Raw genomic sequence first — 115343 nt, 5'->3', positions numbered from 1 at the left:
CATGGGGTGAATCACACGGCAAAGGACTCGGCGTTGTCATCGACGGCTGTCCGGCTGGAATTGCGCTTTCTGAGGAGGATATCCAGATCTATCTCGATCGCAGAAAGCCAGGTCAGAACAAATTTACGACCAAGAGAAATGAAGGCGACAAGGTCTCTATCTTGTCCGGCGTCTTTGAAGGAAAAACAACCGGAACGCCGATCTCCCTCGTTGTCATGAATGAAGATCAGAAATCAAAGGATTACGGTTCGATTGCAGAAAGCTATCGTCCGGGGCATGCGGACTACTGCTTTGATGAGAAGTATGGATTCCGCGACTACCGGGGCGGCGGTCGTTCTTCCGGCCGGGAGACAATCGGCAGAGTTGCCGCAGGCGCGGTCGCTGCCAAGGTCTTAAAAGAGCTCGGTATTACCCTTACTGCATACACACGTGCGATCGGAACGATCAAGGTTGCAGACGATGCGATCGATCTTAATATGGTCAATCAGAATCCACTCTATATGCCAAACAACACCTGTGCAGCAGATGCAGCTGCTTATCTCAATGAAATGATGGAGAAAAAGGATTCGGTTGGCTCTATGGTGGAATGTATCATAACCGGTGTTCCTGTCGGTGTTGGCGAACCAGTATTTGACAAGCTTGATGCGAGGCTGGCACAGGCAGTCATGTCGATCGGCGCTGTCAAGGCAATCGAAATCGGAGATGGTACTGCTGTTGTCTCATCCATCGGCTCTGATAACAACGACAACTTCTATATGGATGGCGACACTGTCAAAAAGCGCACCAACCACTCTGGCGGCACACTAGGTGGCATGAGTGACGGCAGTCCGATTCTCATTCGTGCTTCTTTCAAGCCAACACCTTCGATCTTTCAGGCGCAGGATACTGTCACACGGGCACACGAAGAAATTGTAATGGAGATCAAGGGACGTCACGATCCGATCATCGGTCCACGTGCAGTCGTTGTCGTTGAATCCATGTGTGCGATTACCGTATTGGATCTGCTGATGCAGAATGCAACCGCAAAGCTGGACAATCTGAAAAGGATTTATCGTTCATAATATATAGGAAAAGGATTTAGTAGAATGGTTTTTTCAAGTATTGAATTTATGTTCCGCTTTTTACCAATCTTTCTGATTGTGTATTTTGCAGCGGCACCGAAATACAGAAATATAATATTGCTGATCGGCAGCTTAATCTTCTACGGCGTTGGAGAGCCTTCGTATATTATACTGATGATTCTCTCCATCCTCGTCAATCATTTTGCAGCCGTCAACATCTACACCGCATGGAAACGCGAGGATGACACGCAGGCATCCACAGAGACAAACCGAAAGGTCTGGCTCATTGCTGCCATGGTCTTTAATTTCGGAATGTTATTTGTATTTAAGTACCTGAACTTTTTTATCGGCATCATCAATGGAATTGCAGGTACAACCGTATTAAAGCTTGTGTCACTTACCCTACCGCTTGGAATCAGCTTCTACACTTTTCAGGCTGCTTCCTATGTGATTGACATCTACCGCAGGAAATATGAGATTGCAAACGGACTACTGGATTTTGCAACGTATCTCTGCATGTTCCCTCAGTTAATTGCGGGGCCAATCGTCAGCTTCTCTGAAGTCAAAGATGATCTGCACATGCAGCGCAAGATTAGTCTGCCAAAGATTGAATGGGGCACGACGATCTTTGTACTTGGACTTGCTTACAAGGTACTGCTGGCGAACAAGATAGCTTCCCTCTGGAATACGGTTATGACGGCTGGCGTTATGGGGATTCATCCACTGACCGCATGGCTTGGTTCATGGGGATTTTCGATGCAGCTCTTCTTCGACTTCTTCGGATATTCCCTGATGGCGATTGGACTTGGACGTATCCTTGGATTCAAATTCCCGACAAACTTCAAGAACCCATACTGTGCCACTTCCTCCACGGATTTCTGGCGCAGATGGCATATCACACTCAGCAGATGGTTCCGGGAATATGTCTATATCCCACTAGGTGGAAACCGCAAAGGGCAGAAACGTATGATTCTCAATACATTTATCGTGTGGTTACTCACTGGCCTGTGGCATGGCGCGGACTGGAACTTTATTATATGGGGCATGTTCTTCTTCGTGCTGCTGACCGTCGAGAAGTTATTTTTATTGGACAAGCTGGAACGGCATGCGATCTTATCCCATATTTATATGCTGATCGTGATTCCGGTTTCCTGGACAATCTTTAACATTTCCGATCTGCCAACGCTCGGAAATTATATCAAGCGGTTATTTTTCCTTCCAGTCAAGGGATCGGTCAAAATCGATACCTTCCCGAAGTTTCTGGAATTGTTCGGTACCTACTGGTGGCTGCTCGCAATCTGCGCCATCTGCTGTACACCGATTCCAATCCGCCTGTTAAAGCGGTTTTACAAGACATGGGTATGTAAGATTCTCATGCTGGCACTCTTCTGGCTTTCGGTATATCAGATTGCCTCCGGTGCAAATAACCCATTCCTGTATTTCCGGTTCTGACGACTTTGGAATCTGATTTTCCCAAAATCATATATACAGGAACCGGACTATAGATGAAATAAGGATGATGATTATGAATAATAACAAAAAGCGAAAACAACCGAAAACAATCTGGGATTTCCTGCGGGAATGTCCGCTTGTATCCCTGATCCTGCTTTCCGTCATCGGCTATACTTTATATGCCCTTGTCGGTGCTATGGGTGGCGAATACAAGCTGCGGATTTCCAAGGATCATACGCTCTTTATGTCTGCCATGATCAAAGAAGATCCATTTGTGAAAAAAGATGACACAAAGAAACCTTCCGATGACACGACGGCAACCGGTACAGACGCAGATTCCAATCCTATTCCTGCCGCGACATCAACCGATGCACCGGCGACCTCTTCGGATGCAGTCAGCACCGATGGAAGCGAACCGATTCCAACGACCTATATCACAGTTCCAATGCGTAAGGCACGCTCTGCTTATTACGACGATAATGACCGTGTGGCACAGACAACCAACTACGATTATATCACTGTAAATACTGACTACTTTAACGATGCAGCCTTTATCGGGGATTCCCGTATTGAGGGACTACATGACTATGGTACGCTCCGCACCAAAACAACGGCTGATTTCTACTACAAAGATGGTGTTTCCATCTGGGATCTGATGGATAAAACAATGGCAAACGGCGAAACAATTCCAAATGTGCTTGCCACAAAACAGTACAAAAAAATCTTCCTCATGTGTGGTGTCAATGAGCTTGGAAGCGGCTACGCCAAAGATTATCAGGCACAGTACAAGAAAGTGTTGGATCAGATTCAGGAATTACAACCAGATGCCGTAATCTTTGTGATGGGTATGATGCATGTTACACAGAGCTACGCAGATAACTCAGATGTGTACAACAACGACAATGTGGATTGCAGAAATGCTCTGGTTGCAGAATACGCAGACGGACAGCGTATCTTCTACCTTGATATGAACACCTGCGTCTGTGATATGGACGGCGATGTTCCAATGGGTGTTAAAGCCGATTATTCCAACGATGGTATCCATCTACAGGCACAATACTATTCCCTGTGGGAGGCATACCTGTTGAAACATGGTGTCAGTGACAGCGTATTTACAAACCTGCAAAACAAGTAGTAACTCATTTTAGATTCTAAATGCTGTATTGTCAGATGCAACACCGCAAGAAAACCTCATTACCAGATATTTCTTCTCTGATAATGAGGTTTTCTCTTTTTATTTCATCTATGAAATTTTATCTTTCTATTTTGATTTCATTTTTATATGGCTTTCACGCCATCTTTGCACGTGGATGTGCTTTCTCATATTCTTCCTTCAACTTGCTCTGTCTACTGCGCAGATAAATCTGCGTGGTCGAAATATCCGAATGTCCAAGCATCTCCTGTACCGCCTTCAAATCGGCACCATTTGATACCAGATGTGATGCAAAGGAATGACGGATCATATGCGGTGTGATATCCTTGTCGATACCAGCCTTTGCTGCATATGCCTTGATCAGTTTCCAAAAGCCCTGTCTCGTCATCGGCTGTCCCTTCATATTCGTAAAGAGGAACATACTTCCATGACTGATGGATTCCCGTACCGACTTGATATAGTTCTCCAGTGCCATCTTCGCTACATTCTCGATTGGAATGACACGCTCCTTCGATACATCCCGGCATAAAATATAATTCATCGTCAGATTTACATCTGTGATCTTTAAATTTATAAGTTCTGATACACGCATGCCAGTCGCATACAGAAGCTCCAGCATTGCCTTGTCCCGGATCTCCTTTGGTGTCAGGCGTGATGGCTGATCTAAGAGCAGATTGATTTCCTCAATGGAAAGCGTCTCAGGTGCTTTCTTCTCGATCTTTGGCGGCTTCAATGCATCCGCATAATCTTCTGTGATTTCCCCCTGCTTCAACAGATATAGAAAAAACGATTTCATACTTGCAATGCTTCTGGATATCGTCGCTGTGGACATGCCTTGACTTTCCATATCCAATACATACGAATTCAAATCCGTTCCCCGAAGCTCACGCACATCCGTACACTGTCTGTCCGCAAAAAAGCGGCTCATCTTCTTCAAATCTCTCCGATAGGATGCAATCGTATTCGCACTTGCATGCTTCACGCTATTCAAGTAATCAATGTAATTCTCAATCTGTGTTTCCATACCCAAAGTCCTTCCATTCCCTCGACAAAATGCAACCTTTTCCGACTGCTTTTCGCCTTTATCTATTACATTATAATTACTATTTCAGCTAAAATCAAACATAATTTTTTCACATTTTTTCAATATTTGTAACATTTTGTAACATTTCTACAATATGTTGAAATGCACGTTTTTACATGCCTATATATTGGAGAAAATTTTTTAAAAAAATTTTTGAAAGAATACTCTCGGATAGAATTCCGACAAAAAACGTCAAAATTAGAATCATCGCCGCCATCCTCTTTTTGTTCTTATCCTCTCCAACCTTGCGTGCCTCTGCCGCCAGATAATACAACATTCCAAGATAGATCAGATAATGCGGAAACAGGCATAGCAGCAGAAACCATACACCCGAAAGTCCCAGATAAAACATCTGACAACTGATTACAAATCCAAATAAAAATAACAACGCACTCATCCCGATCGAGAAGACTGCCTTGGGCGGAAACACCTTATACAGCAGGTACACAACAGCCACCTGTTTCGTCCGCTGTAACAACACATAAAACAACGTCTGCTGCACGGATACCCCGGCTAACCGACTGCTGTCCGCAAATGGCAGTATAAACACCTGCAGATCCCGATCGCATCGCAGCACGATATTGGCTAATATACAACCTGCCAGCACCATGCACAGATAATAAAATACGCGGCTTTTCAGTTTTTCACTTTCATATGGCATTGCCTTATACTCCTACTGCATAAAAATTAGGGAATGATTGCTCACTCCCTAAAGCATATGTGCCTGTCTACTTAAATATTCCTCGACTCTTCTTATCATAATAAGCAAGAATCGCGACAATCGTCTTACTATCTACAATCTTACCCGAATAAATCATCTCGCGTGCTTCTTCCATAGGTACTCGAACAATCTCGATAAATTCCGTCGGATCTAAATGCCGCTTGCCTTTCTTCAAATTGCATCCAATATAGACATCCGTCTTCTCATCAAAGGTTCCAACCGAAGAAATCATATTGCTCACATGATAGATATCCTGCGGAATCCATCCAGTCTCCTCCTCTGCTTCCCGTAACGCACATGTCTCACCGGATTCTCCATGGAAGCTATATCCCCCTGCCGGGATTTCCAGATCCACTGCATCTAAGGAATTACGGTACTGACGCACCAGATATGTGTACTCTTCCTCGTCTACAAGCAGAATACCTGCTCCACCGCCGGATTTATGTTTAATCAGATCATATACAACCTCTCCACCATCCGGTGTCTCCAACACATCCTTATACAGCGCTACAATCTTCGCATCATATAATAATTCCAAGCTTTTTCTTTTAAATTCAACCATATTTATGTCCCTTTCTATCCACTTTATTCCGCATCGTCCATATAATCATAATAAATACATTTCATCATTCATAATTTGTTTCGCACGCGATTGCTTTATATCTCTATATATAATACAGGAAATAAACAAAAAAGGAAAGTATTGAAAACTTGTATTCTCAATACTTTCCACGAATTTCATTGATAACAAATAATTACTTTGCGTAATCGGTTACTCTTGACTCTCGGATCAAGTTTACCTTGATTGTGCCCGGATACTCAAGTTCTGATTCAATCTTCTTTGAGATATCCCGTGCGAGTAATACCATATCCGCATCTGTTACCTGCTCTGGAACTACCATTACTCGAATTTCTCGTCCCGCCTGAATAGCAAAAGTCTTATCAACACCCTTAAATCCATTGGCAATGTCTTCCAAGGACTTCAGACGTGTTGTATATGTCTCCAACGTCTCGCGTCTTGCACCTGGACGTGCAGCAGATATAGCATCTGCAGCCTGTACAATACATGCGATCAAACTCTGTGGTTCTACATCCCCGTGGTGTGCCTCAACAGCGTTGATAATCGTTGCCGACTCTTTGTACTTTCTACAAAGATCAACACCAATGGATACGTGAGAACCTTCCATACCTGCATCATGATCAATAGATTTTCCGATATCATGTAACAAACCTGCACGCTTTGCTACACGAACATCAAGCCCAAGCTCTCCGGCAAGCAAACCGGACAAATGAGCTACCTCAATAGAATGCTTCAATGCATTCTGTCCATAACTTGTTCTGAACTTCATCTTACCAAGAAGACGTATCAGTTCAGGATGTAAGCCATGTACACCGACTTCCAGGGTTGCAGCCTCTCCCTCTTCACGCATCATAGTCTCGACCTCTTTCTGAGCCTTCTCGACCATCTCTTCAATACGTGCCGGATGGATTCTTCCATCCACAATCAGCTTTTCAAGTGCGATTCTGGCTACTTCTCTACGAACCGGATCAAAACTTGAAAGCAAAACTGCTTCCGGTGTATCATCAATAATTAAATCAACACCTGTCATAGTCTCTAAAGTACGAATGTTTCGTCCTTCACGACCAATGATTCTTCCCTTCATCTCATCGTTAGGCAACTGTACTAAGGAAATCGTTGTCTCTGATACATGATCAACAGCACACTTCTGAATAGCTGTCACAACGTAATCCTTTGCCTTCTTATCTGCTTCTTCTTTTGCTCGTGTTTCTAATTCTTTGATCATGACTGCTGTTTCATGCTTTACTTCGTCTTCAACAGTCTTTAATAAGTATTCCTTTGCTTGTTCAGAGGTTAATCCGGAAATTCTTTCCAGTTCCTGAGTTCTTTTTGCTTCCAAATCTGAAACTTCCTGCTTCAGCTTCGTGAGTTCTGCCTCTTTACGTGATAATGAAGCTTCTTTCTTCTCTACGGCTTCGGTCTTCCGGTCGAGATTTTCCTCTCTGGAAAGAACACGCTTTTCCATGCGCTGAAGCTCATTCCGACGATCCTTGACTTCTTTGTCAATCTCATTCTTCGTCTTCATGGCTTCTTCCTTCGCCTCAAGAAGTGTCTCACGTTTCTTTGCCTCCGCAGCTTTCAGTGCTTCATCTATAATCTCTCTAGCCTTATCCTCTGCCTTACCAAGCTTTGCCTCTGCCACATTTTTACGATACGCAATAGCTAAAAACCAGGTAACGAGAATTGCAACCACGAGTATTACAGCGAAAATCACATACTTGATTGCTTCGTCTGACAACTCAGGAGCACCTCCTTATTTAGTTTTATTGCATAACTACAACACTTAAATATTATACTTTTTTTATACTAGTGTCAAGGAATACTTTACTTTTTTTATGCAAATTGTAAGAAAAAATAGATTACTTTTCTATATTTTTTCAATATTTTTTCTATATTCTGACACCGCTCTGCGAATATCCTCATACTTAAATCCACGACGTGCAAAAAAGGAATACATACGCCGCATCTGTCCTTCATCCGAAAAATCTAAGTTACCATAACGTCTTTCCAGTAAATCATAGATGGTTTCCGCTTCATCAGGCACCAGTTCCATGCATAATTCACGTGTCATCTCTGAATCTACACCTTTACCGGAAAGCTCCATTGTGATTCTTCGTCTGCCTTTTGCACGCATCTGATTCCGAATATACGATGAGGCATATCGTTCATCATCAATGTATCCATAGGACATCAGTTTCTCGACTGCCTCTGCAATCTCTGCTTCCTCATATCCTTTTTCTGCCAGCTTGTCACAAAGCTCCTTCCGGGAGCGATCCCGGAAGGTAAGATAATAAATTGCTGTATCAAATGCACTGTATGTAGTTGGTTGCTTATGACTCTTCGCTCTCTGTCTGTTCTGCATCTACGCCAATCCCACACTTATTCCGTACCTGCTGCTCAATCTCTTCCATCACTTCTGGATTATTTGCAAGATAAAGCTTCGTATTCTCACGTCCCTGTCCGATCTTCTCACCATTGTAAGAGTACCATGCACCTGCTTTGTTGATGATATCGTGCAAAACAGCCAGATCCAGAATATCGCCTTCCTTGGAGATACCCTTACCAAACATAATATCAAACTCTGCTTCCTTGAATGGAGGTGCAACCTTATTCTTTACAACCTTGACTCTTGTACGGTTACCAACAACTTCTCCGCCAACCTTCAATGTCTCAATCCGGCGCACATCCAGACGGACAGATGCGTAGAACTTCAATGCACGACCACCGGTTGTCGTCTCCGGGTTACCAAACATCACACCTACTTTCTCACGAAGCTGGTTGATAAAGATCACCACACAATTAGACTTGCTGATAATACCAGTCAGTTTTCGGAGTGCCTGAGACATCAGTCTCGCATGTAATCCAACATGAGAATCTCCCATCTCGCCGTCAATCTCTGCCTTCGGTACAAGGGCCGCTACAGAGTCCACAATAATTACATCAACCGCACCGGAACGAACCATCGTCTCTGTAATCTCCAGTGCCTGCTCGCCATTATCCGGCTGTGAAATATACAGGTTATCAATATCGACACCTATATGCGCTGCATACGTTGGGTCGAGTGCATGCTCTGCATCAATAAAGCCTGCAATACCACCCATCTTCTGTACTTCAGCAACCACATGCAATGCAACGGTTGTCTTACCACTTGATTCTGGACCATAAATCTCAATAATACGACCTCTTGGCATACCGCCAAGTCCGAGTGCCAGATCCAGACTCAGAGAGCCGGTCGGAACTACATCAATTCCCATATTTGCAGACTGATCTCCGAGCTTCATCACAGAACCCTTACCATACTGCTTCTCGATCTGCGCCAGCGCTGCATCTAATGCTTTCATCTTTTCTTCACTTGCCATACCATAAACCTCCATTATCTTCCATCTATGTTATCAAAACATATGTTCGTTTTTGTTTCTTCTACTATACTACACTTCTGTTCGAAAAGTCAACAAGGAATTCGAACGTTTGTTCATTTTTATTTTCTAAATGTATTTGAAACAATGCGCTGTAAAAATTGTACCCTATACATAATGCAAAGTAAAGCAATTATTTGTTGCATTTTGTTCGATTGTTCTAAATCAGATTCTCTGCTATAATTACGTTAAATATTTTCCGAAATCACTAAAAAAAATAACGAACATATATCAATGGGGTGTTACCATGAAAATAAGCAATAAAATATACCGTGATTACATATATAAGGACGAAGCTGTACTACGTGCACAGTACGATCCGGAATTAGAATTTTATACAACCATCAAATCCGGAAACATTGAGAAGGTAAATGAGCTTTGTCAGGCAAAGATCAGCCACAAAAAAGGATTGGGCGAACTATCCGACACCCCTCTGCAAAGCCTGAAATATCATTTTGCAATCACAATGGCTATGCTTGCCCGCTACTGTATCGAAGGTGGTCTGGATTTGTCCACTTCCTACAGCCTGAGCGATTTTTATATCCACACAGCAGACCGTGCAAATTCGATGGATGAACTCGATGAACTGCACACAACCGCATGCCTGGACTACACCGGCCGCATGAAAAATCTGCGAAAGAAAAAGATTACATCAAAACCAGTAGCCAGATGTATTGATTATATTTATGACCACCTACATACAAAAATCACACTTGCAAATCTTTCAGAACTGACCGGACTGAATTCATCCTATCTTTCCCGTCTTTTCCACAAGGAAACCGGTATGACTGTCAGCGACTATATCCAGCAGACAAAGATTGAAACTGCCAAAAATATGCTGCTTCACTCTTCCTATTCCGCGGCTGAAATTGCTTCGATCCTTGCATTTTCAGATCAAAGCTACTTCTCAGAGGTCTTCAAAAAACAGACAGGACTGACACCAAAACGGTACCAGTCCCTAAATCTGAACGCCTCCGGTCTGCCTGACCGGTAAAATCTATGACATATATAATGTGATTATATTATCCCCGTTTGACATAAGCCACTCGTCTTTCACATAATTATTGAAGATAGTCTGACCATTGATTTCCATGCACTTAAATCCAGACTCTGCATGTCCCGGATTTTTCACCTCAATATGGAGATGCTTTCCGCGGAAATCCTTCTCCACTGTAAATCCGTCCCATTCTGCCGGGATGGATGGTGCTATCCGCAATCCATAGAAATCCGGGCGCATGCCCAGAATACCTTCGACACTGCCAACCATAACTGTTGATGCAGTTCCCGTCAGCCAGTGCACATGGGATCGTCCAAAATGAGGACTTGCCTTACCCTCTGTAAATTGACCATAGCAATAAGGTTCAAGCTTTCTCACTTCTGCTTTATCATTCTGAGCTGCCGGTGAATTCTCCATATAATACTCAAACGCACGGTTTCCATGTCCAAGTAATGCTTCTGCCAGAATCAGCCAGCCCTGTGACTGTGAAAAGATTCCCGCATTTTCCTTTACCCCCTGATTATAGATAACCGCCAGAGCGCCATCAAATGCATGCGCATGGTATGGTGGATCCATAAGTACGGCACCAAACGCTGTATTTAACTGCGTATACACATTCTCCATTGCAGCTTCCGCCTGTGCCTTAGAGGCAAATCCGCTGATAACCGCCCAACTCTGTGGATTCAACCACATATTTGCCTCCGGATCTGTTCTTTTACCGATTACTTCTCCTTTTTCTGTAAAGCCCCTGATAAATCGGTCTTCATTCCAGCAGAGATTCTGAATCACATTCCAGAGATCTTTCTGGCTCTTATCCAGATAAGAAATGTACTCAGAATCATTTTTATACTCAGCGAATTTACGAAGAATCGTCATTGCATAATAAAACTGCAATGCAACAAAGGATGACTCCCCATCTTTTCCAAGCCGCAGGCAGTCATTCCAGTCTGCATAAAGTCCTGCCGGCATGCCATGTCGGCCAAGATGTTTCATAGAGAAATCAATCGCACGTTTCAGATGATCATACACCGTACCTTCATCTTTATTTGCGTAAGGAATCACTTCATCCATAAATGCCAGATTTCCGGTTTCTGTTACATATTTATAAATTGTTGGAAAGAGCCACAATGCATCGTCCGCACGATATGCCGGATGTCCTGTCTCCTTCACATAAGAAGCATCGTCCGGTGTATCCTCATGTCCGGCATTGTGTGTGAACTTCACAAGTGGAAGTCCACCACCATTGGCAACCTGTGCCGAAAGCATAAATCGAATCTTATCTGCTGCCATCTCCGGTGCCAGATGAATAATTCCCTGAATATCCTGCACTGTATCCCGATATCCGTATCCATTTCGAAGTCCACAATAGATGAATGATGCTGCTCTTGACCAGATAAATGTCATGAAGCAGTTATAGGCATGCCAGGTATTAATCATCGAATCAAATTCCTTGCTTGGTGTCTGTACCTGGAAATGTGAGAATTTCTCACCCCAGTAAGTCTTTAACTCAGCCAGTTCCTTCTCACAGACATCCGCTGGATCCGTATAGCTGTTCATAATAGCTTCTGCCTCATCATTTTCCTTTAATCCAAGGATAAACGCAATATTCTTTGTCTCACCCGGCATAAGCTCAACAACTGTGGAAAGCGCGCCACAAGAATTTTCATTATAGCTTAAAGCATTTCCAAGATCTCCGTTTACCACGCCATCCGGATTGCCATAGCCATTACATCTTCCAATAAATACTTCCTTATCCCCACAATAGGAAGAAACATCTGCACCGGCAAGTCCGAAGATCCGGTCTGTCGGACGCTTATCATCTACTGTCTCACCAGCTCCGAGTACATCCAGATTCCCATGCACCGTCTGGCGAATCCGGTTTTCTACAAAGCTTGTCCTGGAAATAAATAATGAATACTGCAGATTCACCTGATCCTGCTCATAATTGCTGTTGTTTGTAAATTCTGCATATCCGGTCAGGGTGAGATTTCTCTTTTCAGAACCATTGTTTGTTACTTTCAGATTCCATACTTCATATGTCTTATTCAATGGCACATAATACAATGCCTCTGTGTGAATATCACTGTAATCTGCCATAATCTTCGTATACGAAATACCATGATGGCACTCACTCTTATACGTATCCAGGCTCTTTCCTACCGGCTGCCAGGATGCAGACCAGTAATCTTTGCTGTCATTGTCTCGAATGTAAATGTAACGTCCCGGCTGATCGAAATTATTGAATACATAGCGCAGGATTCTGCCATTCGCACCAGACTTTGCGAAACTGTAACCACCTGCATTGTTTGAAATCAAAGCACCATATTCCGGGGAGCCTAAGTAGTTCGCCCAAGGTGCCGGTGTCTTGGGATTTGTAATTACATACTCCCGATTCTCATTGTCAAAATAACCAAACTGCATACCAAATCTCCTTTTCTTTTTTGTTTTCCATGATATAGTCAATGCCCATATACTTTCACTTTGATACCGTATCATTTAACCTATAAATATATTATATCAGATTCTTGCATGCATTTGTATTGTTATTTTGATATTATTATGGTAATTTTTACGTGTGTAGAAATACATATATCTTTCAAAAATTTTGTAAGAAACCAGCAAAAGAAATGCCCCGCATGTTCTTCAACATACAGGGCATTTCTTATATCTTACTAATGTTTCTTCTTTGAAGAAGCGGCCATCTCCGGCTGATCTGCGTTATGATTTGCTGTTGCACAAACCTTCGGCATAACTTTCTTTTTCTTCAATGGATGTTTTGGATTCTTGTCCATATCTCACACTTCCTTCCCTTACTTTACGTTAAGTTTCAAAGTCGATTGTGTATATGGTGTAGATTTATATGCACCGCAGCTACATTCTCATAGATTATTCAATGGCAATGTAGTTATTCTGCGCAATGGCTTTTGCTTCCTTCTTCGGAATTGACAACTGCAGGATACCATTCTCAAACTTTGCATGGATATCTTCCTGCTTAATCTCATCGCCAACATAGAAGCTTCGCATCATGCTGCCTGCATAACGTTCACGGCGGATATACTTACCGGTCTTCTTATCCTTCTCATCCTTATCCAGACCCTTCGCAGCGGATATCGTAATGTATCCATCATGCAGCTGTGCATTGACTTCGTCCTTCTTGAATCCAGGTAAGTCAATATCAACTTCATAGGAATCATCTGTCTCACGGACATCTGTCTTCATCATGTTCTTCGCATGCTTACCATACAGCGGATTCTTCGCTGGCCGGAGTTCCTTGTCAAACTCCTTCTCAAAATCGTCCATCCAATCGTCAAACAAATTTTCTCCAAAAATACTAGGTGTAAACATAAGTCATATCTCCTTTCATACTTAAACAACCAATGCCTACGGTATTCTTTAAGCACTATCAGAGAAATCTGAGGTGTCGTTTGAATATCACAACTTTGCAATCTCTAAGGGATTTCTTCTATTCATCTTTCCTTTTCTTTTCCCTTTCTTGATTGTGACTATACTATACACCCGGTTATTAGCACTGTCAAGATGTGAGTGCTAATTTTATTGTGAACCTTTTGTGAAGTGTGCACCCAATATTTTTTACCATTATTGCCGGATCTGTTCGAGTATAAATGGATCCTTGATCTTCTTATCTTCGGCAAAGAATAATATCTTTGTCAGCACTTCCGATGTCTTCGGATCATCGTCCACAAATGGCAGGAATATCCGTCCGCGCCGCTGCGAATGCACCGGAAGTACATTGATCATAGGTCCCGCCTCCTGATGGACTACGCCACTGCCAAGATGCACGGTATAGTTCGCACGTGCGCCGTGAATCACCGCATGATTCTTTGTAAATGTAACATTTGTAAGCTTGAAGAGCGGCATCGTGAATTCCGCGATTGCCTTCCGCATCTCCACGGTCGAATGCGATGTCTCCGGATCTACGCCTCCTGCATGTGCCACGCTCACTGCCAGATCCACGTCGCGCATAACTTCCGAGAATATGATATCCGGAATCTCACGAATCTTTAGATCCTTTCCTGTCTTTCGATCAGTGAACACAACCCATTCCAGTGTTGGGGATTCGATATCTGCCGGCGAAAACCAATCCGCTAGTGCATAGATTCTCGCTACGATATTTTCCTTGTAATATACCTTCTGCAAGCCTTCCTCGATATCGGCAACCCAGTGTCTTGTTCTCAGGCACGCAACCGTCTTCTTCGGCTGGATCTGATTGCCCGCATAACGCAAGGAGCGCTCCATGTTAAGCTCTTCTTCCGTCTTCACATACAGCTCGCGGAACACCTGCTTAAACGGCTGGATGATCTGGTTGTCAAACACATATTTCTGAATCGTATGCCACATGCCCTGCTTATACATCTGAAATGGATGCGCCACCGTCAGTAATGTATCGTCGGATGGCTCGATATGATGCAAACCTATAATATCCATGCCTTTCGCTGTGACAAATCCAAATACAGCCTGTTCCTCCTGCGTATGATCTGACACACCGCCACCATCCATCACACGGAACACAAGTGCCGCCACCAGATCGTGAATCACAGGATTTTCAAGCATGCCCTGAATCTCCGCATACGTGTATGTCTCCTGACTCTCCATCGCATCTTCCAACATCGCCCTCGTGCGGCGTGCCTGCTCTGCCATCTGCTTCTTCGCCTCGGTAATCGCCACAATATATTCATCCTTCTTAAGCTTCGCCGGAACAGACTTCAGCTGCTTGCCATTTTTCTCCACAAGCAGGGCACATTTGCCGCCATCTTCCATCTCAAGCCATACGGATACTTCTCCGACTTCGTGCGGTTTGAAATAGTCTGCCATACCCTGTGCCACCAGACTCTCCATCCGTAGGATCAGTCTCGTCACATCCTGATAGCCTGCATTGATTGCCATATTCTGCAATGCAATCTGCACGGCAGCCGCCTCGCTGGCTCTCCGCTGGGCACCAAACTGTTTGCTCTCCTTCTTGAACTTCTGCAGGAACATATACCGTTCTTTGATCTGCGTCTCATCGGCAATCGGCAGGATTCCGACTGCCATCAACAGGTCTTTATTCCGCTTTGCCTCGATCTCACTCATCAGCTCTGTCTCATTATATTTGCCGAGTGCCGCATCCGCGTATTTTCTCGCTCTTGCATGTTTGGCACCATCGGAGATATACTTCGCCGCCTTATATATGAGCGTAAAATGCTTCTCTCCAAGTTTCTCGTACACTTCCGTAAACCACGCCCGGTCAAATGCACCATCGTTTAATTCCTCGACCGAAAGCGGCGTATAGCGCGCGATCATCGCCGTCCGCTTGTTGTCAAACGACTCATTCATATGTGCCATGAAATAATAACATCCGGCTGTAAATCCATCCCAGCCAAGATAATCACCCACAATATCAATCCACTCCGGCGAATACATTGCCGCCTCAACTAAACGTGCCTCGCTGATATCCGTCCCTTTCAGATGTGCGCCAAGCGTCTGCGCACTGTCATTGACATCCGGCAGACACGCCTGCAACAGATGCGACAGGCTGTTCTTCTTGCTCACACTTCGTCTGACACTGGAGCTGTAACTGCTGTTAAAATACGTCGACCGTTCCAGCGTCTCCTTGCCGAGTGCCGACAGAATCCGCACAAAATACGCCGCACCGTAGATTCTCGTCAGCCCATACACATACTGGGAAAATGCAGTCTCGGTATCGCCACGTGTAAGCTCTGCCTCCATGACAAGCCCTGCCATAGCCTGATACAGTTCTTTCGCAGTATCCACGCTCGCCTGATCCGTCTCGGACAGCTCCTTCGCTGGATTGTGCAGCAGCATTTTCCGCACATGCTCCAGCCGATTGCCCACTGTCCAGCTCCACTCGCAGCCTCTTGTCTGCACCTGTCTGTCCCGCTCGGTCATATACCGCACAATGTCAGACAGACACTTCAGGCTTACATCCATCCGATTGCCCTCAAACGCCATCTTATACAGGTAGTCCTGGCTGATCAGTCCCCTCGTATATGCTGCAATGTACGTCGAAAGCTCCGGCACGCGCATGATCTTACCGACATTTACCCAATAATAGCCATTTCCATCATTCGCAACCTCATCCGGGATCTTGAAATTAAGGCATTTCGCAAGTGCATAATTGTATGGGAAGAGACGCAGAAACTCCGTATCATTTTCTGCCGCCTGTGCCGAGTCTGCCTCCACATCATTTGCACTTCCATATTCCGCATAGCCCGGCGCAATATACGCTGTGATAACCATGATCTGCTCCTGTGTAAGCACGCTTCTATAACAAATGATTTCCTTCTTAGAAGCCGGATTTACTGTCTTCTTCTCCTGCACAAGCGCATCCTTGCGCGAGAGCAGATAATCCGCAGCCACAGCCGCCAGCTTCCTTCTGTCACTTTCCGGCACATATTTGTTATAAAGTTCGCGCAGGATCGTCTGCATCTGCGACATGTAACCGTAGGTCGGCAGCTCCTCGTAATACCTGCTTCCATACAGATCTTCCACAAAGCTCTTGCAATACTGTTTAAAATACGCTTTATCGGAATTATAGCCATTCACATAAATATAGATCTGCAGGCACGCTTCCGGCGTCTGTATCTCTTTCCTGTAGAAATCTTCCCAGAGCTCCGGAAATGGTATGTCCCCACTCCAATATCCGAACCGTTCTCCAAGCATACGTACTTCGCCGTTTTCACTCTCATATTCATCGTTCTTATGTGCATCAAACAGTGCGTCCAATTCTCGAAGCACATGATGGATGCCGACCGTATCCGGTTCCGAGTTCTTCCCGGAAGTAAATTTCGCCCTGAGCTTCGCCAATACACCGGCACTCTTCCCGGCATTTCCTGTCGCAATCCCGCTCTCCGGGAAATAACGCCGGTATACATCCTTACATACTTCCAGATACGCAGAATCAAAGACCGGATCATACGCCGCATTTACATCATAGAGTCCGTATCCTTCTTCTGCATCTGCCTGTTCTGCATGCGTATTCCGGATCTCCCGGATCAGGATCTGCTCCTTCGTCGATATATTTGCTACTGACTGCGCCATATAGTCGATCTGTGCCACACATTTTGCAAATGTCTGCTGCCGCTTCTCGTCCTTCTTCAACTGGAGCAGCAGATCCAAACCTGCCGTGCGCTTCTCTTCCTTCGCATCTGTGAGCAGTCTGCCGATCAGACCATCCAGCTTCTCCTCATCCATCTGATAGAGGATGGAAAGCACCGTCTCTCGGATGTCGGATTTCTTATACTTGAGCATGTTCTCAAGCTGCATATAGTTCTCCGGTGCCAGCTTCATCTTCTTCACAAGCTTCGCTGCTTCCTGTCTCGTATATGTCTCCTTGTCTGCTACCGCATCCACGAGAATCTCACGCTGGCGGGCATTTGCAGGCTCCCGGATCAAAAATAGCATCAGCGTATCCCTGCCGTACCGCGATACATCGATATCGCCCAGCATCTCCGCAATCTCTGTAATCTTATCCTCATCCCGAAGTGCGCTGGCACACACAGCAAGCCGGAAAATCAGGTCGGATCTGTCCAAATATGCCACATTCCAAGGGAATACACACGGGTTGATTTCCAACCGCTTACCAGATATCTGACGCAGAATCCCCATTAAGCGATCATAGGCCTTCAGACACTCTTCCCGGCTATCAAAATATTTCCCAACATCCGCATAATTCATCTTCTGCAGTGTTCCGTTATATCGTCTGCCCTTCTCATAGACAAGATTAAGTATATACGACTGGAGATCCGGCATGAGACATGGCATGATCACCGCCATCGTGTCAAGCTCATCCGAAAACTGCTTCACGAATTCCTTTGCAATGCCATGTACATACACCCTGCCTAAGTGCATCGCCTCCATATACATGCCGAACACCATGCGCTGGTGTCGCGTCCCGGATAACGCAATCTCTCCCATGCGCTCACATGCATCGTCCACATCGTAAAATCCATAGCACCAGAGTGCCAGATAGATTTCCATCGCATCTTCGCTTCTAAGTGCCTGTGCTCTGGCATTCTCATCCTGCAAATAGGTATCGATGATATATAGCTGCTTCTCCTGAATCCGGTCGATCTTGCTCTCCTCATTTGCGATCAGTCCGGTCCATGTGGCAACCGCCCTAAGCACGGACGCATACCGGAGCATATCATTGTCCTTCACGACACGGAATAACGACTGAAAAGCTTCCGCGGTTCCGTAATCCATATTCTCGCAGATTGCCTGACGCAATCCTTCCTGCAGACGCGCAGCCAAAAGCAGCTTGCCCAGTGCCTCGTGCAGCCGGGTATTTCCGCTCATGCAGATGCCACGGATGATCTCCACGGACAGCTTCGTCTGCGCACTCTCGCCAAATAAGATATCCATGATGATTGCTTCTAACTTCTCATTTCCGCGGTCTAACTCCGCCTGAATCCAGTATTCCGATACAGCCTGACGTCCATTTGTACTCTGATCCCGATAATAGCACAGCACATCCTGCGGCAGCTGCTCCGTGTAGACTGACACGAGATCGGTTCCGTAAATTCCCATGTCATGATACGTGTTCATGATGTGGAAATAACGCCCCATAAATGCCCGGTAGTGCTTGATTCGCACCGTTCTTCTGTAATAAGACTCGCTCGCCTGCCATTTCGTAATGCTATCGATCGTGCAGCAGAAATCATCAATCAGATGCTCCGGTATCCATCCCGGCATCTGCTTTAATTCCTTCCGGAAGAATTCCGATGGCAGGCTGCCCGATTTCGCCAAATGCTTATCCAGCCGCTTTCCGACTTCCGTCAGCTGCGTCACGCCGTTATATTTGCTGCATTCTGCAAGCAACGCCTGAATCTCCGCGCTGTAAGACGCTTTCAAAGCCAGGTCTGCCTCATTGCGCGCAAGCTTAAAATCATTCGCGATCTTCGCCTGCACTTCCAACTCCTGCTTCGTCTTCTTGTCTTCTGCCATATGTAACCCCTTTCAACATATACGCTTGTGGTAAGACTCTGTTCACCCAATCCTGTAATTTCCTACCACATCCTGCCCGCCAACATCGTCAGACGGATAAATGTAACCGTATCGCCCTCTTGTAACTCCAGCTTCTCATCTAATTCCGTAAGTTCCGTGTCCCCTAAGAATACCCGGAACAAGCCATCCTGAAACCCAAGTATCGCCATCTCTATAGACTTCCCAACATCCGGCGCCTTCTCACCATACACGATGCCGAAAGCAATCTTCCCAATCTGCGCCATATCGTCGATCTGCGCATTGGAAAGCACTGCTTCGCCCCGGTTCATCGCCTCGATATATCTGCTCACACAAAGTTTCACCGTCTCTGCAATCAGCTCCCGCAGGCTGCCCGGTGCCGCCGCATAGGTAAATGGCACCTGATCCACCGTATTCCTGCGCTTGCCAAGCTGTTTCATATTCATGTATAAAACCATGTACTACCCCCGTTTAACCTTGTCATTCGTAACCATCCAATATCATCACCTTATGCAGTCTTCACACATCTTCTCAATCCAATCACGTCGGATAATATCCCGCTTCCACGCTTTCGGAATCGCATCATATCCATAATATAATCCTGCCAGTCCACCAGCAATTGCCGCCGTCGTATCCGTATCATGTCCAAGATTTACCGCTTTTAAGACACAATCCTTATAACTTGCTGTCATAAGCAAGCACCAGAACGAAGCTTCGATAGATTCTATCACATATCCGCCACTCTTAATCTCACTCTTCGGCAGCCTCTGTAATATCTGCAAATTTCGAATACGGCTGAAATGCTGTAACTCGGCTCTGCATTTCTCTATTTGATCATAATAGGAAAATGCCGCATCTACACCTGCCTGTAACCAATCTGATATAGAACCAATTCGATCCATACATGATCGAACACAGAAATAATAAATTCCACACGCCATCTTGCTTCGAACATGCGCATGTGTAAGTGCAGACACGGCATGAATCATAGATATCGCGTCTTCATCCATCATCTTTTCTTCTTCCTGCAACTTTGCCAGATAAATACACACTGGAAGAATACGCATCAAAGAGCCATTTCCGTTGCTGTATTCATCCGATAGACCACAGCTTGTTACATCATTTGACTTCCTGTAATTCTGGATTGCCATATGGCAGGTAATCCCCTCATCAAACGTCTCACCAAATGGCGTGAACTCTCCCTGTTGTTCCCATGAGACAAAATTAGCCATAATTTTATCTAGATTAATACCCTCTCGCAATACATCCAATGTTGCCAACGCCATGCTGCTATCATCGGACCAGCTGCCTTTCGGTACATTATATGTGCCGTGTCCGGTCATTCCCGTAACAGGTTTCTTTGATAGTTCTTCTCCACTCACAAACTCTACCGGCACACCAAGTGCATCACCAACGACTAAGCCCATCATACCATCTAAATATGGATTTGCTGTGATACGCTTCATCACTTTTCCCCCTTGATTTAAGAATTCTTAATCCATATAAAACTGTCTCGCATTGTCATTTTCCACTCGCATTAAAAGTCGATAATATGTCCAACTTAATTCGCTACGCAGTGCGTAGCCATTTGGAAAGGTCAATTTACTGTGAACCTTTGCGACGTACACACTCATTAAGTTACTACTCTATCAGAACTTCACAACCTTCGGTTCCTGTGTAAATGAAGAAAATGTAGCTGTCGCGTTCTTGAAATAAAATACTTCTGTGTTGCCATCATCTGCAGAGTACATCTTCTGCAGGGACGGATATGCGTCGAGCATCGACTGTCTCGCCTCTCTGCGGTCATCCTCAACAAGCTCACCTGCGACACGCAGCCATTCTCCGCCCTTAAATGCACAGATCTCTACCTTCGGATTCGCATGAATCTGCTTCGAAACTGCCTTCGACTTGCCTGTCTGGATATAGAGCTTTCCTTCAAAAATATGAGCCGTGCCAAATGGTCGTACTCTCGGCTGGTCACCCTCGACCGTTGCCAGATAATATGTATCTGCTTCCTTCAAAAATTTTGCTACCTGTTCCATGTGGTTGTCCTCCTGTAATTATGTCAATCTATTTATTCTTCAGGCATTCAACTGCCCAATTCATATCAACGATATAATCCCGCTTGCCATCGCCCTTGGAGTCAATATACTCGGCCTTGACTGCATCATACACCTTCTGGGAAAATGGACTGTTGCCCAATACGCCATTCTTCAACCGGATCACAAATCGTTCCGGCTTTCCCTTGGTGATCTCTAAGAATATATCTCCAACCTCCAGATCCGGATTCGTCTGCGACAAATGCGCCACCATCATAACCTTCATGATCTCAACGACGCGGTCATCGAGTCCTATATCGAAGATATATGCTTTCTCCCGGAGCTGATTCTGAGAATGAACCACTCTGCATGTATAGTCCGTACTCTCCATGCCCGGAAGCATGTCACCATTCTCCATCTTGTCAAATGTATCTAAAATCTCCTTCTCATCTTCCTTCGAGATTGCATAATAAATCATCAGCTGCTTCTCCATCTGATGATACAAAAGTCCGTAATTAACATAATGGACTTTCTTGCATTTCGGGCAGGTATACGCAAATAACTCGCCAGACAAAAGATCCTCCTTCGCCTGTGGGTTCAATTTCGTATTGATGCTCTGCCATATTGTAAATTCGCCTTCTGTGCCACAATCCGGGCATTTGATTTTCTGTGTGTTTTTTAGGGACATGGGGTTCTCCTTTGGTTTTTATTTTTGTGTTATTATTCTTTCCATTGTGTTTTCTTTGCTATATCTGTCAAAAGTTCTCCTTTATACGTAAAATAAGATGGTCCTGAAATATTACTATATCCCTTAATTTTTTTCATTATAGCAGTAAGTGACGTAAGTTCGTTGTTATATAATACCTTATGTCCACCTTTTATTATTGCAACCACTTGAGGATTTTCAGTACACACAAGCTCATCGCCATCTTTTAAGCCACATTTATAGAAATCTATTGCAGGTTTTCTTGTAACCTGATATGACTTACTTCCATCAGTCAGCTTTACTTTTCTTAGTTTGTCTTGTGACCCGCTAATTACAGCAATTGCTTCTAATAATTCAAACGCATCTTCTGGTGACATGATGAAAAATTCTCGATTTTTTGATACTCGTAAATCAGGATTTAAGTTATCTATCATTTTATGAAGCTTTTTATCTTCAAGATTTCCTGGTGTTTCATATGTTGCATATATCTCATATTCATAAGGTAATGCTGTCGTACTTAATTGTTGTCTTCGCAATTCTACATCTGTAGCATAGCCGATTTTTACCATATCCCGCAATGCTGGATTTGTCATAATGTATATATATCCCATACGAACCTCCTTACTTTTTCTTTCTCAATGTCCATAGCAGAAAACTATCAATTGAGCGGGGCATTTCGTATGTTCCTAATTTTTCATACAGATACTCCTGAAGCTCAAGCATCCGACATACAAAGTACCCATACTCGTGATCATAGTCAGACACATTCACCAAAAATTTCTTATCTGGTATCTTCACCAGTTTTCCAATACTCTTTATGGCTCGACTGTCATAAATGAAAAATTTCTCCGGACAATGAAAATGCAAATACTTTGATGCAAGGGATCTCTTTTTTAATCCAGTCATTTTACCGAAAGTATCCGTCAAAAACTTATGCGTGCTTAGAATCTCTTTAACATCATCTACTATATGTCCTGTACTCTCTTGTAATCTTGTAATCCGATCATCTAGCTCTGATCCAATCTCCAACATTTTCGAGGCAACAACATCGTAATAAAAGTCATCATTGTCATCTACTGCATTCTTTCGTCTCTCAATAGCTGCAGCATAACTTCTGCCAATGAGCCAAACCTTTCCCACAATGACATCTATTTCTTTATGCTTCGGTTCTTCTTTGCACATACGATAAAGAATACGGTTTCCATACTCCCAACGCGAATCGGATTGGCTTAGGTAATCGTTATAAAGATTTTCTATTTCTTTTGTAATCACAATTTTTCCTTTCCTTCTCTGAATTTGAAAAATACCATCTCCAAAACCAAACTTGCCTGCAATAAATATGCCACATATATAACTTTCATCATTTCAGCGACATGAAATCATGCCTGTTTTTCCATAATTTTTCTTCGCTTAGATTTTGATTTTATATTTCCTCTGGCTTCATATTATGCCCTGCGTCACATTTTATATATAGACCATACTTACCAACTTTCGCTGTCATATCGCACTTATGAATTGGACACTTAACATGTTTTATTAACATATAATGGTTTATATCATCAGGCTTAAGCAGATGTATCTTTTTGCATTCTTTACACCATAATATGGTCTTTCCGCTTTTTCCCTTCGTCATTCTCAAAGGCTTCTTACAATCTGGACATTTTATATTTTTTGAAACATATTCTGATAATCCTCCCGTTCCATTCGGATCATCTGTTGGCGTTTCCGGACGCGGTAATAATTGCTTTTTACCTTTGTCTGTTTCCCTGTACTCCAAATCAGACAACGAACGAATTAATTCAGCAGTGTGTTTTCCATCTAATCTGCACACAATTGGACATACTGTATTATATTCATCTGCTCCGTCTTTAAATTTCCATGAAGCATCTGGCACACCATACCAAGTGATTTTTTCATCAATCATTACTAGAGGAAAAACTGCATTGTTTGTTCCCCATGTATATTTTTTCCATGCGTCTGGCAAAGCGGCATAATCATTACACTTAATCAACACCTGTATTCCCTGTTGTTTCTTTTCTGCAAGCAACTGACATATTACGCTTTCAGACTCTGGATTCAACTTACCACACGGAAGTGAAATCACAATCTTACCTCGTGCGCTTCTGATATCTTTCAAAAAAATATCCATATATACATTCGCATTCAAATAAAATGTCGGTCCACCCTTCAAAGATAATTCATCAACCAATGCTTCAAGCGTTCTATCTTTCTCATGACGAACTGTATTCCCCTTATCCTTCAAATAAGATATTAAACGATAAAATAAATGCGTCGTATTTTCATAGTTATTGCTCCAAAACTTTGAATTGGCAACTGTCACCAATTTTCCCTTTGCTCTAGTTACCGCAACATTGATAAGCCGTTTTATAGAATTAAAATCTTTTCCCATCAACCATCCTGGCTTTCTCGATGGATAACTTTCTACTGCATCAAAAATAACAACGTCACTCTCTGATCCCTGAAACTGATGAACTGTCGCACATCTGATCTGTGTATCATTATGTTCTCTATAATCCAGTTCCATCGCACGGACAAGTCGAGTCTGTGCCGCATATGGGGTAATAATACTTACAGTTTCAACATTTTTCTCTGTCTTTACCGCTATTGCAAACGAAATCATTGCACTTAAAATATTAAATCTTGAATTATCTGCATTCTTTGATGCCGCACAATAACATCCAGATAAATCAATCAGGTTAATTGCCTGTTTGCTAAATAATTCTGCATTTACTATTTCATTACGGTTCGTCCTTGTATCTGGATGATTCAAAAGCATACCACCATATACATATTGATTTGAAAAACCTGCAATTTGAGGATGCATACGTCTCTGCTCATTCAGCATTACGAGCCACGGATGATAATATACATGTCCACTTCTGTTAATCCCTAAATAGGCAAATATGTCCTGACACAAAATATCTTTCTTCTCCGACTGAGCAATTGGAGCCAGCTGCATAAAATCACCAACACAGATAAAATGCTCTCTTGCGAATGTTACCGCACAAACAACCTGCAGAACATACGCCATACTCACCTCATCGAACATAACAACATCATATTTTTTATTATCAAAGATGCCATCAATCACAATTTTTGAAATAGTTGTTGCAACAACAGAAGCCTCGCTTACATAATGCTGTTCCTGTTCTCTAATGGCAGACCGAATCTTTCCAATATCTTCTCTGATTTCAATCACACGCGGATTATCCAATCCTTTTGTATGCTTCAGCTTGTCATATTCAGCTTGCAATTTATCCAACTTCTCATTTAATACCGGATTTTTTGTAACAGTATAGTAAAAAGAATTCACATAAGGGTTTTTATTCAATTCTTCATCTCGTACATATCCATATCGAAGAATCTTCCCTGCTTTTAATGCTGCGGTTTGATTGTTTTTCCTCAGCAGTTCATCTATCTTCTTTGCTACACCATCCACTGAAACATTGCTATGTGATACAATCAGTACAGTTTTTCCTGCATTTATAGAATTAATAGCCAGTTCTGCCATCGTATGCGTTTTTCCTGTTCCTGGTGGTCCCCAAACAACACATATCGGTTCCGACATAGCCTTTTCGATAACTGCATCATGTCCTTTCGGAATTTGTTTGCCTGATTCTTTTGTCGCCAATTTAGGTCCATCTTTCATGATACGAGAGGCCATCTTATTTTTCCCAAGACTTATCCCTGCCCTGAGTTTTTCCTGCAATGCCTCCAAAAGTTTCCATGGTTCAACACGTATCAATGCATTTCCGATCCGCTCACCTATATTTGATTTCAACTGTACTATAATCTGAAAATCCTCACACATTAATACAGTTCCGCTAGCCCGAAACAAACCGGTTGATATGTCAATTGGCGCATCATCCGAAATATGTAACTCTGTTTCAAGATCAAAAATGTATGAGAATATACCTTTCGCTTTTGAAACCAATTTACCATTTGTGACCTTATATTTCCGTCCGCCCTCATGCATCAAATACAATTTTTCTGCATTCAATGCTTTCAGGTATGTATCCATCTCCGGAATATCTTCTACACGAATATTATCATTGTCTATATTCTTTGCATCTTCGGATAATTTGTCACCATCCATATCCAGACTTTTTTGCTTTACAATACTTAATCTATCAGAAACGGCTTTTATAAAAACTTCTTCGTCTTCTTTTCGCATCGTGTCGTAATTTACATCTAAAAGTTTCCCCTTCGAATCACTTCCAAAAGCAAACACCACGTTCGTTATTTCACCTGTTTCAGACAAAAACATAAGCTGCAATCTCGAATTCTTCATCCAGATTCTCTTCTTATCCTGATGTATCGAAATATTCATGGATTGCGCCATTTTCTTTGTAACATCAAAATAATGCTCGTGCCCCTCGTCAGAGTGTTCAACTCCAAATCTATCTGATAGTATTGCTTTCGAATAAATTATTTTATCAGTTTGTCCCTTTTTATACTCAAATTTAAATGAAATTTGCACATGATCATCAAATTCTAGATATGATGGTAAATGTATTTTGAATGTACTTTTCTCATATGATGGATTCATGAAATCCCCCCTATCTTTACCCATATTTAATCTGCTATGCTCAATCCTACATGTCTTTCAATAAAGCAAGCAATTTCTCCTCTTCTTTCTCTATCCTTATTAGTTGCAAGCAATGGAACCATATCACTATAAATGGATGTTCTTCTTCAAAAATCGTAAACATTGTTTCCGATTTCTTTATTGCAAATTCCATAATCAGCGTTTTCGAAATTTAAATCATATATCTGTCACTTCTTGAATTTTTACGCTTCTTTCTTCCCGCAATTTTCACAGCACAAGTCCATTCTTCAAGGTTCATAATTATTCAACTCCCAGTGCCTTAAATACTGCTTCTTCCGGAGATGAATAAAATATCAGACTGAACGCTCCAACTAAGTCAGATGGTACCGTGCCAAGATCTGCTGCCGATGTGATTGGAAGAAGTACTTTCTTAGCGCCACTATCCAGACACACTTGCATTGTACTTGCCAATTCTTCTACCTTAATAAGTGTTCCACCGATACTAATTTCACCAAGTACCGCAAGACTGCTGATTGGAGGCTTACTGAGTGCTGCCGATGAAATAGCAATCAGCGTAGGCAAAGCAAGATTACCAGTCATTCCAATACCCTGCATATCCTGATAATTGATGATATAGTCCTTAGTTGTCGTACTGATATTTCCAGATATTGCATTACAATTAGCTTTCAGATAATTAAATGCTGTATTGGTTGCCTCCTTCGGCTCTTTTCCTGATCCAATACCTGTGCAAGTCAATTTTCCATTTCCAGGCATCATCTGTGTTTCCAGACGATAACAGCCTATCATTCCAGTCTTTGACTTTGATACTGTATATAAGCATCCCGGTTTGCCCATACCTTCAGGAATCATCTTTCCGCCGCCCTGCTCCGGTACAGTTACAAAATGCTCATCAAAACTATCATTGTCTATGTATGAGAAGTTCACATCATAGAACTCCATTCCACCAATCTTCTTAAGCTGCTCTTTTACTCGTCTACGAAGTTCAAGTGAAATATCCATAATCTCTGCAACTTCATCCTTGTTGACTTCTCCATCTGGATAAATCAATTTGATAAATCCGGAAATCAGCTTACGAACAGCGATTGCATCTCTTTGGTTTAAGTTATTTCCTAATTTGAAATACTTCTCTGCTATATTGCTGTAATTATCCTTACGAAGCTCACGCATAAACTCGGACAGATAATCTGTGATAAATCCATAATCATTTGTAAACGAATCCGGTCTATACTTAGGAATCTCCCATCCAGGTATATATGCATGGAAACGATCAAGGAAAGCCGTATCCGTACCCATTTCAGAAGGAAATGGATCAAACAGACTTGATGTCTTCTGTAAAGTCTCAACACTCTGATTAATATTTCCCACAAATACCATAGATGCCTTTGCCTGTATTTCTGCCTTACCACGGGAAAATGCACCGGATGCCATGTATCCTTTCATAATCTGTATGCCATCTTTATCCTTAAACTTAATACCTGCAACCTCATCAAATGCTACAACATCCCACATTCCGACAAGACCTACTGTATTGTTAGACATGTTATAAAACAGATTTGCAACAGTTGTCTGTCCTCCGGCAACAAGGATACTGTTTGGTGAAATCTGCTCATATATGTATGATTTACCTGTAGAACGAGGACCTAATTCACACATATTAAAATTATTCTCAACAAGTGGAATCATACGGGCAATCAATAACCATTTTGCTCTGTCAGAAAGCTTGTCCGGCTCCATACCAGTGGAACGAAGCAGAATATCCATCCACTCTTCCTTTGTAAATGCCTTACGACCATTCTTTACCTCATCCATATCCACATGTGGCATCTGAATCGGTGTCAACTTTCTGATACGAATGGGTTGTGTATTCTTCTTATCTTCCTCGATAAACTCATAGTCAAGCTGGAGAATACACCAAATGCCACCACAAAGCAGGCGATCATAATCTTTTACATAATCAGCACTGATAGGGATATTCTTAATTCCCAAATTAGAGAATGTTGCCTCGTATCGATCTTCCTTTGTATTAAGGACTACTGTAATCCTGTCAATTACCGTATAGCTTCCTCTCTCTCGAAGAAGGGACAATATCTTCTGTGCTTCATCCGGGCGGACATAGTTATCACGCAGAATACGCTTCACATTGTCTACTCCCTCATCAATAATCTCTGGATCATCAGAATTACAATACTGACCGAGAAGATATTCCAGTACATATACCGGAACATTTGCTCCTTCTCGGATTGATTTAGTTAAATCCTTGCGGACAATGCGACCATCATAATACTGACGGAGTTTTTGCTTTATGATTTCTCGTCTATCGTCTGTTTCTGATATATTATTATATTCATTAATTTGATCCATCACTATTCTCCTTTGACCTGTAACTATTGATTTTTTCTATTATTGCGTCAACTGGATACAATCTGTCATTTGGATTTTGACAAAAAAGTTCATTAAACACATCATCTAAATATTTATATTCTGGTGCCACTTTTGATATCTTCGTGTAATTACCAGCTCCTACCAATTCACCTGTAAACATCTCTACTAGAATAAGTCCAGCAGCATAAACATCAGCTCTTCCGTCCACATTTTTTGCATTTCCCTTTATTCTCTGCTCTGGTGCTGCATATTGAAAATTTGCCATTCTATCGGATGCCTTTGTTTTCACACTTGCAATAATATCTTCTTCACAAAAATGAGCTATCCCAAAATCCGCTATAACAGCATTATTAGTTTCATCTAAAAATAAAATGTTCTCAGGCTTAATATCTCTATGATAGGCACCCTTCTCATGTGCATACTTAAGACCATACAAAATATTAATAAATATCTCTTCTGCATCACTATGTTGTATGTGCTTTTTAATTCTATCTCTTAATGTTTCTTTTGCTAACGGCATAACATAAAAGATCATATTATTACCTATGGTCCCATGATCATAGATTTCAATAATGTTTTTATTTTGGTTTCTTTCACAAAAATTAATCTCATTACTAAATCTTGCAAGTTTACTCCCCTGTTCCCTCAATACTACTTTAATTGCTATTATTCTATTTCTAGAATCCTCTGCTTTATATACCTTACCATTACCTCCTTGAGCAATAAATTCACTGATTGTATACGTCTCAAACGCAGAATATACTCTATCACCTTTATTCAATTTAATATCATTAACTTTAGAAATCGATTCTAAATCCTGATCTCCTATTCTTGCTAATTTCCCTTGATTCAGCCTATAAGACAAATCAAATTTTTTTAAAAGTTCATTTACCTTAATCGTATATGCATATCGCTGTTCTTTTTTTATCCATCTACTAAATGCAATCTCTACAAACTTTTTAATACTTTCATAATCTACATACATATTAAAACCTGAATATGACTCTCCATATTCAATGTTATATTCCTGCTCCATATCAATATTTAATTCATATGTTCCACCATTCCAGCCACTATTGTAATATATGTATTCATCCTTAATGAAATTTTTATTCAATGCATCTGATCCAAACCAAGCATTAAAACTTTTCCAAAATTTTTGCCAGTTTTCCGGTTCTTCATCATTCAAGTTTCTTAAAAAAAGTATTTTGTTTGTAGTCACATTAATCACTCCTATTAAAATCCAAAATCATCAACAAACGCAATATCAATCATAAACTCATACTGTTGCAAGATATTCTTCTCGTCATTAGCATCCGCCAACACAAGATAATACTTGTCTCCATACTTATATTCTCTTGACTTCAAAGTGAACTTCTCATGGAAAGTTCTCTTCTCCGGTGCATCTTCCCTGCTATTAGCAATCATAAGCACATCAAATGAAATCTTTTCGCCATCTTCCGTAGTAAAGTAAGCCACGATACTTCTTGCTTTCATGGTATCTGTTACTTTCTCTGTCTGGATAAAATCAAAGTATGTGATAAGATTCGTCACCTTACGGGTAACAGATGTCAGAACAACATCCACATAATCGTATGCCACACCTCTGGTATTCGTTGTCAGCTCAATGACAGGAACTATCATCTCCTGCAACGACGAACCACCATGCACATAGTTCTGCCCACCTCCAGCAACCTTGAATATATCTGCTCCAACCGGCGTATCCACATAAAATTTATTTAGATATGGCATTGTTCTTGCCATGATTCCCTGCACATTTACTGCATCTTCCGTAATCAGGAATCTTTTGTTTGTATAAAGACACTTATCCTTTGGATATGTTACCTTATCAAACTCCTGCAATCTGTCTCTCTTATATAAGAAGCCATGATCCGCAGTAATGAAAAACTTCGGCGCAGATACATAACCAGTGAGTTTCTTTACCAACTTATGTATCTCTTCTATTGCTTCCTCACAAGCATTGAATACCTCATTCTCACTTGCAGGCTTGTCTCCTCTTGCATCCACCTGATTGTGATAGATGTACACGATATTCTTGCCCTGAACCAACTCTCTGATTCGTGCTTGATTAGCATTTGCCACTTCATCAAATGACAAAGCCACATTATTTTCATTATATGATTTCAGAATCTTATCTCTCTGCTCCATACTCACACATGCCCGTCCATCAACAGTCACATTCAAGTTGCCATCCACCTGCATCTCTTTGTGTGGAAGCAGACTTGCCATTCCAACTGACGTAACAGAAGGCAAGCAGCTAAGCATACACTCCATCTTCGGTGTACACTTCTCATCCAATTCCAATCTACCGAAAAGTTCTTTTGCACACTCATACCGAAAAGCATCTGAAATAATAACAATGACTCTCTGCTTTCCATCATAGCCTCTAAGATAATGCTCGTAGAAATCTTCCTGCTTAGGCATATCTGTAACATTCATTGCTTCATTCGTGAAATTCTCATTCCACTTAGGTGTTATCTTCTGCAAATATGTATTCGCATAAATATTCTCTACTCTCTGTCTTACATCAGAGAATTTACTGTTATCTTCAATCTGGTCATATGCATAATAAAACCATCTATAATATGAATCTATCAGGTATGACTCTTGCTGATAATTTGTAACCAATGTCTTAATATCACTTGAAAATTCCATAAGTGATACAGACTTCATCATCAAGTACGCATACTTGATAGTCGTATATTCATTCTTGTTTCTTTCGCTATAATGATATGCCTTAGACATTCTCTGGTCAGCTACCTGAGCAAGATTAAGTCCATCAATCTGCGCATCTAAAATCTCATCATTTAACTGTGCCAATGCCCAGTCAATAATAATGTCATCTAACCTGGCAAACGCATCACAAGCAAATATGTCAGAGAGCTGTAGAGAGCTGTCTTTTTTCTTCTCTACATCTTTCTTTAATCCATCCTGTACTCTTGTCACAAAACGCAATGACTTATCTATTCTTTCTACCAATTTGTCATAAGCATCCTGATAATTCACATTGTCCATGATGTTACGAATAAAGACCACAACATCATTACGCTTCTTAAGAATATAAGTCCTCATTGCTTCCGGAACTGTAGCCTTTAATGTGGATGACGCATAAGTTAATATCATGCAAGCAGACAAATCATCTATGTTTGGCTTTTCTGCCTTATATCCAAAGAATTTTTCGCAAAGTTCCCAGAACTTGTCTGTCAATCCATTATCATCCAATGCTTTGCAATACTTCTCATTGTCACCAAACATCATCTGCTTAACTACTTCCTCAAAATTTGGAGTCTTCACATCCGTGAGTACAGAAATCAAACCAATATCAATTGTCTGAGCATTGTAATGGTCAATTCCAAGTTCCTTGAACTTCTCAATACGATGCTTATTCTTCCAGAAATTGCCGTACTGTGATAAATGCTCCTTAAAGCGATTATCAATGCCAATCTCCTGTGACATCTGTGATACTCTGTCTGTATAATAAGGTGTTGAGTAATAATACATGTCTGCAAGCGGATTCTCTGCATCACTTGGCTTTGCAAAGGCTGCATAGACAAGATATTTACTCTCTTTATCCTCTTCGTTTAATAAATACTTTGAATAGAGCCAGTTTGTGCCATCAAGAATATGTAGCTTTGCATCACCAAGCTGCAATTCCGATACCTCATCCTCATATTCACCTTTATCATCAAACCAGAATATGATTCTTGTCTCTGACTTGGCAAATTCTGTATTTAATTGATCCTGTATGTTCTGTAAATCCATATTTCACCTTCTAATCTATTTGTGCAAATGGTCTGCACAAATCACATTTATTTAATCAGTATGATAAATAGTATCCAATAAGTGGTCACTAATGGATACTTATCGGATACTACTGGATACTTATTGAATACTTTGTATCCAGTAAATAGCTGCCAGCATCCATTAAATAACCAATTGTATCTATTAAATCGTTTCTTTTTACTTGTTATCATTAAATATATATTTCGTACTAGGTCCACTTCCTGTTTTTCTCAAAATATCATTCTGAATCATCTTATCTAGCAACTTACGTGCACCTGCTCGTGTTTTATATTCACACAATTCCATTGCCTGTTGCGTTGAAATGCTGTCATGGCTTTTAAGATAATATATTACTCTTTGCTCTTTATTCAGATTGCGTATTTCATCTGCTCCTGTTGAGTCTGCTTGTATGTTTGCCTGTAAGTTCGCAGCTCCCGGAATATATACCACTTGTCCAACTTCAAGCTTTAATGTTACTCTGTCATTACGCTCAGAGAAATCAAATTCCGGTTTCTTCCAGTTTTGTTCTGCCCATGCAGTCATAATCTTATCGACACCACTTCCGGCACGCTCACCGACATTTACAAAACCAAACATCTTTAAGATATTCGGATTTCTTGGATCACTATTACCACCCGCATAAAATTCCTCTTTTGTTACTCTAATAGTACCAGGATTAGAAATACTAAGTTCCTTGCCCTTCTTTACAACAAGTATTCCTCGTCTGCCATAATAATTTGCATGTGCCAGCGCATTTGCCAATGCTTCTTCCAATGCATCATGCACATCCACTCTGTCTACCCGATATCCATTTCGCCTATTTGCAAACGGAACTGCTACATCATCGTCCATTCTAGTACGCACCTTGCAGAAAAAGTCATATATATTACCGCTCCAATCACCTTCGTTAGAATGTGTCCGGAATAACCAGCGCACTGCTTTATCATCGCATTCCTCACGATAATCAAGAAAATAATTCGGAAACACCTCAGTAATGTGATAAGCTTCTCCAAAGAATAGAAGTCCTGCTATCGTTGGAGATAATGTGCCATTCTTATTCTTTGCTACTGCCCTTAATTTCATAAGGAACTCATCATTTTCCAAAGCATTCCACGGATGTCCACTGTGAAGCTGTTCAAAAATGATTCTGTAGCCTTTTATCGTATCCTGATTCAACACGTCTAACCCGAACTCTTCCAACACTTCCACATCACCAGATACATCTCTTTGGTCTGCAAACATTGCACGGACTGCCTCTTCAGTACAAAGGAAATCACCCTCATAATCTCTTTTATAAGTGCCCTTCATTGGATCTGTTCCAATATATACTGGCTTATCATGTCTGTCTGCCGCTGGGACATCAATTCTGAGTATTTCCTTATCTCCGATTGTCATAGGTCTGACATGATGATTCAGCAAAATATTCTTTGATACCTTATTCCTGTCATTCAATGTACTCCAGAAATCTTTCTGATATTTAACAATCTGCTTATCTGTCAGTCCCTCAACTGTAAAAGAATCTCTGTGTTCACGAATTCCAAGCAGAATCGTACCACCATTTGTATTTGCAAAAGAAGAGTAAGTCTCCCATATGCTCTCTGGAAGTCCGCCAGTTGCTAATTTGCATTCTCGTTCATGGTCTTCTTTAATGTTTAATTCTTCTAGAATCTCTTCCTTCAATCGCCTAACCTCCTGCTTATATCTTTATCAGTTCAATTTCCTTCAAAATTTCACCCTGCCATTCTTTATCAGTTACAGTATTTCTATATGCTTTTTCATACCAGAATTTACAGCTATTATTGTCTTCATCTTTAAGCTCATTCATTTCAGGAACTTTTTACTCAGTTTCAATATAATATAATAACGACTCAAGATTCCTATCTATATTTCTAAAATTAAAATCATTGATTTTACCTATCCATAAATTAGGCTGCAGTTCTACACTCCTCGTGCCCGGCAAATCGTCATACCATGCATAGTCTTCCTTTTCTACAACATTTCGTGAATTAACAAAATTGATTATAACTGTACGAACAATTCTATAAACTTGTATTTTTGCAAATAATTCCTATTTAGCCAAGTAGTTTATTCATATCAATTTTCATTCCTGCAGCATTAAGTTCCTTTAACATTTCGAATTCCCAGTTGTCTTTTGTTGTATATACCATCCCTGATAAATCCCCTGGAATTTCAAGATTTTCTTCTGCAATCATAATTACATTCTCTCTACCTAAATATCCCATAAAATAGCCCGCTTCGAAAACGACATTCTGCCTAGCCCTATATTTTTCGTTTCCTTTTTCTTCCTTGTCCACTCCAATATCATCTTGTGTAAATAATGCAATTGCCATATGTACATCTGAATATGCTTCTATTTTTTCAATTATCGTTTTTCCTCTATTAGCTTGCTCGCTAAGGATTATTGCTTCAATACCTTGTTGTTCTAATCTCCTAGCGACCTTCTCTTTTAGTTCACCATCATGACCATGAACAATAAACACCTTGTTATTTACTGAAATGTGATTTTTCACATTGGTATCTGTGCTTACATCCTCAAAATCACCAATATATCTTTCAAATTCTTTCTTTGTAGTCTCCAAATCTCGCACATATGGTTCATGAAAATCAGTATTTCCAACAATTACCATTGGGGAAAATGGTCGGTTATTAAAATTTTTAAGTTGAATACTTTTTTCACCATAAAGACCAGAAAGACATAATTGTACATCTGTTCTCCATGCTTTAAAATCACTATCACTAGAACTTTTTTTATTTTTTAATTCATCAATCTCATTGTATAATTTTATTAATTTGTCTTGTAAATTCATAACAACAGTACTCCTTTTACATTATATTTTTGCCAAAAGATCAATCTTTAATGCTTTCTTACCTTCCTGTGACACTTCCACACCTTGGAACTTCGCATAATTTACCTTTACTCCATCATCCAAGTCAATCTCAATTCTCTGATTGGCTACATGGGCAATGGCTTCATCATATATCTTCATCTCTGCAAGCTGTTTAGTGTACTTTGTTACCGCCTTTGTAGCTTTTGTTTTTTCTGATGAAGATGTTGCATTATCAATCGTATATTGAGCGCTCTGCATTGCAGTCTCCACATACTTCTGTGCCTTGTGCAGATATTCTGTTCTTACTTTACCGACTGTGTCAGCATCATAACGATGCATGTAAATAAGTGCCTTAAAGCCATTCTGCTTGCCACTATCGAACAGCCAGTAAATAGGACGCTTACCGGAACCTGTAACAGAATACGCATTACAATGATCCTTGAAGAAGTCATTTAAGAAATAATTTCTGATTACTTCCCTGCTTGTATTGCCCTTATTGCCAAGTGCTTTGGCTACGAAATCAAGATTTTTCTCCAGTGCTCCCTTCCCATACACCGTTTTTATAAAATCTTCAAACAGTCCAACAATATCATCTGTAAAATATTCTTCATCTGTAATTGGAATAATATTATCAAAATCTGGCATATAATGATTTTTTGTATAAAAATCAGATACATCCGGTCTTCCTTCTGCTCTCCATGCAGCATCCTTATACTTGCTATAATCCCATATGCCACCTGCATACATCAATCCATCTTGGTAAATAGAATAACGTCCAAACATACAACCAACAGCATAAGAAATCAGACTCTTTATATCACGCTGTAAATCTGCTTTGCGAACTGTGACATCTTTATCTTCTACCTCTGGTGTCAATTCATCCTGCAAACCATAAATATCAATAAAAATTCGGTTCAGTTCTTCTTCATTAGCTTTAAGCAAATTAAAACGCTCATTGCATTCATTCTCCCAGCAGATATAGCATTCTGCTAAATCAATATCTGTTGTATCATCAAAAAGTAATCTATTCTGTGAAATAACAGATATTAAAGGGTGACGTTTAAAATCCCATGAGATTTCAAATGAATCCCAATCAATATTACTTTCATTAATACATTTTTTTACTTTATTAACAACTTCATCCTTGTGATTTGATTCAATAATTGGTAACTTCCTAAGATAACCAGATTCAAATCCCATTGATGGTGAAAGTATATTTAAAAGTGACATAGCCACTTTTGAATTCATAAATCCAAGTAGATAATATTTTGTTGCCTCATTATCACAAAACATTCCGTAGCCACTATTAGAATATAAAAAACCAACTGGGCAAAATCTGAAAGTTGTCTTTTGCGTTCCAATTACTGTCCATGTTAATGCAGATTGAAATATATAATCTAAATTATAGTTATGTGACCGTATTCGTCCTGTTTTCTCATCTTTAAAGTTCTGTATTTCAAATCCATCGTTTTCCCAATTTACAACTGTATCATTATTTCCATACCATTTTCTTTGTTCTCCACCTTTTGCAAATGGAAACCATTTTTTCCCACTTGCAATTGCATTTTCTCTTGATAAAAGATTTAGCCCCAATTTTTCTATATTTATTTCAAACCAAAGGCGCACAAATCTATCATTATTTGCTGTTGCCATTCCAACACGGGGTTCTGATATTTCACCAACGAGCTTTGCCGTTTTAAAGGCGGTCAAAACAATATCCGATGCCCAATATGAAGTATATGGAGTTCCTTTAATCTCACCTAATTGTATATTTGTCTTATAAAATCTACAATTTCTAGATAAAAACAATGTTGCTTTTGCATCTTCATTTTTTCCACTCACAAGTTGAATAAAAGTACTTTTATATTTTGCTTCATTTTCATTACAAAACACAAAACTAGACGTTTGTACAACTTCACCATTTATCTCATCAAAGGCATGAGATCCTAAATGCACAAGGTTAATCAATTTTTTATGCAATAATTTTTCTCTAAGTTTCTCATAACTAGACAAAAACATCCATGCATGCTGTGTTATCATCGCCTGATACCCATTTTTCTTTAGCATTTCTCCACAACGCTCAATGAACACTGCAAATAAATCTGCCTTGCTATCCGGATAATTTTTCTTCACAAAATTATTAACCTTTGCACTAAGATTGCTTGTTCCAGCATATGGTGGGTTCGTAGCAACTATTTCATACTTCTGTGCCATCACCTTGCCAATTCTAATCAATTGTTTCAACTGCTCTGCTGTCTCATCCAGTCCATACGTATCAAAAGAAATCTGGCTTTCTGTATCTGTATTCTCTACAAATTTCTCTAACAGCTTCCAATCATAGTCTTCCACATTAAGCAAAGAACCATATTCTTTTGCATCATTCAATGTATTAAGAAATCCTTCCAACTGCATTAACGCTGTTTTTTTCTCTTCTTCTGTCAGTCCTGCGCCAAAGTATTTAAGCTGACTGCGATTAATGCCATTACTCTCCTGCACCGCATATACATTCGGTCCTATACCTCTGGTCAGGATTCTTCTATCATACTGTCTTGCTTTCATCAACACTGCAAAATAACTCAACTGTGCAGCTCTGTCATCTATATCAAGTCCATAAATATTATTTTGGATAATGCTCTGGGCTGCATCTCTCTGTGACCATCCTGCATTTTCATATATCTGCATAAATACATCAAATGCATACACCAGAATATGTCCGGAGCCCATACATGGATCAATAAGTTTTATATCTTCCGGCTTTAATGTTGCATACTCTGCCTTTATCTTATCAAGTTCCTGCTGTACAGATTCTTCCTGCTCTTCCTCATCCAAATAGTATTTCCATTTGCTCTTCAATTCATCATCCGGATGTCCTTCTACCCACATTCTGCCAAGGCTGTTTTCAACCATGTATCGTACAATCCAATCTGGAGTAAAAAGCTGGGTGACTGCCGGTACTTCTTCTTTTGTAATTTTAGCTTTCTTTGCAAATGCTTTATTTTTAGGCTCTGTATTGTAATACTGATATAACCAGCCGATGATTTCCACCTGTCCTGCTGTCTTACCATCTTCATCAACAGTTGCGATATTAAAATCTTTCTCATCAATACCGTCTACAAGCATACGAATTACATCATCTTCATTCGTAAATGAGATGTTAAGAAGCATTTCTGTATAGTCTTCTGTCTCTTCAAAAAGTCCCGGTAACACTTCATGAAGCAGATTACACTGCTTGATAAAGAGCATTCTGAATAAATCATCAAGCCTGTTATTCATCTTGGCATCAATGATTTCTTCTCTCTCTTTATCTGTAAGATTCCAATCAATATCAGGTGCCATTGTTACCACATCAGGCTCATTCTTTCCCTCTTTTTCAGAAGAAAGCACACGAACTCTTACAGGATACATATAATCGTTCACTTCCATAAAACGAATAGCACAGATTCTGTTAAACCATGTATATGCCACTTCTTCCACCACCGCTTCAAAGCCTCTTGCATGAATCTGGTCTACCAGTTTTCCTCTCTGCTCACACTGTTTTTTGTTAAGTGTTACCTCTGTTCCTGCTACTGTCTTGTATACCTCAAAATCTGCTCCTTTTGTGATTGTTTCACTGCAATTATCCGGTGTAATTCCAAGCATACCAGCTTTATCCGTAACGGATGCTATCAGCTTATTTCTTGCATCTATTGCAAATTTCTTAATTGCATTTTTGTTCATGAGCTATATCCTCCAATCAAGCTTATCAGCTCAATGTAATGATTGTGTCTTCTTCCAGTTCATCCATCAGTTTCTGCTTCATCTCGGAAAGGAACTTATCAATATCCTGCTCGGTCTCAATCGAATATGTTCTAGCCCCTGCTACATTACTGATGGAAACATTCTTACGTCTCTTTGTCTTTACTTTAGTCGGTGCTGGTGTAGGACTAACCGGCTCTTTACCCGGTACTACCGGTGCAACAGGTGGTTCCGGTGCAGGCTGATGTGCCCTCTCATATTCATCAATCTCATCCAGACACTTAATTTTCAAAGTATCACTTTCCAGCTTGATATTCTTAATTGCAGCTATATCATTTGATTTTTTCAGCTTATCCCAGATTTCTTCAAACCTCTGATTAATACGCGGACGAAGTACCTCAGCAAATGGCTTGGTATCCAATACCTCTTTCACTTTAAGGAAGTCATCATGTACTAATGGATCCATGATGGCTGCTTCCTTTTCAAGCAATCCCATATGAAGGTCTTCAAACCTCTTGTTCAATTCCGGCAATCTCTGAATCTTACCGAAAGGCTTGCTGTCCTCCACGATAGTCTCTATCTCTTCAACTACTTTTAACAGCTCTTGGTCACTTACATATGTCTTGCTGTTTCCAAAATATACAAGGTTCTTCACTGCCGCTTCAAAAATTTTTCTCTGATCTCCCTTAAAGAAGTCAAATACGGGTGCAGTATCCTCTGCATCATCTAACAGGTCATCTTTCTTCTTATCTACTGTCTTGAAGAACTCTGTAGGCTCATTGATATCAAGAATTTCTGCAAGTCTCTTTCTTGCCTCTTCCATCAGTCTCTTACAAGGATATTGCGGATTGATTCGGTACTCTACAAGGATGTCATCATATACTTTGACTATATCCTTGGCTCTGTTCTTGAAGCTGCTCATGATTTTGTCATCATCATCACTGGATACAGTAAATCCGAAGTAATCCTTCATAACTTCTTTTGCAGAACGAATCTGTCCGTCCGTTGCTCTTTCTCTGATGTCTACCAAGAGTTTCTCTACATATTCACGCTTTGTAATATATCTAACTAATTCATCCGGATTCGTTGAAAGTAATGACAAGCTCTGACTGTTAAGAGTAAGAGACACTCTTCCCAGCTTGAACAACATTGCAACAAGCCACTGCACATCCTTTGGATCAAATCCATACGGTGCTGCACCAAACTTATCCTGTAATGACTTAAGGGATGTCTTCATATGTCTGGCATTATTTAATCCGATTACCTGTACCACTTCCTCTAATGCAAGCTTATTCGGTGTGGTATCACTTGTGCCAAGGAAACTCATCTGACCATCGCTATGCTTAAAGATAGCACTGATATCTGAAAGCTCAGGTGCTGTCTCCATATATGTAAGCTTATTGTATTTCATTGCTACGAGCTTACCAAGTGCTTCATTGATTCTTGTTGCCGGCTCCTTAGCTGAAATAGTTGCCTTATCACCATTTACATAGATATCAGCATTCTTTAATGCATCCTCAATAAAGATTCGGATTCTGTCTTTCTTCTCAATACGCTCATCCTCTTTTGCCCTGCGGATACTGTCAAAGCTGCCTCTAGCACTGGGCGCATTTTTATTAAGGAATTTATATATCTTGATGGATTCTGTAATCTCATCAAGGAATGTACTATCATTGGGCAGCTTCACAATCACACTGTTTTCCTGTGTTGAGAGAAGACGAAGTGCAGAGTCTGCATAATCTCCGCCATAAGATGTAATTACTGTCACTCCGATATCGTTAGACTGATTGCCCTTGAAGAATCGGTCATCTACTTTCTGATTAAATGCAAACAGATATCTGTTGCTGTATCTGTATTTCTTCTCTGTATAAATTTCCTCAAAGATAACTGTCGAAGCCTCTCCGATGATTTCTCCCATCTCTACTGACTCGTTATTAATGGCATTATTGATTTCCTGCTCCTCATTTGTCAGGAAAATGTATATTTCACCATTTTTCTGTACAAGTGTCTCTTTGATCAGTTTCTTTAATGCCTCTTCAATCTTAGAACGGACTTCAATTCTGTCATCATCAATGTTTGAAATCATAAGCGTAGTAAGGTTGTCCACATTCGCCTTGATTTCCTTGACATATTTAATCATAAAGAGAACTTTCAAAAGCTCTACATCGAATTCATCCAGCTTATTATTATTCTCTGCATCTGAGATTACCTGACTGTGCTGGTGGTCAATAAATTTATGTAATGGATCATAGAAGAAGCTAAACGGAACCAATACCCCATCCTCTTTATCCATTACTCTGATTGCTGACTCCTGAAACAGTGCAAGCATAGAACGTGACTGATCAGACAGATGCTTTCCACTTGCACCATGTGTTCTGACAGCAGTAAGTACCTGTCCCAAAAGATTGAACTGATATGGTATGAACGGATAGCAGTCTGCAAAATCTGCCTTATCTGCATACAGCTTCTTATCTGCTGTATCCGCTGTAAATGTAATAAGATTCTTAATAATAGATTCTTTCTGCTCATAGAGCAGTCTGAGTATCTGTGTTGCTGTCTCGTTCTTTGCAAGCACACGCTTACGGATTACTTCGTCAACATTGGATGCTGAAAGAGAAAGTCTCGTATCAAAACGTCCCTGAATCTTAGAGAAGTCATTTCCCTTTGTTTTTGTAATAGAATCAATATCCTCCTGGCTTGTTACGATAACCCATGCCTTACCTTTGCAGGCTGTTCCAAGGTCTTCCACGATTGTCTGGAGGTTGAGCATAAGCTGTGTGTCATCTGCAATATACTGACCGATCTCATCAACTAAGAAGATAACATGATGATTTGGTCCTTTCTTCGCACAATACTCCTGCACAAGTGATACAAACTTCTCGATACTGAGGTCATAGTTACCCTTTGCATTCTTGCACCAGTTACGGGCTGCCTCCTCACTCATGAAATTCATCTCGACTAATGTCTTTACTACTTTATCCTGAATAACTGCAAATGCCTGTCTCTTTTTCTCCCAAGGTGCACCTGCATTTGCCTCGAACTTCTCTTTGAACTCTTCAAATCTGCCCTCGTTATCCAACTGACGTTCAAATTCTGCAAGATAAGGAATGGAACCACAATATCCCTGCATCTCATTGAACACCTTCATAAACACTTCAACGATAGCCTCCTTGCCGGAGCCTACCTTTGCAGAACCTTTTGAATCAATATTGAAAAGCATGACATCTGACTCAATTGTTCCAGCCTTTGTCATCTCTGCAATAAGCATCGGATCTTCTATCTTTTTACCATCTGTAAAATACTCAATAGCTCTTTTACCCTCTACTGTGCTGTTTTTTAATAAATAAGACAGTATTTTTAAGAAGTGAGATTTACCACTTCCAAAGAATCCGGAAATCCAGACACCCATCTTATCTGTATATCCATCTACACCCTTTTCATAATTGTTGAAGAAATCTCTGAAATGCTTCAGAAGTTCCTTGGTCACTACATATTCATCTAATTCCTGATATACATTTTCTTCATCCGACTGACCTACTTTAATAACGCCCTTGATATCTCGATCAATCTTCTTCTCAAACATATTCTTTATCTGCATCGTTTTCCTCCCCTACACTAAACGGAACGCTCTGTAATAATTGCGTGAGTCCATAGTCCCAAATAGCTTTAAATCCTGTCCACTATATTCTCCCGGATAAAAAAGCACAACTGGCACAGTGTCAAGCACCTGATGTAAATTATTCAATATATTATGGCTGGCTATAATAGGATGGCACTTGCCTACTCCGGTAAGAAATACCACACTGTCTGTCAAATCTTCCTGCAATATTCTTGATATGATTAGATTCAGCTCATTTGTCTCATCCAGTCCCAAAGTCTCTACAAGGCTGTCTGCCATCTCAAAAAATCCATTCTCTTTTTCTAAATCAAAGAATGCGTCCAGATACCCTTCCTCCTGCAATATCTCAATCATCAAATGAAACAGATCAAACTCAACTATTCTGAAATCCTTGTTTCCATTGTTTATTCTATCTTTAAGATACGCTATATGATTTCTCACATACAGCTCCTCTCTTGGATCATAATCGAATATATAATATCCGACTTCATTTCCAAGTCCTTTATTCTCTCTAAACGACTTTTCTGATATTATGTCTTCTATCTGGTTCAGTCTATCATCCAAACTTAACTTTGCCATATTCAGGCTCCTTTCACAGCTTTCAAGTATTCTCCCAGTCCATTTGCAATCAACAATTCCTCTGTGCGATAGTCAATGTGAATTGGCTTGATTATTCTTGGTTTTACACTACTTTCAAGCAATCCCGCTTCAAACATCATTCTTGCGAAGCACTGTTTTAATTTGCGTACAGCTGTGTCCGTCCATCCTGCCACAACATCACTCTGCAATGCTTTATCAGAAAAGAATACATTCAAATCCCTATCTGTGATTTCTTTTTCACCAAGCCTGATTTTTTCAACATATACTTCATGAAGAAATTCAAAAAATAGCCGGCTATCCATGAGAATTGCAATTAAGTTTAAAATCTTTGCTGTCTCCACATCACAAGTGGTAAAAGTCTGAAGCACTGCTTCCGGTAAAGTAGCTACTCTACGATAAGTACCATTCAATACCTCATGAGCTCGATATTCTGCTTTTACCTGATAGATATTCTCTTTCCAGGCTATCTTGCGGATATCCGCCTTACTATATCCATCCAGGATATATCCTGCGGTCTTTCTGGACTCCTGTAACCAGAATAATTTTGATGTAAGTCCTGCGCTATATACTAACTCTGCCATTTTGAACTCTCCAATACGGTTATTTATCTTTGTCTTTTATAAATTTGCAAATATTGCCTTGTGAAACGTTCTCTTGTTTCTTTGCCGGCTTGTTCTGATATACCCCCGGCTATTCTAAAAATCATAATCATCTGGATCCAGTCCTGCATCCTCCAGAGCTTCCCGTCTCTCATCCTCGTCCATATCTTCCAACTCATCCATATCAAGTCCAGCTACTGCAAGATCAAACTCCAGATCATCCTCTTCCTCTGAATCATCATCCACTTCGTCATGATCTCCGAACACAACATCATCCATAACCGAATACTCATACGCATTCAGCTTTCCGTCACCATCGAAATCAAAATCTTCATCATATAATCTTCCATCTGAACCTAACATACGCATCATCCTCCCATTCATTTATTTGCTAATTCACTTAATTGCTAAACTATCATTTACTCTTCCATTCCTAATATAAGAGATATTTAGATAGTACCCTTACCAATCCCCTTCATCGCCATCTTCCATATCATCTTCGATAGCATCATCCACGCCAGTTGCATAATCGTCATCCCGGTCATACCGGTCCTGATCATAATCACCATCCATGTAGACATCATCGTAACCACTATCATAAGAATCATACGAATGGCTGCTATTATACTTACTGTTCGAACTGCTTGGCTTGTAGCTACTAGATGACGAACTAGAATTAGAACTGCTGCTCGAACTATTTGACAAAGAACCGCTGCTTGTCATACTGCTCGATGTAGAATGGCTGTACGAACTGCCTGTTCCATATGTTGCTTTTCTCCGCTTTGCATACGTATCATGCTGATAGCAATAGTCACCCTTGTGTGTGACTGTCCTGTTGCATCCGGCAAATGCACACGTTGCATCATCTTTTCCGTTACTTTCCAAAGCATAGCAGATTCCAAGTATCGCTATCATACCGATTATCAACAGTACTACCTGACCTGTAGTTAAATGCCTGTACTTCATAATGATTACCTCCGCGAATCTTACGACTCAATGCTTTTTGTTTCCGTTTCTTTGTATCTCCATCCTATACAAAGCAACTATCATAAATCAGTACTTGCACTATGAACATTCAAGTTTTTTCGACAAAAAATATAGTTTTATTTTACACCAAAACAACAAAAAGTGGTAGCCCTATGTTCAGAACTAGAGCCACCACTCTTTTAGGTATTATCTTCCCTCTGCACAGAATTCTCCCATTCTTTTTAATAAATTTCCTCACCAATCCCCTTCATCGCCACCCAATCCAACTTCTTCCTCTTAAGCCAACCGGGCAAAATTTATTGCATATATTTTACCTTATGAAATGCCCGCTTCCTTCCGCATATCCCGCATGTATAATTGCGGTAATACTTCGTGAATTCGCACTGTTTTTTTCTTTTTATAATCTGACCACAATTCTCGCATACAAAACAATATTTATAATCAAGTCTCTTAGAGGCGGTGTAATTCTCCACGCCCTTTTCCTCGCCGGAGGTGGTTCGCTTTATGTTATATCCATATTTCTTATTCATGATATTCGCATATATGAGCCACAATCCGGTATGTCCCTTACAGCCTTTGCAGGTATGTAGGATCTCGTGGATCATAGTTTCCTTGCATGCTTGTTCGGATATACGCTCATCCTCGATCAGTCTGGCAGCAATCTGTATAATGCATGTTCCATCCGGATTTTTCGTGCACATTCCCCATCTTGTTTTTGCGCGGCGGTTTATATCCCATGAGACAATATTTCCCGGCTCGATACCTGCGCCAAGAACTTCATCTATACATACTTTCTGCAGCATCTCAAAATTCTTCATATATACATCCTTTATTTCGTCGTTACACCGTCTTTTACGTTTCCGTTCCTGATATAAGAAATTCCCAGATACTTCCCTTACCAGTCCCCTTCGTCTCCATCCTCGATATCATCATCGATGGCATCATCCACACCGGTTGCATAATCATCATCCCGGTCGTACCGGTCCTGATCATAATCGCCATCCATGTAGACATCATCGTAGCCGCTATCGTAAGAATCATGCGAATAGCTGCTGTTATATTTGCTACTCGAACTGCTTGGCTTGTAACTGCCAGACGATGAACTGGAATTCGAACTGCTGCCCGAACTATTTGATGAGGAACCGCTGCCTGTCGTACTGCTTGTTGTAGAATGACTGTGCGAGCTGCTTGTTCCATATGCAGCCTTTCTGCGCTTTCCGGGTGTGTTGTGCTGATAGCAGTAACCGCCCTCCGTTGATACCGTGTTATCGCATCCTGCAAATGCACACTTCGGATCTTCTTTTTCGGTCAAAGATACGAAGAATCCGATTATTGCGAACACTATGATAACTCCAAGTATTGCATAACCTACTGATTTCTGATTATTATTTCCGCTCATAATGATAACCTCCGTGAATCTTACGACTCCATGCTTCTTATTTCCGTTTCTTTGTATCTCCATCTTACGCAAAGCAACTGTCATAAATAAGTACTTGCATTATGAACATTCAAGTATTATCTTCTCTTTTTGTAACATAAAGTTATATCACAACCCCGTTGCAATGATCCACTTCATGCTGAATAATCTGTGCCACCCAGCCGGAATATTTCCCATGCTGCCTCTTGAAATGCTGGTCGAGGTAATCGACTTCTATCTCCTGATATCTCGTACATGGGCGTGTCCCGTCGAGCGACAGACATCCCTCTTCCACCTGATACGCGCCTGTTTTCTTCGTGATAACCGGATTCACCATCGCGAATTGGAACGGTCCGCTTGCCACGACGATGATATTCTTCTTTACGCCGATCATATTTGCCGCCATGCCGACGCAATGATCCAGATTCGCCCGGAGTGTATCGAGCAAATCTGTTATAACCTGTTTATCTGCTTCCGTTGCATCCACCGATTTCTGTGCCAGGAACAGCGGATCGCGCATAATTTTCTTTACCATAATTGATCCTTTCAACTCTATTACGCATACAAAACATGGATTTATTTTACACCTAATCCGAAAAATGTGGTAGCCCCAATTGATGACGGCATTTTTACAAACCACATGCCTTTTTCCCATTTCCATGTAATTCCTGCTCTACCTTGGCAAATAGCATATCCATCCTTTTTGCTTGTTTTCTGGCGGCTTTTTTCTTAGCTATTTTGTAATATTTTTTCTGTCTTTTTGTTTTTCTTGGAAGATTGTGATAATCGTCAGCGATAATCATTTTGGCTTTATCATGCGCTGCTATATACTCTATGATTTTCTGCAATGACTGCGTTGCTTTTACATCCTTCTGCCTATGATAATTCCCAGATATCGCTACCTCATAAGGAATTGAAGAATCGTATTTATTACGATGAAATAATAAATATTGATTATCGTCGTTTCTTAAATATATTCTCCAAAAACCGATGTCTGTCTTTACATATATCCTATCCGAATTCTTATCATATGTAATTGAAATATCATATTTTGTCTCCCACTTAGCCAATATATCTTTGTAGACTCTCATTATTCCACGCAGTCCGGAACAATATTGGCACGCACAAAGTTTCCTTTTCGATGCCTGTTCTGAACTGATTACAAATCTGTTCTCCGTTTTTATCATCTTTGCATATTTGCATTCCGGCAAATGATATATTATTTTTTTCTCCTTATTTCGATCACTAATTACAACTAACATATTGTATCCCCCCCTCTTTTGATCTGGTATACCATTCTTTATCCCCACAGCCTACCAAAAACAACTGTCATAAATATGGTCTTGCAATATTGAATTCTTCGCGAAACAAATTATGAGTGCAACTTGGAAAGTTAAATCTGAAATCGAAAAGATATTACAGAATGTCGTAGCCGATTATTCTATCCATTTAACTATACGGGCATGTCTGTTTCTTCGTTGTTAACAGGATACCACAGCATTATTTGTCTGTCATTATACTTACAGTTTAATCATTGACTCCCCATCCCTCTCTTACAGATACATTTCCTGCAGCCGCTTAATCTCTGATTTCATCATATCTACCGTGCGCTCGGGAGCCACGATCTTCACTCCCGGGATTGCCATGATCCAGCTAAGGAACAATTTGCTGACGGAGACCCGTACCCGGACTGTGAAATGTTCTGCGTCGGTCTTCATGAGCGGAATATCGGTTCCGAAACGGTCAATAATCACATTTGCAGCATGGTTCTCACACAGAAGCGTTACTGTTTCCAAATTGCCATCGAACATGCCGAAAAGCCTGTTCGTGTACTCCGACATCTGCATTTTCGAGAATTCCTCTTTTCCTTCCCGCTCCTCATAGACCACAGACACGTCTGCCATCTTATCGACGCGGAAATGTTTGATCTTGTATTCTCTATTGTCATATCCTACCAGATAGTATTTCTCGTCATCCCAGCACAGCGCCCACGGGCTGACACTATAGTAAGCCCCGCCATGCTTCAATTCCATCTTCTTATCTGCCGTCCATGTGAAATATTGGAATTTGATCTGGCTCTCCTCATTTAACGCCTCGTGAATCTTATCCACGCTGTAATAGATGCGTTCGTTCATCGTCTTCACGCGTCCATTTACATTGACCTGACGTGCCAGCTTCTTCGCCTCGTATTTGCTTGCGTAGCTCTCAAGCTTCGCGATCAGCTCGTCGGATTTCTTCTCTGTGATGAATCTGGAGGACTGCACCGCATCTACGAGAAGTTTCAGCTCGACAAGCTGGAATTGCCGGCTTGCAACCTTATAATGGTAGGTCTTGCCATATTGCATACCTATGATATCCAGACCAAACGTTCGCAGATTCTCGATATCACTGTACAGGCTCTTCCGCTCTGCTGTGACATTGTATGCTTTCAGTTTCTCAACGATTTCGTTCAGTGTCAGGTCATGATCTTCGTCTGTCTCTTCGAGCAGAATCTTCATCAGATACATGATTTTTAGTTTCTGGTTGAGTCTTGGTCCCCGGACAATCTTCTTTTTTTCCTGATTTTCTGTTTTCTGTTCTGATGTGTTATCCATCGTGTTATCCCCTTCTTATAGTATAATCTATGACTCTTCCAAGCCGTTACCTGCATCAGCTTTGTGTTTATCTTATTTTACACTAAAATAGCAAAAAGTGATAGCTGGAAATTCAGATCAGCATCTATCTCTCCCCACTTGACAAATATCCTCCCACCCGTTAGAATACAGAAAGTGTCCGGAATCATACCGGACACGCAATCACATACCAAAACCCTTTACGGGAGTGGATTTTTTAAGAGAATTCTTTTTTCGCCACACAGTATATTTGCTGTGTGGCTTTTTTATGCAAGACAATTCTTCTTGTCCTGCCCGGCAGACGGGTTTGCCCTGCCCGCAGGCAGGGTGATATACACAACAATTACACAGGAGTGAAAAACATGAACCAGAATTTTATGAAAGAAAAACCGATTTTACCGTTGGTTATCTCGATGTCATTGCCGATGGTTATTTCCATGGCAATCAATTCCCTATACAACATCGTCGACAGCTATTTTGTGGCGAAGATCAGTGAAGATGCCATGACTGCAATCTCGCTTGTATATCCGCTGCAGAATCTGATGACTGCGATTGCGGTTGGATTCGGTATCGCGATGAATGCAAGAATTGCATTTTGTCTTGGTGCGAAGGATCAGGAGAAAGCGGACGAGGCAGCGGTCACAGGCATGTTCTTAAGTGTGATCCACGGAATCATTCTGATGGTTGCCTGTATGGCCGGTATGCCGCATTTTCTGAGACTTTATACGAAGGATGAAGCAATCATCGAGATGGGACTTACCTACGCCAACCACGTATTCGTGTTCTCGGTCATCATCATGCTTGGAATCTCGCTGGAGAAGATCTTCCAGTCGGTCGGCAGAATGAAGGTTTCCATGCTCAGTATGATGTGCGGCTTTATCTCCAACATCGTACTCGATCCGCTGATGATCTTCGGCATCGGACCATTTCCGAAGATGGGGATGGCGGGAGCCGCTTACGCAACCGGAATCGGACAGACGATCACATTACTTGTCTATGTGCTATTCTGCATCTTCCGTCCGTTGCCGCTGTCCTTCAAGCGTAAGAACCTGTCGTTTAACAAGGCATTGCTTGGGAATCTATACGCCGTCGGCATTCCGGCTTCCCTGAACATGGCGCTGCCGTCGCTCATGATCTCCTGTCTGAACGGTATCCTGACAGCATTTTCGGAGAAATACGTCCTCGTGCTTGGGGCTTATTATAAGCTGCAGACATTTATTTACCTGTCTGCAAACGGAATCATCCAGGGTATTCGACCGATCATCAGCTTCAACTACGGTGCCGGCGAGAAGAAACGTGTCCGGCAGATCTTCCGGACTACACTCTGTCTGACCGCCGGTGTGATGGCGGTCGGTGTGCTGCTTTCCCTGCTCATACCGGGACAGATGATCGGACTTTTCACCGACAATGAGACGACGGTTGAGATCGGTGTCAAGGCACTCACGATCATATGCATCGGATTTATCATCTCGGCAGTTTCGGTCACCTGTTGCGGTGCGCTCGAAGCCCTGCAAAAGGGAATGGCGTCCCTGCTGATTTCGTTGTCGCGTTATGCCGTTGTCATGATACCTGCTGCCTTTGTTTTAAGCCGCGTCCTCGGTGCCAATGGAGTCTTCTGGGCATTCCCGGCCACAGAGACCATCTCCGCGGTTGCAGCGTATGTGATTTACCGCCTAATAAAATTGTAACCGGTGTTCCACCAGCGTATCGCCCACATACACAAGCCGCAGTGTGAAAAACCTTGGATCGTCTGACAGGATCTGCTTCAGGAATATGGCGTCTCCGCTCCAGGTCGGAAGCTCCGGCACCTGTGTTTTATCCACCCAGACCAGATCCCCCTCATTGCAGGTGATCAGCTCTCCGGTAAATCCGTCTGCCGTGAACAGGCACATCAGCTCTGGCTCACACTCGTTGCTGATAAATGTAATCAGCCCGCGGAACCGGTACGACGTAAGTGTCAGCCCTGTCTCTTCCTTCACTTCGCGAAGCAGACATTCTTCCGGTCCTTCGCCCTCCTCGGCATGTCCGCCGACACCGATCCATTTATCCTTATTGATATCTTTCTTTTTCTTCGTCCGATGCAGCATGAGGTATTTCCCATCCTGCTCGATATAACATAATGTTGTCATTCTCATAGTGATTCCACCCCACGTTTCAACCGCTCCATACCGTCTTTTAACAACGCTCTTGGACAGGCGATATTCAGTCGCAGGAATCGGTCCCCATCCCCGGAGAATCCGCTTCCGGCGGACAGGAACAATCCCGTCTTCTTGCGGATGCGGTGTGCGATTTCGCGCGAATTTCCCGGAAGATCCTTGCAGTAGATCCATAACAGGTAGGTTGCCTCCGAAGAAAGAATCTCCACCTCCGGTATCTGTTCCTTCACATACTGAACTGCATATTGCTTGTTCTCGTAGATATAGGCACGGAGCGCATCTAGCCAGTCTGCGCCCTTGGTAAATGCCGCGATTGCCGCGTCAACCGCAAATGCATTCGGCTCTGCAACTTCATCAGTGTTGATCCCACGCCATACCTTATGGCGAATCACCGGATTCGGTACAGAGATGGCTGCCGTCTGCAAACCTGCCAGATTGAATGTCTTCGTCGGAGCTATACAGGTAATACTGTTATCCCGGCAGATATCGGACACCGATGCAAACGGAATATATCCACGTCCCGGATCGGTCAGATCACAGTGAATCTCATCTGAAAGCACGATTACATGATGCTTCGCGCACAAAGCACCAATTCGTTCCAGTGTTGCTTTGTCCCAGATCTTTCCAATCGGATTGTGTGGGTTACAGAGAATCATCAACATCGTCTGCGGATCTGCGAGTTTCTTTTCCAAGTCTTCAAAATCAATATGATATGCATTTCCGTCGAATACAAGCGGACTTTCCAATACCTGTCTGCCATTATTCAGAATCGAATTGAAAAATATATTGTACACCGGCGTCTGCACCAGCACTTTCTCGGCAGGTGTTGTCAGCTTCCGCACGATTGACGAAATCGCCGGTACAACACCGGTACAAAACATCAGCCAGTCCTTCTCCATTGTAAAATCATGGCGTATCTTCCACCAGTCGATATACGCCTGATACCATGCATCCGGCACCTCTGTATAGCCGAAACAACCGTGCCTCGCGCGCTTGCTGATTGCTTCCATAATTGCCGGTGCTGTCTCGAAATCCATATCCGCTACCCACATCGGAAGTTCGCCTTCTGCCACGTTCCATTTCATGGAATTCGTATTGGAACGATCTACTATTTTATCAAAATCATATGCCATAACGTCTTCTCCATCTGCAACATTCATATCATTTGTCACCTCGCGATAGCGTGATGACCTACGTACACATCAACCTGCTTCATTATAGCCTTAATCTTACTTCGGAGCATGATCCCTCGTCTCTTTGATCTCTTTACAGATAATCTCTGTATCTGCAGGGTTCACCCGCTCCTTCTCCATGATGAGCGTTCCAATCGAATCTGCCCGTAGCACACCGGACGTCGGATTGATTACGCTGTCGATACCGCCCTGTATCTCCACATCGACCGTCGAATACTCAAACGCAAGCGTTGTGTTGACCAGCTTGCAGTTCTTCATCACAAGATTCTCAATATAACACATGCCCTGCAGGCTCTCGATCGTACAGTTAATCAGTGTCAGATTCTTCGAATTCCAGCCCAGATATTCGCCGGAAATCACCGAATCATAGACAGTCACATTCTCACTGTTCCAGAATGCATCCTTCGAGAGCAGCTTCGCATTGTGGATCTCCACATTTTTTGCTCCATCGAACGAATAATTTCCCGCAAGCTGGAAGTCCTGAATCTTCATGTTCTCGCAGTCCATCGCGAAATAATCGCCCTTTGCCATCACGTGATCGAGTGTCACATCTGTACAGTGCCACAATGTCTCTAAAGCATTTGGAAGGGCAACTTCTTTGAGCGTCAGTCTGCGACAGCGCCGGAAATTCTTCGGTGCCTCGATCAGCGCGCGCTCGACTGTCATATCATCGGTGTACCAGACACCGGCACGCGCCATTTCCGCCCATGTGCCGTCTTTCACCGCAATATTCTTACTGTACCAGAGCGGATATTTCCACTGGAAAATGCTCCCTTCCAACGAAATATCACGGCTCTCCTTAAGCGGGGATTCTCCTTCCCCGAAAATCGTATCTTGAATGGACAGATGCTCCGCACCAAACAATGGGCGTTCGCCCTCGAAATATGTCTGTCTGATCTGCTTTTCCATCTTGTTTCATCTCCTGTATCTATAATTGTTCTCTTACGTTATACCACCTACACCTACCTTTAGGTCAAGAGCAAATTAACAATTCTCATTTCTTTTATTGACAATATAGATTCCCACACAGACAAGTGCAAGCGAAATTATGCTCAGTACACCAAATGCCTGCTCCCGCTCATCCAACAGCCATGCGGATAAGATCACACCGAACACCGGATTCATGAATCCGAACACTGCCACCTTCGATACCGGATTGTATTTTAAGAGCAGTCCCCACAGCGAGTAGGCAACGGCGGACACAAACGCCAGATACACAAGAATTCCGATAGCGGATGCTGATACCGCACCCATCCGTCCGCCAAGCAGCAGGCCACACAGGATCAAAATAATGCCACCCACGATGAACTGATAGCCGGAAAGCATCACCGGATTATGCTTTGCAGAATATCGCTTCAGGAACACGGATGAAAATGCGTAGGCAATCGTCGATAACAGGATAAAGCCCTCTCCATTTGCCTGCATATGGAAGTCTACGCCATTTAAGTTAATCAGCACTACACCCGCAAATCCGATCAGACAGCCGATCATCTGTCTGGCATGGATCGTCTCCTGCCGGAACAGACACCCCGATACAAGGATTGCGACAAACACATTGACTGCCTCTATAATCGACGCCTTCACGCCGCTTGTATGTGCCAGTCCGATATAGAAGAACATATACTGTGCGACTGTCTGCAGAAGCGACAACCACAGAATCTTCCCTGCTGCGCCCTGCTCCGGTTTCAAAAACCGCCGCTCAAGCATACTTCCGAGCACGATTGCCAGTATGCCCGCAAGCAAAAAACGCATACCCGCAAATAAAATTTGCGATGCCGTATCCAGAGAATTGATCTCCCACAGCTTATAACCGATCTTGATACACGGAAATGCGCTTCCCCACAGGAAGCAGCAAAGCATCGCACCAAGCCATACTACAACCGGTTTCTGCATCCATTCTGTTTTTTCTTGTTCGTTCTTCATCGTCTATTCTCCATTTTATCCCTGAATGTCAATGTCCTATATCATCAACGATTCCATATTATATATCATAGTTAAAAAAATGCCAACCAAAATAAGTTTCCACCAAATCCCAGCCGGCAAGCCTTGATGAATCCTAACCGGATTGGTATAATAACGATATGAGTAACGTAGCAGTCATAGCAGAATTTCATCCATATCACAACGGACATCACTATCTCTTCGAGGAAGCGATGTCTCTTTCGCATGCCGACCACGCAATTGCGCTGATGAGCGGAAATTTCTTGCAGCGTGGCAGTATCGCCCTGTGGGACAAATACACACGCGCGGAAATGGCGGTTGCGGATGGATTTGACCTGTGCTTAGAGCTTCCGTTTGTGTATGCGACCGGAAGTGCCGGAGATTTTGCGGATGGTGCTGTCGCAATCTTAAAGAACCTTCATGCGATTGACTATCTGGCGTTTGGCGTTGAAGAGGCAGAACCGGACGTATTTGAACAGGTGGCAGAGTTTCTGACCGAGGAACCGGAGAACTATCAGCTTGCCTTAAAGCAGGCATTAAAAGTCGGAGTTTCCTACCCGAGAGCGAGACAGACTGCAATCGCCGCAATCTGCGGAGATTCGGCAGCCGCGCTTCTTAAGGCACCAAACAATACGCTCGCGCTCTCCTATCTGTGCGCGATTAAGAAGCTACATGCCAATATCAGACCAATCTTTATCAAACGGATTTCAAATGACTATCACGATACCGATCTACAGGCACAGATCAGCTCGGCAACTGCCATCCGGACAGCCCTTGCGAAAGGAACGGACTTTTCAGCACTTGCCGCACAGGTTCCACCGGCAACCTATTTGCGCATGGAGACACCCGACCACACCTATCTGTCGGATGCAATGCTGACACCTTTCGTACAGGCTTGCAGACTTCGGGAACCGGAGCTTTCGGATATCTGTGATATCTCCCCGGCACTTGCGGATAAACTGCAGCATGCCCCATATCCAATCGACTATGAAGTGCTTGTCGAGCAGTTAAAGACGAAGGACATCACAAGAAGCCGCATCGCCCGGGCGCTCCTGCATCTGCTGCTTGGCTATACCGAGTCCGACCGGCAGAAGTTTATCGGATCCGGCTATGCATGTTATGCAAATATACTGGCGCTGAAAAAGGAATCCAGCAGCTTGATCCGGCAGCTACATGAATCATCTATGATTCCAGTCATCACGAAGAAAGCTGATTTTGACACTATACTTTCCGCCTATCCTGCCATTGACACAGAACTCGCACGCACCATGTGGCAATACGATCTGCGTGCAACTGAACTTTACAACTGCATCTACTATAATCATTACGGCATCACACTTCCGAACGATTATACAAGAAAACTCCCGGTTCTATAACACCTTCCACGTTCATACATTTTATTATGGAAGATATGGGAGTTTTTCTATGCTATTTTGTCTGATTATTTTTCTTCTGACACTCATCGGGGAAAATCAGGTCGTAGTCACCGGGGCACGTGCCGGACTTATGCTCTGGTTTCACGATGTCCTGCCCCTGCTTCTTCCCTTTATGCTCTTATCAAACCTCTTCGTCCTGAAAATCCGCACGAAAAAAACAGGCGCCGCCTATGCGATTCCTGTCTTATTCCTGCTCGGACTTCTATGTGGCTATCCGCTCGGTGCAAAGATGGCTTCCGACTTCACGAAGGAAGGCTATATCAAGCCATCCACCGCCACGATACTGCTCCCTCTGTGTAATAACATCAGTCCAATGTTTCTGTCCGGCTATATCGGTCACACTGTGCTGCAGGATCGGTTTCCGTTCTGGTTTCTGCTTGTAATTCTCTATGTGCCGTATGTGCTTGTCACATCCATCGTATTTCTTGTTTTTCATGTGATCAAGAAACATAAATATGCATCCGCATTCTCCAAACTGCATCCTGCATCCAAAGAAGCTGCCATTACCAGTCATTTATCACCCCCATCTGTACATACCTATAAATATCCCCAGAAAGGTGTATCTCAGCAAGCCATATCCATGCAGACAAACGATCTGCTGTTACAATCCGTCATTCAGATCACCTATGTCGGTCTGTACATCATGATCTGTTCCATCCTGTTTGCACTTGTCTGCGCCATCCCGGGCCTGCCACAGGATGTATCGACCGTCCTGTGCGGCATACTCGAGATCACTCAGGGAAGCACCGTGCTTGCCGCAAGTGCATTTCCCCTTGCAAGCAAAACAGCCCTGATTCTTGCGTGTACCTCGTTTGGCGGCATCTCTGCCTTTCTCCAAACCTTACAGGTCACGAAAAAATCCGGGCTGTCCATGATTTATTATTTCGTTGTCAAATGTATCTGTGGATGTATGACTGGTTTTGCAATGTATCTCTTACTCGTCTAAGAAATCATCAAAATCATCGTCGTCATCCTCTTCCTCGTCACGCTCGCCGTATACGTCGACATCGTCATCGTCCTCTTCTGGCTCTTCCTCATCCTCAGCGGCTTCCTCCTGATAGCTTGGAGCTGGCTGTGGTGCCGGAGCTGGAGCTGGCTCATTTGAGAATGCGCTGTCAAGATCATCCGTCTCCTCATAAGACATGTTAGAAGAAGCAGTGAACATATTGATGTTCGTATCCATCTCTGTCATATTTGTCTCGATCACATACGTATCGTTCTCCAGAGACTCGATCAGAACACGGTAATTTTCCTTCTCCATGTCATGAATCTTCTGGAAGATATCACGCATTTCTGTAAGCTTGTCCTTTGTATAATACATTGCACCCAGACGGATCTCATTTGCTTCCTCAGAAGCTTGATCTACGATCTGCTGTGCCTGATTTCTGGCATTCTCCAGAATCTCGTCTGCACGAATGTTGGCAAGACGTGTGATCTCGTTCTGTTCAATCATACGATTTGCTTCATTGACTGACTCTGTGATAATCGCATCGGAACGGGTTCTTGCATCGGCAAGAATCATTTCCTTGTTACGCATAATCTTCTTACAACGTTCAATCTCGCCTGGAAGCTTTAACTCTAATTCATCCAACATAGAGAGAAGCTCTGGCTTCTGTACTGAAATCTTTGTCTGTGACAATGGCATTGGCTTACAATTTTCAATGTATACCTTGATCTCCTCGATCATACTTTCAACGCCTTTTTTACCCATCTTAAGAATCCTCCTATGACCTCTTTATATCCAACTCATTCATTCGCTCGATTAATTTGGGAATAATGCACGCGGGAACAAATTCAGTCAGGTCAACACCATACCTTGCATATTCCTTTACCACGCTGGAACTCAGATACGAGTACTGCGTGCTTGTCGACAAAAACACAGTGTCGACATCCTTGGCAACCATGCGGTTGCTCTGTGCCATCTGCATCTCTAAATCAAAATCTGTTAAGGCACGAAGTCCCCGGATGATCACGTTCGTATTCTTCTGACGGACGAAGTCCACCAGCAAACCGTCAAACGATTCTACCGATACATTTTCAATCTCGGAAACTACATCTTTCAACATATTAACACGTTCTTCCAAAGAAAACAATGGTTTTTTCGATGTATTATTCAAAACTCCGACAATTACATGGTCGAATATCGCCGCTGATCTGCGAATGATATCCAGATGTCCAAGCGTAACCGGATCAAAGCTGCCCGGGTAAACTGCTATGCTCATACGTTCTCCTTCTGCATCAAAAAGATATGCTTGTTCGTCTTATAATGCTTATCTTTTGTTATTTCAAATCCAAGTGCATCCACATACGAGAAATCCTCGTCCAATGCGGCTTCCACTACAATCAGGGTATCTGTCGTAAATTTCTTTGTGGAAAGCACCTCTAATACTCTGCGCTCCAGTCCCTTGCTATATGGAGGATCCATAAAGATCACATCATAATCAATTTCCGGCAGGGATGAGACAAAACTTACCGCATCAAACTTCCGCACCTGTGCCTTATCTGCAAGCTTCGTGAATTTCAGGTTATCCTCGATACATGCGGCTGCATTTTTTGCCTGCTCGACAAAGGTACAGCTCTCTGCCCCACGGGACAGCGCTTCAATTCCGATGCCGCCGCTTCCTGCAAATAAATCCAAGAATTTTGCCTGCGGCACATACCCGGTCAGCATATTAAATAATGTCTCTTTGATCCGGTCTGTCGTCGGTCGCGTCTCCAGACCTTCTATCGTTTTTAACGGCAGACTACGTGCCGTTCCAGCTATTACACGCATATTCTTCTTCCTTTTACTATTTATTTTAGAATGCCTGGACTATATGCCATGTTCATCCTGATCAGTTTTCTCCATGCATCTGCTTTTTGAGCCATTTTCCTGTCTCAGAATAATCCTCGTCTGTCCAGCCAGATGTCTTTGTACAGGACGAATCAATCAAGGATGACGTCTCTGCCTTGTTCGATAAGTTCCATGCGGCATAAGACAGATTGTTGGAATCAATCAGATCAAACCATTTTGCTGCCTGATCGTAATCAATCGCACCATTTCCAGATGCATCGCAGATGGAAAATTCACTGACAAAGATCGGCAGTCCTTTGGAAAGCGCCGTTGTCACTTTGTTCCGGATGTTATCCGTATGTGTTGCCGCATAGAAATGAACGGCATACATGATATTGTCATATCCGGTAACAGGATCTTCTGCCGCAATATCTACATCCTGTGACCATGTTGGTGTTCCTACGATGATCAGGGCATCCTTCGTATTCTTGCGGATAATCGGAATCACCTCTTCCGCATAGGATTTTACGTCTGCCCATGTCGTTCCACCATTTGGCTCATTACAGATTTCATAAATCACATTATCATAATCTTTATACAGAGAAGACATTTCTTCAAAAAATGCCTTTGCCTCTTCTTTATAGGTCTGTGGATTCTGGTCACCTAATACATGCCAGTCGATAATAACATACATACCAAGGTTCGTTGCTGCATCCACACCCGTTTTCACCAATTCCTTTAACTGCTTCTGGTCACCACCGGTGCAATATCCGTTATTTTCACCGGAATACATCGCGATACGAATCAGATTTGCACCCATATCATCACGCAGACTCTGGAACGCATCCTGATTCACATATTCCGGGAACCACGCGATACCATGTGTACTGACACCCTTTAACTGATATTTGTCTCCATTTTTATCAACAATATCCGTTCCCTTCAATGTAAGCTTGCCATGATTGTCAACTGGGGTACCGCTCTCCGGCTCTGTCTTTTCCTTCGGCTTCGTCTCTTCCTTTGCCTCCGTTGCCTCTGTTGTTGAAGACGCACTGCTTCCTTTGTATTCTTTTCCATCTACATACAGCACGGCGCTGTCACAGATGGCCTTCAGATCTGCCTGTGAAGGCACAGTTACGATGACGCCGATATCCTTCAGATTGCCGTTTGCTGGAACCTCTGCATTGTAATCCACACACTTTACCGATAATGTCGTTCCATCCAGCTTGAATGTTCCATTCCATGAGCTATCTAATGTCGTCTTATCTGGCACCGTCATCCGAATCTCCCAGTTTTTCAGTGCACCGCTTGTCTTGTTCGTGATCGTTGAATCGAGCTGTCCGCTGTATCCGTTTGCACTCTCCCACGAATTGCTGTTGGTCACTTTGACAAAACAATCCTGTGTCGCCTGCGCCTCTGTTGTTGCCGCTTCTGTCGCATCCGAGGCTGTCTCCGGCGTTGCCTCTGTCTCCGTCTGGATTGCCTCCTCGGAGGTTACCTTCTCGACGTCATCCTTCGGTTTTCTGCGCACCAGCACTACGATCAATGCCGCGATCACGACAACCAGCACTGCGATCACCGCAATCCATACCTTATTATTATTTTTCTTCATTGCTTCACCTGATTCCTTCCCCTGTAACCCTCTTACTTTGTACGTTTTTCCTGTATCCAGATATATAATCGGTGCAGGTCAACCTCATCGTATGCCTGTCCTCTGGCGCGCTCCGACTCAATCTGATATTTCTTCTTATTCGTCTTGATCACGAGCAGATACGCAAGATTCGTCTTGCTTGTCTGTCCAAGTGTAATCGGTTTGATATCTACACTTTTTATATCATCCATCGCAATCTCGATATGGCGCTTCTTATCATGATATGTAAATTCCCCGTTCTCAATCGCGGCGATTCCTTCGCCCTCAAAGCGTTCCCATTTGTCACTCAATACAAGCACAAATACAACGATGCACAGAAGCAGTGCCGCAACACTTACCATATTCGAAACAAGTGCCGCTTCGATCAGCTTCGCACATACGGTAGATACCAGTCCAAATACAACAATACATGCCACCAGAGTAAAGAAAATGGCTCTTCTCCAGCGTGTAATATACCCTACTTTTACTTTCATGTCATTCCTCTTATCTTATTTAATTAAACACGTGCCTATTATATGCTTTTTTGCCCTTTTCGGCAACCGTTTTCATAGGAAATCTGGCGTTTTTTCTATAACACGGTCTCAGAGATTCCTCCCCGGTTTCTGCGGACCGGCTGTATCGTCTTTCCGTATTTTTTGAGCATGTCCTGTGCAAGCTGCAGCATATCCGCATGATTGTAGATATCCGCAAGCTCAAACAATGCATCGCCGCTCTGTCGGATTCCAAAGAAATCTCCCGGTCCTCGGAGTTTCAGGTCTTCACTTGCGATAAAGAATCCATCGTTGGAATTTTCCAGCACGCGCAGACGTTCCATTGATTCTTCGGATTCTTTCCCATTGATGAAGATACAATACGACTGCTTCTTTCCACGTCCGACTCTGCCCCTCAGCTGATGCAGCTGTGCCAGTCCAAACCGCTCTGCATTTTCCACCATCATCACGGTTGCATTCGGATTGTTGACGCCCACCTCGATAACCGTTGTCGATACAAGCACGTCAATCTCACCTTCCGAAAACCGTTTCATGATCTCATTTTTCTCATCTGCCCGCATCTGTCCGTGCAGCATCTCAATCCGTGTGCCTGCAGGTAAATTTGCCCGCATCGTATCCACATATTCTGTGACATTCGTCACGTCGAGCGTCTCGCTTTCTTCCACCATCGGACAGACCACATAGATCTGACTGTGCTCGGCGATCTGTCCGGCGATAAACTGATATGCCGTCTGGCGGTAATTCGTGCCAACCACACAGTTTTTGATCGGTTTTCTGCCCTTTGGTAACTCTTTGATGATCGAGATATCCATATCTGCATATAAGATAATGGCAAGCGTCCGCGGAATCGGTGTCGCAGACATGACAAGCGTATGAACACCATACCCTTTGTCTGATAATTTCTTTCGCTGGTTGACGCCGAACCGGTGCTGTTCATCGGTTACAACCAGTGCCAGATCTTTGAATTCCACCTTATCTTCCAGCAGCGCATGCGTACCGATCACAATATCGACTTCCCCCTGCTGGATTGCTTCGTAAATTCTCCGCTTCTCTTTCAGTGGAGTCGAGCCAACGAGACATGCCGTGCGGATATCATACTGTGCAAACTGCTCCGCCAACTCCTCGTAATGCTGTCGCGCAAGCACCTCCGTCGGTGCCATGAGCGCACCCTGATACCCAGCCTTCGCACAGGCAAGCAGAGCTGCAGCCGCAACGACCGTCTTTCCCGATCCAACATCTCCCTGGATCAGGCGGTTCATCACACCATCGCCACCCATATCTGCTAAGATATCCTCGATTGCCTGCTGTTGCCCCTTTGTAAGGGAAAACGGAAGATTCGATATGTAATCCGCAACTGCCTTGCCCTGTACGATCTTATGCAGATTCTCCTGTAACTGCGTTGTCTTCTTCATGGATGCCATATCATAGAGGAACTGATAAAACTCGTCAAAAGCAAGTCTGCGGATCGCATTTTTTAAGACAGCCTGATTCATCGGAAAATGAATGTTCTCATACGCCTCCGATAATTCCATCAGACTGTGCTCTGCCCGTACCTCCTCCGGTACATAATCGTCCATCTGACAAATCAGCTCCCGTGTTGCCATGATGGCTTTCTGGAATGTCTTGTTCGAAAGTCCGCTCGTAAGCGGATAAACCGGCTGCATTTCCTGCTGCATCCCGGCATACACCGGAAGTTTATAATACTCTGCCTGCTCCATGACACGCATGCCATTTTTTACTTTGACCGTTCCAACGAAGATATACGAATCCCCCTTGTGGAACACATTTCTTAAAAATGGCTGATTAAACCATGTCATATGCATCGTCATATCACCGTCACTGACCGTCAGGATTGTAAGCTTCAGACTCCGCACCTGCTTGACAGTCACATAAGAGGTGATCATCGCCCGGATCGCATGCCGCTCGCCAACTGCTGCATCCCGGATACACACCGGTTCCTCGTAGCTTAGATAGTTACGAGGATATGTATGCAGCAGATCATCGATCGTAAAAATACCAAGCCGCGCAAAGCTTTCTGCCGTTTTCTCTCCAATGCCTTTAATTGTCTGGATACTGTCTTCTTTTCTCATATTTTTCTTTCCATCTTCTACAACAAAATCCTGACAAAACACACGTTCTGTCAGGATTTATACATGAAATTGTTTTCCGACAATTTCGTTGATTCACTTTATTCCAGAGACAAAATGTAATAGTAGATTGGCTGTCCGCCTGCATGCGCTTCGACTTCAAAGTCCGGATACGCTGCCTGCACAGCTTCTACCAGTGCATTTGCCTTCTCCTCCTCGACATCGCTGCCGTAGTAGATGCTCAGAAGCTCGGAATCCTCATCTGCCATCGCACCAATCAGATCCTTTACCACCTCTGTGATATCCTGTCCAACTGCCTGAATACCTGCATCGTCGATACCCATATAATCGCCGGTCTTGATCTCCTTGCCATCGATGGAAGTATCACGCACGGCATAGGTAACCTGTCCACTCTTCACTGCAGTAATCGCATCTTCCATGCCAGCCTGATTTGCCTCGGCAGTTGCTGTCTCATCAAACGAAATGAGCGCACTGATACCCTGTGGAATCGTCTTGGTTGGAATCACAATCACCTGTTTCTCTTCCTCAATCTCGGCTGCCTGATTGGCTGCTAAGATAATATTCTTGTTATTCGGGAATACAAATACAGTTTCTGCATTTACCTTGGAGATTGCGTCTAACACATCCTCCGTACTTGGATTCATCGTCTGTCCACCCTCAATGATATGATCGACACCGAGATCCTTGAAGATATCATTCAAGCCTTCTCCGACGGAAACTGCCACAAACCCAAATGGCTTCTTCGGCTCTTCCTTCGCAGCTTCCTGCTCGGCAGCCTTCTTGCGATCCTGCTCATGAATGACCTTTTCTTTATGCTCCTCACGCATATTGTCAACCTTCATGCTTGTAAGGGAACCATACTCCAGACCTTTCTCAAACGCAAGTCCCGGATGATTCGTATGCACATGTACCTTCACGATCTCATCATCCGATACAACAACGAGAGAATCACCGATTGAAGTTAAGAACTCCTTGAACTTTGCCTCGATTTCTGCATTGTATTCCTTCTCGAGCATAATGATAAACTCTGTACAGTAACCATATTTGATATGGGATGTATCAATCTCTTCCGAAGACATCGTCTGTGCCTTCGCTGCACCGCCGGATGTCACCGGCTCTTTGATCTCTTCTTTTCCTGTCAGGCCATTGTAAGCGCCAGTCAGAAACTCCATCAGTCCCTGTCCGCCAGAATCAACCACGCCTGCTTCCTTTAATACTGGCAACAGCTCTGGTGTCTGCTTTAACACTTCGTTACCATGATCGAGAATCTCCTGTCCGAGTGTCTCGAAATCCATGTCCATCTCAGAAAGCTCCACTGCCTTCTCTGCGACGCCCTTTGCCACAGTCAGGATTGTACCTTCCTTTGGCTTCATAACTGCCTTATATGCCGTCTCTACGGCACGTACGAAACCATCTGCAAGTACCGATACTGTAATCTGCTTCTTGCCCTTGATCTCCTTGCAGAAGCCACGCAGAAGCTGGGATAAGATAACACCGGAATTTCCTCTTGCTCCACGCAGGGAACCGCTGGAAATCTTCTTGGAAAGCTCATCCATCGATGGGTTCTCCAGTGCACTTACCTCTCTGGCTGCCGCCATGATCGTAAGTGACATATTGGAACCTGTATCGCCATCCGGCACTGGGAATACGTTCAATTCGTTGATATAATCTTTATTTCTCTCTAAGTTGTATGCGCCAGCAATAAATGCTTTCTGTAACAACTGGGCATCAATTACCTTTGTAGCCACTTTGTCTGTCCTCCTGATCTATGTTATTAATCTATCACACGAACGCCCTCAACAAAGATGTTGATTGCCTTCACCTTCATACCTGTCATCTCTTCGATGGAATACTGTACGGTACTGATCAGATTGTCACATACCGTCGAAATGCTGACACCATATGCCACAATGATGTGAAAATCAATAGACAGCTCATTGTTCTCACCGATGACTACATTGACACCCTTGCTGATACTGTCGCCCTTCAAAAGCTTCGCAATACCATCCTTCATGCTGATGGTTGCCATACCAACAATACCGAAGCACTCCAATGCAGCGTGTCCGGCATACTGGGCAATAACTTCATTCTCTATAATGATTTCACCGTTTTCATTCGATAAATAACCCTTCATGCGTTTACCTCCGTTTCCGTAATAAGCCAGACTGATTCCGGCTGTTTAAAGTCATATAGTGACATTATACCCTTTTTAACAGGATTTAGCAACTTTTACCTGCTATGCAATTCTATTTATTTGTCATCTCTGCGTATCAACGGACGGCATAAAAAAAACAGCATACTAATATGCTGTTTTTTACCATCTGCTTAGGCTCTCTCAACCTTACCAGACTTCAAGCACTGTGTGCAAACATAAATCTTCTTAGGAGTACCGTTAACTACTGCCTTCACAGACTTGATGTTTGATTTCCACATTCTGTTTGATCTTCTATGAGAATGGCTCACATTGTTACCGAAATGAGCTCCTTTTTCACAAATACTACACTTTGCCACCGTTAGCACCTCCTTGACAAATATTAAGCCCTGCCTGCATATTTCTTCTTTGCGGGCTCACAACATAGGCTATTTTACCAAATAACTTTTCAATATGCAAGAAAAATTTTCATATTTTTTGATTTTTTTTGAAATTTTTCTATTTCACCCTATTTTATCATAGATAACTGTATCCGATGCTTGTCCAGATCGACACTCATCACCGTCACATCCACGATATCTCCAACCGATACAACCTCCAGCGGATGCTTGATGTATTTGTCTGACATCCGGGAAATATGCACGAGTCCATCCTGATGCACACCGATATCGACAAACGCACCAAAGTCGATCACATTCCGCACCGTTCCTTTCAGCTCCATACCCGGTTTTAAATCTTTCATCTCCAGTACATCGCTTCGAAGGATCGGCTTTGGCATCTCCTCTCGCGGATCTCTGCCCGGCTTCTCCAGTTCCTTCACGATATCGACAAGCGTCGGTTCACCGATTCCAAGCTCTTCCGCAAGCTTCTTCGTATCCTTTGTTTTCTTGCTGATGCCTTTCATGCCGCCATGCTTGATATCATCCTCGGAAACACCGATTTTCTCCATCAAAGCCTTGGTTGCCTCGTAGCTTTCCGGATGAACGCTTGTCGCATCCAGTGCTTCGCTTCCGCCATGGATACGCAGGAAACCGGCACACTGCTCGTATGCCTTTGGTCCAAGCTTCGGCACCTTCAAAAGCTCCTTACGGTTCTTGAAGCTGCCATTTGTCTCGCGGTATGACACGATTGATTTTGCCAGTGTCTTATTGATACCGGACACATACGAAAGCAATGCCGGGCTGGCTGTATTCAAATCAATTCCGACTGAGTTTACACAATCTTCCACAACATTGTTAAGGGCATTGCCAAGATTCTTCTGGTTCATGTCATGCTGGTACTGTCCGACACCGATGGATTTCGGATCGATCTTCACTAGCTCTGCGAGCGGATCCTGAATTCTTCTTGCAATACTTGCCGCACTTCTCTGCCACTCATCGAAATCCGGGAATTCCTCGGTTGCTTCCTTGCTTGCAGAATAAATCGATGCGCCCGCCTCATCCGTGATGACATATTTTAAGTCCACGTTCAGTTCCTTCATCAGCTCGACGATCATCGCTTCCGACTCCCGGCTTGCGGTACCATTTCCGAGAGAAATAAGTGTCACATGATATTTTGCGATCAGCTTCTTCAACACCTGCTTCGCCGCATCATAGTTTTTCTGTCCCTTTGTCGGGTAGATAATGACGGTATCAAGCACTTTTCCGGTCTCATCGACAACTGCCAGCTTGCTTCCGTGTGCAAATCCCGGATCCCAGCCAAGTACAACCTGTCCGGAGATCGGCGGCTGCATCAAAAGCTGATGGAGGTTCTTGCCGAATACGCCGATGGCGCCCTCCTCTGCCTTCTCTGTCAGTTCATTCCGTATTTCACGCTCGATGGAAGGCGCGATCAGACGGTCATAACTGTCTATAATTGCCTCATAGAGATAGCTTGCACTATCATGCTTCATATTTCCGATAATCTGCTTTACAAGCCAGAGTAAAATTTCCTGTCTTGGTGCCTCGATCTTCACTGTCAGAAATTTCTCTGCCTCGCCACGATTGATTGCTAAAATCCGGTGTCCAACCAGCTTTTTGATTGGCTCTGAGAAATCATAATACATCTCATAGACCGAATCTGCTTCCTGGTCCTTCGCCTTTGCTACAAGGCTTCCGCTCTCCTTTGTCATCGCACGAAGCTTCGTCCGGTAATCCGCATCATCCGCATACACTTCTGCGAGAATATCCTTGGCTCCGTCGATGGCATCCTGTACGCTTTCCACGCCTTTTTCTGCATCAACAAAAGCGGTTGCCTCTTCCTCGATCGTCCTTGTTGTTGCCTGTGCACGTAAGATCTCTGCAAGTGGTTCCAAGCCCTTCTCCTTGGCGATTGTCGCTCTTGTCCGACGCTTTGGACGGTATGGACGGTACAGATCCTCCAATGCTACCATCGTCATTACTGCTTCGATCTGTCTCTTTAATTCGTCTGTCAGCTTGCCCTGCTCCTCGATCGTTGCAAGTACGGACGCTTTCTTCTCCTCTAAGTTCCGCAGATACACAAGACGCTCAGACAGCGCACGTAACTGCTCATCATTTAAGGAGCCGGTCACTTCCTTCCGGTATCTTGCGATAAAAGGAATCGTAGCACCCTCGTCGATCAGTTCAACCGACTTTTCTACCTGACCTTTTTTAATCTGCAATTCATCTGCGATTACCTGTAATATATCCATGTTGTCTCTCCTGTTATTCCTTATAAAATTCCGGGATGAAGCTTTCTTTTGCCACTTCCCCTTCCTGATAAAACGCCTGCTCCACGCCTAAGTTCACTGCATAATCAAGCAGTTTGCGGTACGATTTCCGGCGAACTTTATCTGCAAGCTCCGGGAACCTTACCCCGATATCACCAACCGGTGTGTACTGGCTCATCATACTGATATAGATCCGGTTTCCATACGTCTCGTAAAGATATCGTATAATCTTCTCTGCTTCTAACAGATGCTTTGGCAGTAACATATGCCGTACGATCACGCCACGTCTTATATACGCATCCTCCGCATCAAGGACAACCTCACCACACTGGCGCACCATCTCCGCAATCGCAGCCTTCGCCACCACCGGATAATCCGGTGCATGGGAATACCTCTCCGCCGTATCCGCATCCATATATTTCATGTCTGGCAGATAGACATCCACCAGTCCTTCTAACATGCGCAGTGCTTCCACCCGCACATAACTGCTTGTATTATAGATAAATGGCAGGGAAAAGCCCTGCTCCTTTGCCTGTCGGATTGCCTGTGCCACCTGCGGGATAAAATGATCCGCAGTGACCAGATTGATATTCGCCGCGCCCTGTGCTTCTAAATCACGAAATATCTGCACAAGCGCTTCCACTGTGATCTGCCTGCCGGTGCCGCCATCCGAGATTGCGTAATTCTGGCAATACACGCAGTGAAGCGGACACCCGGTGAAAAAAACCGCCCCGGAGCCTTTCTCTCCGGAAATACACGGTTCCTCCCACATATGCAGAGCAGCCCGTCCGATCCGCATGGCAGCGGTCTCTCCACAGACACCGATCTCGCCGTCCGCACGATTTTTCTTACAATCCCGCGGGCAAAGCGTACAGGCTGACTGCTCTGTATCTTCTATCTTATTCTTTCTCTGACTATTCTCTGTATTATCTATCATTTAACTCATGTTCCCTGTGAATTTCCTGTCTGTGCGGCCGTTCAATCGTGATATACCACTTCACCACAGACGTTCCGATGATCACCACATATCCGATCACGCTCAGGTAATCCGGGATCTGATCTAAGAACAGGAATCCCCATAATGCCGTAAAAAGCACAATAGAGAAATCATACACCGAGATTTCCCTTGCCGGTGCATACGAATACGCCTTCGTGATGAAGATCTGGCCTCCTGCAGCCGAAATTCCCGTACAGATCAGAAACAGCCATTGAAGCCCGCTCATCGGCTGATATTGGAACACGAAAAAAGGCAATGTCACTGCACAGGAAAAGGCGGAGAAGAACAATACGATAATCATACTATTTTCTCCGCGTTGTCCAAGCTTTCTGACAAACGTATACGCAAAACCGGCGCCAAATCCGCCGAGTGCCCCGATCAGAGCCGGCACTGTCTCCATGCTCATCGTCGGCTTCACAACAAGCAGCATTCCGACGAATGCTGCAATTACGGTCACCCAGTCCAGCTTACTCGCAACCTCCTTCAACACGAAGAACGAGCAGATAATCGCAAAAAACGGTGACAGCTTATTGAGCATGGAAGCATCTGATATAGAAATATGATCGACCGCATAAAAATTACAGATCAATCCACACGTACCACCGATGGCACGACAGAGCAGATACTTCAGATTTCCCTTTCCGATTCGAAATGGCTGATGTGCCTTCACCAGTGCAGCGATTGCGATAAGCATCGCAACCAGATTCCGGAAGAAGCATTTCTGCATCGTCGGCACATCTCCGGCTAGCCGGATAAATAAGCTCATAAGAGAAAAGCAGAATGCAGATAACAAAATACATACGATTCCCTTTTTACTTTTTTCCACGTCTCTCACTTCCTGCCTGATTTATCCTGTTTATTAACGACAATATACAATTTCGACGTCTTCGACTGCCTTCGCGATCAGAGGCTCAATCTTACCGACAAGTGCCTTCTCTGATTCTAAGATCTGCTCCATCTTCGGCTTTGTCACCGGATGCTGTGCTACAAATGTTGTACAGCAGTCTTCATATGGAAGAATGGACGTCTCATACGTTCCGATCTTCTCTGAGATATCAATGATCTCCTGCTTATCCATACCGATACATGGACGGAATACCGGAAGCTTATCGATTGCGCTGTCGATGACGAGCAGACTCTGTGTCGTCTGGCTCGATACCTGTCCGATACTCTCTCCGGTGATCAGGCACTGGCAGTCTTCTTTTAGTGCGATCTCCTGCGCGATCTGATACATGATCCGCTTCATGATGATCGTCAGTTCATCATGAGGACAATTGTCATAGATGGCAAGCTGCACATCGGTAAACGGCACCACATGAAGTTTGATCACACCTGAATACTTCGACACAATCTTCGCAAGATCGATAACCTTCGTCCGCGCCTGCTCGCTTGTAAATGGTGGCGCATGGAAATACACCGCTTCGATCTCCACACCACGCTTGGCAATCATATATGCCGCAACCGGACTGTCGATACCGCCGGAAAGAAGCGTCATACCCTTACCGTTCGTGCCGACCGGAAGTCCGCCCGGTCCCGGAATGATCTGGGAATAAATATAGGTGACATTTCGCACTTCCACGTTGATGAATACATCCGGTTTATGAATGTCGACCGTCATATCTGGATAGGCATCCAGAAGATCGGCTCCAAGATCACAGTTTAACTCCATCGAAGTCTTTGGAAATGTCTTATTATTTCTTCTTGCATTTACCTTGAATGTAAAATGCTTATCGTTATATTCTTCTGCCACATGCGCAACGACTGCCTTGGAGATTGCCTCGTAGCTCAACTCCTCCACAACCTTGACCGGGCACACACCGACGATACCGAAGATCGTTGTGAGTACCTTCATGACATCCTCGTAATCGTAATCCGAGAACGCCTCGACGAAAATACGTCCGTATTCCCGGCGTACCTCAAACTTGCCCAGTGGCTTTAAGCGTGCACGCATACGCTTGCACATAATTTCCTCGAAGACGTAACGATTCTTTCCTTTCGTTCCGATCTCCGCATATTTGATCAAAAACATCTTATACTGCATCGTAATCCTCATTTCCTACTACCATAGTTGTTTTATTTCCATCGTTTCACTATAACAGAAATAACGAGGAATAGCAATTATTTCTTCCGTGTATAGCGCCGCAGCATTGGAAGGGTTTCCTTTAATACTTCCACGCAATAATCCACTTCTTCCTTTGTGTTCCACTCACAGAAGCTGAACCGGAGTGTCGACTCCAACTGCTCCTGTGACAATCCGATTGCGGTCAGGACATGGCTTACCTGTGGTTTGTTCGATGAACAGGCAGAACCTGCTGATACATAGATACCCTTATCGCCGATCGCACGCATCAAAACGGCAGCGCGCACCCCTTCAAAGCTGATACTCGCGATATGCGGTGCCTCACCGGAATGGTCATAGACACCCTCGATCTTCGTTACCTCCGATACTAGATAATCCCGCACCTCGCGTACATGCTGCATCTTCGCCTCATGGTCGGTATAGATCATCTCTGCGGCAAGTCCCATGCCTGCGATTCCCGGTAGATTCTCCGTACCGGAACGCATGAAATTCTGCTGTCCACCTCCGTAAATGATCGGGCGGATCAACGTCTTGTCCTTGATATAGAGTGCTCCACTTCCCTTCGGTCCGTGAATCTTATGCCCGCTCACAGAGAGCAGATCCACGCCGAGCTGCTTCGGTGTGAATTTTAATTTGCCATATGCCTGTACCGCATCGACATGCACAAGTGTCTGCGGATTGTGCGCCTTTACCAGCTTTACAAGCGCCTCGATTGGCTGGATACTTCCGATCTCATTATTTACATACATGCAGCTGACTAATATCGTATCGTCACGCAACAGCTTCGAGAGGCTGTCTAAATCTACCTTTCCGTCAGAACCGACTTCCATGAAACTGATCTCGAAGCCTTCCTTCTGCAGGAACTCCACCGTGGAAAGCACTGACGCATGCTCGATCGGTGTCGTGATAATATGCTTGCCCGCACGGCGGTGTGCCAGTGCCGCTCCGATTAAAGCAAGGTTATTTGCCTCTGTGCCGCCGGATGTAAATACGATCTCCTTCGGCATACATTTAAGCGTCTTTGCGACCTGTTCTGTCGCGGTGCGCTCATAGTCTTTCGCCGTTAATCCCTTCTTGTGCTGGGACGATGGATTTCCATAATTCACGTCCAGCAGTGTCATCATCAGTTCCTTTACCTCTGGGAATACAGCTGTTGTTGCTGCATTATCAAAATAACATTCCATAACTTTTTTCCTTCTATCAATCTGTGCTGAACAAATTTCTAATTTTCTCTACTGCTCCATTTGGAACATCAAAATAGATAAAACTGCAAGCCCTGCAGTCTCTGTCCGCAAAATCCGGTTTCCTAATGTGATAATCTTCGCACCAGCTTCCTTTGCTACATCAATTTCTTCTTTTGCAAATCCACCTTCCGGTCCGATAAAAATTCCGATATTCGCGCCGTCTGGAAGGTTTGATGCCTGTGCAATTATCTCCCTTGCGTATGCAATTCCATCCGCACTCTCATACGGTACAATCAGCAGGTCAAACTTTCCTGCATATTGAAGTGCTTCACGAAATGACATAAATCCGGTGACTTCAGGAATTATACCTCGTCCGGACTGTTTCGCCGCAGACTCCGCAATCATCTGATAACGTTCTCTTTTTTTGTCTTTCTTCTTATCTTCAAGTTTCACGACAGTCCGTTTCATCATAACCGGAACAATCCCGGCTGCTCCAAGTTCTACCGCCTTCTGGATGATAAATTCCATTTTATCTGATTTTGGCATTCCCTGAAACAATGTGATATTACACGGAAGTTCTGCTGCATTCTGATTGATATCTACGATATTTGCATATACCTGCTCTTTGGATATCTCCGCGATCTCACACTCATACTCTTTTCCAGCACCATCACACACAGTAATGGTATCTCCGATTGTCAAACGCAATACATTTTTTATATGGTTCACATCTTCTCCCATAATCGTAATACCAGTCTGTGCATCCTGACATCCTTCCACATAAAACCTTGGCATAGCGAATATTTACCTCCTGCTTTTCTGCATGTCTCCTATCATACCTTATCTGATAACGTTTTGAAAGAATATTTTATATATTCTTACAGATCTGTTGTTTCCGTTATACAAATAGATTCATCTTCCTGTTTATTTAATTCACTTTTCTGCTCATTTATCTTTTTCTCCACCTGTACACAAAATGGACACACACTATGCTCCACTGTGTTATAGTAATGTTTTCCCTTTTCACATTTTATGATCATTTGTCTCACTCCCGCTTTCCACTATCCCAATCGAAATTCCTGTGATTCATCACACAGCCATACCCGGTTTCCGGTCTCCGCCTGTACCTTATTTCCTTTTCCAAGATAGGCACCTTCCACATAGACACCATTTTTTGAGCAGTCCTCCACTTCATAGGTGTCATCGTCAAGCCGTCTTACAATACAGTGTTCCCGGCTCACGTTGGATTTTTTCAGCACGATCTGACATTTTTCGGCATCTCTGCCAATCGTCAGACTTTCACCATCTTTCATGCGGTAGATGATTCCAAGCAACTCGCCCTTTGTTCCAATGATTGCGCCATTATTTTCCATGCTTTTCGCCAGACTCCGTGTGACTGTCGGATCTATATCCTCCTCTGCCACCTGTATCTTCTGCTTGAGCTGAAACTGCATCTGCACCGTTTTATAATATTTCCGGCTGATTGGAAGCGTATCCTCCCCGACAACGGCCTCATATCCATTGATTGCTGCAATCGCGGCCTTCCGTACAAGAAAGCTCTGATGGATACGCACAAATCCATGTTGTAACACCTTATGTTCAATATCCGCCAGCTTTCCATAAAATGGAATCACTTCGTTTTTTGTATGTAACAACAGCACTCTGGCGCGGCTTTCTATATAGCGGATTGTGGCAATCGGAATACTGCGCACAACCGACTCTGATTTCACAAGAATCGTACCAGTCTGCGCCCGTCGTTTCATATATTGCCGCAGACAGTCTGGAAGCTGTGTCTTCATATCTTCTTTTAAGACATATCCCTGTGCCTGCACATGATAGCCTTCATACACATGATCTGACTCATCTGTTACAAACAGCAGATCAACATCCAGATTTTTCTCCCGTATCTGCTTTGCCAGCTGTAACCCACTTGTATTTTTATATTTCATTTCCATTAGCAACAGATCAAACGGCACTGTACTTGCCTGTATCTCCTGTTCCAATGTCTCTGCTTCCGCATATTCAATATAGCTTAATTCTTCTTCCCGGAACAATGTGTCCGTCACAATCTGTCGGATTACCGTCCGGTCTTTCGTATTTTCATCACAGATTCCAATTCGCAACATCGTTTTGTCCTCACATAAAAAAATCGAGTATTTACATACTCGATTTTTATTTTACCATGTTCTTTTATTTTTTCCAATATTCCTGATAGGCTTTTCTGACTTCTTTGTCGTATGTCCTGCCGATCGGGATTGTCTTTCCATTCTGTACTTCCAGCGTTTCCACACCTAAATAAGTGATATACGTCAAATTCACAACATATCCACCATGCACACGTATCATATTGTCTCCCAGCATTTTGCGGATGCCTGCCAATGACTTGTAACTGGTGTATTCCCGGAACCGCGTCACGATTTTAATGGTTCTTCCACACTTCTCGATATAAATAATATCCGGACGATTGATAAATACATGATGCCCGTCACAGATAATCTCCAGTGATTTCCGCGCCGTATCCTGCTTTACCATATTAACGGCTTTTTGCATTGCAAGCTCCATGACTTGATCTGCATCCTTTTGCCGGACAAAATAGCAATGATTGGTCTCATACACATCCTTGATTGCATTTTCATTCTCGGTCAGATAGATAATCTTACAAAATGGAAATGCTGCATTGATCTGCTTGGCAATCGCCACCCCCCGCAAGCCGCTCTCTGGATAATCCGTATTCATGATCAGGATTTCACAGTCAAATACCATATCTTCGATATCAATTTTTATTTCGTTTGGAGTATATGAATGAATTAAGAATCCTTGTTCCTCTGTATATGTTTCCTGTAATATTTCCTTTACTTTGTGCCGTATTTCATAACGGTCATCGCAAATTCCAATTTTCATCGTTTGTTCTCTTCCCCAGTCCCAAATATTCATTTTATAAATAGTATCATAAAAAATACCATCAAAACTGAATCCTGCTAATTTGGCTATATATTCGGTATAATTTACGTTTTATTTACAAATATGGATTGAACACATCTTAACAAAAGCGAGGAATCTCAAACAAAAAATGCAAATAATATACAAAAATTTGTAAAATTTGGTATATCTTACGCTTTTATGCAAACAGGAGCGCGAATTACATCGCGCTCCTGTTCAGATAAAATTCAATTGTCGCCTGAAACACCGATTTCTGTGTAGCAGGATCTTCGTAAGAAAAATATAGCTTGTACCTTCCATCCTCCAGCCCCGAAGTAAGCGGAATATACAATGTAAAGGAATCATCTGCAAAATGAAACTCTGGCGGATATAAAGTTGCATAGTCCCAGTAACCCGATGTATCATCCGCATCATAGATTGCCCGGTATATTCCATAGTCGGAATCATATCGTTCAAAGGTATAGGAATAGATCAAATCATCTGTCACCTGCGGCGTATCCCCCAGAATGCTGTCATAATACTTTAAGCAGAGTTTTACGCAGTCTCCCTCATATGCAACCGCCGCCAGACCATCTGCGGATTCCATCCTGTATCCCTGATTTCCATCCTTCATATATTCAAATGCATCAATACTGACGCGTTCCGTCTCCGAGGACGTGATATTCAGGATCGCATCGGATTTTTCCTGCTCGGCAAGCTCCTCCTTCGTTGGCACATGCATAACCATCGGATTGTCCGCCTGTGTCGTTTTCTCCGCCTCTGTTGCTGCCTGTTCAGCGTCCGTGGCAGTCTGTGCATCCGCCATCGTTGCTGTCTGCGCCTCTGTCGATGCTGCATTCATTTCAGTTGCTGTTGCCGTCCCTGCCTTCTTCGCTACACGCCCCGCCATCCAGATTCCTGTCACTACAAGCATAATTACGATACAGAAAGCTACACCAATCAGAAAGCCCCGTTTCTTCGGCAAATCCCGCTTTGAAATCCGGGATGCTGGGATCACATACGGCTCCATCTGCGCATTCTGCCCCTCTCCGGCAAGCAATGCCTCCCGCATTGCCTCCACCGTCTGGTAGCGGTCCTCAATCTTTACTGACATCGCACGCATGATCACCTGCGACATTGCACGCGGGATCTCCGGGTTCACCTCACAGACTGGCTTTATCGTATCCTCCAGTACACGTCCAAACGATTCCTCCGGCTTCTCTCCGGTCGCCGCAAAATAAAGTGTCGCACCAAGCGCGTAGATGTCTGTCCACGGTCCCTGTTTATCCTTTTTTGCATACTGCTCTGGCGGTGCATATCCCGGTTTTAAGACAACCGACATCGTCTGTTCCCCATCGAGATACACCTGCTTTGCCGCGCCGAAATCGATCAGCTTGACGGTCAGATCCTCACAGATAAAAATATTCTCCGGACTGATATCTCGGTGAATCATGCCCGCCTTGTGAACAACTGCAAGTGCGTCCAACACCGACAGACAGATATGGAGGATATGATCCGTATCCAGCCGTCCTCCATGCTCCCGAATGTATTGTTTCAGCGTACAGCCATGCAGATACTCCATGACCATATAGGCAGTATCATTTTCCTCCAGATAATCATAGATGCTTACAATATTGGGCTCCGACTGAAACCGCGCCACATCCTGCGCTTCTTTTAAAAAGCGAATTCTTCCCCGATGGTATTCCCGCTGCTCCTGTCCAACCGGCACACAGACCTTCGACGAATCTGCGCTCCGCGTCGCAATCCCGGACGGATAATACTCCTTGATTGCAACATACGACTGTAAGAGCGGATCCCATGCACGGTATGTGATTCCGAATCCACCTGCCCCGATCACCTCTTCAATTTTATATCGCTCTTTTAAAATAACACCCGGCTTTAAACACCGGGTGTTACTCATACTGCGATTTGACGGACTTTCAATCATTCCGCGTTCTCCCCATTTGTCGCAAATTATTTCTTTCTTCCGATCACGGATACCCAATCATTCATATGCACAACATCGATGACTTCAAATCCATTCGCCTTCATCGCATCTGTAACATCGTTTTCTTTCACATCCAGAATTCCAGATGTAATAAAATATCCATCGTCCTTCAAATATGGGCCGATTACCGCAGAGAGCGGCACGATCACGTCTGCCAGAATATTGGCAACAACGATATCATACTGTCTGTCTACATCAAGGTGCTGTGTCTCCTTGATCGTCGAACGGTCAAGCTGGAAGGTTGTTCCCTTTCCAATGTAATTATCTGCAAGCAGATTGCCACACGAGAACTTGATCTTATCTTCGCCCATATGATTGAGTTTCGCATTTTCCTCACTTGCCCGCACAGCCAGCTCATCAATATCCATGCCATGTACAAAGCCTGCTCCAAGCCTTGATGCGATCATGGATAAGATACCACTTCCACAGCCGACATCAAACACCATATCGCCCGGCTTTAAATATTTCTTTAACTGTCCGATACAAAGTTTCGTCGTCTCATGCGATCCGGTACCAAATGCAATCCCCGGATCGATCTCGATCACGATGTCATCTGGCTTCGCATCTTCCACCGTCTCCCATGTTGGTTTGATGACAATATCATCATAGAGACGGATCGGATGGAAGAACTGCTTCCAGTTGTTCATCCAGTCTTTGTCCTCTGTATTCGAGAGTGTTATATTCTTGCTGCCTACCGGTATAAACGCTTCAAGGCGGGTAAGCTCTGCAGCTATATCCGCCCTTAACGTTTCTATATTGAAAGAGTCATCTATGTAGCAGGAAACCTTTGCCGTTCCATCATCCACGCCATCAACCAGCGGGATATCCACAAACATAGCAGCCTTATCTTCCTCGGTAAGTGGCACATGATCTTCTATCATCACACCTTCCACACCCTTTTCATCCAAGAATGCAGAGATGAGATCAACAGCTTCCACCGTTGTATCGATGGTCAGTTTTGTCCACATCATTTTACCTTACCTATAATCCTTTTTTGAACCCTTTCTTTCTCTTATGATCGCCAAAAATCGAAGAACCGGACGATGCCGCATCCGTAGAGGAACGTGCATTTACTGTTGTATTTGCATACTGGTTCAAAATCGATTTCTGCTCTTCTGTCAGCTTATCTGGTACCTGAACAACCAGTGTGATGTAATGATCGCCTCGTACTGTCTTGTTACGAAGTGTCGGAACACCCTTGCCCTTCAGTTTTACCTTTGTATCGGTCTGTGTACCTGGCTTAATCTCCAGTTCATAAGGTCCATCAATCGTTGTAACTGTGATCTTGCCTCCCAGCGCTGCCTGTGTAAATGTAATCGGCTCAGAAGAGTAAAGATCATACTCCTGTCTCTGGAATCTAGGATCCCGGTCAACAAGCACGGTTACAAGCAGGTCTCCACGTTCACCGCCGTTGATACCCGGCTCGCCCTTTGCACGAATACGGATACTCTGACCATTGTCAATACCTGCCGGAATAGCGACCTGAATCTTCTTCTTACTCTTTACATAACCAGAGCCTGCACAGTTGCTGCACTTATACTTGATAATCTTTCCGGAACCGCCACAATCCGGACATACGGATACGGTTCTTGCCATACCGAACAATGACTGCTGGGTATAGACAACCTGACCTTTTCCGGCACATTTGCTACAAGTCTCCGGCTGATGTCCCGGCTGCGCTCCTGTACCATGACAGACCGTACATTCATCCTTGAGCGGAAGCTCCAGCTCTGTCTGTGTACCAAATACAGCGTCTGTAAAACTTACACGCACTGTTGTCTTGATATTTGCACCCTTAACCGGACCATTGGACTGTCTCTGACGGCTGCCGCCACCGAACATATCTCCGAAGATATCTCCGAAGATATCTCCCATATCTGAGAAGTCAAATCCACCGAAGCCGCCCGGACCACCGCCCTGCTCGAATGCAGCATGACCATACTGGTCATACTTTGCACGCTTCTCAGGATCGGACAGTACAGCATATGCCTCTGCAGCCTCTTTGAACTTTTCTTCCGCTTCTTTGTCTCCCGGGTTTGTGTCCGGGTGATATTTCTTCGCTACCTTACGGTAAGCTTTTTTCAAATCCGCCTCGGAGACACCTTTTGTGACTCCGAGGACTTCATAATAATCTCTTTTATCAGACATCTGCACTCACCCTTATTATTCGTAATCTGCTTTTATCAACTTGCTCCCCGTCTTAACGCTTAGACTTCCTTGTAGTCTCCATCAACTACATCGTCTGAATAATCTGGTGTGCCTGTGCCTGTACCAGCGTTTGCTCCAGGACCGTTCTGCTCATAGAGCTTTGAGAACAATTCCTGTGCGCTGTTCATCAGTGTTTCCTTACCAGCCTTGATCTTCTCTACATCGTAGTCTGTCATGGCATCCGGATCTGTGCTCTCGATGATATCCTTCAAAGCCTTCAGATCAGCCTCTACCTTTGTCTTATCTGTTGCAGAAAGCTTATCTCCTACATCGGAAAGTGCTCTCTCTGTCTGGAATACCATAGCATCGGCATCATTACGAACCTCGATTGCTTCCTTACGCTTCTTATCCTGTGCCTCGTACTCAGCAGCTTCCTTAACAGCTCTATCGATATCCTCATCAGAAAGGGATGTTCCGGATGTGATTGTGATATGCTGCTCACGACCTGTACCAAGATCCTTTGCAGATACATTTACAATACCGTTTGCATCGATATCGAATGTAACCTCGATCTGTGGAACACCACGTCTTGCAGGAGCGATACCATCCAGTCTGAAACGTCCAAGGCTCTTGTTATCTCTTGCGAACTCACGCTCACCCTGTACGATGTTGATATCAACGGCATCCTGATTATCCTGAGCTGTTGAGAAGATCTGGCTCTTGTTTGTAGGAATGGTTGTATTTCTCTCGATCAGGTGTGTAGCGATACCACCCATTGTCTCGATAGAAAGTGTAAGTGGTGTAACATCCAGCAGAAGGATTTCGCCGGCACCTGCATCACCTGCAAGCTTACCACCCTGAATAGAAGCACCGATTGCAACACACTCATCCGGGTTGATACCCTTGAACGGATCCTTGCCTGTCAGCTTCTTAACCATATCCTGAACAGCGATGATACGTGTAGAACCACCGACCAGAAGTACCTTATCAAGCTCTGCTGCTGTCAGATCTGCATCCTTCAATGCTGTCTGTACAGGAACTCTTGTCTTATCTACCAGATGTGCTGTCAGTTCATCAAACTTTGCACGTGTCAGATCCATATCAAAGTGCTTTGGACCATCCTGGGTAGCTGTGATGAATGGAAGGTTGATGTTTGTTGTTGTAGCGGATGAAAGCTCTTTCTTTGCCTTCTCTGCTGCTTCCTTCAATCTCTGCATAGCCATCTTATCTGTTGAAAGGTCTACGCCCTCAGCCTTCTTGAACTCTTCGAGCATATACTGTGTAATTGCGTTATCAAAATCATCACCACCAAGCTTGTTATCACCGGCTGTAGCAAGAACCTCGATGACACCGTCGCCAATCTCAATGATAGATACATCAAATGTACCACCACCAAGGTCGTATACCATGATCTTCTGCTCTTCTTCGTTATCCAGACCATAAGAAAGAGCTGCTGCTGTAGGCTCGTTGATGATACGCTTTACATCAAGACCTGCGATCTTACCTGCATCCTTTGTTGCCTGTCTCTGTGCATCTGTGAAGTATGCAGGAACTGTGATAACTGCTTCTGTAACCGGCTCACCGATATAGCTCTCGGCATCTCTCTTCAGCTTAGAAAGAATCATAGCTGAAATCTCCTGTGGAGAATACTTCTTACCATCGATGTCTACCTTGTAATCGCTACCCATATGTCTCTTGATAGAAGCGATTGTCTTATCTGCGTTTGTAACTGCCTGACGCTTTGCTGCATCACCAACGACACGCTCGCCGGTCTTTGTAAATGCTACAACAGAAGGAGTTGTTCTTGAACCCTCAGCGTTTGTGATAACGACTGGCTTACCACCTTCCATAACAGCTACACATGAATTTGTTGTACCTAAGTCAATACCAATAATCTTACCCATAATATTTTTCCTCCTAATTATTATCTCTTAAAATATGCTGATTGATTTATTGTAAAAGGTTAATTTGCAACCTTTACCATGCTGTATCGCAATACCTGATCCTTGTACATATAGCCTTTCTGCATCTCTTCGGCTACGACATTCTCTCCGTAATTCTCATCCTCTACATGTGTTACCGCATTATGGTAATCCGGATCAAATGGCTTGCCTTCTGCATCCATCGGCTTTACGCCAAGTCCCTCAAGTGATACCATGAGCTGCCGGTAGATTTTATCGACACCCTGTTCAAATGCCCGGTCCATATCCTCTTCCGGAATACTGGAAAGTGCACGTTCCAAGTTGTCAACAACCGGAAGCAGCTTCTCTAAAACTTCCTTGGCTCCGATATCATACATCTTCTTGGATTCCTTCTCGTTACGCTGGCGCATATTCTCAAACTCTGCCAGCAGACGCTTATACTTTTCTTCGTTTCCGGCTGCCAGCTCCTTCGCTTTCTCAAGTTCCAGCTGAAGGGCCTTGCTGCCTCTGCGGTTTCCCTTGGATACCGGCTTCGGCTTTGCAGCTTCCACTTCTTCTTTCTTGTCTGCCGGAACAGTTTCTTCCTCGTTCACCTTCACGTCGGTTCCTTCTGTTACCGGAGCATCATCCACAGCCTTTACTTCCTCGACTGTCTCCGCTTCTTTATTTGCATTTACATTTGTCTTATTGGCCATTCTCATTCACCCCTTCGCCTTTCTTGAATATCTCATCGAGTTCAATTGTCAGATTCTTCAGTGTGCTGACAACCTTCTTATAATCCATTCTCTTCGGTCCCAATATTCCAATCGTTCCCTTTGCGCCTTCCGGCATCTGGTAGGTCGCTGTAACAAGAGAGCAATCTTTCAGGCTTGGTGTCTCATCTCCAATATATACCTGAATTCCGGATTCGTTTGTCTTTCCGGTCGTCTCTTCCAGCAAATGTGATACTTCATTTTTATCTTCCAGCTTTTCAAGCAGCTCACTCGTCTTGGAGATATCTCCAAGCTCCGGATACTTCAAAATGTTTGTCGCACCGCTGGTATAAACCTCAAGTTCCTGTGCCTCATGTATCGCTTCCACAATTCCCTGAAAGATCTGGTCTAATATCTCGCCATACCCTCCGGATTGCTTCTTCATCGCCTGAATCATCTCTAAATTGATGTCTTCTAAGCTTGCACCCTGTAAGAAGGTATTCAATAAGATATTAAATTTCAGAACATCTTCATTATCAAGGCTTACATTGATGTGAATCATCTGATTCTTAATAATGTTACCCTCAACCACTATGACGGCAAGAAGTGTTTTTTCATCAACAAGGGAAAGCTGGATAAACTTGACTGTTTTCTCATAATTTGGTGCTGTTACCATCGTTGCATAATTGGTATTGTACGCCAGTACCTTTGCAACCTGCTTTAAGAGCACCTCCATGCGATCCACCCGCTCTAACAGTGTGTCACGCTCCTGCTTTGCAACCTCTGCAAACTCTTCCTTTTCATCCATCAGCTGATCGACATAGAACCGGTATCCGGCATCTGTCGGAATCCGTCCTGCCGATGTATGTGGCTGAATAATGTATCCCATTTCCTCCAGATCTGCCATCTCGTTACGAATCGTAGCGGAACTTAAATTCAGATCCGTGTACTTTGAGATTGTTCTGGAACCTACCGGTTCCCCAGTCTCTAGGTAATTGGAAATAATGGCTTTCAGGATTTTTACCTTACGCTCATCTAATTCCATCTTATCACCTCTTTTATTTATTAGCACTCATATCTATCGAGTGCTAACCCTATTGGTAGACTACCACTACATATAGTAAATGTCAAGGAAAATTATCATAATTTTGTGAAAAAATTGTGTATTTCCATGTATAAGAAAAGAGTGCGGAAAACCGCACTCTTTAGGGGAGAAAAATCACGGATGATTGTAAATATTATTTGTTATTTGCGTTTGGATTTTCCATCAATGTAACATCGACAGTTTTCTCCACATACGCATCGTCTTTCAGGTATTCATATGTGATTGGCACTGTCTCACCAACTGCATAATAATTCAGCTTTTCTGTCAGTTCCTCAGCACTGCTGATGGATTGTCCATCAATCTTTGTAATCACATAATTTGCTTTGATACCTGCCTTCTCAGCGGCACTCTTGCTTGCAACATCTGTGACAAGCACGCCCTCTGGAATACCATATGCTTCTGACACATCGGAAGATACGGTTGCACAGGAGATTCCAAGATAACCTTTCTCGCTCTCGTCAACCTTTTCACGTGTCTGACGGTTCATCAGATCATCCAGACGATCCTGCACGGCTGTAATTGGAATTGCATATCCCATACCTTCAACCGTTGTATCGGAATACTTCGAAGAGTTAATACCAATAACTTCGCCCTTCATATTCAGAAGTGCGCCGCCACTGTTACCAGGGTTAATGGCTGCATCGGTCTGAATGAGCGGTGTTGTATTCGTGCTGTTTGTACGATCCTTTGCACTGACAATACCGGTTGTAACGGATTGTCCATAGCCAAGTGCATTACCAATGGCTACGACCTGTTCACCGACCTTCAGGGAATCCGAATCACCAATCGTGGCGATCTTGATCTGATTCATCGTGGATTCCTTTATATCACTGAGCTTTACAACAACGATTGCAAGGTCCGTGTCGCTATCGGTACTCTTTACCTGTGCCTCGTAGCTCTCACCATCTGCAAACGTTACATTTACGGTTGTGGCATCACTGACAACATGGTTGTTTGTCACCATCAAAAGCTCGCTGTCATTCTCACCGATGATAATACCGGAGCCGGAGCCTTCTGCCTCATACTGCTGTGTATAACCAAACATACCCTGCTGCTCCACGATTGCCGAGATGTTAATGGCAACAACGCTTGGCATAACATTTTCTGCGATTGTGGAGACATCCATGCCATTTCCAACCGAAGCGGTTGATGTCAGGCTCAAAGACTGGGTTGTCGCTGCCGATGTTGTGGAAGCGACCTCTGTCGTTGTGTTTGTAAGTGCATCAAGCTTCTTGATCTGGTTTCCGGCGATTCCGTAGAATGCACCACCTGCAACACCACCAAATACGGCTGCACTTGCAACAACTGCCACACCCTTCTTCCAGAAGGTACGCTTGTTATGTGGCGTCTTCGGTGATTTTGCTTTCTTGACTCTCTGTTTCTTTGCTTTCTTTACCTTTGCCTTTGGCTGTTCTGCGTCTGCATTCTGGAAACCGTTCTGATAATAATTGTTCTGTCCATAATTATATGCATTCTGATTCGGCTGCTGGTAATTGTTATTATAATAATGCTCGGTACCCTGGCTCATCTGCTGGGCACGTTCTGCCATCGCCTGCATATATTCCTGTGTACGCATATCACCGTAGTAAGTACTTCCATACTGCTGTGCCTGTGTATAGGCATCCTCCTGTCTATGCTCTGCATGCTGTTCTGTTTGCTGTTCAGTACGCTTCAAATTATCCGTATTACCATCTCCGGTGTCATACGGTGTCTCCGCATGTGGTGTCTGATCCACATGTTCATTTTCTCTGTTATTCTCAAATTCATCCATCATATCAATTCCTCCATTCGACATAAGTTTTATTACTTATCTTTGTTATGGCTTAATCATAACCCCAAGCTATGGTTAAATTTTGAAGAAAATGTCAAGAAAATGTGAATTCCATTTATGGTGCCTGCAAACCTTGTTTCAGCATTTGCAGATTTTCTTCCATATAAGACAGGTATGTGCATCCTTTTTCTATGTCGTCCTTCGTCACGGACTGCATGGACGACAAATGCAGAATTTTGGGTTGCATCTCTGCGGATTCCGCAATCGTATTCGCGAGGCTGTCGGTACCATTGTCCACCACATAGATGGCTTGCAACTTGTACTCCTGCAGCTTCTCCGCCAGATAGGTAACTGTATGCACACTTGCCTCCACATCTGCAGAACAGCCCGAATATGCGGCAAAGTAATGAATATCATAATCCTCTGCCAGATACAGGAACGGGAACCGGTCGCCGACCAAGATCGTCGTCTGTGTGGCTGCGTCCCGCATCGTCTGATAGTCATCATCTAACGCTTCCAGCTTTCCAGTATATGTTTTAGCGTTTGCCACATACTGTTTTGCATTGTCAGAATCCAGTTCCGTAATAGCATCTGCTAACGTCTCGGTGCAGACGATTGCATTTTTCAGGGATAACCACACATGTTCATCGTAATGGTCATCTTCTGCAGCATTCTGTCCATCCGTATTGTCTGCTTCGCCCTCTGCATGGTCTGCCGGTTCTGCTTCATGGTCATGGTCTTCATCGTCATGATCGTGATGATGGTGTTCTTCCACACCCTCTAACTCCACTTCATTTAACGCGCGGTTACCAACCAGATCTAACAGACTGATTGCAACAATATTTTCATTTCCGGACTCCACAAGCGCATCGCTCACCCATGTATCGCTCTCGCCACCGACATAGACTAACATCCGGCAATTCGCGATCTTCATGATATCCTGTGCACTTGGCTGGTAGCTGTGTAAGTCCACACCGTTATCGACCAGCATCCGGCATGTAAATGTATCTGTGTCTCCAAGGATTTCCCGCACCCAGTCATACGCCGCAAAGGTCGTACATAGGATCACATTTTCGTCTTTGTTCGCCATTTGCACCGGCTTGGCACACCCGGAAAGCAGGGACAGACAAAGAACAAGAGCAATCCCGATTGATTTTAAATGTCTGTGCTTCATCATCGCCACCTCTACTCTCTGTGCAGTGCGATTCCGATGATGCTGAATATCACAAATAATACGATGTCAATCGCTACGATCGTCGCACTGACCGGTGTCGATGCCGCGATGGAAATGAGGATTCCCACGCCAGAGGATACCACACCATACACAGCAGAACAGATAAACACACTCTTATAATTCTTAAATACACGCATTGCGGAAAGTGCCGGGAATATGATCAGCGCCGATACCAGAAGTGATCCGACGATATTCATCGCAACTACGATCACAACGGCTGTGACTACCGCCATCAGCACATTGTAGGCGCCCGTATGAATACCGGTTGCGCGTGCAAAATTCTCATCAAATGTCACCGAGAAGATCTTGTGATAGTACAAGATGTAGAACACAAGTACCAACAGCGACATAATCAGGCAGATCCACACATCTGTATTCGATAATGTGAGTATGGATGCCGCGCCAAACAGTGTCGAGCACACATCCCCGGATACATTCTGCGATGTTCCGGATACATTCATGATCAGATATCCAAATGCCAGCGATCCAACGGAAAGCATCGCGATCACGGCATCTCCGTTGATCTTCGCATTCTGTCCAGTCTTCAGCATCAGGATTGCTGCCACAACCGTGATCGGCAATATTATAAGTGTATTGTTCGTCATCCGCAGCACCATCGCGATTGCCATCGCAGCAAATGCCACATGGGACAGTCCGTCTCCAATATAAGAAAAGCGTTTTAACACAAGTGTCACGCCAAGCATGGATGCACAAAAGGCAACCAGCACACCAGCAACTAAGATCCGACGGACAAATGGATATTGCAGGTATTCAACTAATGTATTCCACATATCTATACTCCTTCTTCTCTTGTCGTTGCGTAATCCGCATACTGTCTGCCGATTGCGCTCTTCAAATACGCTTCCTTGGAATCGAAAAACTCTGGTTTATCACTCACATGCAGCACCTTGTTCGCATATTGTGCGGCTGCCTGTGTATCGTGCGATACCATAATGATCGTGATACCTTCCCGGTTCAGCTTCTGGATCAGCTCATACATCTCGGCTGTCACACGTGGATCCAATCCCGCTACCGGCTCATCAAGCAACAGGAGCTTCGAGGTTGCACAGAGTGCCCGCGCAAGCAACACGCGCTGCTGCTGTCCACCGGACAGATCGCGGTAGCATTTCTTCATGAATGGTTCAATCTCCAGCCGTTTCATGTTCTTCTGTGCGATTTTCCGCTCCTCTTTGTTATAGAATGGACGCATGCCACGTTTCGACAAGAACCCTGACAAAACGATTTCCTGCACGGATGCAGGAAAATCGCGTTGTGTCACAGTCTGCTGTGGCAGATATCCAATTTCATTTGCTTTCAAATCTTCGCCTCTGACAAGCATTCCCTGCATAGGACTTTTCAGTCCCAGAATCGCTTTCATCAGAGTACTTTTTCCGGAACCGTTTTCTCCAAGGATGCAGAGATAATCTCCTTGTTCGAGACGGAAATTCAGATGTTCAACCACTGGTTTTCCTTCGTATCCAAGGGATACATCTTCACATGATAGAACCATCGCGGTTCCTCCTTTCTAATTCTCCTTAATTAGTTGAAATATACAAGTTCTTCTTCGGCTGGTTTGGCCGGTTCGATCTTCGTGGCACGGATCACAGGTCCTTCGCCCTCAAACTCCGGATAAAATTCTTTGTCAATGGTTCCCGTAACTGTTACCCACTGTCTGTCCTTCAGATGCTTTGCCAGATCGGAATAGCACTTAAATCCGATAAATGCGACATCTTCGGCACAGCAGGTCATCGCAAATCTACCTGGTACGAATTCGTTTGCCTTGTAGCTTTTCGGCTTGTGTACCATCGCCTTAAATGTGATCTGCTTTCCGACGTATTTGTCCGGATTGTCGCAGGCATCAATATAGAAGATACCATAATCTTCATCCTCGAGTGTGATACTTGGCTTGTCGATCTCATATGGCAGATCTAACTCCTCATCACCGACATCGGCTGCGCCATCCTTGTTCTCGAAGATCACCTGCGCACGACGATTTACCGCACGAATGCTCCGGCGGTACTCCGCACGCTTTGTATTCTCATCGCATCGGTTGAAGATGATCATATCTGCGCTCGATAACTGTTCCATCATCATCGCTTTCATATTTGCTACATATACATCAAAGGTGGATGCATCGACAAATGTGATTACCTGTACGATTGTCCAGCCCTTTGGCACGCGGATGGAAAACAGCTTATCCATCTTCCATGTACCGTTATACTCGATCATCACACGGGTCGGCTTATACTTATCCTGCAGGTCAAGCAGATATTCGGTATTTAAGTTGGATTCCTCCAGATATTCCACGAAGATATTCTGACTCTTCAGATACTCCTCATCGTACTCCTCGATTCCCTCTTCGCAGACAAGCAGAAGGGTCGGTTCGCCTTCTGTAAATCCACGGTCAATCAGAGTTTCGTTCGCAAAGGTTGTCTTTCCGCTTTCCAGAAAGCCCATAAACATATATACCGGAATCTCTTCTACTTCCTTTGTTGGTCCCATACTCTATTTCCTTTCTTCTCTATCCTTTACGCAAAGTGCCGGGATTATGCAACCCCGAACAACTCTGCCAGCTTATCTTCCTTCAGATTGCTTCCGATGACACAAAGCTTACCTGTGTAATCAGCTGTGCCCTTACGGATCTCATATTCGCCCGGTGTCAGGTCGAAGTGAATCCACTCGCCGTCCGTATTTGGAACAATACCCTTGGCACGCAGGATGATACCATATTCGTCTGCGTTGTCAGCCAGTGTCTTCAGGATCTGTTCCATATCGGCATCTGCAAACTTCTTAGCAGTCTCCTTGCCCCAGCTTGTAAATACCTCATCTGCATGATGATCATGATGGTGGTCATGGTCGTGGCAGCCACATGTACATCCAGGTCCATGCTCGTGATGGTCGTGATCATGATGATGCTCGTGTTCCTCATGCTCGTGATCATGATGATGTTCATGCTCCTCATGCTCGTGATCATGATGATGTTCATGCTCCTCATGGTCATGATCGTGATCGTGGTGATGATGCTCTTCCTCATGCTTTCTTGCAATCTCAACTGCCTCTTTGATCAGCTTATCGAGCGTATTTGCATGTTCCATCGCATCCAAGATTACCTTACCGTCGATGTCATCCCAAGGTGTTGTGATAATGGCTGCATCCTTGTTATGCTCACGCAGCATAGCAACTGTATCGTTTACCTTCTTCTCCGGTACATTCTGTGTACGGGAAAGTACAATCGTTCCAGCACTTTCTACCTGGTTGTTGAAGAACTCACCGAAGTTCTTCATATACATCTTGCACTTTGCCACATCAACAACGGTTGTTGCACTGTTGATTACAACATCCGCATCCTGCTTTGCATCTTCAACTGCCTTCATAACATCTGACAGCTTACCAACACCGGATGGCTCGATGATTACACGATCTGGTGCATAATCCACGATTACCTTCTTCAATGCTGTACCAAAATCTCCAACAAGGGAACAGCAGATACAACCGGAATTCATCTCTGTGACTTCCACACCTGCATCCTTCATGAAACCGCCATCAATACCGATCTCACCAAATTCATTCTCGATCAATACAAGCTTCTCACCCTGATATGCCTCGGCAATCAGTTTCTTAATCAATGTTGTCTTGCCTGCACCTAAAAATCCTGAAAGAATATCAATCTTTGTCATCTCTATTGCCTCCTAAAAATTATTTCTATTTTTGTCAACTTTATATAATAGCACATTTCTATTATTTTTTCCATATGCTATACATCCTTATTCTTCAAAGTCACTTCCATCTGGTCAAACGGAATCTCGATTCCCTGCGCATCAAATGCATATTTGATTGCTTCCTGTATCTCCCATTTTGCCTTCCAGTAGTTCTCTGTCGCAACCATACAGCGGACACCCATCTTGATGCTGCTGTCCCCGAAGGAATCCACGAACACATCGACTTCCTTCGTCTTATCATAATACTGGTTCTCCGTCACAACCTGATACAGCGTATCCTTCACCTTTTTCAGATCAGAATCATACGCAACGCCGATTGAGATATCCAGTTTTCTTATTCCTGCTGCTGTCACATTGACAAGCGAATGGGATGTAATGTTTCCGTTCGGAATCACAATGATCCGGTTATCGTATGTCTGCAGCTTCGTGTAGAAAATGTCGATCGACACGACCGTACCTTCACACTGCTTGTCGTTCTCAATGATATAATCCCCGACACGGAACGGCTTGAGTATCAGGATCAGCACACCGCCTGCGAAGTTTGCCAGACTACCCTGTAGCGCAAGACCGATTGCTAAACTGGCAGTACCAAGAATCGTAACTAACGATGTCACCTGAAATCCGACAATAGATGCAGCCGTGATAAATACGATAGCATAAAAAGTGAATTTAATCAGCGATAACAGAAAAGATGCAACACTTTCCTCCATGTTTGATTTCTTGAAGGATTTGCGTATCATCTTCACGATCAGCTTCGACAGCTTCATGCCGATATACATACATATAATTGCAAGTACTAACTGAAACCCTTTATTTAACGCCCAGTCTCCAAGCTTGCTCAGATACTCTTCGATCTTGGACGATTCAATGTCTTTGATGTCTTCCAATCAAGTCCCTCCTTTTTATGTTCATATAAGTAAATATTCATTTATCCATAAAACTTCACAGGCTGCCCTTCTCACGAAGGACAGCCCGTTTCATCTTAATTATTTGCCAATTTTCTTCTTGAATACGCTGATAGAAAGTGGTGGTACTGTAACGGAGATATAATGTTCCTGTCCGTCACACTCTGCTTTCTTCGCCTGTTTCACTGTCTTGTTATTTCTGCCCTCGCCACCATAACGGTTGTTATCGCTGGAGAAAATCTCCTGCCATCTTCCGCCGGATGGAGTAGCAAGCTTGTATGCTTTGTGTTCCATCGGTGTGAAGTTACAGATGATCAAAAGCGTATCGCTCTCCTTCTTACCTTTTCTAACATAAGAAAGAAGGCTTGTATTTGCACTATTACAGTTGATCCATGTGAATCCTTCCGGTGAAGAATCAAGCTCATACAATGCAGGTTCCGTCTTGTAAAGTTCATTCAACTCTTTAACGTACCCCTGCATAAATACATGTGCATCAAACTCGAACAGTGACCAGTCTACTTCCGCATTCTCGTTGAATTCCGTAAACTGCGCAATCTCCTGTCCCATGAACAAAAGCTTCTTGCCCGGATGCGTCATCATATACCCATATGCCACACGCAGATTCGAGAATTTGTCTTCGTATCCGCCCGGCATCTTCGCAATCATAGATCCTTTCTCATGAACAACCTCGTCATGGGAAAGTACGAGAATAAATTTCTCGCTGTATGCATATACCATACTGAACGTCAGATCGTTGTGATGATATTTGCGGTACAACGGATCAAGCTTCATATAGTTCAGGAAATCATTCATCCATCCCATATTCCACTTGTAATCAAATCCAAGTCCGCCAGCCTCAACCGGATGCGTCATCATCGGCCATGCGGTTGACTCCTCCGCAATCATGATAACTCCCTTGTGCAGTTCATGCATCTTGCTGTTTAATTCCTTAATGAAATCAATCGCTTCGAGATTCTCATTGCCACCATAGATGTTCGGCAGCCACTCACCATCGCCACGTCCATAATCCAGATACAACATGGATGCGACCGCGTCAATCCGGATACCATCAATATGATATTTCTCCGCCCAGTAAAGAGCATTCGCAACTAAGAAATTCCGGACTTCATTGCGTCCGTAATTGTATATATATGTCCCCCAGTGTGGATGTTCCCCACGCTTAGGGTCCTCATGCTCATAAAGTGCTGTGCCATCAAATCTGCCAAGTCCATGCTCATCCTTCGGAAAATGTGCCGGAACCCAGTCTAAGATCACGCCGATTCCCTTGCTATGCAGATAATCAACAAAATACATAAAATCTGCCGGTGAACCATAACGGGAGGTCGGTGCATAATATCCGGTTACCTGATAGCCCCAGGACGGATCATACGGATGCTCCATGATTGGCATCAACTCGACATAATTATAATTCATCATCAACAGATAATCCGCAAGCAGGCTTGCGATATCGCGATAATTGTAGAACTCTCTGCCATCCGTTGGACGCTTCCAGGAACCAAGATGCATCTCATAGATTGCCATTGGCTGTTCGTCGGTATTCTTATTTTCCCGCTTCTCCATCCACGCGGCATCCTTCCATTTATAGGAAATATCCACGATGCGGGATGCATTTGCCGGACGCACCTCACTGCTGAATGCATACGGATCACTCTTCATGAATACCTGTCCGGACTTTGCTTTAATCTCATACTTGTAGATCTCTCCAACCAGCTTACCCGGGATAAACAACTCATAAATACCGGAATAATCCAACTTCCGCATCGGATGCCGTCTGCCATCCCAGTTATTGAAATTACCAACCACCGATACTCGGTCTGCATTCGGTGCCCATACAGCAAACAGTACACCTTCCACACCATCCACGGTCATTGGATGTGCACCCATCTTCTCATAGATGCTATAATGTTTTCCCTCATTGAACAAACTGATATCAATCGGATCAATTACCGGTTCGAACACGTACGGATCAAAATATGTCACTTCGTCACCATTGTCAAACCGGACGTTCAATTTATATTCAAATGGTTTCTTATCTTTTATAACCACAGAGAAAAAACCCGGCACACGCTCCGATACAAGCGTGTACTTCTTCTTCGTGGATGCCTCAATGGCATTCACAACCTTTGCCCCCGGCAGATATGCATTGATATACAGATCATCGATACACTCATGCATACCAAGAATATGATGCGGGTTGTTATGAATACCCTGGACCAAAGCATCGACTTCCATCCAGTTTATAGCAAAAACTGCTTTTCTTTTGGACATGTCAAATGTGTCTCCTCTCTACAATTTATGAATGAAGATTCCACTTCTTAGCTTTGGTTCAAACCAGGTTGACTTCGGTGGCATCAACCGTTTTGCATCAGCAACCGCAAAAAGCTCCTCAATTGATGTCGGATACATCGAAAATGCAAGCTTCATATCACTGTTTGCACGTCGTTCCAACTCCGCAAGACCGCGGATTCCTCCGATAAAATCGATTCTTTTATCGGTTCTCGGATTTTCAATTCCAAGAATCGGTGCAAGGAGATGATCCTGTAAAATTGAAACATCAAGTCCATCCACCGGATCTTCAGATAGTATATGTGATTTTGCACGCAACTTATACCAGATACCATCCAGATACATGCCAAAGGCTGCCTTTTCTTCCGGCTGATATGCTTCCGTAACCGCTTCTACTTCGAAATCTGCCTTGACCGCATCTATAAATGCATCCGCAGTATACCCATTCAAATCATGTACAACACGATTGTATGGCAGGATTTTCAGCTGATCATGCGGAAACAGAACCGACAGGAAATAATTGTATTCTTCCTCTCCGGTATGGTTCGGATTTGCATTTCTGCGTTTGATTCCAACTTTGACCGCTGACGCTGCACGATGGTGTCCATCTGCAATGTAGATCTGTGACATCTCAGAAAATACATGCTCAATTGCCGCAATATCCGCTGCATCTGTTACCAGCCATACGCGATGTGTAATTCCATCCTCTGAGACAAAATCGTTCTCTGCAGGACGCGCCTTAATCTTCGTTACAATTGCATCAATCGCAGCCTGTGCCCGGTACGCAAGAAAGATCGGACCTGTCTGTGCATCACATGTATCCACATGTGTAATACGGTCAATCTCTTTATCTTCCCGTGTATTCTCATGCTTCATGATGACACCGGACTCATAATCCTCAATGGATGCACATGCCACAATTCCGGTCTGGGATCTTCCATCCATCACAATCTCATACAGATAATACATCGGGACTTTATCTTCCACATAGTCACCGCGCCCGATCATATCGTCCAACAGTTCCTTTGCCTTTTCATACACACATGGTGCATAGGTATCCACGCTGTCATCAAACGCGGTCTCTGCCCGGTCAATACGGAGGAAGGAAAGCGGTTTTCCTTCTACTTCTTTTTTGGCTTCTTCCCGGTTATATACATCATATGGCAACGCTGCCACTTCACTGACAATTTCTCTTCTCGGTCTATACGCTTTAAATGGTTTAATGATTGCCATGTATCTTCTCCTCTAATTATCAGCTCTGTCTATTCTGACAGCTTATCCACGAATTGCCTTTACCGCCGCATCGATGGACTTCTTATACTCTTCCTCGGAAGAATTGTTGAATACAAACAACTCCGGAATATTGTCCGGCTGCTTGAAATTCTGTGTTGCAATATACTCATCCCAATGTGCAAGCTTCCATGCATCACGGTCAGATGCACGCTTGATCATACGCTCGTGGCATACTTCAACATCTGTATGTACCCATACTACAAATAATTCTGCATCCTTTTCCTTTAATTTTGCACGCAGATTGTCAAGATATTCGTTATCACGGATCTCTTCTGTGAACGGGGCATTGATCAAAACTGTGTCGTTGTACTCCAATGCTTCAAATGCAAAATCAAGGACTGCATAATACTCATAATCACGAATCTCTCTCTGGAAGAAATCAGATGAACGATTGTACTCTTCGCCAGCCACCTTGAAAATCTGCTTGGACAATACAATCAGGGTATCCTTGTCCAGATATACGCAGTTTGGAAGTGCTTTTGCAAGCTTACGGGAAATAAATGTCTTGCCACAGGCTGGTGGTGAAGTTACTAAAATCAATTTCTTCATGGTTGGTGCCTCCTATATATGTACATAAAAATTCTCTATATGTTCTACCTCTGTATGCAACGCATACAACAAGAACCTAATTATTTCAATTTTACCACAAAAGAAAAGAACAAACAAGCTTTTCCATTCTGTTTCGTCATGAAAAATGTCTGTTTGTCCTTTTTCTTAATTTTATTTACCTGCTACGCAATCGCGCAAATTACTTCTTTGTAATGTAACCCTGTGCTTTGAGAAGCTCTGCACATAATACAGCACCACCGGCAGCACCACGAACGGTATTATGAGAAAGTCCAACGAACTTCCAGTCATAGACAGAATCCTCACGGATACGTCCAACAGAGATACCCATGCCGTTCTCATAATCTACATCCAGAGTAACCTGTGGACGATTATCCTCTTCCATATAACGGATGAACTGCTTTGGAGCGCTTGGAAGTTCAAGCTCCTGTGGAACACCCTTGTAAGACTCCAGCTTCTCGATGAGCTGTTCCTTCGTCGGGTTCTTCTTGAACTTAACGAATACGGCAGCTGTATGTCCGTTCAATACAGGCACGCGAATACACTGGCATGTGATAACCGGGCTTGTCGCCGGAACGATCTCACCCTTCTCCTCATCGATATGTCCCCAGATACGGAGTGGCTCTTTTTCGGATTTTTCTTCCTCACCACCGATAAATGGGATGATATTGCCAACCATTTCCGGCCAGTCCTTGAATGTCTTTCCTGCTCCGGAGATTGCCTGATAGGTTGTTGCAACAACCTCGTATGGTTCAAATTCTTTCCATGCTGTAAGCACCGGTGCGTAAGACTGGATCGAGCAGTTTGGCTTTACAGCTACAAATCCTCTTGTTGTTCCAAGGCGCTTCTTCTGGAACTCGATGACCTTCATATGCTCCGGGTTGATCTCCGGAACTACCATCGGTACGTCCGGTGTCCAGCGGTGTGCACTGTTGTTTGAAACAACCGGTGTCTCTGTCTTTGCGTATGCATCCTCGATTGCCTTAATCTCGTCCTTCGACATATCAACGGCACTGAATACAAAATCAACGGTAGAAGCAACCTCTTCTACTTCGTTTACATTGTGTACGATCAGCTTCTTAACAGCTTCCGGCATCGGTGTATCCATCTTCCAACGGTCACCAACTGCCTCCTCATATGTCTTGCCTGCACTACGTGGGCTGGCTGCGACTGTCACAACCTCAAACCATGGATGGTTCTCAAGAAGTGCAATAAATCTCTGTCCAACCATACCGGTTGCACCAAGAATACCTACCTTTAACTTATCACTCATTTTATTATCCTCCAACTCCTGTTTACTGAATTACACGTACTTTCAATACGCCATCGATACTTGAAATAGACTTTACAGTATCTTCATCTGCCTTCTCAGAAATATCAAATACCGAGTAAGCATAATCACCCTTTGACTTGCTTACCATGTCAGATACATTGATGCCCTTGGAAGCAAATGCACCAGTAAACTGCGTGATCATATTCGGAATATTCTTGTGACATACACAAACTCTTGCTGCTTCCGAACACTTGCCGGCATCGCAGGCCGGATAGTTTACGGAATTTTTGATATTACCATTCTCGATAAAATCAACGATTTCTTTCACTGCCATCACTGCACAGTTATCCTCAGATTCCTCTGTGGATGCGCCAAGATGTGGCAATGTGATTACGTTATCAACTCCGGCAATCTTTGCATTTGGGAAATCTGTTACATACTTAGCAACCTTTCCGCTTGCAAGTGCCTCGATCATATCATCATCATTTACAAGAATATCTCTTGCAAAGTTCAGGATCTTCACGCCATCCTTCATCATGGCAAATGCATCCTTATTGATCATGCCTTTCGTAGAATCAAGCGCCGGTACATGTACAGTAATGTAATCACACTCTTTATAAATATCTTCTACATTCTTGATGTGTTTTACATGGCTGGAAAGTCTCCATGCTGCATCGACAGACACATATGGATCATAACCATATACTTCCATGCCAAGACGGAAACCGATGTTCGCTACCTTGGCGCCGATTGCACCAAGACCGATGACGCCGAGCTTCTTACCCATGATCTCGCAGCCGGCATAGTGTTTTTTCTGCTTCTCAACTGTCTTTGCGATATTCTCGTCTGATGCATTCTCCTTTACCCAGTTATAACCACCCATCAGGTCTCTGGATGCGAGCAAAAGTCCTGCAATGACAAGTTCCTTTACACCGTTTGCATTGGCGCCCGGTGTATTAAATACTACGATTCCTTTCTCTGCACACTTGTCAAGTGGGATGTTGTTGACACCCGCACCGGCACGTGCGATTGCAAGCAGATTATCGGAAAGCTCTAAGTCATGCATAGCTGCACTTCTGACAAGTACCGCGTCTGCTGCTGCAAAATCGTCTACTACTTCATATGTATCATTGAACAAATCCATACCGCAGGCTGCGATCGGATTCAAGCAATTAATCTTAGCCATTTTCTTCTCTCCCTTATTATGAGTTCTTCTCCTCGAAGTCCTTCATGAATGCAACTAACTTCTCAACACCCTCGATTGGCATTGCGTTGTAGATACTTGCACGCATACCACCGACCGTTCTGTGTCCCTTCAGGTTTACAAAGCCTGCGGCTGTTGCTTCCTTTACGAACTTGGCATCGAGTTCCTCGTTGCCTGTTACGAACGGAACATTCATCAGGGAACGGTCTTCCTTTACGACTGTTCCGTGGAACATCTTAGAAGAATCTAAGAAGTCATACAGGATAGCTGCCTTCTTCTCATTATGGATCTTCATTGCGGAAAGTCCGCCCATTTCCTTTACCCACTTGAACACCAGACCACAGATGTAAATGCCGTAGCATGGAGGTGTGTTGTACAAGCTGTCATTGTCTGCCTGTGTCTTGTACTTCAGCATTGTCGGGCAGTAAGTCGGAACATCGTCACGGATCAGATCCTCACGGATGATTACAACAACGACACCGGCTGGTCCTACGTTCTTCTGTACACCGAAGTAGATCAGACCGTAATCAGATACATTGACTGGCTGTGACAGAATATCGGAAGACATATCAGCTACAAGGATCTTGCCCTTTGTGTTCGGAAGCTTCTTGTAAGTAGTTCCGTAAATTGTATTGTTATGGCAGATATACACATAATCTGCATCCTCGGAGATCGGAAGATCAGAGCAATCTGGAATATAGCTGAAGGTCTTGTCAGCCGATGATGCAACGACATTTACCTTTCCGTACTTCTTTGCTTCTTCGCATGCCTTCTTTGCCCACTGACCGGTAATGATATAGTCAGCAACACCATTTTTCATCAGGTTCATCGGGATTGCAGCAAACTGCTGTGATGCACCGCCCTGCAGGAACAGCACCTTGTAATTGTCCGGAATATCCATCAGATCGCGAAGGTCTTTTTCTGCTTCTTTGATGATGTTATCGTACACTTTCGAGCGATGACTCATCTCCATTACGCTCATGCCGGAACCTTTGTAATCCAGCATCTCATCTGCTGCCTGCTTCAACACTACTTCCGGTAATACGGAAGGACCTGCTGAAAAGTTAAATACTCTTGCCATTTTTCCTCTTCCTCCTACTTATTATCTAAATCCTGCTGGTCAAAACAGGTTTCCAAAGCTGCTCCTGCAGCAACCATTGGCCATACCTTATCATCCTTACCGATGATACAATCAATCACAACCGGCTTATTTAACTCGATTGCCTGCTTCATGGCATCCTCAAACTCCTGAAGATTTGTAGCTCTGAAACCGGTCGCTCCAAGTGCATCCGCTACCTTCACGAAGTCAACCGAATCATCTAAGATTGTATTCGAATAACGCTTATCGTAGAACAATGTCTGCCACTGACGCACCATACCAAGCACATGGTTGTTGATTACAACCTGGATGATCGGCACATTATAACGGCTTGCCGTAGCGATCTCGTTCATATTCATACGGAAACATCCGTCTCCCGCAATGTTGATTGCCACACGGTCCGGACGTCCGTACTTGGCACCGATACAGGCACCAACGCCGTAGCCCATTGTTCCGAGTCCGCCGGATGTAAGAAGCTGTCTAGGCTCTTTGAATTTATAATACTGGGCTGCCCACATCTGATGCTGTCCTACATCCGTTGTGATTGTTGCATTGCCCTCTGTCAGCTCATAGATCTTGTTGATGATCGCCGGTCCCGAGAATTCATTCATATCTGCATGATCCGGATACTGTTCTTTGAGTGCATCAATCTGTGCTCTCCACTCCGGTTTCTTAGACGCCTTGATTCTGGTAGAGATCATCTTCAGTATTTCTTTGGCATCACCGACAACACTTGCATCAACTTCCACATTCTTATTGATTTCTGCAGCATCAATATCAATATGTAAAAGCTTTGCCTGATTTGCAAACTTACTTGCATTACCGGTTACACGGTCTGAGAATCTCGCACCAACGACAATCACAAGGTCTGCCTGATTGATACCAAAGTTTGAAACCTTGGTTCCATGCATACCGATCATTCCCGTGTAACGGTCATCCGTTCCCGGAAATGCACCCTTACCCATCAATGTATCACAGACAACTGCATCAATTTTCTCTGCAAATTTTTTCAGTTCCTTGGACGCATCTGCCGCAACAACACCACCACCGACAAGAATCATCGGTTTCTTCGAGTTCTCGATCATCTTAATCGCTGTGTCGATATCCTCTGCACGGATTGTCTTTGTCACGCGCTCGATTGGCTCCGGTGCCTTCGGCTCATAGTCTGCAACATTTGCAGTTACATCCTTTGTAATATCGACAAGAACCGGTCCCGGTCTGCCTGACTGTGCGATTTTAAATGCACGGCGGATTGTATCTGCCAGTTCATGTACATTCTTTACAATAAAGCTATGCTTCGTGATCGGCATAACTACACCTGCAATATCAATCTCCTGAAAGCTGTCCTTTCCAAGAAGAGAAACACCTACGTTTGCAGTGATTGCAACAAGTGGAATTGAATCCATATATGCGGTTGCAATACCGGTTACAAGATTTGTTGCACCCGGACCGGAAGTTGCCATACATACGCCAACCTTACCGGTAGCTCTTGCATATCCATCTGCTGCATGGCTTGCGCCCTGCTCATGGGATGTCAGGACATGGTGAATCTCATCCTGATGCTTATACAATGCATCATAGACATTCAGGATCGTTCCTCCCGGATATCCAAATACTGTGTCAACGCCCTGTTCTTTCAGACATTCAATCACTATTTCTGATCCAGTTAATTGTTTCATAAACTTCTCCTTATCTACATACAACTTGATTTATCCTTTTTCTTCCTGTCAGATAACCAATATCTGATAGGATAGCACATTGTTTTGAATTATTCAATATATTTTACTTCAACTCCAAAACCGCACCGCGGTTACCGGATGTTACCATCTTTGCATATCTTGCCAGATATCCGGTTGTTACCTTTGGTTCTCTTGGTGTCCATGCTTCTTTCCGCTTTGCAAGCTCCTCATCGGAAACCTTCACATTGATCGTACATGCATCAATATCAATACTGATGATATCACCCTCTTCAATCAAAGCGATCGGGCCTCCAACAGCTGCCTCCGGTGAGATATGTCCGATAGAAGCACCACGGCTTGCACCTGAGAAACGGCCATCTGTAATCAGTGCTACCGAAGAGCCAAGCCCCATACCTGCGATTGCAGATGTCGGATTCAGCATCTCCCGCATACCAGGTCCGCCCTTTGGACCCTCGTAACGGATAACGACAACGTCGCCTTCCACGATCTTGCCACCCTTGATAGCCGCAATTGCATCCTCCTCACATTCAAACACACGTGCCGGTCCTTCATGCTGCAGCATCTCCGGAACAACCGCAGACCGCTTGACGACAGAGCCGTCCGGTGCGATATTTCCCTTCAATACGGCAAGTCCGCCGGTTGAGCTGTATGGATTTGCCATCGGACGGATAACTTCCGGATTCAGGTTCTTATGTCCCTTTACTGCCTCTCCGATTGTCTTGCCGGTTACTGTCATACAATCTTCATTGATCAGTCCTGCCTCACAGAGCTGGTTGATAACCGCATACACGCCGCCAGCCTCGTTTAAGTCTTCCATATATGTCGGGCCTGCCGGTGCTAAGTGACAAAGGTTTGGTGTTCTTGCGCTGACTTCATTTGCCATAGCAATATCAAAATCAAATCCAATCTCATGTGCGATCGCTGGGATATGAAGCATAGAGTTTGTAGAACATCCAAGTGCCATATCCACAGTCAATGCATTCATGATTGCATCCTTTGTGATGATGTCTCTTGGGCAGATGTTCTTCTTGTACATCTCCATAACTGCATAACCGGCACGCTTTGCAAGCTTCAGTCTCTCGGAATATACTGCCGGGATTGTTCCGTTTCCAGGAAGTCCCATACCAAGTGCCTCTGTCAGACAGTTCATAGAGTTTGCAGTGTACATACCAGAGCATGATCCACAGGTTGGACATGCATGGCACTCGAAATCATTGACATCCTCTTCTGTCATCTTGCCTGCTGCATAAGAACCAACTGCCTCGAACATAGATGAAAGGCTTGTCTTATGTCCCTTTACATGACCGGCAAGCATCGGACCACCGGATACGAATACGGTTGGTACGTTGACTCTGGCTGCTGCCATCAGAAGTCCCGGTACGTTCTTATCGCAGTTCGGGATCATAACAAGTGCATCAAACTGATGTGCAGTTGCCATACACTCGGTTGAATCTGCGATCAGGTCTCTTGTTACAAGGGAATACTTCATTCCGATATGTCCCATCGCGATACCATCGCAGACAGCGATTGCAGGGAACATCACAGGTGTTCCGCCTGCTTCTGCTACGCCAAGCTTAACAGCCTGTGCGATCTTATCCAGGTTCATATGTCCAGGTACGATCTCGTTGTAAGAACATACGATACCGACCAATGGTTTCTTCATTTCTTCTTCTGTCATTCCAAGGGCGTTGAACAGGCTTCTGTGTGGTGCCTGCTGCATGCCTACTTTAACATTATCACTCTTCATTTTTGTCTTCCTTTCTCTTCAATTTGTTCAGACAATTTCGAGATTTGCATACCTGCAACATATATTTTGATTCCATTCATCTTATATACAATGTATTGAAACTAAGAAGTGCTAGATGTTCTGATCTACATTGTTTCATAATACGCAACCGCCGTCAATTCGCCATCCATGGCTCAGTGACGGCTTGTTTGAACATCGTGTTCAAACATTGCTTCTTTTACTACAGAACATCAAGAACTTCTAAGTTCCAAACATATCGTATATATCCATGAATGAAATTCAAAATATATGTTTTACATCCATCTCACTACCTCGAAATTGTCTGGCAAAGTATTATCTCTTAATTAACTACTAATTCTTCCTTAACTACTTAGATTCTTTCTACAATCTTGTCGCCCATCTCGTTACAGCCGACAAGGGTTGTGCCTTCGGACACGATATCGCATGTACGGAAACCATCTACCAGTACCTGCTTGACTGCGTTCTCGATCGCATCTGCCTCTTTGTCGAGGTCGAATGTATAACGGAGCATCATCGCTGCGGAAAGAATCGTTGCGATTGGATTTGCCTTGTCCTGTCCGGCAATATCCGGTGCTGAACCACCGCTTGGCTCGTACATACCGAACTTAGTCTCGTTCAGGGATGCGGATGCCAGCATACCGATGGACCCTGTGATCATAGATGCCTCATCGGACAAGATATCACCAAACATATTCTCTGTTAATACGACATCGAACTGTGCCGGATCTTTGACGAGCTGCATTGCACAGTTATCAACAAGCATATGCTCATATGTGACTTCCGGATAATTCTTTGCAACCTCTTCTACAATTTTTCTCCAGAGTCTTGAGGAATCAAGCACGTTTGCCTTATCGACACTTGTTACCTTCTTGCGGCGCTTCATCGCGATATCAAAGCCCTTGATTGCGATACGGCGGATCTCATTTTCGTTGTAAGTCAGTGTATCAACGGCTGTCATTACGCCATCGACTTCCTTTGTCTCTCTCGCACCGAAGTAAAGACCACCTGTCAGCTCACGCATGATCATCATATCGAAACCACGGTCTGCAATCTCTTCCTTTAAAGGACATGCACCCTTTAACTGCTCATAAAGATTGGCTGGTCTTAAGTTTGCAAAAAGTCCCAACTCCTTGCGGATCTTCAGAAGTCCGGCTTCCGGTCTCTTCTCTGGTGGAAGCTTGTACCAAGGTGATGTGCTTGTGTTACCGCCGATGGAACCAAGCAATACTGCATCGCTTGCCTTTGCTCTTGCGACTGCTTCGTCAGTAAGTGGAACGCCACATGCGTCGATCGAGCATCCGCCCATCAGAAGTTGCTCATAATTAAATGTATGTCCAAACTTTTCTCCGACTGCATCTAACACCTTCATTGCCTGTGTGACAACCTCCGGTCCGATACCGTCACCCTTGATTACTGCAATATTACAATTCATGATTCATCCTCCAAATAATAATTTATCCTGTCTGTTTCTTACCGGTCGAACAAATGCTTTCTCTTCTTAAAGTATACAATGTTACAGATCAGCATCACGATAGAAACAGCCATTGTTCCATAGGTGGAGCTTGCGATATACTCTGTAAGACCATCCACGATGCTTGTAACACTCGCAATATATGCGATTGATATAATCAAACCTGCTACCTGCATGCCAATATACATTGCAGGGCCGCACTTCTTGAAATCCGCAAGCATAAATCGTGTGACAAGTGCGAAAATGGCAATCGCGATGTAGCAGATACCAATAATCGTATCCACACCCTTCAAGCCAGAAAAATAACTATATACCCGATCAGTGTTCTCACCATAAATTCTGCCTGTAAGAAGCTGGAATCCATTCCACAATCCAACAAGAGCGGAAACAAACAGCTGGAAATAAATTACGAAATGAAACCATTTCATTCCAAGCTCTTTCTGTGGCTGCTGTGGTGCCTGATTGTACATACCCTGCTGGTTATACATGTTCTGCTGTGGTGCCTGATTGTACATTCCCTGCTGGTTATACATGTTCTGCTGTGGTGTCTGATTGTTTGCCTGTGCGCCTGCACCGGTATAAGCTCCACAGACTGGACAGGTCAACTGTCCGTCCGAAATCTGATTGCCACAATTATTACAAACTCCCATATATTTTATCCTCCCAGATGAAATTAGTTTTCTTTTGCATTGATATAGTTGATCAAACCGCCCTCTTTGATGATTTTCTGCATGAATGGAGGGAATGCCTGTCCCTTGAACTCGGTTCCTTTTGTCTTGTTGTAGATCATACCACTGTCAAAATCAACCTCTACCATATCGCCTGCCTCGATTCCCTTGGCAGCTTCCGGACACTCGATAATTGGAAGTCCGATGTTAATTGCGTTACGATAGAAAATTCTTGCAAATGTCTCAGCGATTACGCAGCTGATACCAGATGCCTTGATTGCAATTGGTGCATGCTCTCTCGATGAGCCGCATCCAAAGTTCTTATTTGCAACCATGATATCGCCCGGCTTCACACGCTTTACGAAGTCCTTGTCAATATCCTCCATACAGTTCTTTGCAAGCTCCGCAGGATCTGAGGAATTCAGATATCTTGCAGGAATGATTACATCTGTATCTACATTGTCACCATATTTATGTACTGTTCCGTATGCTTTCATTTTTGTTCCTCCTTATGCCAATTCTGCCGGGCTGCTGATCTTACCTGTAATCGCGGAAGCTGCTGCAACTGCAGGGCTTGCCAGATATACCTCTGAATCTACGTGTCCCATACGTCCAACGAAGTTACGGTTGGTTGTGGATACAGCTCTCTCGCCAGCTGCCATAACACCCATATGTCCGCCCAGACATGGTCCACAGGTTGGAGTTGATACGATCGCACCTGCCTCGATAAATGCCTTTGTCAGACCTTCCTCGAGCATCTGTAAATAAACCTCCTGTGTGCCAGGGATCACGATGACACGCACACCCTTTGCCACATGTCTGCCCTTGATGATATCGGCTGCAATACGCATATCAGAGATTCTTCCGTTTGTGCAGGAACCGATGACTACCTGATCGATCTTGATATCGCCAACTTCGTCGATGGTCTTTGTATTCTCTGGAAGATGTGGGAATGCAACGGTTGGCTTCAAGGTTGAAAGATCAATCGTATATTCCTCATCATAGACTGCATCAGCGTCTGCCTCGTACTTTGTATATGCCTTTGTCGAATGCTCCTTCATGTAAGCTTCTGTCTGCTCATCCACTGGGAAGATACCATTCTTTGCACCTGCCTCGATTGCCATGTTCGCAATTGTGAAACGGTCGTCCATTGTCAGGTTCTTGATACCCTCACCAACAAACTCCATAGACTTATAGAGTGCACCATCTACACCGATCATACCAATGATATGAAGGATTACATCCTTACCACTGATATATGGTGCTTTCTCGCCTACGATATTAAACTTGATTGCAGATGGCACCTTGAACCATGCCTTACCTGTCACCATACCGGCTGCCATATCTGTACTTCCGACACCTGTGGAGAATGCACCAAGGGCACCGTAAGTACATGTATGTGAATCGGCTCCGATACATGTCTCGCCTGCAACGATCAGTCCTTTTTCCGGAAGCAATGCATGCTCGATTCCCATCTCTCCGACATCAAAGAAGTTCACGATCTCATTCTCGCCTGAGAACTCACGTACACATTTGCAATGCTCTGCACTCTTAATATCTTTATTCGGTGTAAAGTGATCCATAACAAGTGCAATCTTGCTCTTATCAAACACTTCCTTCTTATTAAACTTTTCCATCTCGTGAATGGCAACTGGTGTTGTGACATCGTTACCAAGCACTAAATCCAAACCTGCCTCAATCAACTGTCCTGCTTCCACACTTGCAAGACCTGCATGTTTCGCAAGTATTTTCTGCGTCATGGTCATACCCATAATCATTTCCTCCTGATTCTGCTTATAATAGTAGAATCATACCATATTTCTTTCTATAATTACAATATATAATATGAATATTGTTTATAACTTGTAGTTATGGTTTGGATATGATATATTTAATCAAACTACTATTTATAGGATAATAAGAATATAATTTTGAAACGTGAATTGCTATATAAGGAAACGAGGGGATATTATGTTTGATAATCTGAATTATTACAGAGTTTTTTATACGGTTGCCAATACCGGAAATATCAGCAAAGCCGCCGATATGCTGTTTATCAGCCAGCCTGCGATCTCAAAGGCGATCTCCAAGCTTGAAGACGGACTGCATGTGAAGCTCTTTCTGCGCTCTTCCAAGGGTGTGACGCTGACTGATGAGGGACAGGTTCTATACAACCATATCGAGAAAGCATTCTCAAATATCTCACAAGGTGAGGATGAAATCCGGCATATCCACGAGCTTGGTATCGGACAATTAAAGATCGGTGTCAGCACCTCGCTTTGCAAGCACATCTTACTGGACAAGCTGCAGACCTTCATCTTGGAAAATCCACACATCAAGGTTATCATCGACTGTCATTCCACAGTAAACACACTGAAGCTTCTAAATGACGGACGTATTGATATCGGACTAATCTGCAAGACGGATATTCCTGCCGGTTTTGAATATCAGGATGTCAGCACGATTCATGACATCTTCGTCGTAAATGAAACGTATCTCTCCAACCTGCTCCTGCGGGAACAGGAAGAGTTTGCACAGGAACCGACAAACCCGTGGCTCTTCGCCGGAAATCTGACCGGTATCATGGGAAATCTGGATGAGGACGTTCCCGCTTTATCTCCGATAGCTCCTGTGTCTGCGGCAGATAAATCGGGTCTTGCCACGAAAGATATTTTGGAGAAATCCAATCTCATGTTGCTGGAGAAGAATAATATCACCCGTACACATATCGATGATTATCTGGAGTCCGAAGGCATCCATCCACAGCAGATCCTCGAAGTAAATAATATGGATCTACTCATTGATTTTGCAGCTATCGGTATGGGTGTTGCCAGTGTCGTACGGGAGTTTGCGACGGACTATCTGGCTTCCGGGCAGATCTTAGAGCTTCCGATCTCCCACCCGGTTGCGGAGCGTACTGTCGGGTTCGTGTACCCGAAGAGCCGGGAGAAGTCAGAGGTGTTAAGGAAGTTTCTGGGGATGTGGGGATAAACTGAGCAGCGCTACTTGTGATTACCTGAGCAATCAGCCGCAAGATGCAAATATAATAACCTAAGCACGCAGCCACAAGTCGCTTCGCGACTTGCCGGCTGTAGTGCTACGCACAGAATAATAAGCTGAGCAACGCTACTTGTAATTACCTGAGCAATCAGCCGCAAGATGCTTCGCATCTTGCCGGCTATGGTGCTTCGCACCATAGAAACAGAAAAAGACAGCCATGTGTGGTTTTCTGCGAGCAGAACCACGCATGGCTGTCTTTTTCTATTTCTGCGTTGCTCAGGTAATTACATCATTCCCATGCCGCCGCCCATGCCACCTGCTGGCATAGCTGGAGCATCTTCCTTGATGTCTGCAACAACAGACTCTGTTGTAAGGAATGTAGAAGCAACAGATGTTGCGTTCTGCAATGCTGTTCTTGTTACCTTTACAGGATCGATAATACCTGCTTCGATCATATTTACATACTCTTCCTTGTAAGCATCAAATCCAACACCAACCTCAGACTCTTTGATCTTGTTGATGATAACTGCGCCTTCAAGACCTGCATTGGCTGCGATATGAGCAAGTGGAGCTGTCAATGCCTTTGCAATGATTGTTGCACCAGTCTTCTCGTCACCTTCCAATGTATCGATCAGAGCATTCAGCTTCTTAGAAGCATGGATATATGCAGATCCACCACCTGCGATGATACCCTCTTCTACGGCTGCTCTTGTAGCGTTCAAAGCATCTTCCAGACGAAGCTTTGCTTCCTTCATCTCTGTCTCAGTTGCAGCACCAACACGGATAACTGCGACACCACCAGCAAGCTTTGCCAGTCTCTCCTGCAGTTTCTCCTTATCGAACTCAGATGTTGTCTCAGCAAGCTGTGCCTTAATCACATTGACTCTTGCCTCGATATCTGCCTTTGCACCACAACCATCAACGATAACTGTATTCTCCTTGGCAACCTTGACGCTCTTTGCACGTCCAAGCTGATCCAGAGTTGTCTCCTTCAAATCATAGCCAAGCTCCTCAGAGATCACTGTACCACCTGTCAGAATTGCGATATCCTGCAGCATCTCTTTTCTTCTGTCACCATAGCCAGGTGCCTTTACACCTACGACTGAGAATGTACCACGCAGCTTATTTACGATCAATGTTGTAAGAGCCTCGCCCTCGATATCCTCAGCGATGATCAAAAGCTTCTGTCCACCCTGTACGATCTGCTCCAGAAGTGGAAGGATATCCTGAATGTTTGAAATCTTCTTATCTGTGATCAGGATATATGGGTTATCCAGCTCTGCAACCATCTTCTCCATATCCGTTGCCATGTAAGCACTTACATAACCACGGTCAAACTGCATACCTTCTACTAAGTCAAGCTCGGTCTTCATTGTCTTAGACTCTTCGATTGTGATAACGCCGTCCTTGGAAACCTTCTCCATTGCATCTGCAACGAGTTCGCCGACACCATCATCACCGGCAGAGATCGAAGCTACTCTTGCGATCTGCTCCTTACCATTAATAGACTCGCTCATCTCTGAGATTGCATCAACGGCTGCATCACAAGCCTTCTTCATACCTTTACGAAGTACGATTGGGTTTGCTCCTGCTGCTAAGTTCTTCATACCTTCGTTGATCATTGCCTGCGCCAGAACGGTTGCTGTTGTTGTACCATCACCGGCAACATCATTTGTCTTGGTTGCAACTTCCTTTACGATCTGTGCACCCATATCCTCAAATGGATCTTCCAGAGAAATCTCCTTTGCAATTGTCACACCATCATTTGTGATGAGTGGTGAACCAAATGACTTTGCAAGAACTACATTTCTTCCTTTTGGTCCAAGTGTTACGCTAACTGTATCTGCAAGCTGGTTTACGCCTGCTTCCAAAGCCTTTCTGGCTTCTGCTCCATACTTAATTTCCTTTGCCATTGTATTACGCCTCCTAGTTTTTTTCGCATCTTCTAATGATAACGGCAATACTTTCTTTGTACCCATACTGCCTTACCTGCTACTGAACGATTGCAAGAATATCTGCCTGCTTTACAATGATGTACTCATCATCTCCAAGCTTTACTTCTGTTCCTGCATATCTTGAATAGATTACTTTATCGCCAGCCTTGACTTCCATTGGAACCTTCTCGCCATCTACGACAGCGCCAGGGCCAACTTCAACAACCTCTGCATACTGTGGTTTTTCCTGTGACTGTGTTGGAAGAACGATACCTGATTTTGTCGTCTCTTCTGCAACGGACTGCTTTAATACAACTCTGTCTCCTAACGGTGTTAACTTCATAATATACCCGACCTCCTAATTTTTACTTTTAGCACTCATATTGGTTGAGTGCTAACATAATTCTTATTGTACTCATTTTTCTGAAAAAATCAACCCCTAATTTGTAAATTTAACCAAATGGACACAATTTGCCGGATAGTCTGTATATAATGTATGATTCCTATCCTGTTTTTATGCTATTCCGTTAGGATTCTATGATCGTATGGTTCGTCTTGATGATGCCCCGTGGCAGCGAATCCTTCGCATTCTTCCACGGCTCGTCCTTAAACCGGTAATCAAACTTATCAATAAACCAGCCGATATCGCCATTTACACGCTCCATACCCGCAAAATATGTCTTGTTCAAAATCTCCTGAAACTCCGCATAGGCATCCTTCGGAAGCTTCACACTGCCCTCATCATACAGGATTCCATAATGATAGGTACAAAAGCCCTTGCAGTTTGCAAACTTCTCACGGAACTCCGGCTCCTTCTTCCACAGATGAAAGATCGTATCAATATACCGCATCGACGTCTCTTTCATCCGGTTACAGATGAAACACGAATCCTCCAGTCGTTTGATATAATCACTGACCGAAGAGCTTGCCTGCTTCTTGAAGAGTCCTCCCGATACAACTGGTTTCCCTGTACTAAGCGCTTTCAGATCCCGGATTGTCTTATCCGTATGTGTCTTTAACATCAGGGCAAGCCCCAGCCGGTTCTTCTCTGCATAAAGCATCCGTACATGGTGCGCACAAAAGCCCTGCTCGTCTGTCATTGCACGGTTATCATCCTCCATATAGCTTGGTCCCATCGTGTAATCGATTGCATTCCGCTCCAATTGCCGGTTCATCTCGCAGATTGGACATTCACAGTCCGTCGTAAATGCGTCATTCACCGGAATCGTATACAACTGTTCTGCCATTTTTTGTTCCTCCCTTTTCTTTGTATCTCATTCAGACGGGCATCTCCCATCTTATTGCGCAAAAGAGAGCACAGCGATCCCGTTGTGCTCTCTTTACTTAGTTTACAATATAATCTCCTGTCTCTGCATCCCGCAGGAAATGCAGTTTCAGATAATTCCTGTAATTACGTAATTTCCCTTCATAGATGATTTCCAGATCATCACACATCCGAAAATCACGCGGGCAGGTCAATCCCGGTTTCTTCATAATCAGTGAAATTCCCGCCTTACGCAGAACATACGACACAAACTGTGAACAGAAATAATTGTATCGCCGTTCCACCGATCTCTGGCACATCACACCTAAAATTCCAAGATAATTATATCGATAAAATGCTTTTTCACTCTTAAATTGTTCCAGTATTTCCTTGATCTTTTCATACTGTTCTTTTGTTACACACAGTCTCCCGATTCTGCATGTTGTCTGGACATCACGCCCAAATACCCCCGTCGTGATATCCTCATTGATAAATCCGCAGTCAAACGGATTATATAAGTGCTTTCTTGCGAAGCTATACATTTCCTTTAGTTCCACATCCATCGCCAGTGATGTATGCGCATATGGCTCCCGCGTCCATAGCTTGATCACACGTGACGGAAGTGTCTGTGTCTTGGACAACACAATATAAACACTGTAATCTTCCTCTTCTGGTTCATACACGTGCAAAGGAATGTCTGTCATAATATTATTTGCATCCATACTAAATCAATCTGTTATTACAGATTATGCTCCATCTCATTTATTGTTCTTAATACTCTCCCGAATCATATCCTTCAGCTTCAGCGCCTCATCCTTCATACGGGAAGATGCCGACCGCGATGTAATCACGATGGACAATAACCGCAATGCATCCTCGTTTTTTCCAAGTCTGCGCGCTAAATCCGCTAATAGATAGTGGAGTGTATTTTCATCCATTCCCGCCATTGGGAACGTCTCTGATGAGATTGCCTTCAAAAATCCTTCATACGCATTTTTTAAACATTCTCTTTCATCCATATACAGGGAGCGATTTTCCTCCGGTGTGATACCTTCCGGTCTCGCTGCAAGATACTGTCGTTTTCCACGCAGTACCCATGCGTATTTCAGACACGTGTATGCCCGCTCACTATTTTTCGCCTTTTTCACCATTGCTGTGATCAGCGCCAACTGATAGCGCGTGATCGCGTCATCATATGTAAAGATATCCTTCTGGATTGCCGGCTCTATACCATTGAACTTCGAACCGATCTGTTCGCTGATATCCCGGATCTGCCGGTTCATCAGCTTGCCAAAATATCTGCCAAGCGCAGAATATCCACACTTCTCGCAGGTAATCACATCATACTTGATTGGATCTATATGATTATAAATCGGTCGAAGATCCGTATCTTTGCTTTCCAGCCGGACCTTTCCAGCTCGCACGCATTTCGTCTTAAATGTCAGATTACAAATCGGGCATTCATAAGTCTTATCAAACAGTGCTTCTTTCTCCAGCTCCTCCGGTGACTTTGTCTCCTTTTGTTCCGCTTCCCCGCGGCGTGCGGCTGCTCCGGAATCATTATCTAATATCTTTGATTCGTCAAAATCACCAAGGCCAAGATTTCCGATTGTGGAAAAAATGCCCATCTCAATCCTCCTCTGCCTAACACCCCTGTTACTTCTCTTATTTACCCGGCTTGTATGAACTCTTTAATGAGACAATCCGGTTAAATACCAAATGATCTTCTGTTGTATCTTTCTCGTCCACACAGAAATATCCATGACGCAGGAACTGGAACTTATCACCCTTGACAGCCTCTCCCAATGCTGCCTCAAGCTTACAATTCTTTAAAACTGTCAAAGAATTTGGATTGTAGTTCAGGGTACCATCTTCATTGAGTTTTCCCTTTTCTTCATCCACAATATTCTCGTACAGACGAACCTCTGCATCCACTGCACTTTCTGCAGATACCCAGTGGATCGTTCCTTTGACCTTTCTGCCCTCAAAACCGGAACCACTTCTGGTCTCCGGATCATAGGTACAGTGGATCTCCGTTACAACTCCATTTTCATCCTTCTTGTAATCCACGCACTTTACGAAATAAGCACCCTTTAAGCGCACTTCATTTCCAGGGAACAACCGAAAATACTTCTTCGGCGGCTCCTCCATAAAGTCTTCGCGTTCAATATATAACTCTCTTGAGAATGCAACCTGACGCTTGCCAGCAGATTCATCCTCCTGATTGTTATCGATATCAAAATATTCGACCTGACCTTCCGGATAGTTATCAATAATGAGCTTGATTGGATCTAATACCGCCATCATACGGTTTGCCTTCAGACGCAGGTCCTCACGGATACAATACTCAAGCATTGCATAATCCGCAGAGCTCTGTGACTTTGATACACCAACCAGCTCCATAAACATCTTGATGGATTCTCTTGTAAATCCACGTCTCCGAAGTGCAGCAATTGAAACCAGTCTTGGATCATCCCAGCCATCTACGATGCCATCTTCTACCAGCTTCTTGATATAACGCTTTCCAGTCACAACATTGGTCAGATACAGCTTGGAGAACTCAATCTGTCTCGGTGGGTTCTTGTATTCCAGTTCCCGTACAACCCAGTCATAGAGTGGTCTGTGATCCTCAAACTCCAATGTACAGATAGAATGGGTAATTCCCTCCTCGGCATCCTCGATCGGATGTGCAAAATCATACATCGGATAGATGCACCACTTATCACCGGTATTGTGATGTGTCATACGTGCAATACGATAGATAACCGGATCACGCATATTGATATTCGGACTTGCCATATCAATCTTCGCACGCAATACCTTGCTTCCATCCGGATATTCTCCGTTCTTCATACCCTCAAATAATTTCAGGTTTTCCTCTACACTTCTGTCACGGTATGGGCTGTTCTTGCCCGGTTCCTTCAGTGTTCCACGATACTCGCGGATCTCATCTGCAGACAGATCGCAGACATAGGCTTTTCCTTTCTTGATCAGCTTGATTGCTGCTTCGTACATTGCATCAAAATAATTCGATGCGAAATAAATCTTATCTCCATAATCAGCGCCCAGCCACTTGATATCATCAATGATGGACTGCACATATTCTGTCTTTTCCTTTGTCGGGTTCGTATCATCAAACCGGAAATGGAATGTTCCACCATACTCCTTGGCAAGACCATAGTTTAACAGAATTGATTTGGCATGTCCGATATGCAGATATCCGTTTGGTTCTGGTGGAAAACGGGTTACAACCTCTGTATATCTTCCTTCTGCCAGATCTTTATCTATCTCCTGTTCAATAAAATTCTTTGAAACTGTTGCTTCACCTTCCATGGACGTACTCCTTTTTTTCTAGTATTTCTCTATCATAGCATTGTATATGCATTTCGTCAATTTACTCTTTCGTGTCTGTCGGTGCAGACGCATCCGGTGCCGCGCTGTTTTGTGTACCATCTGCAAATACGCTGTCCATCTGGGAATCATAATTTGTCATGATCTTGTTATTGATTTCCATGGAACGCTTCTCATAATCCTCGTGCGCGAGTTCTTTTTCTGATTTCTCCACATAGGCTTCGCCACCACCCATGCTTGTCTGGAAATCACGATTGACTTCCTCTACCAGTGCATTTACCTCTGGTGTAAGAATCGAGCTGTCTACCTTCGGAATCTCGGATGTCTGCTCCAGATCGGATGGATCTGCCAGCTTCTCTGCTTCCTGTACCGTTGGAATCTCACTGCCTGTACTTCCATCGATTACGGCATCTGCCAGTTTCTCATCCGCCGTTTCTGCCTGCGGTGCTTCCAACTCCTCGGAAACCTCTGGCTTATCCAATCCAAGTTTCTGCAAAAGCTCTGGATTCACATCTTTATTTGCATTGGCAAGCTGGGCGATCATATCTTCCGCATCCAGCATCTCTTTGTTCTGCTTATTGATCCGTCCTGCAAAGATTACAAGACATACGACCAGAATTACGATAATCACAGCAGCTCCAACCATAATTCCAATCACAAGTGGATTTGTGAACGGACTCTTCTCTGTCGGAACTTCCACCGGTGCACTTGGCGTTGCCACAGTCGGGGTTGCCGGAACCAGTACTTCCTCTGACACGATCATCGGTACATAGCGTAAAAATGCCTGTTCCTTTGCATCGTACTCATAAAAGCCTTCCTCGCCCTCAACATTGATCGCATAAACAAGATACAAATCCTTATCTGCAATATCATCAGACTGATAAGCAACGACCGAATTGTCTCCAATCTTCAAAGTCGTCTCCTTAAATCCATCCGGAATTGCAACACCATCTGGAACTGCAGTTATAATATAACGGTTATACTGAGAAGAATACTCCTGATATGGAGTAAATACATCCTTTTCCGCATCCATAATAAACCAGTGGTTCTCGCCATCCTCGTCTTTCAGACATACCACTGTGATCTTCTTATTTGGGGACTCGTAAGAAAGTACATCCCAGTCCTTATAAGTTGTCGTACCGGCAGTAAAGCCTTCCGGTGCTTCCAGACCATCCTCGTTCATCACAAATGAATATTCTTTTCCATCGATCGTCGCAACCGGATCTCCGACATCCTCGCCCGCCTGTACATTGATCGTATAAACCTTAACCGCACCATTTTCCGCAGTAACGGTTACCCGTACAGTGTTCTTTCCTTTCTGGATCGAATTGGCACCAGAGACACTTGTTGTCGCGTTGCCATCTGCAGCAGATGCACTGACAACCACACTTGTAACATCCTCATCCACCTGTAACGAGTATGTCGTACGGTCTGCGGAAAATGCAGGTGTCAATGTACCCGGAGATACCTGCAGACTTGCCAGATCGCAATCTGCCGATCTGCCATCATCCTCTGTCGTCTCAGTTGTCTCTCCGGCCTCTGTTGTTGCATTTCCATTATTGGTATCTCCATTGTTCGATGCGGTTGCAACCGTTACCGTTGCACCTGCATGGGAGATTGATATGGCATTGCCGTTGATATCATAAACATCACTTCCGCTTGTTGTGATACTTCCGCTACCATTTGCAATGGCTGTAAAGGAAATCGAAAACGAACCCGCAGAGGTTCCACTTGCCGTTACAGTTCCGCCGCCGCCATTGACGATGGCGCTTCCACTTGCGGAATTATATTGCAGCACGCTCGAA

94 protein-coding genes (2 of these 94 cut by a window edge) are annotated in these 115343 nt (G+C 43.7%); 8 read left to right on the top strand and 86 right to left on the bottom strand.

Annotated features, from left to right (window positions below; genetic code table 11):
* The 3 genes from aroC to H9Q76_RS05985 form a co-directional block, all read left to right on the top strand.
* Nucleotides 1–1061, top strand: the 3' portion of a protein-coding gene (gene aroC, locus H9Q76_RS05995; RefSeq protein WP_249321829.1) for a chorismate synthase. The gene continues 40 nt to the left of window position 1, outside the view; only the last 1061 of its 1101 coding nucleotides appear in the window; its start codon lies beyond the left edge, outside the window; its stop codon occupies nt 1059–1061.
* A 24-nt stretch (nt 1062–1085) separates the two neighbouring features.
* A complete protein-coding gene (locus H9Q76_RS05990) occupies nt 1086–2513 on the top strand; it encodes an MBOAT family O-acyltransferase (protein ID WP_249321828.1) in 1428 nt (475 codons plus the stop codon).
* 73 nt (nt 2514–2586) lie between these two features.
* The gene (locus H9Q76_RS05985) at nt 2587–3648 is read left to right on the top strand and encodes a GDSL-type esterase/lipase family protein (RefSeq protein WP_249321827.1); all 1062 of its coding nucleotides are present in this window, start codon (nt 2587–2589) and stop codon (nt 3646–3648) included.
* A 154-nt stretch (nt 3649–3802) separates the two neighbouring features.
* Here H9Q76_RS05985 and xerD read toward each other — a convergent pair whose 3' ends face one another.
* The 6 genes from xerD to recA form a co-directional block, all read right to left on the bottom strand.
* Nucleotides 3803–4690, bottom strand: a complete 888-nt coding sequence (xerD, locus tag H9Q76_RS05980; protein WP_118670788.1) for a site-specific tyrosine recombinase XerD — start codon at nt 4688–4690, stop codon at nt 3803–3805.
* Nucleotides 4691–4862: 172 nt separating this feature from the next.
* Nucleotides 4863–5411 (bottom strand): hypothetical protein, encoded by a 549-nt coding sequence (locus tag H9Q76_RS05975; RefSeq protein ID WP_249321826.1) that lies wholly within the window; start codon nt 5409–5411, stop codon nt 4863–4865.
* A gap of 67 nt (nt 5412–5478) precedes the next feature.
* Nucleotides 5479–6033 carry an NUDIX hydrolase gene (locus H9Q76_RS05970; protein ID WP_195540753.1) on the bottom strand — a complete coding sequence of 185 codons (555 nt, stop codon included), beginning with the start codon at nt 6031–6033 and terminating at the stop codon, nt 5479–5481.
* A gap of 193 nt (nt 6034–6226) precedes the next feature.
* Complete coding sequence (gene rny, locus H9Q76_RS05965) at nt 6227–7789, bottom strand: ribonuclease Y (RefSeq protein ID WP_021986050.1); 1563 nt, start codon at nt 7787–7789, stop codon at nt 6227–6229.
* Between the two features lie 129 nt (nt 7790–7918).
* The gene (locus H9Q76_RS05960; protein ID WP_118373603.1) at nt 7919–8413 is read right to left on the bottom strand and encodes a regulatory protein RecX; all 495 of its coding nucleotides are present in this window, start codon (nt 8411–8413) and stop codon (nt 7919–7921) included.
* Nucleotides 8382–9410, bottom strand: a complete 1029-nt coding sequence (recA, locus tag H9Q76_RS05955; RefSeq protein WP_021986052.1) for a recombinase RecA — start codon at nt 9408–9410, stop codon at nt 8382–8384. Before recA ends, H9Q76_RS05960 begins: the two co-directional genes overlap by 32 nt.
* A gap of 304 nt (nt 9411–9714) precedes the next feature.
* On the opposite strand from recA, the gene H9Q76_RS05950 reads away from it, so the two are divergent.
* Nucleotides 9715–10461, top strand: coding sequence for a helix-turn-helix domain-containing protein (locus H9Q76_RS05950; protein ID WP_249321825.1), 747 nt, complete (start codon nt 9715–9717; stop codon nt 10459–10461).
* 3 nt (nt 10462–10464) lie between these two features.
* On the opposite strand, the gene H9Q76_RS05945 is transcribed toward H9Q76_RS05950, so the two are convergent.
* The 26 genes from H9Q76_RS05945 to H9Q76_RS05820 form a co-directional block, all read right to left on the bottom strand.
* Nucleotides 10465–12885, bottom strand: coding sequence for a GH36-type glycosyl hydrolase domain-containing protein (locus tag H9Q76_RS05945; RefSeq protein WP_117780227.1), 2421 nt, complete (start codon nt 12883–12885; stop codon nt 10465–10467).
* Between the two features lie 465 nt (nt 12886–13350).
* Nucleotides 13351–13809 (bottom strand): Hsp20/alpha crystallin family protein, encoded by a 459-nt coding sequence (locus tag H9Q76_RS05940; protein ID WP_195540754.1) that lies wholly within the window; start codon nt 13807–13809, stop codon nt 13351–13353.
* A 252-nt stretch (nt 13810–14061) separates the two neighbouring features.
* Nucleotides 14062–19428: a DUF4132 domain-containing protein gene (locus H9Q76_RS05935; RefSeq protein ID WP_249321824.1), complete on the bottom strand. Its 5367-nt coding sequence runs from the start codon at nt 19426–19428 to the stop codon at nt 14062–14064.
* A gap of 62 nt (nt 19429–19490) precedes the next feature.
* Entirely contained in the window at nt 19491–19904 is a 414-nt protein-coding gene (locus tag H9Q76_RS05930) for a hypothetical protein (RefSeq protein ID WP_118373606.1), read from the bottom strand.
* Nucleotides 19905–19949: 45 nt separating this feature from the next.
* Nucleotides 19950–20912, bottom strand: coding sequence for an ADP-ribosylglycohydrolase family protein (locus tag H9Q76_RS05925; RefSeq protein ID WP_249321823.1), 963 nt, complete (start codon nt 20910–20912; stop codon nt 19950–19952).
* Nucleotides 20913–21095: 183 nt separating this feature from the next.
* Nucleotides 21096–21488, bottom strand: a complete 393-nt coding sequence (locus H9Q76_RS05920) for a pyridoxamine 5'-phosphate oxidase family protein (protein ID WP_117780230.1) — start codon at nt 21486–21488, stop codon at nt 21096–21098.
* Nucleotides 21489–21516: 28 nt separating this feature from the next.
* A complete protein-coding gene (locus H9Q76_RS05915) occupies nt 21517–22173 on the bottom strand; it encodes a CpXC domain-containing protein (protein WP_118373607.1) in 657 nt (218 codons plus the stop codon).
* 32 nt (nt 22174–22205) lie between these two features.
* Entirely contained in the window at nt 22206–22802 is a 597-nt protein-coding gene (locus H9Q76_RS05910) for a GIY-YIG nuclease family protein (protein ID WP_118373608.1), read from the bottom strand.
* Between the two features lie 10 nt (nt 22803–22812).
* Nucleotides 22813–23463: a hypothetical protein gene (locus H9Q76_RS05905; RefSeq protein ID WP_118373609.1), complete on the bottom strand. Its 651-nt coding sequence runs from the start codon at nt 23461–23463 to the stop codon at nt 22813–22815.
* 151 nt (nt 23464–23614) lie between these two features.
* Entirely contained in the window at nt 23615–26761 is a 3147-nt protein-coding gene (locus H9Q76_RS05900; protein ID WP_182428788.1) for an AAA domain-containing protein, read from the bottom strand.
* Between the two features lie 300 nt (nt 26762–27061).
* Nucleotides 27062–29143 (bottom strand): protease Lon-related BREX system protein BrxL, encoded by a 2082-nt coding sequence (gene brxL, locus H9Q76_RS05895; RefSeq protein ID WP_118373611.1) that lies wholly within the window; start codon nt 29141–29143, stop codon nt 27062–27064.
* The gene (locus tag H9Q76_RS05890; protein ID WP_118373612.1) at nt 29130–30386 is read right to left on the bottom strand and encodes a serine/threonine-protein kinase; all 1257 of its coding nucleotides are present in this window, start codon (nt 30384–30386) and stop codon (nt 29130–29132) included. Before H9Q76_RS05890 ends, brxL begins: the two co-directional genes overlap by 14 nt.
* 14 nt (nt 30387–30400) lie before the next feature.
* Complete coding sequence (gene pglZ / locus H9Q76_RS05885; protein WP_118373613.1) at nt 30401–32947, bottom strand: BREX-1 system phosphatase PglZ type A; 2547 nt, start codon at nt 32945–32947, stop codon at nt 30401–30403.
* A 198-nt stretch (nt 32948–33145) separates the two neighbouring features.
* Nucleotides 33146–34648 carry an RNA-binding domain-containing protein gene (locus H9Q76_RS05880; protein WP_118373614.1) on the bottom strand — a complete coding sequence of 501 codons (1503 nt, stop codon included), beginning with the start codon at nt 34646–34648 and terminating at the stop codon, nt 33146–33148.
* Nucleotides 34649–35040: 392 nt separating this feature from the next.
* Nucleotides 35041–35796, bottom strand: coding sequence for a TIR domain-containing protein (locus H9Q76_RS05875; RefSeq protein ID WP_118373615.1), 756 nt, complete (start codon nt 35794–35796; stop codon nt 35041–35043).
* A 21-nt stretch (nt 35797–35817) separates the two neighbouring features.
* A complete protein-coding gene (pglX, locus tag H9Q76_RS05870) occupies nt 35818–39534 on the bottom strand; it encodes a BREX-1 system adenine-specific DNA-methyltransferase PglX (RefSeq protein ID WP_249321822.1) in 3717 nt (1238 codons plus the stop codon).
* Between the two features lie 25 nt (nt 39535–39559).
* Nucleotides 39560–43150, bottom strand: a complete 3591-nt coding sequence (gene brxC, locus H9Q76_RS05865) for a BREX system P-loop protein BrxC (RefSeq protein ID WP_118373617.1) — start codon at nt 43148–43150, stop codon at nt 39560–39562.
* Nucleotides 43151–43162: 12 nt separating this feature from the next.
* Nucleotides 43163–43750 carry a DUF1788 domain-containing protein gene (locus tag H9Q76_RS05860; protein WP_118373618.1) on the bottom strand — a complete coding sequence of 196 codons (588 nt, stop codon included), beginning with the start codon at nt 43748–43750 and terminating at the stop codon, nt 43163–43165.
* 2 nt (nt 43751–43752) lie between these two features.
* Complete coding sequence (locus H9Q76_RS05855; RefSeq protein ID WP_118373619.1) at nt 43753–44352, bottom strand: DUF1819 family protein; 600 nt, start codon at nt 44350–44352, stop codon at nt 43753–43755.
* A gap of 114 nt (nt 44353–44466) precedes the next feature.
* Nucleotides 44467–44733 (bottom strand): uroporphyrin-III methyltransferase, encoded by a 267-nt coding sequence (locus tag H9Q76_RS05850; RefSeq protein WP_118373620.1) that lies wholly within the window; start codon nt 44731–44733, stop codon nt 44467–44469.
* A gap of 99 nt (nt 44734–44832) precedes the next feature.
* Nucleotides 44833–45336: a hypothetical protein gene (locus H9Q76_RS05845; RefSeq protein WP_243023003.1), complete on the bottom strand. Its 504-nt coding sequence runs from the start codon at nt 45334–45336 to the stop codon at nt 44833–44835.
* Between the two features lie 317 nt (nt 45337–45653).
* A complete protein-coding gene (locus H9Q76_RS05840; protein ID WP_118373621.1) occupies nt 45654–46175 on the bottom strand; it encodes a SprT-like domain-containing protein in 522 nt (173 codons plus the stop codon).
* A gap of 77 nt (nt 46176–46252) precedes the next feature.
* Nucleotides 46253–46756, bottom strand: a complete 504-nt coding sequence (locus H9Q76_RS05835) for a hypothetical protein (RefSeq protein ID WP_249321821.1) — start codon at nt 46754–46756, stop codon at nt 46253–46255.
* A 142-nt stretch (nt 46757–46898) separates the two neighbouring features.
* Nucleotides 46899–47309, bottom strand: a complete 411-nt coding sequence (locus tag H9Q76_RS05830; RefSeq protein WP_118373622.1) for a peptide deformylase — start codon at nt 47307–47309, stop codon at nt 46899–46901.
* A 94-nt stretch (nt 47310–47403) separates the two neighbouring features.
* Nucleotides 47404–48036, bottom strand: coding sequence for a hypothetical protein (locus tag H9Q76_RS05825; protein ID WP_249321820.1), 633 nt, complete (start codon nt 48034–48036; stop codon nt 47404–47406).
* A gap of 291 nt (nt 48037–48327) precedes the next feature.
* Nucleotides 48328–49368, bottom strand: a complete 1041-nt coding sequence (locus H9Q76_RS05820) for a helix-turn-helix transcriptional regulator (RefSeq protein WP_117780680.1) — start codon at nt 49366–49368, stop codon at nt 48328–48330.
* A gap of 380 nt (nt 49369–49748) precedes the next feature.
* Between H9Q76_RS05820 and H9Q76_RS05815 the strand changes: the two genes are divergently transcribed.
* Nucleotides 49749–51074 carry an MATE family efflux transporter gene (locus tag H9Q76_RS05815; RefSeq protein WP_249321819.1) on the top strand — a complete coding sequence of 442 codons (1326 nt, stop codon included), beginning with the start codon at nt 49749–49751 and terminating at the stop codon, nt 51072–51074.
* Here H9Q76_RS05815 and H9Q76_RS05810 read toward each other — a convergent pair.
* From H9Q76_RS05810 to H9Q76_RS05795, 4 genes are all read right to left on the bottom strand, one after another.
* On the bottom strand, nt 51060–51521 hold the full coding sequence (locus H9Q76_RS05810; protein ID WP_117780682.1) for an NUDIX hydrolase: 462 nt from the start codon (nt 51519–51521) through the stop codon (nt 51060–51062). The genes H9Q76_RS05815 and H9Q76_RS05810 overlap by 15 nt on opposite strands.
* On the bottom strand, nt 51518–52675 hold the full coding sequence (locus tag H9Q76_RS05805) for a MalY/PatB family protein (RefSeq protein ID WP_249321886.1): 1158 nt from the start codon (nt 52673–52675) through the stop codon (nt 51518–51520). Before H9Q76_RS05805 ends, H9Q76_RS05810 begins: the two co-directional genes overlap by 4 nt.
* A gap of 96 nt (nt 52676–52771) precedes the next feature.
* Nucleotides 52772–53644 (bottom strand): DUF3737 family protein, encoded by an 873-nt coding sequence (locus H9Q76_RS05800; RefSeq protein WP_195540773.1) that lies wholly within the window; start codon nt 53642–53644, stop codon nt 52772–52774.
* 75 nt (nt 53645–53719) lie between these two features.
* Nucleotides 53720–54658 carry a DMT family transporter gene (locus H9Q76_RS05795; RefSeq protein WP_118670878.1) on the bottom strand — a complete coding sequence of 313 codons (939 nt, stop codon included), beginning with the start codon at nt 54656–54658 and terminating at the stop codon, nt 53720–53722.
* Nucleotides 54659–54816: 158 nt separating this feature from the next.
* Here H9Q76_RS05795 and H9Q76_RS05790 point away from each other — a divergent pair, with 158 nt between their 5' ends.
* Nucleotides 54817–56052, top strand: a complete 1236-nt coding sequence (locus H9Q76_RS05790; protein WP_249321818.1) for a tRNA(Met) cytidine acetate ligase — start codon at nt 54817–54819, stop codon at nt 56050–56052.
* 49 nt (nt 56053–56101) lie between these two features.
* Nucleotides 56102–57058: a hypothetical protein gene (locus H9Q76_RS05785; RefSeq protein WP_249321817.1), complete on the top strand. Its 957-nt coding sequence runs from the start codon at nt 56102–56104 to the stop codon at nt 57056–57058.
* Here the strand turns inward: H9Q76_RS05785 and H9Q76_RS05780 are convergent.
* The 43 genes from H9Q76_RS05780 to leuC form a co-directional block, all read right to left on the bottom strand.
* Nucleotides 57047–57823 (bottom strand): hypothetical protein, encoded by a 777-nt coding sequence (locus tag H9Q76_RS05780; protein ID WP_021984351.1) that lies wholly within the window; start codon nt 57821–57823, stop codon nt 57047–57049. The two genes, H9Q76_RS05785 and H9Q76_RS05780, sit on opposite strands and share 12 nt — an antisense overlap.
* A 13-nt stretch (nt 57824–57836) precedes the next feature.
* Entirely contained in the window at nt 57837–58334 is a 498-nt protein-coding gene (coaD, locus tag H9Q76_RS05775) for a pantetheine-phosphate adenylyltransferase (RefSeq protein WP_021984350.1), read from the bottom strand.
* On the bottom strand, nt 58331–58885 hold the full coding sequence (gene rsmD / locus H9Q76_RS05770) for a 16S rRNA (guanine(966)-N(2))-methyltransferase RsmD (protein WP_249321816.1): 555 nt from the start codon (nt 58883–58885) through the stop codon (nt 58331–58333). Before rsmD ends, coaD begins: the two co-directional genes overlap by 4 nt.
* A 61-nt stretch (nt 58886–58946) precedes the next feature.
* Nucleotides 58947–60497: a cellulase family glycosylhydrolase gene (locus tag H9Q76_RS05765; RefSeq protein ID WP_021984348.1), complete on the bottom strand. Its 1551-nt coding sequence runs from the start codon at nt 60495–60497 to the stop codon at nt 58947–58949.
* Nucleotides 60498–60529: 32 nt separating this feature from the next.
* Nucleotides 60530–61009 carry a hypothetical protein gene (locus tag H9Q76_RS05760; RefSeq protein WP_021984347.1) on the bottom strand — a complete coding sequence of 160 codons (480 nt, stop codon included), beginning with the start codon at nt 61007–61009 and terminating at the stop codon, nt 60530–60532.
* A 95-nt stretch (nt 61010–61104) separates the two neighbouring features.
* Nucleotides 61105–63117, bottom strand: coding sequence for an ATP-dependent DNA helicase RecG (recG, locus tag H9Q76_RS05755; RefSeq protein ID WP_147352529.1), 2013 nt, complete (start codon nt 63115–63117; stop codon nt 61105–61107).
* Nucleotides 63118–63215: 98 nt separating this feature from the next.
* Complete coding sequence (locus tag H9Q76_RS05750) at nt 63216–64883, bottom strand: DAK2 domain-containing protein (RefSeq protein ID WP_021984345.1); 1668 nt, start codon at nt 64881–64883, stop codon at nt 63216–63218.
* Nucleotides 64884–64909: 26 nt separating this feature from the next.
* Nucleotides 64910–65269 (bottom strand): Asp23/Gls24 family envelope stress response protein, encoded by a 360-nt coding sequence (locus tag H9Q76_RS05745; protein ID WP_021984344.1) that lies wholly within the window; start codon nt 65267–65269, stop codon nt 64910–64912.
* A gap of 191 nt (nt 65270–65460) precedes the next feature.
* Nucleotides 65461–65646 (bottom strand): 50S ribosomal protein L28, encoded by a 186-nt coding sequence (gene rpmB / locus H9Q76_RS05740; protein WP_117780688.1) that lies wholly within the window; start codon nt 65644–65646, stop codon nt 65461–65463.
* A gap of 149 nt (nt 65647–65795) precedes the next feature.
* Nucleotides 65796–67937: a Tex family protein gene (locus H9Q76_RS05735; RefSeq protein ID WP_249321815.1), complete on the bottom strand. Its 2142-nt coding sequence runs from the start codon at nt 67935–67937 to the stop codon at nt 65796–65798.
* Between the two features lie 13 nt (nt 67938–67950).
* Nucleotides 67951–68892 carry a radical SAM protein gene (locus H9Q76_RS05730; protein WP_249321814.1) on the bottom strand — a complete coding sequence of 314 codons (942 nt, stop codon included), beginning with the start codon at nt 68890–68892 and terminating at the stop codon, nt 67951–67953.
* Nucleotides 68882–69778 (bottom strand): DMT family transporter, encoded by an 897-nt coding sequence (locus H9Q76_RS05725; RefSeq protein ID WP_249321813.1) that lies wholly within the window; start codon nt 69776–69778, stop codon nt 68882–68884. Before H9Q76_RS05725 ends, H9Q76_RS05730 begins: the two co-directional genes overlap by 11 nt.
* A gap of 33 nt (nt 69779–69811) precedes the next feature.
* Nucleotides 69812–70993, bottom strand: a complete 1182-nt coding sequence (gene thiI / locus H9Q76_RS05720; RefSeq protein WP_021984340.1) for a tRNA uracil 4-sulfurtransferase ThiI — start codon at nt 70991–70993, stop codon at nt 69812–69814.
* Between the two features lie 77 nt (nt 70994–71070).
* Nucleotides 71071–72216 (bottom strand): cysteine desulfurase family protein, encoded by a 1146-nt coding sequence (locus H9Q76_RS05715; RefSeq protein ID WP_249321812.1) that lies wholly within the window; start codon nt 72214–72216, stop codon nt 71071–71073.
* Between the two features lie 48 nt (nt 72217–72264).
* Nucleotides 72265–73011, bottom strand: a complete 747-nt coding sequence (locus tag H9Q76_RS05710; RefSeq protein ID WP_117780690.1) for a 16S rRNA (uracil(1498)-N(3))-methyltransferase — start codon at nt 73009–73011, stop codon at nt 72265–72267.
* Nucleotides 73012–73094: 83 nt separating this feature from the next.
* A complete protein-coding gene (locus H9Q76_RS05705) occupies nt 73095–73256 on the bottom strand; it encodes a hypothetical protein (protein ID WP_021984337.1) in 162 nt (53 codons plus the stop codon).
* Between the two features lie 21 nt (nt 73257–73277).
* On the bottom strand, nt 73278–74342 hold the full coding sequence (locus tag H9Q76_RS05700) for a LytTR family transcriptional regulator DNA-binding domain-containing protein (protein WP_117780691.1): 1065 nt from the start codon (nt 74340–74342) through the stop codon (nt 73278–73280).
* Nucleotides 74343–74406: 64 nt separating this feature from the next.
* The gene (locus H9Q76_RS05695) at nt 74407–75117 is read right to left on the bottom strand and encodes a LytR/AlgR family response regulator transcription factor (protein ID WP_021984335.1); all 711 of its coding nucleotides are present in this window, start codon (nt 75115–75117) and stop codon (nt 74407–74409) included.
* Between the two features lie 238 nt (nt 75118–75355).
* Nucleotides 75356–77083 (bottom strand): serine/threonine protein kinase, encoded by a 1728-nt coding sequence (locus H9Q76_RS05690; RefSeq protein ID WP_021984334.1) that lies wholly within the window; start codon nt 77081–77083, stop codon nt 75356–75358.
* A 26-nt stretch (nt 77084–77109) separates the two neighbouring features.
* Complete coding sequence (prmA, locus tag H9Q76_RS05685; RefSeq protein ID WP_021984333.1) at nt 77110–78114, bottom strand: 50S ribosomal protein L11 methyltransferase; 1005 nt, start codon at nt 78112–78114, stop codon at nt 77110–77112.
* A gap of 10 nt (nt 78115–78124) precedes the next feature.
* Nucleotides 78125–79291 carry a molecular chaperone DnaJ gene (gene dnaJ, locus H9Q76_RS05680; protein ID WP_021984332.1) on the bottom strand — a complete coding sequence of 389 codons (1167 nt, stop codon included), beginning with the start codon at nt 79289–79291 and terminating at the stop codon, nt 78125–78127.
* Nucleotides 79292–79350: 59 nt separating this feature from the next.
* Nucleotides 79351–81195 (bottom strand): molecular chaperone DnaK, encoded by a 1845-nt coding sequence (dnaK, locus tag H9Q76_RS05675; RefSeq protein ID WP_021984331.1) that lies wholly within the window; start codon nt 81193–81195, stop codon nt 79351–79353.
* Nucleotides 81196–81254: 59 nt separating this feature from the next.
* A complete protein-coding gene (gene grpE / locus H9Q76_RS05670; RefSeq protein ID WP_243276275.1) occupies nt 81255–81908 on the bottom strand; it encodes a nucleotide exchange factor GrpE in 654 nt (217 codons plus the stop codon).
* Complete coding sequence (hrcA, locus tag H9Q76_RS05665) at nt 81898–82950, bottom strand: heat-inducible transcriptional repressor HrcA (RefSeq protein WP_021984329.1); 1053 nt, start codon at nt 82948–82950, stop codon at nt 81898–81900. Before hrcA ends, grpE begins: the two co-directional genes overlap by 11 nt.
* A gap of 193 nt (nt 82951–83143) precedes the next feature.
* A complete protein-coding gene (locus tag H9Q76_RS05660; protein WP_249321811.1) occupies nt 83144–84784 on the bottom strand; it encodes a S1C family serine protease in 1641 nt (546 codons plus the stop codon).
* 112 nt (nt 84785–84896) lie between these two features.
* Nucleotides 84897–85955, bottom strand: coding sequence for a metal ABC transporter substrate-binding protein (locus H9Q76_RS05655; protein ID WP_249321810.1), 1059 nt, complete (start codon nt 85953–85955; stop codon nt 84897–84899).
* 11 nt (nt 85956–85966) lie between these two features.
* A complete protein-coding gene (locus tag H9Q76_RS05650; protein ID WP_117780694.1) occupies nt 85967–86806 on the bottom strand; it encodes a metal ABC transporter permease in 840 nt (279 codons plus the stop codon).
* A 2-nt stretch (nt 86807–86808) separates the two neighbouring features.
* Nucleotides 86809–87525, bottom strand: coding sequence for a metal ABC transporter ATP-binding protein (locus H9Q76_RS05645; protein ID WP_021984325.1), 717 nt, complete (start codon nt 87523–87525; stop codon nt 86809–86811).
* Nucleotides 87526–87554: 29 nt separating this feature from the next.
* Entirely contained in the window at nt 87555–88517 is a 963-nt protein-coding gene (locus tag H9Q76_RS05640) for a TIGR03943 family putative permease subunit (protein WP_021984324.1), read from the bottom strand.
* A gap of 44 nt (nt 88518–88561) precedes the next feature.
* Nucleotides 88562–89692, bottom strand: a complete 1131-nt coding sequence (locus tag H9Q76_RS05635) for a CobW family GTP-binding protein (protein WP_118545077.1) — start codon at nt 89690–89692, stop codon at nt 88562–88564.
* Nucleotides 89693–89769: 77 nt separating this feature from the next.
* Complete coding sequence (locus H9Q76_RS05630; protein WP_021984321.1) at nt 89770–90621, bottom strand: mechanosensitive ion channel family protein; 852 nt, start codon at nt 90619–90621, stop codon at nt 89770–89772.
* Nucleotides 90622–90720: 99 nt separating this feature from the next.
* Nucleotides 90721–92928: a 1,4-alpha-glucan branching protein GlgB gene (glgB, locus tag H9Q76_RS05625; protein WP_249321809.1), complete on the bottom strand. Its 2208-nt coding sequence runs from the start codon at nt 92926–92928 to the stop codon at nt 90721–90723.
* A gap of 18 nt (nt 92929–92946) precedes the next feature.
* Nucleotides 92947–94179, bottom strand: coding sequence for a DUF1015 domain-containing protein (locus H9Q76_RS05620; RefSeq protein ID WP_117780697.1), 1233 nt, complete (start codon nt 94177–94179; stop codon nt 92947–92949).
* Between the two features lie 42 nt (nt 94180–94221).
* Nucleotides 94222–94788, bottom strand: coding sequence for an AAA family ATPase (locus H9Q76_RS05615; protein ID WP_021984318.1), 567 nt, complete (start codon nt 94786–94788; stop codon nt 94222–94224).
* Nucleotides 94789–94987: 199 nt separating this feature from the next.
* Entirely contained in the window at nt 94988–96079 is a 1092-nt protein-coding gene (gene asd / locus H9Q76_RS05610; protein WP_117780698.1) for an aspartate-semialdehyde dehydrogenase, read from the bottom strand.
* A 22-nt stretch (nt 96080–96101) separates the two neighbouring features.
* Nucleotides 96102–97265 carry a phosphoglycerate dehydrogenase gene (locus H9Q76_RS05605; protein WP_117780699.1) on the bottom strand — a complete coding sequence of 388 codons (1164 nt, stop codon included), beginning with the start codon at nt 97263–97265 and terminating at the stop codon, nt 96102–96104.
* 16 nt (nt 97266–97281) lie between these two features.
* A complete protein-coding gene (serC, locus tag H9Q76_RS05600; RefSeq protein ID WP_021984315.1) occupies nt 97282–98364 on the bottom strand; it encodes a 3-phosphoserine/phosphohydroxythreonine transaminase in 1083 nt (360 codons plus the stop codon).
* A gap of 14 nt (nt 98365–98378) precedes the next feature.
* Complete coding sequence (ilvB, locus tag H9Q76_RS05595; RefSeq protein WP_118373647.1) at nt 98379–100061, bottom strand: biosynthetic-type acetolactate synthase large subunit; 1683 nt, start codon at nt 100059–100061, stop codon at nt 98379–98381.
* Between the two features lie 103 nt (nt 100062–100164).
* Complete coding sequence (ilvD, locus tag H9Q76_RS05590; RefSeq protein ID WP_021984313.1) at nt 100165–101829, bottom strand: dihydroxy-acid dehydratase; 1665 nt, start codon at nt 101827–101829, stop codon at nt 100165–100167.
* A 370-nt stretch (nt 101830–102199) separates the two neighbouring features.
* The gene (gene leuB, locus H9Q76_RS05585) at nt 102200–103282 is read right to left on the bottom strand and encodes a 3-isopropylmalate dehydrogenase (RefSeq protein WP_118545078.1); all 1083 of its coding nucleotides are present in this window, start codon (nt 103280–103282) and stop codon (nt 102200–102202) included.
* 38 nt (nt 103283–103320) lie between these two features.
* Nucleotides 103321–103971: a zinc ribbon domain-containing protein gene (locus H9Q76_RS05580; protein WP_118545079.1), complete on the bottom strand. Its 651-nt coding sequence runs from the start codon at nt 103969–103971 to the stop codon at nt 103321–103323.
* A gap of 23 nt (nt 103972–103994) precedes the next feature.
* Nucleotides 103995–104486 (bottom strand): 3-isopropylmalate dehydratase small subunit, encoded by a 492-nt coding sequence (gene leuD / locus H9Q76_RS05575; protein ID WP_021984310.1) that lies wholly within the window; start codon nt 104484–104486, stop codon nt 103995–103997.
* A 12-nt stretch (nt 104487–104498) separates the two neighbouring features.
* The gene (leuC, locus tag H9Q76_RS05570; protein WP_118545080.1) at nt 104499–105761 is read right to left on the bottom strand and encodes a 3-isopropylmalate dehydratase large subunit; all 1263 of its coding nucleotides are present in this window, start codon (nt 105759–105761) and stop codon (nt 104499–104501) included.
* 199 nt (nt 105762–105960) lie between these two features.
* On the opposite strand from leuC, the gene H9Q76_RS05565 reads away from it, so the two are divergent.
* Nucleotides 105961–106980: a LysR family transcriptional regulator gene (locus H9Q76_RS05565; protein WP_249321808.1), complete on the top strand. Its 1020-nt coding sequence runs from the start codon at nt 105961–105963 to the stop codon at nt 106978–106980.
* 293 nt (nt 106981–107273) lie between these two features.
* On the opposite strand, the gene groL is transcribed toward H9Q76_RS05565, so the two are convergent.
* The 7 genes from groL to H9Q76_RS05530 form a co-directional block, all read right to left on the bottom strand.
* On the bottom strand, nt 107274–108902 hold the full coding sequence (gene groL / locus H9Q76_RS05560) for a chaperonin GroEL (protein ID WP_021984307.1): 1629 nt from the start codon (nt 108900–108902) through the stop codon (nt 107274–107276).
* Nucleotides 108903–108981: 79 nt separating this feature from the next.
* On the bottom strand, nt 108982–109266 hold the full coding sequence (locus H9Q76_RS05555; RefSeq protein WP_021984306.1) for a co-chaperone GroES: 285 nt from the start codon (nt 109264–109266) through the stop codon (nt 108982–108984).
* Between the two features lie 184 nt (nt 109267–109450).
* Nucleotides 109451–110170 (bottom strand): DUF6062 family protein, encoded by a 720-nt coding sequence (locus tag H9Q76_RS05550; RefSeq protein WP_117780708.1) that lies wholly within the window; start codon nt 110168–110170, stop codon nt 109451–109453.
* A gap of 97 nt (nt 110171–110267) precedes the next feature.
* Nucleotides 110268–110891, bottom strand: a complete 624-nt coding sequence (locus tag H9Q76_RS05545) for a hypothetical protein (protein WP_117780743.1) — start codon at nt 110889–110891, stop codon at nt 110268–110270.
* A 54-nt stretch (nt 110892–110945) separates the two neighbouring features.
* A complete protein-coding gene (locus tag H9Q76_RS05540; RefSeq protein ID WP_117780709.1) occupies nt 110946–111815 on the bottom strand; it encodes a DUF2225 domain-containing protein in 870 nt (289 codons plus the stop codon).
* 37 nt (nt 111816–111852) lie between these two features.
* Complete coding sequence (locus H9Q76_RS05535) at nt 111853–113520, bottom strand: glutamine--tRNA ligase/YqeY domain fusion protein (RefSeq protein ID WP_021984302.1); 1668 nt, start codon at nt 113518–113520, stop codon at nt 111853–111855.
* Nucleotides 113521–113581: 61 nt separating this feature from the next.
* A protein-coding gene (locus H9Q76_RS05530) for a cadherin-like beta sandwich domain-containing protein (RefSeq protein WP_021984301.1) crosses the window boundary here: on the bottom strand, nt 113582–115343 show its 3' portion. 200 nt of this gene lie beyond the right edge of the window; only the last 1762 of its 1962 coding nucleotides appear in the window; the start codon falls outside the window, past its right edge — the gene reads right to left on this strand; the stop codon is at nt 113582–113584.

It is taken from the genome of Wujia chipingensis (assembly GCF_014337155.1).
GTDB classification, from domain to species: domain Bacteria; phylum Bacillota; class Clostridia; order Lachnospirales; family Lachnospiraceae; genus Coprococcus_C; species Coprococcus_C hominis.
Note: the sequence above shows the minus strand (reverse complement) of the source record. Positions and strands in the feature narration are given on the sequence as shown.

Excerpts from the sequence above, each read along its gene's own strand:
- H9Q76_RS05990 (WP_249321828.1), top strand. The coding sequence starts at position 1,086 with ATGGTTTTTTCAAGTATTGAATTTATGTTCCGCTTTTTACCAATCTTT.
- H9Q76_RS05985 (WP_249321827.1), top strand. The coding sequence starts at position 2,587 with ATGAATAATAACAAAAAGCGAAAACAACCGAAAACAATCTGGGATTTC.
- xerD (WP_118670788.1), bottom strand. The coding sequence starts at position 4,690 with ATGGAAACACAGATTGAGAATTACATTGATTACTTGAATAGCGTGAAG.
- H9Q76_RS05975 (WP_249321826.1), bottom strand. The coding sequence starts at position 5,411 with ATGCCATATGAAAGTGAAAAACTGAAAAGCCGCGTATTTTATTATCTG.
- H9Q76_RS05970 (WP_195540753.1), bottom strand. The coding sequence starts at position 6,033 with ATGGTTGAATTTAAAAGAAAAAGCTTGGAATTATTATATGATGCGAAG.
- H9Q76_RS05960 (WP_118373603.1), bottom strand. The coding sequence starts at position 8,413 with ATGCAGAACAGACAGAGAGCGAAGAGTCATAAGCAACCAACTACATAC.
- recA (WP_021986052.1), bottom strand. The coding sequence starts at position 9,410 with ATGGCAAGTGAAGAAAAGATGAAAGCATTAGATGCAGCGCTGGCGCAG.
- H9Q76_RS05950 (WP_249321825.1), top strand. The coding sequence starts at position 9,715 with ATGAAAATAAGCAATAAAATATACCGTGATTACATATATAAGGACGAA.
- H9Q76_RS05945 (WP_117780227.1), bottom strand. The coding sequence starts at position 12,885 with ATGCAGTTTGGTTATTTTGACAATGAGAATCGGGAGTATGTAATTACA.
- H9Q76_RS05940 (WP_195540754.1), bottom strand. The coding sequence starts at position 13,809 with ATGTTTACACCTAGTATTTTTGGAGAAAATTTGTTTGACGATTGGATG.
- H9Q76_RS05935 (WP_249321824.1), bottom strand. The coding sequence starts at position 19,428 with ATGGCAGAAGACAAGAAGACGAAGCAGGAGTTGGAAGTGCAGGCGAAG.
- H9Q76_RS05930 (WP_118373606.1), bottom strand. The coding sequence starts at position 19,904 with ATGGTTTTATACATGAATATGAAACAGCTTGGCAAGCGCAGGAATACG.
- H9Q76_RS05925 (WP_249321823.1), bottom strand. The coding sequence starts at position 20,912 with ATGAAGCGTATCACAGCAAATCCATATTTAGATGGTATGATGGGCTTA.
- H9Q76_RS05920 (WP_117780230.1), bottom strand. The coding sequence starts at position 21,488 with ATGGAACAGGTAGCAAAATTTTTGAAGGAAGCAGATACATATTATCTG.
- H9Q76_RS05915 (WP_118373607.1), bottom strand. The coding sequence starts at position 22,173 with ATGTCCCTAAAAAACACACAGAAAATCAAATGCCCGGATTGTGGCACA.
- H9Q76_RS05910 (WP_118373608.1), bottom strand. The coding sequence starts at position 22,802 with ATGGGATATATATACATTATGACAAATCCAGCATTGCGGGATATGGTA.
- H9Q76_RS05900 (WP_182428788.1), bottom strand. The coding sequence starts at position 26,761 with ATGAATCCATCATATGAGAAAAGTACATTCAAAATACATTTACCATCA.
- brxL (WP_118373611.1), bottom strand. The coding sequence starts at position 29,143 with ATGGATCAAATTAATGAATATAATAATATATCAGAAACAGACGATAGA.
- pglZ (WP_118373613.1), bottom strand. The coding sequence starts at position 32,947 with ATGGATTTACAGAACATACAGGATCAATTAAATACAGAATTTGCCAAG.
- H9Q76_RS05875 (WP_118373615.1), bottom strand. The coding sequence starts at position 35,796 with ATGAATTTACAAGACAAATTAATAAAATTATACAATGAGATTGATGAA.
- pglX (WP_249321822.1), bottom strand. The coding sequence starts at position 39,534 with ATGAACAAAAATGCAATTAAGAAATTTGCAATAGATGCAAGAAATAAG.
- brxC (WP_118373617.1), bottom strand. The coding sequence starts at position 43,150 with ATGCAGATAAAGAATATGTTTGAGAAGAAGATTGATCGAGATATCAAG.
- H9Q76_RS05860 (WP_118373618.1), bottom strand. The coding sequence starts at position 43,750 with ATGGCAAAGTTAAGTTTGGATGATAGACTGAACCAGATAGAAGACATA.
- H9Q76_RS05855 (WP_118373619.1), bottom strand. The coding sequence starts at position 44,352 with ATGGCAGAGTTAGTATATAGCGCAGGACTTACATCAAAATTATTCTGG.
- H9Q76_RS05850 (WP_118373620.1), bottom strand. The coding sequence starts at position 44,733 with ATGTTAGGTTCAGATGGAAGATTATATGATGAAGATTTTGATTTCGAT.
- H9Q76_RS05845 (WP_243023003.1), bottom strand. The coding sequence starts at position 45,336 with ATGAAGTACAGGCATTTAACTACAGGTCAGGTAGTACTGTTGATAATC.
- H9Q76_RS05840 (WP_118373621.1), bottom strand. The coding sequence starts at position 46,175 with ATGAAGAATTTTGAGATGCTGCAGAAAGTATGTATAGATGAAGTTCTT.
- H9Q76_RS05835 (WP_249321821.1), bottom strand. The coding sequence starts at position 46,756 with ATGAGCGGAAATAATAATCAGAAATCAGTAGGTTATGCAATACTTGGA.
- H9Q76_RS05830 (WP_118373622.1), bottom strand. The coding sequence starts at position 47,309 with ATGGTAAAGAAAATTATGCGCGATCCGCTGTTCCTGGCACAGAAATCG.
- H9Q76_RS05825 (WP_249321820.1), bottom strand. The coding sequence starts at position 48,036 with ATGTTAGTTGTAATTAGTGATCGAAATAAGGAGAAAAAAATAATATAT.
- H9Q76_RS05820 (WP_117780680.1), bottom strand. The coding sequence starts at position 49,368 with ATGGATAACACATCAGAACAGAAAACAGAAAATCAGGAAAAAAAGAAG.
- H9Q76_RS05815 (WP_249321819.1), top strand. The coding sequence starts at position 49,749 with ATGAACCAGAATTTTATGAAAGAAAAACCGATTTTACCGTTGGTTATC.
- H9Q76_RS05810 (WP_117780682.1), bottom strand. The coding sequence starts at position 51,521 with ATGAGAATGACAACATTATGTTATATCGAGCAGGATGGGAAATACCTC.
- H9Q76_RS05805 (WP_249321886.1), bottom strand. The coding sequence starts at position 52,675 with ATGGCATATGATTTTGATAAAATAGTAGATCGTTCCAATACGAATTCC.
- H9Q76_RS05800 (WP_195540773.1), bottom strand. The coding sequence starts at position 53,644 with ATGGAAAAGCAGATCAGACAGACATATTTCGAGGGCGAACGCCCATTG.
- H9Q76_RS05795 (WP_118670878.1), bottom strand. The coding sequence starts at position 54,658 with ATGAAGAACGAACAAGAAAAAACAGAATGGATGCAGAAACCGGTTGTA.
- H9Q76_RS05790 (WP_249321818.1), top strand. The coding sequence starts at position 54,817 with ATGAGTAACGTAGCAGTCATAGCAGAATTTCATCCATATCACAACGGA.
- H9Q76_RS05785 (WP_249321817.1), top strand. The coding sequence starts at position 56,102 with ATGCTATTTTGTCTGATTATTTTTCTTCTGACACTCATCGGGGAAAAT.
- H9Q76_RS05780 (WP_021984351.1), bottom strand. The coding sequence starts at position 57,823 with ATGGGTAAAAAAGGCGTTGAAAGTATGATCGAGGAGATCAAGGTATAC.
- coaD (WP_021984350.1), bottom strand. The coding sequence starts at position 58,334 with ATGAGCATAGCAGTTTACCCGGGCAGCTTTGATCCGGTTACGCTTGGA.
- rsmD (WP_249321816.1), bottom strand. The coding sequence starts at position 58,885 with ATGCGTGTAATAGCTGGAACGGCACGTAGTCTGCCGTTAAAAACGATA.
- H9Q76_RS05765 (WP_021984348.1), bottom strand. The coding sequence starts at position 60,497 with ATGAAGAAAAATAATAATAAGGTATGGATTGCGGTGATCGCAGTGCTG.
- H9Q76_RS05760 (WP_021984347.1), bottom strand. The coding sequence starts at position 61,009 with ATGAAAGTAAAAGTAGGGTATATTACACGCTGGAGAAGAGCCATTTTC.
- recG (WP_147352529.1), bottom strand. The coding sequence starts at position 63,117 with ATGAGAAAAGAAGACAGTATCCAGACAATTAAAGGCATTGGAGAGAAA.
- H9Q76_RS05745 (WP_021984344.1), bottom strand. The coding sequence starts at position 65,269 with ATGAAGGGTTATTTATCGAATGAAAACGGTGAAATCATTATAGAGAAT.
- H9Q76_RS05735 (WP_249321815.1), bottom strand. The coding sequence starts at position 67,937 with ATGGATATATTACAGGTAATCGCAGATGAATTGCAGATTAAAAAAGGT.
- H9Q76_RS05730 (WP_249321814.1), bottom strand. The coding sequence starts at position 68,892 with ATGATAGATAATACAGAGAATAGTCAGAGAAAGAATAAGATAGAAGAT.
- thiI (WP_021984340.1), bottom strand. The coding sequence starts at position 70,993 with ATGCAGTATAAGATGTTTTTGATCAAATATGCGGAGATCGGAACGAAA.
- H9Q76_RS05715 (WP_249321812.1), bottom strand. The coding sequence starts at position 72,216 with ATGGAATGTTATTTTGATAATGCAGCAACAACAGCTGTATTCCCAGAG.
- H9Q76_RS05710 (WP_117780690.1), bottom strand. The coding sequence starts at position 73,011 with ATGCCAAGGTTTTATGTGGAAGGATGTCAGGATGCACAGACTGGTATT.
- H9Q76_RS05705 (WP_021984337.1), bottom strand. The coding sequence starts at position 73,256 with ATGATCATAAAATGTGAAAAGGGAAAACATTACTATAACACAGTGGAG.
- H9Q76_RS05700 (WP_117780691.1), bottom strand. The coding sequence starts at position 74,342 with ATGTTGCGAATTGGAATCTGTGATGAAAATACGAAAGACCGGACGGTA.
- H9Q76_RS05695 (WP_021984335.1), bottom strand. The coding sequence starts at position 75,117 with ATGAAAATTGGAATTTGCGATGACCGTTATGAAATACGGCACAAAGTA.
- H9Q76_RS05690 (WP_021984334.1), bottom strand. The coding sequence starts at position 77,083 with ATGATTGAAAGTCCGTCAAATCGCAGTATGAGTAACACCCGGTGTTTA.
- prmA (WP_021984333.1), bottom strand. The coding sequence starts at position 78,114 with ATGATGTGGACAAAACTGACCATCGATACAACGGTGGAAGCTGTTGAT.
- dnaJ (WP_021984332.1), bottom strand. The coding sequence starts at position 79,291 with ATGTCTGATAAAAGAGATTATTATGAAGTCCTCGGAGTCACAAAAGGT.
- dnaK (WP_021984331.1), bottom strand. The coding sequence starts at position 81,195 with ATGGGTAAGATTATTGGTATTGACTTAGGTACAACAAATTCATGTGTA.
- grpE (WP_243276275.1), bottom strand. The coding sequence starts at position 81,908 with ATGGCCAATAAGACAAATGTAAATGCAAATAAAGAAGCGGAGACAGTC.
- hrcA (WP_021984329.1), bottom strand. The coding sequence starts at position 82,950 with ATGGAATTAGATGAGCGTAAGGTAAAAATCCTGAAAGCCATTATTTCC.
- H9Q76_RS05660 (WP_249321811.1), bottom strand. The coding sequence starts at position 84,784 with ATGATGGATGAATTTGAGAATAACAGAGAAAATGAACATGTGGATCAG.
- H9Q76_RS05655 (WP_249321810.1), bottom strand. The coding sequence starts at position 85,955 with ATGAAGCACAGACATTTAAAATCAATCGGGATTGCTCTTGTTCTTTGT.
- H9Q76_RS05650 (WP_117780694.1), bottom strand. The coding sequence starts at position 86,806 with ATGTGGAATACATTAGTTGAATACCTGCAATATCCATTTGTCCGTCGG.
- H9Q76_RS05645 (WP_021984325.1), bottom strand. The coding sequence starts at position 87,525 with ATGGTTCTATCATGTGAAGATGTATCCCTTGGATACGAAGGAAAACCA.
- H9Q76_RS05640 (WP_021984324.1), bottom strand. The coding sequence starts at position 88,517 with ATGGGACCAACAAAGGAAGTAGAAGAGATTCCGGTATATATGTTTATG.
- H9Q76_RS05635 (WP_118545077.1), bottom strand. The coding sequence starts at position 89,692 with ATGACAAAGATTGATATTCTTTCAGGATTTTTAGGTGCAGGCAAGACA.
- glgB (WP_249321809.1), bottom strand. The coding sequence starts at position 92,928 with ATGTCCAAAAGAAAAGCAGTTTTTGCTATAAACTGGATGGAAGTCGAT.
- H9Q76_RS05620 (WP_117780697.1), bottom strand. The coding sequence starts at position 94,179 with ATGGCAATCATTAAACCATTTAAAGCGTATAGACCGAGAAGAGAAATT.
- H9Q76_RS05615 (WP_021984318.1), bottom strand. The coding sequence starts at position 94,788 with ATGAAGAAATTGATTTTAGTAACTTCACCACCAGCCTGTGGCAAGACA.
- asd (WP_117780698.1), bottom strand. The coding sequence starts at position 96,079 with ATGAGTGATAAGTTAAAGGTAGGTATTCTTGGTGCAACCGGTATGGTT.
- H9Q76_RS05605 (WP_117780699.1), bottom strand. The coding sequence starts at position 97,265 with ATGGCTAAGATTAATTGCTTGAATCCGATCGCAGCCTGCGGTATGGAT.
- serC (WP_021984315.1), bottom strand. The coding sequence starts at position 98,364 with ATGGCAAGAGTATTTAACTTTTCAGCAGGTCCTTCCGTATTACCGGAA.
- ilvB (WP_118373647.1), bottom strand. The coding sequence starts at position 100,061 with ATGAAACAATTAACTGGATCAGAAATAGTGATTGAATGTCTGAAAGAA.
- ilvD (WP_021984313.1), bottom strand. The coding sequence starts at position 101,829 with ATGAAGAGTGATAATGTTAAAGTAGGCATGCAGCAGGCACCACACAGA.
- leuB (WP_118545078.1), bottom strand. The coding sequence starts at position 103,282 with ATGAATTGTAATATTGCAGTAATCAAGGGTGACGGTATCGGACCGGAG.
- H9Q76_RS05580 (WP_118545079.1), bottom strand. The coding sequence starts at position 103,971 with ATGGGAGTTTGTAATAATTGTGGCAATCAGATTTCGGACGGACAGTTG.
- leuD (WP_021984310.1), bottom strand. The coding sequence starts at position 104,486 with ATGAAAGCATACGGAACAGTACATAAATATGGTGACAATGTAGATACA.
- leuC (WP_118545080.1), bottom strand. The coding sequence starts at position 105,761 with ATGGGTATGACCATGACGCAGAAAATACTTGCGAAACATGCAGGTCTT.
- H9Q76_RS05565 (WP_249321808.1), top strand. The coding sequence starts at position 105,961 with ATGTTTGATAATCTGAATTATTACAGAGTTTTTTATACGGTTGCCAAT.
- groL (WP_021984307.1), bottom strand. The coding sequence starts at position 108,902 with ATGGCAAAGGAAATTAAGTATGGAGCAGAAGCCAGAAAGGCTTTGGAA.
- H9Q76_RS05555 (WP_021984306.1), bottom strand. The coding sequence starts at position 109,266 with ATGAAGTTAACACCGTTAGGAGACAGAGTTGTATTAAAGCAGTCCGTT.
- H9Q76_RS05550 (WP_117780708.1), bottom strand. The coding sequence starts at position 110,170 with ATGGCAGAACAGTTGTATACGATTCCGGTGAATGACGCATTTACGACG.
- H9Q76_RS05545 (WP_117780743.1), bottom strand. The coding sequence starts at position 110,891 with ATGACAGACATTCCTTTGCACGTGTATGAACCAGAAGAGGAAGATTAC.
- H9Q76_RS05540 (WP_117780709.1), bottom strand. The coding sequence starts at position 111,815 with ATGGGCATTTTTTCCACAATCGGAAATCTTGGCCTTGGTGATTTTGAC.
- H9Q76_RS05535 (WP_021984302.1), bottom strand. The coding sequence starts at position 113,520 with ATGGAAGGTGAAGCAACAGTTTCAAAGAATTTTATTGAACAGGAGATA.